The sequence below is a fragment of the Desulfobacter latus genome (assembly GCF_013389365.1).
GTDB classification, from domain to species: domain Bacteria; phylum Desulfobacterota; class Desulfobacteria; order Desulfobacterales; family Desulfobacteraceae; genus Desulfobacter; species Desulfobacter latus.
Genome location: NZ_JACADJ010000008.1, coordinates 1 through 96,597 on the forward strand (window position 1 = coordinate 1; position 96,597 = coordinate 96,597).

General features: G+C 44.9%; 87 protein-coding genes and 2 pseudogenes. 38 read left to right on the plus strand and 51 right to left on the minus strand.

Going from position 1 to position 96,597, the window contains the following annotated elements:
- Positions 1–636 precede the first annotated feature (636 nt).
- The 4 genes from HXW94_RS03855 to HXW94_RS03870 all read right to left on the minus strand — a co-directional run bounded on the left by HXW94_RS03855 (position 637) and on the right by HXW94_RS03870 (position 1,735).
- On the minus strand, positions 637–786 hold the full coding sequence (locus HXW94_RS03855; RefSeq protein ID WP_178365583.1) for a hypothetical protein: 150 nt from the start codon (positions 784–786) through the stop codon (positions 637–639).
- A 72-nt stretch (positions 787–858) separates the two neighbouring features.
- Positions 859–1,023 (minus strand): DUF1328 domain-containing protein, encoded by a 165-nt coding sequence (locus HXW94_RS03860; RefSeq protein WP_178365584.1) that lies wholly within the window; start codon positions 1,021–1,023, stop codon positions 859–861.
- Between the two features lie 18 nt (positions 1,024–1,041).
- Positions 1,042–1,374 carry a putative quinol monooxygenase gene (locus HXW94_RS03865; RefSeq protein WP_178365585.1) on the minus strand — a complete coding sequence of 111 codons (333 nt, stop codon included), beginning with the start codon at positions 1,372–1,374 and terminating at the stop codon, positions 1,042–1,044.
- Positions 1,375–1,411: 37 nt separating this feature from the next.
- Positions 1,412–1,735 carry a BON domain-containing protein gene (locus HXW94_RS03870; protein WP_246293725.1) on the minus strand — a complete coding sequence of 108 codons (324 nt, stop codon included), beginning with the start codon at positions 1,733–1,735 and terminating at the stop codon, positions 1,412–1,414.
- Between the two features lie 1,278 nt (positions 1,736–3,013).
- On the opposite strand from HXW94_RS03870, the gene HXW94_RS03875 reads away from it, so the two are divergent.
- The 5 genes and pseudogenes from HXW94_RS03875 (at position 3,014) to HXW94_RS20270 (ending at position 7,704) form a co-directional block, all read left to right on the plus strand.
- Positions 3,014–4,492 (plus strand): B12-binding domain-containing radical SAM protein, encoded by a 1,479-nt coding sequence (locus HXW94_RS03875; protein WP_178365586.1) that lies wholly within the window; start codon positions 3,014–3,016, stop codon positions 4,490–4,492.
- 58 nt (positions 4,493–4,550) lie between these two features.
- Positions 4,551–6,032: a sigma-54 interaction domain-containing protein gene (locus HXW94_RS03880; RefSeq protein WP_178365587.1), complete on the plus strand. Its 1,482-nt coding sequence runs from the start codon at positions 4,551–4,553 to the stop codon at positions 6,030–6,032.
- 139 nt (positions 6,033–6,171) lie between these two features.
- A complete protein-coding gene (locus HXW94_RS03885; RefSeq protein ID WP_178365588.1) occupies positions 6,172–6,423 on the plus strand; it encodes a hypothetical protein in 252 nt (83 codons plus the stop codon).
- Positions 6,398–6,625: a hypothetical protein gene (locus HXW94_RS03890; protein WP_178365589.1), complete on the plus strand. Its 228-nt coding sequence runs from the start codon at positions 6,398–6,400 to the stop codon at positions 6,623–6,625. Before HXW94_RS03885 ends, HXW94_RS03890 begins: the two co-directional genes overlap by 26 nt.
- Before the next feature lie 138 nt (positions 6,626–6,763).
- A pseudogene (locus tag HXW94_RS20270) lies at positions 6,764–7,704 on the plus strand (IS1595 family transposase).
- A 32-nt stretch (positions 7,705–7,736) separates the two neighbouring features.
- On the opposite strand, the gene HXW94_RS03900 reads toward HXW94_RS20270, so the two are convergent.
- Together HXW94_RS03900 and HXW94_RS03905 are read right to left on the minus strand one after the other, a co-directional pair.
- Complete coding sequence (locus tag HXW94_RS03900) at positions 7,737–8,999, minus strand: DUF2254 domain-containing protein (RefSeq protein ID WP_178365590.1); 1,263 nt, start codon at positions 8,997–8,999, stop codon at positions 7,737–7,739.
- Positions 9,000–9,140: 141 nt separating this feature from the next.
- Positions 9,141–9,277, minus strand: a pseudogene (locus tag HXW94_RS03905) (IS4 family transposase); the annotation flags it as partial.
- Between the two features lie 239 nt (positions 9,278–9,516).
- Here HXW94_RS03905 and HXW94_RS03910 point away from each other — a divergent pair.
- Together HXW94_RS03910 and HXW94_RS03915 are read left to right on the plus strand one after the other, a co-directional pair.
- Positions 9,517–10,221: a putative metalloprotease CJM1_0395 family protein gene (locus HXW94_RS03910; RefSeq protein WP_178365591.1), complete on the plus strand. Its 705-nt coding sequence runs from the start codon at positions 9,517–9,519 to the stop codon at positions 10,219–10,221.
- A gap of 141 nt (positions 10,222–10,362) precedes the next feature.
- Complete coding sequence (locus tag HXW94_RS03915) at positions 10,363–10,716, plus strand: flagellar basal body rod C-terminal domain-containing protein (protein ID WP_178365592.1); 354 nt, start codon at positions 10,363–10,365, stop codon at positions 10,714–10,716.
- A gap of 6 nt (positions 10,717–10,722) precedes the next feature.
- Here HXW94_RS03915 and HXW94_RS03920 read toward each other — a convergent pair whose 3' ends face one another.
- The 13 genes from HXW94_RS03920 to HXW94_RS03980 form a co-directional block, all read right to left on the minus strand.
- A complete protein-coding gene (locus HXW94_RS03920; RefSeq protein ID WP_178365593.1) occupies positions 10,723–11,706 on the minus strand; it encodes a DUF2156 domain-containing protein in 984 nt (327 codons plus the stop codon).
- A 22-nt stretch (positions 11,707–11,728) separates the two neighbouring features.
- Positions 11,729–12,154 (minus strand): GNAT family N-acetyltransferase, encoded by a 426-nt coding sequence (locus HXW94_RS03925; protein WP_178365594.1) that lies wholly within the window; start codon positions 12,152–12,154, stop codon positions 11,729–11,731.
- Complete coding sequence (speE, locus tag HXW94_RS03930) at positions 12,151–13,023, minus strand: spermidine synthase (protein ID WP_178365595.1); 873 nt, start codon at positions 13,021–13,023, stop codon at positions 12,151–12,153. The genes HXW94_RS03925 and speE overlap by 4 nt, the downstream gene beginning before the upstream one ends.
- Positions 13,023–13,862 carry an adenosylmethionine decarboxylase gene (gene speD / locus HXW94_RS03935; RefSeq protein WP_178365596.1) on the minus strand — a complete coding sequence of 280 codons (840 nt, stop codon included), beginning with the start codon at positions 13,860–13,862 and terminating at the stop codon, positions 13,023–13,025. The genes speE and speD overlap by 1 nt, the downstream gene beginning before the upstream one ends.
- A 16-nt stretch (positions 13,863–13,878) precedes the next feature.
- A complete protein-coding gene (locus HXW94_RS03940; RefSeq protein ID WP_178365597.1) occupies positions 13,879–14,580 on the minus strand; it encodes a hydroxyacylglutathione hydrolase family protein in 702 nt (233 codons plus the stop codon).
- Between the two features lie 17 nt (positions 14,581–14,597).
- Entirely contained in the window at positions 14,598–14,987 is a 390-nt protein-coding gene (locus HXW94_RS03945; RefSeq protein ID WP_178365598.1) for a hypothetical protein, read from the minus strand.
- Between the two features lie 161 nt (positions 14,988–15,148).
- Positions 15,149–15,553 carry an iron-sulfur cluster assembly scaffold protein gene (locus HXW94_RS03950; protein WP_178365599.1) on the minus strand — a complete coding sequence of 135 codons (405 nt, stop codon included), beginning with the start codon at positions 15,551–15,553 and terminating at the stop codon, positions 15,149–15,151.
- 192 nt (positions 15,554–15,745) lie between these two features.
- Positions 15,746–16,669: a methylenetetrahydrofolate reductase gene (locus HXW94_RS03955; RefSeq protein WP_178365600.1), complete on the minus strand. Its 924-nt coding sequence runs from the start codon at positions 16,667–16,669 to the stop codon at positions 15,746–15,748.
- On the minus strand, positions 16,669–17,361 hold the full coding sequence (locus HXW94_RS03960; protein ID WP_178365601.1) for a methylenetetrahydrofolate reductase C-terminal domain-containing protein: 693 nt from the start codon (positions 17,359–17,361) through the stop codon (positions 16,669–16,671). The genes HXW94_RS03955 and HXW94_RS03960 overlap by 1 nt, the downstream gene beginning before the upstream one ends.
- 118 nt (positions 17,362–17,479) lie before the next feature.
- Positions 17,480–17,908: a hydrogenase iron-sulfur subunit gene (locus tag HXW94_RS03965; protein ID WP_178365602.1), complete on the minus strand. Its 429-nt coding sequence runs from the start codon at positions 17,906–17,908 to the stop codon at positions 17,480–17,482.
- Positions 17,908–20,937, minus strand: coding sequence for an FAD-dependent oxidoreductase (locus tag HXW94_RS03970; RefSeq protein WP_178365603.1), 3,030 nt, complete (start codon positions 20,935–20,937; stop codon positions 17,908–17,910). Before HXW94_RS03970 ends, HXW94_RS03965 begins: the two co-directional genes overlap by 1 nt.
- Positions 20,938–21,372: 435 nt before the next feature.
- A complete protein-coding gene (locus tag HXW94_RS03975; protein ID WP_178365604.1) occupies positions 21,373–21,771 on the minus strand; it encodes a cereblon family protein in 399 nt (132 codons plus the stop codon).
- Positions 21,768–22,490: an EI24 domain-containing protein gene (locus HXW94_RS03980; protein WP_178365605.1), complete on the minus strand. Its 723-nt coding sequence runs from the start codon at positions 22,488–22,490 to the stop codon at positions 21,768–21,770. The genes HXW94_RS03975 and HXW94_RS03980 overlap by 4 nt, the downstream gene beginning before the upstream one ends.
- 146 nt (positions 22,491–22,636) lie before the next feature.
- On the opposite strand from HXW94_RS03980, the gene HXW94_RS03985 reads away from it, so the two are divergent.
- Positions 22,637–23,467 carry an aminotransferase class IV gene (locus HXW94_RS03985; RefSeq protein ID WP_178365606.1) on the plus strand — a complete coding sequence of 277 codons (831 nt, stop codon included), beginning with the start codon at positions 22,637–22,639 and terminating at the stop codon, positions 23,465–23,467.
- 2 nt (positions 23,468–23,469) lie between these two features.
- Here the strand turns inward: HXW94_RS03985 and HXW94_RS03990 are convergent, their stop codons facing one another.
- Both HXW94_RS03990 and HXW94_RS03995 read right to left on the minus strand, forming a co-directional pair.
- On the minus strand, positions 23,470–24,723 hold the full coding sequence (locus HXW94_RS03990; RefSeq protein ID WP_178365607.1) for a (Fe-S)-binding protein: 1,254 nt from the start codon (positions 24,721–24,723) through the stop codon (positions 23,470–23,472).
- Entirely contained in the window at positions 24,720–26,129 is a 1,410-nt protein-coding gene (locus HXW94_RS03995; protein ID WP_178365608.1) for an FAD-binding oxidoreductase, read from the minus strand. The genes HXW94_RS03990 and HXW94_RS03995 overlap by 4 nt, the downstream gene beginning before the upstream one ends.
- Positions 26,130–26,442: 313 nt before the next feature.
- Here HXW94_RS03995 and HXW94_RS04000 point away from each other — a divergent pair, with 313 nt between their 5' ends.
- The gene (locus HXW94_RS04000; RefSeq protein ID WP_178365609.1) at positions 26,443–27,897 is read left to right on the plus strand and encodes a DUF3360 family protein; all 1,455 of its coding nucleotides are present in this window, start codon (positions 26,443–26,445) and stop codon (positions 27,895–27,897) included.
- A 194-nt stretch (positions 27,898–28,091) separates the two neighbouring features.
- Here the strand turns inward: HXW94_RS04000 and HXW94_RS04005 are convergent, their stop codons facing one another.
- Positions 28,092–30,014, minus strand: a complete 1,923-nt coding sequence (locus HXW94_RS04005; protein WP_178365610.1) for a solute symporter family protein — start codon at positions 30,012–30,014, stop codon at positions 28,092–28,094.
- Positions 30,011–30,295: a DUF485 domain-containing protein gene (locus tag HXW94_RS04010; RefSeq protein WP_178365611.1), complete on the minus strand. Its 285-nt coding sequence runs from the start codon at positions 30,293–30,295 to the stop codon at positions 30,011–30,013. The genes HXW94_RS04005 and HXW94_RS04010 overlap by 4 nt, the downstream gene beginning before the upstream one ends.
- An 875-nt stretch (positions 30,296–31,170) precedes the next feature.
- Here HXW94_RS04010 and HXW94_RS04015 point away from each other — a divergent pair.
- Positions 31,171–31,419, plus strand: a complete 249-nt coding sequence (locus HXW94_RS04015; protein WP_178365612.1) for a hypothetical protein — start codon at positions 31,171–31,173, stop codon at positions 31,417–31,419.
- Here the strand turns inward: HXW94_RS04015 and HXW94_RS04020 are convergent.
- From HXW94_RS04020 to HXW94_RS04045, 6 genes are all read right to left on the minus strand, one after another.
- Positions 31,412–32,326 (minus strand): hypothetical protein, encoded by a 915-nt coding sequence (locus tag HXW94_RS04020; RefSeq protein WP_218576557.1) that lies wholly within the window; start codon positions 32,324–32,326, stop codon positions 31,412–31,414. The two genes, HXW94_RS04015 and HXW94_RS04020, sit on opposite strands and share 8 nt — an antisense overlap.
- Positions 32,327–32,329: 3 nt before the next feature.
- Positions 32,330–32,566, minus strand: a complete 237-nt coding sequence (locus HXW94_RS04025; protein ID WP_178365614.1) for a hypothetical protein — start codon at positions 32,564–32,566, stop codon at positions 32,330–32,332.
- An 81-nt stretch (positions 32,567–32,647) separates the two neighbouring features.
- On the minus strand, positions 32,648–34,246 hold the full coding sequence (locus HXW94_RS04030) for a sodium:solute symporter family protein (RefSeq protein WP_178365615.1): 1,599 nt from the start codon (positions 34,244–34,246) through the stop codon (positions 32,648–32,650).
- Positions 34,247–34,274: 28 nt separating this feature from the next.
- Positions 34,275–34,565, minus strand: a complete 291-nt coding sequence (locus HXW94_RS04035) for a hypothetical protein (protein WP_178365616.1) — start codon at positions 34,563–34,565, stop codon at positions 34,275–34,277.
- A 253-nt stretch (positions 34,566–34,818) separates the two neighbouring features.
- Positions 34,819–35,658 carry a formate/nitrite transporter family protein gene (locus HXW94_RS04040; RefSeq protein WP_178365617.1) on the minus strand — a complete coding sequence of 280 codons (840 nt, stop codon included), beginning with the start codon at positions 35,656–35,658 and terminating at the stop codon, positions 34,819–34,821.
- 14 nt (positions 35,659–35,672) lie between these two features.
- Positions 35,673–37,166 carry a dynamin family protein gene (locus HXW94_RS04045; protein ID WP_178365618.1) on the minus strand — a complete coding sequence of 498 codons (1,494 nt, stop codon included), beginning with the start codon at positions 37,164–37,166 and terminating at the stop codon, positions 35,673–35,675.
- A 342-nt stretch (positions 37,167–37,508) separates the two neighbouring features.
- On the opposite strand from HXW94_RS04045, the gene HXW94_RS04050 reads away from it, so the two are divergent.
- On the plus strand, positions 37,509–37,985 hold the full coding sequence (locus tag HXW94_RS04050) for a universal stress protein (protein WP_178365619.1): 477 nt from the start codon (positions 37,509–37,511) through the stop codon (positions 37,983–37,985).
- A 348-nt stretch (positions 37,986–38,333) separates the two neighbouring features.
- Positions 38,334–39,533, plus strand: coding sequence for a DUF2333 family protein (locus HXW94_RS04060; RefSeq protein ID WP_178365621.1), 1,200 nt, complete (start codon positions 38,334–38,336; stop codon positions 39,531–39,533).
- Between the two features lie 694 nt (positions 39,534–40,227).
- Here the strand turns inward: HXW94_RS04060 and satP are convergent.
- The 4 genes from satP to HXW94_RS04080 all read right to left on the minus strand — a co-directional run bounded on the left by satP (position 40,228) and on the right by HXW94_RS04080 (position 46,783).
- The gene (gene satP / locus HXW94_RS04065; protein WP_246293726.1) at positions 40,228–40,788 is read right to left on the minus strand and encodes an acetate uptake transporter; all 561 of its coding nucleotides are present in this window, start codon (positions 40,786–40,788) and stop codon (positions 40,228–40,230) included.
- 801 nt (positions 40,789–41,589) lie between these two features.
- A complete protein-coding gene (locus HXW94_RS19400; RefSeq protein ID WP_178365622.1) occupies positions 41,590–43,020 on the minus strand; it encodes a sigma 54-interacting transcriptional regulator in 1,431 nt (476 codons plus the stop codon).
- Between the two features lie 681 nt (positions 43,021–43,701).
- Positions 43,702–43,944, minus strand: coding sequence for a hypothetical protein (locus HXW94_RS04075; RefSeq protein WP_178365623.1), 243 nt, complete (start codon positions 43,942–43,944; stop codon positions 43,702–43,704).
- 382 nt (positions 43,945–44,326) lie between these two features.
- Positions 44,327–46,783, minus strand: coding sequence for a DUF294 nucleotidyltransferase-like domain-containing protein (locus HXW94_RS04080; protein ID WP_178365624.1), 2,457 nt, complete (start codon positions 46,781–46,783; stop codon positions 44,327–44,329).
- 585 nt (positions 46,784–47,368) lie between these two features.
- Between HXW94_RS04080 and HXW94_RS04085 the strand changes: the two genes are divergently transcribed.
- On the plus strand, positions 47,369–48,841 hold the full coding sequence (locus HXW94_RS04085) for a DUF3360 family protein (RefSeq protein ID WP_178365625.1): 1,473 nt from the start codon (positions 47,369–47,371) through the stop codon (positions 48,839–48,841).
- A gap of 67 nt (positions 48,842–48,908) precedes the next feature.
- Here the strand turns inward: HXW94_RS04085 and HXW94_RS04090 are convergent, their stop codons facing one another.
- Both HXW94_RS04090 and HXW94_RS19190 read right to left on the minus strand, forming a co-directional pair.
- Positions 48,909–49,373: a universal stress protein gene (locus tag HXW94_RS04090; RefSeq protein WP_178365626.1), complete on the minus strand. Its 465-nt coding sequence runs from the start codon at positions 49,371–49,373 to the stop codon at positions 48,909–48,911.
- 66 nt (positions 49,374–49,439) lie between these two features.
- Positions 49,440–49,661, minus strand: a complete 222-nt coding sequence (locus HXW94_RS19190; RefSeq protein ID WP_218576558.1) for a recombinase family protein — start codon at positions 49,659–49,661, stop codon at positions 49,440–49,442.
- 210 nt (positions 49,662–49,871) lie between these two features.
- Between HXW94_RS19190 and HXW94_RS19795 the strand changes: the two genes are divergently transcribed.
- Positions 49,872–50,138, plus strand: coding sequence for an RRXRR domain-containing protein (locus HXW94_RS19795; protein WP_343054548.1), 267 nt, complete (start codon positions 49,872–49,874; stop codon positions 50,136–50,138).
- Positions 50,139–50,351: 213 nt separating this feature from the next.
- Positions 50,352–52,946 (plus strand): DUF294 nucleotidyltransferase-like domain-containing protein, encoded by a 2,595-nt coding sequence (locus HXW94_RS04105; RefSeq protein ID WP_218576560.1) that lies wholly within the window; start codon positions 50,352–50,354, stop codon positions 52,944–52,946.
- 17 nt (positions 52,947–52,963) lie between these two features.
- Here the strand turns inward: HXW94_RS04105 and HXW94_RS04110 are convergent, their stop codons facing one another.
- Positions 52,964–55,456 carry a DUF294 nucleotidyltransferase-like domain-containing protein gene (locus HXW94_RS04110; protein ID WP_343054549.1) on the minus strand — a complete coding sequence of 831 codons (2,493 nt, stop codon included), beginning with the start codon at positions 55,454–55,456 and terminating at the stop codon, positions 52,964–52,966.
- Between the two features lie 350 nt (positions 55,457–55,806).
- Here HXW94_RS04110 and HXW94_RS04115 point away from each other — a divergent pair, with 350 nt between their 5' ends.
- A complete protein-coding gene (locus tag HXW94_RS04115; RefSeq protein WP_246293727.1) occupies positions 55,807–57,291 on the plus strand; it encodes a DUF294 nucleotidyltransferase-like domain-containing protein in 1,485 nt (494 codons plus the stop codon).
- 62 nt (positions 57,292–57,353) lie between these two features.
- On the opposite strand, the gene HXW94_RS04120 is transcribed toward HXW94_RS04115, so the two are convergent.
- The 6 genes from HXW94_RS04120 to HXW94_RS20275 form a co-directional block, all read right to left on the minus strand.
- The gene (locus HXW94_RS04120; RefSeq protein WP_178365628.1) at positions 57,354–59,399 is read right to left on the minus strand and encodes a 3'-5' exonuclease; all 2,046 of its coding nucleotides are present in this window, start codon (positions 59,397–59,399) and stop codon (positions 57,354–57,356) included.
- Positions 59,400–59,607: 208 nt separating this feature from the next.
- Positions 59,608–60,423: a hypothetical protein gene (locus HXW94_RS04125; RefSeq protein ID WP_178365629.1), complete on the minus strand. Its 816-nt coding sequence runs from the start codon at positions 60,421–60,423 to the stop codon at positions 59,608–59,610.
- 107 nt (positions 60,424–60,530) lie between these two features.
- Complete coding sequence (locus HXW94_RS04130) at positions 60,531–61,298, minus strand: succinate dehydrogenase/fumarate reductase iron-sulfur subunit (protein ID WP_178365630.1); 768 nt, start codon at positions 61,296–61,298, stop codon at positions 60,531–60,533.
- Positions 61,298–63,211, minus strand: coding sequence for a fumarate reductase/succinate dehydrogenase flavoprotein subunit (locus HXW94_RS04135; RefSeq protein ID WP_178365631.1), 1,914 nt, complete (start codon positions 63,209–63,211; stop codon positions 61,298–61,300). Before HXW94_RS04135 ends, HXW94_RS04130 begins: the two co-directional genes overlap by 1 nt.
- A 29-nt stretch (positions 63,212–63,240) precedes the next feature.
- Positions 63,241–63,882, minus strand: coding sequence for a succinate dehydrogenase cytochrome b subunit (locus HXW94_RS04140; RefSeq protein WP_178365632.1), 642 nt, complete (start codon positions 63,880–63,882; stop codon positions 63,241–63,243).
- A 574-nt stretch (positions 63,883–64,456) separates the two neighbouring features.
- Positions 64,457–66,721 carry an NADP-dependent malic enzyme gene (locus HXW94_RS20275; protein ID WP_178365633.1) on the minus strand — a complete coding sequence of 755 codons (2,265 nt, stop codon included), beginning with the start codon at positions 66,719–66,721 and terminating at the stop codon, positions 64,457–64,459.
- A 473-nt stretch (positions 66,722–67,194) separates the two neighbouring features.
- On the opposite strand from HXW94_RS20275, the gene HXW94_RS20080 reads away from it, so the two are divergent.
- From HXW94_RS20080 to HXW94_RS04185, 8 genes are all read left to right on the plus strand, one after another.
- A complete protein-coding gene (locus HXW94_RS20080) occupies positions 67,195–69,393 on the plus strand; it encodes an EAL domain-containing protein (protein ID WP_178365634.1) in 2,199 nt (732 codons plus the stop codon).
- A gap of 1 nt (position 69,394) precedes the next feature.
- Positions 69,395–70,297 carry a phosphate/phosphite/phosphonate ABC transporter substrate-binding protein gene (locus HXW94_RS04155; protein WP_178365635.1) on the plus strand — a complete coding sequence of 301 codons (903 nt, stop codon included), beginning with the start codon at positions 69,395–69,397 and terminating at the stop codon, positions 70,295–70,297.
- 330 nt (positions 70,298–70,627) lie between these two features.
- A complete protein-coding gene (locus HXW94_RS04160) occupies positions 70,628–71,773 on the plus strand; it encodes an ABC transporter substrate-binding protein (RefSeq protein ID WP_178365636.1) in 1,146 nt (381 codons plus the stop codon).
- A 12-nt stretch (positions 71,774–71,785) separates the two neighbouring features.
- Positions 71,786–72,661 carry a branched-chain amino acid ABC transporter permease gene (locus HXW94_RS04165; protein ID WP_178365637.1) on the plus strand — a complete coding sequence of 292 codons (876 nt, stop codon included), beginning with the start codon at positions 71,786–71,788 and terminating at the stop codon, positions 72,659–72,661.
- Positions 72,662–72,664: 3 nt separating this feature from the next.
- Positions 72,665–73,621: a branched-chain amino acid ABC transporter permease gene (locus HXW94_RS04170; RefSeq protein WP_178365638.1), complete on the plus strand. Its 957-nt coding sequence runs from the start codon at positions 72,665–72,667 to the stop codon at positions 73,619–73,621.
- Entirely contained in the window at positions 73,618–74,412 is a 795-nt protein-coding gene (locus tag HXW94_RS04175) for an ABC transporter ATP-binding protein (RefSeq protein WP_178365639.1), read from the plus strand. Before HXW94_RS04170 ends, HXW94_RS04175 begins: the two co-directional genes overlap by 4 nt.
- A gap of 11 nt (positions 74,413–74,423) precedes the next feature.
- Positions 74,424–75,170: an ABC transporter ATP-binding protein gene (locus tag HXW94_RS04180; protein WP_178365640.1), complete on the plus strand. Its 747-nt coding sequence runs from the start codon at positions 74,424–74,426 to the stop codon at positions 75,168–75,170.
- The gene (locus HXW94_RS04185) at positions 75,170–76,417 is read left to right on the plus strand and encodes a phenylacetate--CoA ligase family protein (protein ID WP_178365641.1); all 1,248 of its coding nucleotides are present in this window, start codon (positions 75,170–75,172) and stop codon (positions 76,415–76,417) included. The genes HXW94_RS04180 and HXW94_RS04185 overlap by 1 nt, the downstream gene beginning before the upstream one ends.
- A gap of 7 nt (positions 76,418–76,424) precedes the next feature.
- Here HXW94_RS04185 and cfa read toward each other — a convergent pair whose 3' ends face one another.
- Positions 76,425–77,561, minus strand: a complete 1,137-nt coding sequence (gene cfa / locus HXW94_RS04190; protein WP_178365642.1) for a cyclopropane fatty acyl phospholipid synthase — start codon at positions 77,559–77,561, stop codon at positions 76,425–76,427.
- Positions 77,562–77,890: 329 nt separating this feature from the next.
- On the opposite strand from cfa, the gene HXW94_RS04195 reads away from it, so the two are divergent.
- The 3 genes from HXW94_RS04195 (at position 77,891) to HXW94_RS20280 (ending at position 80,227) form a co-directional block, all read left to right on the plus strand.
- On the plus strand, positions 77,891–78,739 hold the full coding sequence (locus tag HXW94_RS04195) for a cysteine hydrolase family protein (RefSeq protein WP_178365643.1): 849 nt from the start codon (positions 77,891–77,893) through the stop codon (positions 78,737–78,739).
- Positions 78,740–78,753: 14 nt separating this feature from the next.
- Positions 78,754–79,758 (plus strand): asparagine synthase-related protein, encoded by a 1,005-nt coding sequence (locus tag HXW94_RS04200; protein WP_178365644.1) that lies wholly within the window; start codon positions 78,754–78,756, stop codon positions 79,756–79,758.
- 190 nt (positions 79,759–79,948) lie between these two features.
- Positions 79,949–80,227 carry a type II toxin-antitoxin system HicB family antitoxin gene (locus HXW94_RS20280; protein ID WP_425484210.1) on the plus strand — a complete coding sequence of 93 codons (279 nt, stop codon included), beginning with the start codon at positions 79,949–79,951 and terminating at the stop codon, positions 80,225–80,227.
- Here the strand turns inward: HXW94_RS20280 and rlmN are convergent.
- A complete protein-coding gene (gene rlmN / locus HXW94_RS04210; protein ID WP_178365646.1) occupies positions 80,205–81,245 on the minus strand; it encodes a dual-specificity RNA methyltransferase RlmN in 1,041 nt (346 codons plus the stop codon). The genes HXW94_RS20280 and rlmN overlap by 23 nt on opposite strands.
- A 100-nt stretch (positions 81,246–81,345) precedes the next feature.
- Here rlmN and ffh point away from each other — a divergent pair, with 100 nt between their 5' ends.
- The 11 genes from ffh to HXW94_RS04265 all read left to right on the plus strand — a co-directional run bounded on the left by ffh (position 81,346) and on the right by HXW94_RS04265 (position 89,981).
- Entirely contained in the window at positions 81,346–82,671 is a 1,326-nt protein-coding gene (ffh, locus tag HXW94_RS04215) for a signal recognition particle protein (protein ID WP_178365647.1), read from the plus strand.
- Between the two features lie 16 nt (positions 82,672–82,687).
- A complete protein-coding gene (gene rpsP, locus HXW94_RS04220) occupies positions 82,688–82,942 on the plus strand; it encodes a 30S ribosomal protein S16 (RefSeq protein ID WP_178365648.1) in 255 nt (84 codons plus the stop codon).
- Positions 82,943–83,011: 69 nt separating this feature from the next.
- Positions 83,012–83,242 carry a KH domain-containing protein gene (locus HXW94_RS04225; RefSeq protein WP_020586850.1) on the plus strand — a complete coding sequence of 77 codons (231 nt, stop codon included), beginning with the start codon at positions 83,012–83,014 and terminating at the stop codon, positions 83,240–83,242.
- A 4-nt stretch (positions 83,243–83,246) separates the two neighbouring features.
- On the plus strand, positions 83,247–83,789 hold the full coding sequence (gene rimM / locus HXW94_RS04230) for a ribosome maturation factor RimM (protein ID WP_178365649.1): 543 nt from the start codon (positions 83,247–83,249) through the stop codon (positions 83,787–83,789).
- 8 nt (positions 83,790–83,797) lie between these two features.
- Positions 83,798–84,550, plus strand: a complete 753-nt coding sequence (trmD, locus tag HXW94_RS04235; protein ID WP_178365650.1) for a tRNA (guanosine(37)-N1)-methyltransferase TrmD — start codon at positions 83,798–83,800, stop codon at positions 84,548–84,550.
- A gap of 11 nt (positions 84,551–84,561) precedes the next feature.
- Positions 84,562–85,125 carry an RNA methyltransferase gene (locus HXW94_RS04240; RefSeq protein WP_178365651.1) on the plus strand — a complete coding sequence of 188 codons (564 nt, stop codon included), beginning with the start codon at positions 84,562–84,564 and terminating at the stop codon, positions 85,123–85,125.
- Positions 85,126–85,145: 20 nt separating this feature from the next.
- Entirely contained in the window at positions 85,146–85,499 is a 354-nt protein-coding gene (gene rplS / locus HXW94_RS04245; RefSeq protein ID WP_178365652.1) for a 50S ribosomal protein L19, read from the plus strand.
- Positions 85,500–85,524: 25 nt separating this feature from the next.
- Positions 85,525–86,118 (plus strand): ribonuclease HII, encoded by a 594-nt coding sequence (locus tag HXW94_RS04250; protein ID WP_425484211.1) that lies wholly within the window; start codon positions 85,525–85,527, stop codon positions 86,116–86,118.
- Entirely contained in the window at positions 86,115–86,489 is a 375-nt protein-coding gene (locus HXW94_RS04255; RefSeq protein WP_178365654.1) for a YraN family protein, read from the plus strand. Before HXW94_RS04250 ends, HXW94_RS04255 begins: the two co-directional genes overlap by 4 nt.
- Position 86,490: 1 nt before the next feature.
- Positions 86,491–87,342 (plus strand): 16S rRNA (cytidine(1402)-2'-O)-methyltransferase, encoded by an 852-nt coding sequence (rsmI, locus tag HXW94_RS04260; RefSeq protein ID WP_178365655.1) that lies wholly within the window; start codon positions 86,491–86,493, stop codon positions 87,340–87,342.
- A gap of 362 nt (positions 87,343–87,704) precedes the next feature.
- Complete coding sequence (locus HXW94_RS04265) at positions 87,705–89,981, plus strand: inorganic phosphate transporter (RefSeq protein WP_178365656.1); 2,277 nt, start codon at positions 87,705–87,707, stop codon at positions 89,979–89,981.
- A 7-nt stretch (positions 89,982–89,988) separates the two neighbouring features.
- Here HXW94_RS04265 and HXW94_RS19415 read toward each other — a convergent pair whose 3' ends face one another.
- The 7 genes from HXW94_RS19415 to HXW94_RS20285 form a co-directional block, all read right to left on the minus strand.
- A complete protein-coding gene (locus HXW94_RS19415) occupies positions 89,989–90,447 on the minus strand; it encodes a YecA family protein (protein ID WP_246293728.1) in 459 nt (152 codons plus the stop codon).
- Positions 90,448–90,589: 142 nt separating this feature from the next.
- On the minus strand, positions 90,590–91,867 hold the full coding sequence (sat, locus tag HXW94_RS04275; protein ID WP_178365657.1) for a sulfate adenylyltransferase: 1,278 nt from the start codon (positions 91,865–91,867) through the stop codon (positions 90,590–90,592).
- 119 nt (positions 91,868–91,986) lie between these two features.
- The gene (locus HXW94_RS04280) at positions 91,987–92,628 is read right to left on the minus strand and encodes an HAD family hydrolase (protein WP_178365658.1); all 642 of its coding nucleotides are present in this window, start codon (positions 92,626–92,628) and stop codon (positions 91,987–91,989) included.
- An 18-nt stretch (positions 92,629–92,646) separates the two neighbouring features.
- Positions 92,647–93,357 (minus strand): OS_HP2 family (seleno)protein, encoded by a 711-nt coding sequence (locus HXW94_RS19800; protein WP_268815255.1) that lies wholly within the window; start codon positions 93,355–93,357, stop codon positions 92,647–92,649.
- 114 nt (positions 93,358–93,471) lie between these two features.
- Positions 93,472–95,724, minus strand: coding sequence for an aminodeoxychorismate synthase component I (gene pabB / locus HXW94_RS04295; protein WP_178365661.1), 2,253 nt, complete (start codon positions 95,722–95,724; stop codon positions 93,472–93,474).
- Entirely contained in the window at positions 95,724–96,344 is a 621-nt protein-coding gene (locus HXW94_RS04300; RefSeq protein WP_178365662.1) for an MBL fold metallo-hydrolase, read from the minus strand. The genes pabB and HXW94_RS04300 overlap by 1 nt, the downstream gene beginning before the upstream one ends.
- A gap of 152 nt (positions 96,345–96,496) precedes the next feature.
- On the minus strand, positions 96,497–96,597 hold a 101-nt coding region (locus tag HXW94_RS20285), incomplete at its 5' end, for a zinc ribbon domain-containing protein (RefSeq protein ID WP_178365663.1).

Consider the following 96,597-nt stretch of genomic DNA (forward strand, 5'->3'; position numbering starts at 1 on the left):
AAATGGGATTACAGGGTCTATTTTTTGATACAACTAATTGTTTTTATATGTATTATTAAAGAATTGCAATGTTTTCAGCATTTACGAATAATCTGCCTACGGTAACCGGGAAAATGGGAATGCGCCCTTCACCTGTTCCATGCACGGCAGGTTTGCTTTATGCCATCGTTTCTACAAGTTACAGAAAAGGACCATTTACATTATCATAATTAAGTCCAAGGCTCATAAGCGATGGTGTGTAATGTTAAGCTCCTTATAAAAAAGGTCATATATAATCGATGGTCATATTCGACCTTTTACTGGTTTCTTAGGTGTTATGGAGGGTCCGAATCCGATCGTCCGGTCGTCATGCACCTACTCCAGTCAGGCCATGTACCAGGGACGAAAACAACGACAGCCGATGAACCATCGGTTCCCTGAGCAGACTCTTAATTTCACCAATGAAAAAGGGCTTAGAACCATCAAATTATCTTAATCCATGTTGTTCTTTATTTTTCATACAAAATACTTTGCATAACCGGCCAAAAAAGGCCGGGAAACAATGCATAAAAATAAACAACAATCTTTGTCCCGGCCTTTTTAGTCTGCGCTCATTGAATTGTTCGCAAGCCATCAATTCTCGTTTTAAAATCCGGCTTACTTTTTGGTTTTTTCCTTATTTTCCTTATTTCCCTTTTTCCCTCCAGTCATCGGACCTTGACCAGGGCTCTTACCTCTTCCCTTGCCTTCGCCACGACCGTCTTTCGGACCCTGGCCTTTGGGTCCTGTCCCATTTTTATTTGGCATATTAATCACCTCCTTTTTGTTGACAAATGTCTGTTTTCAAGGAGAATGACGCCCCTTTTTACAGACAAGGAATCAGACACTCGGCCGTCTGCCTAATATCAAAGATACAACAAACAGAATTAAAAAAACAACAAACAGTATCTTTGCAATTCCGATGGCAGTACCGGCAAGGCCCCCAAAACCTAGTACACCTGCAATGATTGCAACGATTAAAAAAAATATTGCCCAGGAAAGCATAATCTTACTCCTTTTATTTTATTCTTTTTCTTTGGCTCTGATAGCTTCAACAAAAACCATCCCTCGAATATCGATAGGTGTGTAGATTTGGATAATTGGCGGTTTCAATAAAAGAGGTTTTGTCCCAAGCAACACACCGAACCGAAACGATTTTAAATGATGATTCAAATCTTTTTGATTTGTCCATTCTTCCATGATACAAAAGCTGTTCTTGTCTGTGATTTCATAAAAGAGGGCATAGCTGCTGCATCCTTTTTCTTTTTTTATCGACTCGATCAATGAAAGAAGGGTCTGCAAAAATTCCTTTTGTTTTTCTGCAAGCACGGTTAGGTTTATTTTGAGTATAATCATTGGGTTACCCCATCAAAGACTCTTTATTACCAAATAATTACTTGATGACCAAGTCGTTCTTTACAGATTTGACCCCCGTTACTGAGCGTGCTATTTCTACAGCCCTGTCCGCTGCCTTTTTAGAATCCACGAAACCGCTCAATTGAACAACCCCCTTGAATGATTCTACATTTATTTGAAGAACTTTGAGCATAGGATCATTGAATATTGCCGTTTTAACCTTGGTGGTAAGAACAGTATTATCAACATATTCTCCAGTACTTTCCTTGTTCCATGCCCCCCCGCATCCAGCAATAAACGCAGCCAGAAGGAGTCCGATAAGACAATGTCTTATTACAGTTGTTTTCATCATTGTCACCATAATTTTAATCCTTTATTACATAATTAATATTGACCAGTATTGTGATAATAACAATCACGATCAGAATATGTATAACCACTCCGATGGTTTAGCAACTCACAAATACCAGCACTCACAGGACACTTTCCATATCCATTTAATTTCCATTCAAATTTCGTACCAGATCTTTTGTAACTTCTCAATAAGTCCAGGTAAAAAGGTAAAGGTCAGCCAAATTCAATTGCGGTTAAACAGACAAATTGAGAGATTTGTTGATGATAAGATCACTCAGAATTCGATAAATTCGCTTCAAACTCGATGATCAAGTTTTTATGAGTAGCTAAATTTACACGTTGATAATATAATCACAAAAAGAAAGATGCGACGAAGACCTCAATAATAGGTTGGAAAAATATAAACCAGGTGCCGGGTTAACACTTATTCAAAGAATGGGTATAGAATCAAATCGGTTGAAAAAAAAGGCATAACGATGGGTCTTGAAATTTCGTTGATCCAGCAGATAACGAGGGGAGAATTCAGATCTGCAGTATACAGACCTCGACAATCGTGAATTTTGATTCTTAACCCCGGTTTTTTTTGATAAATAGAGGATGCACAAATCCCGCAAAAGATACACGAATCCTGGTTAACATGTAGATAAAACGATCGGCCTGGCAGGCCCCCGGCACCATATGACATCATCCGGGGTATAAGATGATGATGATAATGATGCGTAAAAAAACAGGAGGAGAGGATGATACCGAAAGGACGCCCCTTTGAAGTGAGTTTCACATAAATAACACCTATTTTGAATAGGCCCTATATGGGTTTTTTTATATTTTTCTGTTTTGTTGACGCCTGGTTGGATGATACACTATAATAATTAAAAAAAGAAAGTCTTACAAAGGGTCTTGAAATCGAAAGTCTTATTTTGACCATTATTTCATGTAAAATCAATGGATTACTTAAAAGCAACGACTTCAACGATTTTAAAGATAACCCTCTGATTTTATTGTAAATAATGCGGTCTATTTCAACACCCTTTTACAGTCTTAAATGGCAAAAAATTCTGTTTTCTGTTTGACAGCCATGGGCTGACTTGGTCTATCAACACCCAGACTCAACCCAAAACGAAACATGATAGTAATTCAATAAGTTATTTTGACTTTCATATAAAAAAACAAAAGACAGAAAACGATATTGTAAATTCTAAAAAGACCTTTGACAGGACCGTGGAAATGGGAATGGAAACGGCTTTTGTCGAAGCTGTCAAAACCAAAAGAAAAGGAAATAATTAGAATGAATCTTTTGTTGATTTATCCCAAATTTCCCGAAACCTTCTGGTCTTTCACATACGCTATAAGTTTTATCGGGAAAAAAGCCGCATTTCCTCCATTGGGCCTTCTCACTGTGGCATCCCTGTTACCCGGGGAATGGCCCAAACGTCTTGTGGACATAAATGTCGACCGCTTGGAAGATAAGGAGATTTTATGGGCAGACCTGGTTTTTATCGGGGGCATGGCAGTGCAGCGCAAATCCACTTTACAGGTCATAGACCGGTGCAAATCATTGAACGTACCCATTGTTGCAGGTGGACCGCTTTTTACAGCTGAGCCGGATGATTTCAAGGACGTTGACTATCTTGTTCTTGGTGAAGCCGAACTTACCCTGCCACAATTTTTGTCTGATCTTGAAAAGGATCAACCTAAAAGAGTTTACAGAGCCGAAGGGTTCTGTGATCTTACCCAAACCCCTTTTCCGTTGTGGGATTTATTAGATATTAAGAACTATGCATCCATGAGTATCCAGTTTTCCAGAGGGTGCCCGTTTAACTGTGATTTTTGCAATGTAACAACTCTGTTCGGCCACAGGTCACGGTTAAAAACAACGGATCAGATCATTCTTGAACTGGATAATATTTATTCTTTGGGCTGGCGGAGCAGTATTTTTTTTGTTGATGATAATTTTATCGGCAACAAACGGTTTTTAAAAGAAGAACTGCTGCCTGCGCTTATCCAGTGGAGAAAGGATAAAAAAGGATGCGCTTTTTACACGGAAGCGTCCATTAACCTGGCAGATGACGAAGAACTCCAGGAGATGATGGTAAAGGCGGGTTTTGATTCTGTGTTTATCGGAATTGAGTCCCCGGATGAAGCGTCTTTGAAAGAATGCAAGAAAAACCAGAATATAAACAGAGATTTGCTGGAGAGTGTTTCCAGGATTAACCGATCCGGGCTACAGGTAATGGGAGGATTCATTGTTGGATTCGACAATGATAAGCCCTCTATTTTTCAGAAGCAGATCGATTTTATTCAAACAAGCGGGATAGTGACGGCAATGGTTGGAATGCTCCAGGCCATTCCGGGAACCCGGCTTTTTGAGCGGCTTGAAGGTCAGAACCGTCTATCCGAACAATTTTCCGGCGATAATGTGAACGGTACTACCAATATTGTTCCCAAAATGGGTATGGAGAACCTGTCGAAGGGATATCAATTGATCATGAAACAGATTTATTCACCGAAACACTACTACCAACGGGTCAGAATCCTTCTTAAAGAACTCAAAGCACCTGCGGTGATTGAGCCTTTAAACCTTCAGCGTTTTCTATCCATTTTTCGTTCTGCAGTGAGGATAGGCATTATAGGTAAAGAACGTTTTCATTTCTGGTATCTCATCATCTGGACCTTGATTAGAAAACCAAAGCTTATTTCAACAGCATTAGCCCTGTCCATATATGGCTTTCATTACAGGAAAATATGCGAGCGATATATTTATTAAAAGCGGAATTGTTTCATCAGAGATAGATTCTTTGAAGATAATTTCTAAAGGATATTTCATGCCTAAATTATTTTTAGAAGTTTTCACCAAAGTTTTGGAATTCACCGATGAACCGCTTTTACTGCTTGATTCTGATTTAAAAGTTGTTAAAGCCAATCACTTTTTTTACATAACCTTCAGCTTGAAACCTGAAAATACTGAAGGGGTCTTGATTTATGATCTTGCTAGCGGACAATGGAATATCCCCAAACTAAGAAAACTGCTTGAAAAAATTCTTTCAAAAAATAACATATTCAACAATTTTGAAATAAAGCATAATTTTGAACACATCGGTCCGAAAATAATGCATCTAAAAGCCGGAAGAATTTACAAAGATGTCAATCATAAGCAGTTTATCCTGTTAGGCATAGAAGATATAACCGAACAGGAACATGATAAACAACATCTTGAAAAAATGGTTAAAACCCGGACTGCCGAGCTCAAGAGAGCCAAACAGGCAGCGGAGGATGAAAAGCTTATTGCAGAAGATGCTATGTGTGAAATAAAAAAGCTCAAAGAACAGCTGAAAGCAGAGCGGGCATACCTGACAGAAGAAATTAAACTGGAATACAACCATGAGAAGATTATCGGCAGCAGTGATACGCTCAAATATGTCCTGTACAAGGTTGAGCAGATAGCCCAGACCAATACCACTGTTCTGATTCTTGGGGAGACCGGAACCGGTAAAGAACTTATTGCCAGGGCCATTCACGGTTCCAGTAAACGAAAAAATAAAGCTCTGGTAAAAGTCAATTGCGCAGCATTGCCAGCCAATCTCATAGAAAGTGAATTGTTCGGTCATGAAAAAGGAGCCTTCACCGGTTCTGACCGGCGACAACTGGGGCGATTTGAAGTTGCCGATGGCGCAACTCTTTTTTTGGATGAAATTGGCGAACTTCCCCTGGAACTGCAGTCAAAGCTGCTTCGTGTTCTCCAGGATGGTGAATTTGAACGGTTGGGAAATCCAAAAACCATCAAGGTGGACGTAAGAATCATTACGGCAACAAATCGAAATCTTGAGAAAGAGGTTGAAGATGGGCGGTTTAGAGCCGATCTCTGGTATCGATTGAATGTGTTTCCGATTACCATGCCTCCGCTTCGAGAAAGAGTAACAGATATCCCCCCGCTGGTAGATTTTTATGTTCAGAAGATATCCAGGCGACTGGGAAAAACCATTGATCATATTCCCAGAAAAGTTATGAGCTCCATTGAAAATTATCACTGGCCCGGCAATGTCCGTGAACTGGAAAATGTACTTGAACGAGCGGTTATCAATTCTTCCAGTTCAAAACTTCACCTGGTTGATGATCTTAGAAAATCCTATAAACATTTAGGTAAAAATCTAAAAACTCTGGAAGCAATTGAACGCGACTATATCGTGGGTGTGCTTAAGCAGACCAATTGGAAAGTCAGTGGTAGCAACAGCGCCGCCCAGATTCTCGGCCTTAACCGCAGCACCCTGCGCGGCCGTATGCGCAAATTAAACATTACCAGATCCTGACTATAGATTATCCATGCCTTTTCTATCTTACGAGCTTGTTTAAAAATTGTTTCGGCCTTGAATTTGAACAAATTTCCTAAAAACTGGATTATCGAGTCTGAAGCATGCCTGGTTGATGGTCAAAGACCTGGAACGAAACTTGAGTGTAAACTTATTTGAGTCCTTAAGCGCAATTGAACAACAAAATTGTTTTTATATTGCGACGATCATTCAAAAATCGCAATTTGGGTTACTCAGCGATCAAACCATGAATAAGAAAAAAAAGGAAATTGCCGGTTATGCTACAGAGCATCAAATCCATTTTTATGAAGCTGTCCCACAGGATAGGGAGACGGTCCATAATTTTAACCCCATCCAAGGGCCACATGGGCGAAATACCTCTGCGGTCTGAGCTGTTCAGTTCTTCCCAGATGAAAGAACACGGTAAAACTCTGGCGGGTTTGCACACATTGACCCAAAAGCATTTTCCGGAACGTTTGCTTGCAAGACTTGCCAATAACGAGAGCGCTCTTCTTGAGGTCCACAACCATTTGATTAAGGATGTCAAGGAGAACAAGGGGATTGTTCCGGCAGGGCCCCCTGTGTCAGGATAGATGTCGCCTCAATTAAAAATGGCTCATGTCGCGTTTTGGGGTCTTGTGAATTTTAGTAATAAAAAGCAAGATTTGACTTGCATTACGGACCTTTATGATGGTAGGTATTCGCCTTGCTATTAACGATTTACAATCGGACTGGAGCCAATGAAGGTAAATATCAAGACCCTGATAGATGATGTACAATGCTATGAAACCGTTCGTGAGCTGCATTGGCCAAAAATACGTAAGTGTCCGTTTTGTGATTCCATAAACACAATCAAAAAAGGTTTCGATGATAGGGAATCCGCCAAACAGCGCTATGAATGCAAAGAGTGCGGAAAACGCTTCGACGACCTCACCGGGACCATTTTTGCCGGACATCACCAACCCCTTAAAGTGTGGATATTGTGCCTTTATTTCATGGGGTTGAATTTGTCCAACAACCAAATTTCCAAAGAGTTGGACCTTAATCGTGGAGATGTTCACAATATGGCTGCTCAGCTACGCGAAGGCGTGGTAAAAAAAAACCTCAGATAACCCTTCAGGGCGAGGTTGAGTGCGATGAGGTGTATATCGTTGCAGGGCACAAAGGCAACCCCGAGGCTGTATCAAAAAAAGGCCGAGATGGTCGCCGTAACCGATTAAAGGGTGCTAGAGGGCGTGGTACGCTGGAAAAAGAGAAACCACCTATTTTCGGGATGATACAACGGTGTGGGCAAGTTGTGATTCAAATGCTCCCCAATGTCCGGCAGGCCACCATTGAGCCTTTAATAAAGGCCACTATACAACCAGGAACATTGGTCTATACCGATGAGTATGCCATTTATAACCGGTTGGATGAATGGGGATATGACCATGAAAGTGTGAATCATGGAGCCGGTGAATATGCCAGAGACGATGATGGAGACGGGTTTTATGAAGTCCATGTGAATACAATGGAAGGCTTCTGGTCATTACTCCGAAGCTGGATTCGCCCACATCGGGGTATCTCACAGGAGAAACTTCCTTTTTACCTCGGATTTTTCGAATTCGTTCATAATATTGGCAAACGAGGAAAATCCCTGCTTCACTCACTTATTGAGGTGATGATTAAGTAAGACCCCAAAACGCGACAAGAGCCTTGATTTTGTCAAAAGGTCCCGACAAGTTTGGCTGCGTTCCTTGCAATATCGAGATCTTCTGGGAGATCCAGTGATAGCTCAGCCCTGGCAAGTGCCAAGCGGGCTTGAAACATTGCCACCTCCCGAATTTTGGGGTCTCCGATTAATGCCAGCGCATGAAAGGCCTTTTGTAATCTCACCACTACTTCAATGGCGCCAGCCCCGTCACGGGCAATGGCGTTGAAGGCATCATCAAACATGTCCCATAATGATATTTCCGGCACCATTACCCGATCATATTTAAAGTCTCGACTGTCATCATCTTCAACGGTTTTACTCCAATGCGTAAAAAGCCGCACAAGCGTCCCGATAACATCGATTGCGGTACCGGGATCATTGACGGCGGGCGACAATGCTCGAATAGCAATTTCTGAGAGGACGACGAGGCCAAATTGAGGATCTTCATCAAAGGTCCTGTCTCCACCGATCAAAAACATTTTCGCTATCTGACCAGTGTCTTTTTCTGACAGGCTTCGCGAATCTGTGGTCACATATGCAAGAGCCCTGCCTGGCGCTACGAAGGTTCCGGGCAAAGCATCCACCATAATCTGCAGCTGCAATCTTTCTGCAGTACCCTGTAAGCCAGTCATGTCTATGCGCTGGACATATCCAATCGAATTTCCATAAACGACCTGTCCCACAGGTTTAAGCTGCCCCGTAGGAACACCACCCAGGGTGGGTGCTAATCGTTTTCGCTGCAAAGCATCATCTGTTGCTTTTTCCACCTTATTGATGATCCTGCTGAGACGCCCAAGACGGGCAATACTGTCAACCCAGCGAACAAAGGTAACAATAACCACACCAAGAACAATTAATGTCAAAGCAAATATCATAAAACGAGCTGATTTGCCGTAATATTCATTCTTTAAAACTATAAGTGCGATGACGCTGAAAATGAATGTGCCGATAAAGGTAGAAAGTGCATTTTGGGATTCGTCATCGGAAATAATCAGCGGAAAAGAGCGCGGCGTTGCAGTCCTGCTGGCTGAATTATAGGCCGAGACCATTGATCCGACAGCAAAGGTGGCAATTGCCAGCATACTTGAGGCAATAATAGACAACAACATCTCTATCGAGTTTTTATTAACCTCGGGAAAAAACTGATCGATTTCGTAATAATCCACTTGCTTTATCAGAAACACAATCATTATTGAGAACACGCAGGTGACAAGTGGCTTAATCCAAAGTTTTTCGCCGATACGGTTATAAAGAAATCTCAATCGTTCAAACATTTTAAATCTCCTATTAACGTTCGGTAGTCGCGCCGGTTAGGTTAGTAGTGGGGTGTCTAAATTTCCGAATTTAGTTTGCTCAAGATTTGTACCCAATTTTAACAGCAATTGTCGGACCCTTTTACTCGATCATCGAGTTTTAATTGAAACCTTTTCATTAAACTGTTCCCGCCAGTATATGGCCATCAGCAAGTATGTGATAAGGCCTCCGAGTATCTGAACCATGAGTCCATACTCACTGCGGGCTATCTCAGATGGTAAACTTTTAAGTGTTCTTTTTAGGTACGCCACATTGCCACAAACCTGCTGAAGCAGACAAACCTGCTGAAGCAGGAAAACAGTATGAAAAAAAGCATGAATGTCAAATGCCTGCAGGCAGAATGGGATAATTTTTAACTCATGAAAGTGCTTGGAGTCAATACAATTTAAATGCGTTTGCCCTGTAGTGTTTCATAAACCGATTGAAATTTCAGAATTAATTGGTATATTAGAGGATATATCATTTAAGGGAAGCGTTATGGATATTCAGGCGCCGAGAATAAACAGCTATTATACATATCAGTCGGCCCTTGAACAGGGATCTGATCTAATATCTTCGTCCCCCGGGGCCGAATCCCGGACACAGGATACACAGGCCGGTAAAGCCCTGTCTGACAGTGAAGAACAAGTTGATTCGGTTTCCCTGACCCAGGAAGATGAAGCCGCCGGGCAGGAAGATAAACCATCAGAGTCCGATGCAGAATCAAGGCTTACCCAGGACGAGAAACGACTTGTCGAAGAACTTCAAAAAGTTGACGCCGAAGTTCGGGCTCACGAAATGGCCCATATTGCCGCAGGCGGCCAGTATATCACCTCGGGAGCCACCTTTTCCTACCAGCAGGGCCCCGACGGAAAAAAATATGCAGTGGGCGGAGAGGTCGGTATTGACACGTCCCCCGAACCTGGAGACCCCGAGGCAACATTGCAGAAAATGCAGCGGGTTCGTGCTGCGGCACTAGCCCCTGCCCAACCATCCTCCCAAGATCTGAAAGTAGCATCCAAGGCCGCATCCATGACAGCAAAAGCCATGGCTGAAATCACACAGCTTAAAGCAGATGAGCAGGCCAAGCAAATGGAGACAGCAGTGTCTGCTTATACCCAACAGCATGTTTCTGATGCGTATACCAAAACAGAGAGCATAACCAGTCAGGAAACTCAAAATTCATTTCACCTTGCTATCTGAAAAAGAAACCCGGTGTTCGCGTAAGGCCCATGGTCAGAATTAAATATGCCATAGATGCGCTGGATTTTAAAATTTACATGGTCCTAAAGATAAATTTTTGATATTGTTAGACGTAAATTGTTATAAATCGGAGTAAAAATCATGAATATGAGCATCCAGAACAATGCTTCAGCGTTACAGGCTTTTTCAAACCAGGTATCGGTTTCTTCAAACAATGTTGCTAACTCCCTGTTAGACGAGTTCAAGGCGGACAAAGCGTATAATGTCGAAGCAGACAACGGACAGGTACAAACGTCTATCTCCCAAAACCAGGAAAATGGACCACGGGTTAAAGACCCCCTTAAAAACGACGGTTCCTTAAAGGAATTATCCAATACAGACATTGCAGAAGAAATGGTTGTGCAGATGCAAGCCCAGAACGGATTTGATGCCAACGCCAAAATAATTCAGGCCTATGATGAAACAACCGGAACCGTATTGGATATCATTGGATAACCGCCCCTAATGGAATTTTAATTCCAGTTTCGGCACCATAAAATATGGTTCGATTAACGCATGGGGAACATATGACAATTTTGCCTGGCGTAACCCCGGAATTCCAAGATCCTGTTCCCGGTTGATATATCGTGTGGTCCCTTTCAGAAATCCGGCAGTTTCATAATTAATCATCTGAGCGGCGCCCTTAAAAGAGACATCTGATTTTTCAAAATGAACACCCCAGGTATCAGAGGACAGAGGGCTGAAAACAGCAAACGCTGCAATTTCATCTTTGACCAGCAGCATCAGTCCGCTCAAACCTAGATCGTTCCAATGGGAAAAGGCCATAGCTATGGCATCGGATTCATCAAGCAGAGAGCGGGGGACAGAAGGCCTGCCGGCAAGCAGACGCTGTTCAAACTGCATCACATCTTTGCAATTCTCATCATTTATAGGGATTATGGAATAATCTGGATACGCACGCTTAAACTGGGAAATGAGATTCTTTTTCTTATGCAGTTTATTGCCCTTTAACTCTGCCAGCTCCTCTGTCAGATAAACATACTCTGCCGCATCCCGGTCAGCAGTAATACTAAAATATTGATCCAGATCCTGCCAGATATCCACATAAGATTCAGGCACCAGTCCGATACTTCCAGACAGCCCTGCAGCAACAGCCTTTTTTGAAAGGGCAAACAATTCTTCAGGTTCCAGATCCTCTCCTAAGGGCATGAACAGGGCCTGGCTGCGATCATCATGGATAACCAGGCTGTCCTTATAAAAAAACCATGAATATCGGTACAGATTCTGCCAGCAGAAAAGATTGACAAAGTTGTATTCACACGAGCAGGGTGGGTAATGGCTTAGGAAATCAAGGATCAGGGGACGGGTTTCCAGATCAAATTTTCCAGGCTTTAATATATTCGGCTCAGACTGCAAGGCATCCGCACCGTTACCAACCATTGGCGGTGTATTGTAGGAGGCTGATTGGTGGCTATGGCATATCATTGTTTTTCCTTTTTTATGGCTGTTATTCAAGTTTAAAGGGGATGTAATTCTTCATCTGCCGGAATCCTAAATTTTCATAAAATACGCGGGTTCCGGGCTCACCGATTAATCCAATCCAGTCCACGCCCCTTTTTTTAAGTTCCTCGATCAAAAAATTCACGATCAGGCTGCCGATACCACGTTTTTGGTAGGCAGACAGCACAACCACATCTTGAATATAAGCATCACTGCACAGATCGGAAAGAGCCCGCCCCATTCCAATTAATTTTTTTTCCAGAAAAGCACCTGCAAATAATGCTGATTTCTCAGGAATCCGGCGCAAAAAGGTATCTGTAATTTTATAATCGTCCTGCCACCACCCGGCATCCTGATATAAGGCCTGAAACTGATCCACAGGAACAGTGCGCACAAGTTTTATCTCAAGCCCGTTAAGCTTTTCTGTCCTCATATACCTTCGCCTTTCAGTATTTTCTCTGCAAAATAAGGAAGCACAAAAGCCGCACGGTGCACCCCTGAACTATAATATTTAAGCTGGGACTGGAGCACTTGTGGCACTGTTCGTGCCGGCGCTACAAGTTTTGGCCCCAAAGATCCCATACATACACCGATGTGACCACCGGTATATGTAGGGACAATAATGTTTGCATAGGCATATATGGGAAACAAAGACCGTGCAATGCCTATCAATTTTTCAACCCAGTCCGGGTGAAGGAAAAAGGATTCGCCCTGGGTGGCAATCAGACCGGCGGGTTTAAGTGCCCGCTTTAAATCCTGGTAGAACTGATTTTCAAACAAAACTTCTCCGGGGCCAACCGGATCTGAGGAGTCAACAATAATGACATCATAACAACCAGGGTGGTCCCGGACAAAGGCAGCCCCGTCTTTGATATGAACAGTAACCCTGGGATCGTCGAACCCACAGGCCATGGACGGCAGAAATCGTTTTGAAACATTAATGACCTCTTCATCAATTTCACAAAAATCAATAACGCAGACATCATCATGACGATTAATCTCACGCAAAACGCCGCCGTCTCCCCCGCCAATGATAAGCACATTTTCAGGGTTCGGATGGGAAAACAGGGGCAGATGCGCCATCATTTCCTGGTAACTGAACTCATCTCGTTCCGTTAACTGAATGATACCGTCGAGTACCAGCATCCGGCCGTGTGAGCGGGTCTGGTACAGGTCAATCTGCTGGAATCTGCTTTTTTTACTGTAAAGAAGTTTATCCACTTTCAGAGAAACGGCAATACCTTCCCACATGGGACAAATTTCTGAAAACCATCCTTTATGTATAATGCCTGAATTTGTCATTAATGTCTTAAAGCCACCTGCATTTTATAGTGGCTGCCCCGAAAATATGACAGGCAGAATTCTGCCAATTCACGCGGCTCATATTTATTGCAGGATAAAATATCCAGGTATGCGGCATTTGTTACACGGGCAAAATGTCCGGATATACCAAACGGTTCAATGGATCGTGTCGTAGAAAAACCAGTTGCCGTTTCGGTTTCATCATAATAAACCAAAGGCGCATTTTCTGTGTCGATGATAGCAAGCATTCCACACACCCTGGTGACAAAGTTTTTTATACAATCCGGATCTTTTATCATATCAGGACTGCAACCATATACATCAACAGATGTGGACATTCCCCAAGGATTTGTATTTTCGTACACTTTTTTCCAGACGATGGGAAGTGTTCGTTTATCCATCACCTTTTCATCACTGTTTGTCATACAACCTCCGACCCCGGACGGCAGTACGCCCCTGTTTTGATCCGAGGAGATGACGACCCGCCGGGATGAAAATTGTGCTTCTATGGAATGAATGGCTGTGTCCAGATCAATATTATCTGCACATGTAAAAATATCGACGGCTGCATAATCATGCTCGGGCCAGGCATGAACCGTAAAATGGGATTCGGCGATAATTATAACACCCGACACCCCCTGGGGTTCAAACTGATGAAAGGAACTGTTGATAATTGTGGCCCCGCTTTCCCGGGCCGCTTTAAGCAGAATTGATTCAACCCGATCCTTATCAAGCAGGACATCGGATGCGCAATCGTAATATTCAATGGTAATATGTCGCCCCAAGGCAAAACCCGGATCAGGATGACAGACGGTTCGCTTTTTGTTTTTATCAAGCAATTTTTTAACCGAATAGTTAGAAGATTTCCATAACAGAAGAAAATCTTTGAAATTGGGTTTCTCTTGGCAGATTTTTTTCTTTAAGCCGTTCAATCATGGATGACGTATTAAAACGCAGATAGGGATTCACCTTGAGTTCTTCAGACAGACGGGAAACAACATGGTCCGGATTATAGGACGATGCATACCCGTTTAAATTCGGATTATCCGGTTCAATAATTTTGGCATATTTCAAAGACTCAAGAACATAATCGTGTCCAGCATAAATCAGGGTATCACCGGGTAGAGACATTAACTGCCTTAACGAGTTAAAAAAAGATTCAAGATCTCCTGAAAAACAATTGCCAACCGTGGCGTTGAACAACGTATCACCGGTCACAATAAACCCGTCCCCTTTGAAACAAAGCGAATCCATGGTATGTCCGGGGGTCAGCATCACCTCAAGTCCGGTTCCGTCTTTCAGGTCAAGAACCTGACCATGTGAAAGTGTTGTACAGTCAATAAAACGCGCATTCGTTATTTTGAGAAGGGCATTATTTCCCTGGGTGTGGTCGGCATGGGTATGGGTGTTGGTGACAATATCAATGGGAATATTTTTTTCTGTGGCAAATTTTGCCATATCCTCTGGTGTCCCAGGGTCAATGGCGATACTGGATTTTTCACTATAAACCAGGTAACCCAAATTGTCGGCACTGTATTTAAACTGTTGAATATCCAACTACGCAATCCTATATCTTAAAAAATTTCATCTTCATCTTCATCTTCGTCAAAGTCACCTTTATTCTCATTCCGCCCCGGACTGTCGCCTAAAGGTTCATCATCATACACGTCAATATCATCTCCCACATCCATGAAGGGATCATCAAGTTGCACATCAAGGCCGTAATCATCAAAAATCATACTGATGGCTTCTTTGAGATTTCGTTCAAAGCTTTCAGCATAATCGTCATCCTCATCTGCTGAAAACTCATAAATTTCCTCATGCTCCTCAAGCAAATCCCTAAGATCTGCGTTTACTTCAGACTGGGCATAAAAATCGGCTTCATAAGCATCAAGAATGTCTTCATACAGATCATCTACCTCAAACGCCTCTACGGCATCAAAAATAGTCATTTTTTTTGCCATATTCACTCCTCCCGGATTTTTATCTACTTTCTACTTTAATAATGGTTTTATGATTGTCAAACATCCAGACACCAGAATATTTATCTCAAACATGATTACACCAGAATAACGTATAACCCTATTATTATTTGATAAAGAAGGGTTGTCAATTGAAACTGTTTTCAACTTTTCTTTTCGGATTGTTTATTCTGGTAATCCGTCAATGCCAGATAGAAAGCACCAACACAAAGCTCGGCGCAATGATAATGGTCTTCAGGCAAAGTTTGAAGATAATCGATAATCATATCCGGAGTGATATTCCAAACATTATCAACAGAATGACCTAGCGCCAGACGGACCACGGAATTGCAGCATGCTGCCGTATACACGCAGCCATCGAAGTCAAAGGAAATAGAACTCAGGCAATTCTTGTGGTCAACCATGATAAAAAACTCTACAGTGTCTCCACACACCCCGGTCCGAGTCCCGTATCCGTCGGGGTTTTCAAGTCGCTCTCTGGAACCTGCTTCGTAGGCCATTTCAATTAGTGTAAGAGAGTGAACGTTCCAAAAATCCGGGCTTTCCATGAAAATACAACTCCTTAAACAATATCGTTTGTGTTATAAAAATGCTTCTTTGTACCTTCTTTATAAATATCATATTCCTAATTATAAAAAACAGACCGAACAGGAAATCCTGCCCGGTCTGCTTTTATTTTAAACATCTATGAAGCAGCGATGCCTTGTGTCGGCACAACAGCTACATCAGCATGTCACCTTTTAAACCTTAGGTCTGGGAGAAAGGCCTGCGCCTTCTACAAGTTCGGGCACCTTTTCTTCCCATTCAATGGCCATAATATGGAAACCTTTTACGCCTTTGCATTCCTTGAGGCGTTGCATCTGCTCAATGGCCATCTTGATGCCTTCTTCGGCTTGTTTGTCTTTATCCACACCGGCAAGACGGTCGATAACCTCATCAGGAATATCCATGCCGGGCACCTTGCTCTTCATATATTTAGCCATGCCCAGGGATTTCATGGGGGTGATACCGGCAAGGATAGCCACTTTCTCATCCAGGCCGCGGTCAACTACCTGTTTCATCCACTCTTCAAATTTAGCGGTGTTAAAAATACACTGAGTTTGGATGAAATCCACACCAGCCGCCACTTTCTTAGCCAGACGCATCACACGTAGTTCAAAGGGATCGGCAAAGGGATTGGCAGCCGCACCAATGAACATTTTGGGCGGTTCCGTAATATCTGCGCCCCCCTGGAACTTGGCTTCATCGCGCATATCTTTGACCATTTTAATCATATTAATAGAGTCAATGTCATATACGGGTTTTGCCATGGGGTGGTCGCCAAACTGGGGATGATCGCCGGACAGGCAAAGCATGGTGTTGCAACCAAGGGCATAAGCACCGAGGATGTCAGCCTGCATGGCAAGACGGTTTCTGTCCCGGGATACCATCTGGATAATGGGATCAAGTCCCATCTGTTTAAGCGCAACACCGGCGGCAATAGAGGACATTCTGACCATGGCGGTCTGATTGTCCGTGATGTTGATGCCGTCTACATGATCCTTGATCATGTTGGCTTTTTCTTTGACAATATCAATATTACAGCCTCTGGGAGGACCAACTTCAGAGGTTACAGCCAGTTGGCCTGAGGCCAGTACTTTTTCCAGTCTGCTTTCAGTTTTCATTATGCATTGTCCTCCGTGATAATTTTGGATGACGCCAAGTCCTCCCGGATAATTTTTCTAGGACCGCCGCCGCCTGCAGGCCGCCAGTCCTTTGCCGCAACCAGTTCTTCATAACGATCCTGGAGACCCAGTTCAACCAGGCGATCCCAGATCAATTGCCATGCACAGTCCACATCCGGGCTGATCTCGCATTTCCCGTTGACCGAACCGCCGCAGGGGCCGTTCATGATGCTTTTTGAACAACGCGCAATGGGACAGATGCCGCCGGTGATCCCCAGCATGCAGTCACCACAACCCATACAGCGCTCAGCCCAGATACCCTGGCTTTCGGACGCGCCCATAAATTTGGTATTCACACCCGGGAAAACCGGAATCGGATACTGGGAAGCAACGGTCTGAATCCCGCAGCCACAGGCCAGGGAAACAACGGCGTCCACTTGGCCGGCCAGTTCCGCGAGCTGGTCAACATATTCCGGATCGCATTGACGTTCCAGGGTATGCTCCAGAACCTCGATCTTTTTGCCCGCTTTGGCACTGTTCAGGCGAATGGCGGAAGACAGAAGTCCCACCTCTTTTCTGCCGCCTGCTGCACAAACGGTAACGCATTCGTTACAGCCGACCACAAGTATTTTTTCATAGGGCGCAATATACCCGAGAATTTCCTGCAGGGGTTTTTGTTCTGCTGTTATCATGTTTTAATCTCCAAAAATTTTATATAAAAAATAACCCGTTAAATTTATTTCATATGTCCGGCAAAGCAAGGATATGCAACAAAAATCATTTAGATTAGATTGCATTGACCGCATTTAGTTAAACAGCCTTGCTTGTTGCCTGACTGGCCGGGCTTGGCCCTAAAGCTTTAATCTTTTCGGTAAATTCTTCAGCTGCCTGGGCAAATTGTTGACCCATGGCTGCGGAAAAGTTCATCATGGCCACCCGTTCGGGCTCCCAACCCAGATCTTCCAGGGTTTTTTTGATCTTTTCCACATGGGCGACTGCACGCAGATTACCGTCTTTAAAATGGCAGTCCCCTTCCAGACAAGCCGCTATATATACACCGTCAGCCCCTTTTTCAAGGGCTTTCATCAGATGAATGGCATCTACTTTACCGGTGCAGGGAACCCGTATGATTTTCACATTAGACGGATATGAAATCCGCCTGGTACCAGCCATATCTGCTGCGGTATATCCACAATAATGACAGCAAAAGGCCACAATTTCCGGTTCAAAATTATCCATTAGTTATACCTCTCAAATAAACCATCAATTTTAGCAATTATCTGGTCATCTTCCCAGGCCCTTAACTGAATGGCCTTGGCCGGACACTCGGCAGCACAGATGCCGCAACCGCGGCACTTGGCCGGATCAATTTCTGAGTGCCGTTCATTATTTATAAACGGAACATCGTAAGGACAGGCTCTGACACAAATCAGACAGACCGCGCACATGACCGGATCAACCGTGGCATAGGCAGCACCCAGGGTAATCTCTTTGTTGGCCAGCATGGTTCTGGCTCTGCCTGCAACGGCATGGGCCTGGGTGATGCTTTCACGGATCACCTTGGGAGAGTGCGCCGTACCGGCCAAAAAGAATCCGTGAAGTGCCATGTCAACGGGTTTGAGTTTCACATGGTCTTCCAGAAAGAACCCGTCTTCGGTTTTGGGCAGATGGAACAGGCTGCATAATTCGTTGTTGGTATCCGCGTCGGCAACAAAACCGGTGCTTAAAGCCACACAGTCGGCTTCAATCTCAATGTCCTGTCCCAGGATGAAATCATGGGCACGGACGATGGTCTTGCCCGCTTCTTCCCGGACAACCGGACGGTGCTCAAGGTCAAAACGAATGAATTTCACACCTTTATCCCGGGCTGTTTTGTAATAATCTTCCCAGAATCCGTAAGTCCGCATATCCCTGTAAAGTACAAACACCTCAATATCAGGGTTTACTTCCAGAAGACGCAGGGCATTTTTAACGGCTGCCTGGCAGCAGATCCGTGAGCAGTTGGGGTTATCCGCTTCCCTGGAACCGGCACATTGGATCATAACCACCTGTTCCATGGCCTTGATTTTACTTTCATCGTTTTCAAGGACCGCGTCAAGATCAAGCTGGGTCATGACGTTGTCGAGTTCACCTAAGCCATATACGGCAGGACGGTTGGGCTTTGCGCCTGTGGCAAGGATGGTAACGCCATGATCAATCTGTTCACACGCACTGTCCGCGCCGGTTTTAATGCCGGTGGTAAATTTGCCGGGCACACCTGTGTGTTCTGCAACGACTGCGTCAGTAAACACCTTGATATTTTCATGGGCAGACACCTTGTCCACAAGACCCTTGACAAAGGCTGCCACATCATCACCTTCGATGGTTTGAGACAGGTTCAATGCCTGGCCGCCCAGTACCGGGGCTTTTTCCACCAGGTAGGTAAGCGTACCCTGATCAGCCAGTTCAAGTGCCGATGTCATACCGGTGACACCACCGCCCACTACAAGGGCATTCTGGCTTGTGGGAAGCATATTTTCAGTCAGGGGTTTTGCTTTTCTGACACCGGAGATACCCATCTGAACCAGCCTAAAGGCTTTTTCGAGGGATTTGGCCGGGGCGTCATTATGTACCCAGGCATTCTGGTCTCTTAAATTAACAAGCTCAAGCAGGTAGGGGTTAAGCCCTGCGCGTCTGAGCATGTCCTGGAACATGCTTTCCTGGATCCTGGGGGAACCGGAACCAATGACCACCCGATTCAGGTTGTGTTCCTTGATCAGGCCTTCAATCTTTTCCATGGCCTCAAAGGAACAGCTCAGCTTAAATGCCTCTGCCACTGCCACATCAGGATTGGTTTTGGCATTTTCCAAAATTTTATCAATATCCAGGGCCTGATCAATTTCTCCGTCACAGTCAACAACAAAGAAACCGATTTTGGGCGCTTCGCCGTCAACATCTCTTTGGGGCGGATAAAGGCTGACAGGTTCATTAACCCATTCCTCGCTATCCAAGGTCATACCCGCCAAAGAGGCGGCAGCTGAGGCCTGGACCATGGTTTCGGGAATATCTTTGGGGCTTTCAAACACACCGCAGACATACACACCGTCTTTGGAGGTTGTCACAGGGTCAATGGTGCCGGATTTGGCAAAATTGTGTTCGTTTAAATCAATGCCGATTGCACCGGCCAGATCAATGGTTTTCTGGCTGGGTCTAAAACCGGTGGAGAGCACAACCATGTCAAATTCTTCTTTCTCCATGGCTGACAGCTCTTCTCTGGCATAGGTGATCTCAAGTGATTTATCCGGCAGCTCAATGACGGTATGGGGCTTGCACCGGATCAGACGGATACCGAAATCTTCTTTGGCACGATTAAAGTACTGCTCGTAATCCTTACCGGAAGTCCGCATGTCCATATAGAAAATGGTGGTTTCAATATCATCACCAAAACGCTCCTTGGTCACGATGGCCTCTTTAAGGGCATACATGCAGCATACACTTGAGCAATAGGGAACATCGTCTACATTAATGCCCCTGGAGCCCACACACTGTATCCAAGCCACTTTCTTCGGCCGCTGCTGGTCAGATTTTCTTACCAGATTGCCCTGAAAAGGTCCGGATGCGGACATAATCCGTTCATATTCAAGACCGGGAAGCACATTATCAAATTTACCACCACCGTAGTTATCCAGAACACTTGGGTCAAACATCTCTGCGCCCACACTCAGGACAACAGAGGCTACATTGATCTGGGTTTCCTGTTCAGTGTCATCGGGTATAATGGCCCCGGCTTTACAGACAGCCTTAAGCGCCTCGACATCATCTACCTTTTCCATATCAATGGAATAGGCATAGGGTGTAGCCTGGGGATACCGCATACAGGTGGGCGCCCTGGGGTCAAGTCCCGGGTTAAACCGAACGGCTTCTGGAAATTTTTTTAAACACTCACCACAGGCTGTGCATTTGTCAATGTCAATGAACCGGGGAGCGGTTTTTAATGTGGCCGTAAAATTACCGGCCTCTCCGGACAGGCTGGTTAGCTCTGTCATGGTGCTGACCTCAAGAAACTTTTCCCTGCTTGCTGCGGACAGATGGGGAGAAACTGTACACAAATCGCAATTGTTGGTTGGAAAAGTGCGGTCCAGCTGGGTCATTAATCCACCAATGGCATAGTCGGAATCAATGAGCAGGACCTTTTTCCGGGATTCGGAAAGATCAAGGGCCGCCTTGATGCCGCCAACGCCACCGCCAATGACGAGCACGCGTTTTTCGTCTTGTTTAATTTTTTGCATGTGTAACCTTAACGTTATCAGTTAATATCCATGTGTATCCATCTCCTGTAAACGTGTATCATATATACAAAACAGGCAATGGATGCTTTCTTGCCTAGATCATCAACGGATTGTGCCAATACCCTGCTGTACAGCGCTGCTTCTGTATGACAACGATGTAACAGCGAAATGGTCATAAAATTGTCGGCTGCGGGTATCACAAAAAGGATTATTGATATTTTCAAAAGAAATTATCGGAACAGCGAAATTCTTGAGAACAAGTTTTTTTCGAAAACTCATAGCCAATATCCTTAATCTTATTTAATGCTGCTCGATCTGGCATTGAGCAGTCAAAATTAGGTACCCTCAAGGCACGGTGGAACTGCTATCTACCTATATTTTATTTAACCAAAGATTCTATATCAGATAATAAATCACATGTAAAATGATTACTTATTACGGAAAAATAAGATGGTCCAGAACCAGCCCGTAAAATTTTGATCCCCGGCCTTGCCGGAGAGGCAGAAAAACCCATCCAAGCTGGGAAATACAATTACGGCATATGCCGATGCACCACGCATATCCGGGATACCATGAAAACTCGTTGGACGGCGCAGACCCTTCACGACAACCGGGCGCTGTGGCAAAACAACCGATCTCAAATACATATCCGGCCGGATTGGCAAAGGTTTGAGAGAACCCATTTTCTTCCGTATGGACGGCAAATTGAGGTTTTGTCACAAATGCATTACAGTTTTTGCATAAAATCACCGGCTCTATCGTTGATTGAGCCCCAGGTGCACTTTTTTCCTGTGTTTGCCGGTCTGTTTCTTTACAAATTAATTCTACCGTCATATGTTTTTTTTGTCTTTATCTATATAATATAATGTAGCACCGACCGGAGCAAATGAAAGAAAAATGATGTTGACCCAGGGTACAAGAAACAACAGGCCGAACCCGATGTGAAAAAATAAATTTTTCTTTAAGAATTCAAACCGCGCTTTAAACGGCACCATGCGTCTGGCAGGGACAAGGTCTGTATTGTCCCAGGCCAGAAAAACACCTGCCACCACCGATGAAATGGCGATAATAACAAGACTTAAAGGGGTAAACAGCCCTATAATCATCAAGGCAACCGATATCAATACAGGCACCACCGCCCTGGGAATTTCCTGGAGAATCAGATACAAAAACACCTCGAATATGGATGTATCGGCACCCGGGGCTTCCTGCCCAAGCACCATTCGCTCTGTGATCCGGGACATATAATCCATGATAAAAACACAGAAAAAAATCTGGGAAATCAAATAGGCGGCCAGCATGGAAAGTGCCATCAAAACAAATGTCAGAATCCAGGAGACAATGTGCCACAGCCAGATCAGCCACCGGGACTCGGGCATCTGCCATATCATGGAAAAAATGTCATTGTGCCAGTAAAGTACCATGCCGGATAAAAGAAGGGCCAACAGCAAGACAACAGCAAACCTTATCAGCCCGAGAATTAAAAGTGATGGTGTTGTTAACGAAAGCGCAACCCCCTTGATATTGTATTGAAGACCTGCAATCAATCCCATGTGTTTTCTCCTTGAAATCCCAAACTTATTTTACGCGATGATCGAGTTTTATTTTCCAATTGAAACATGCCCGCAGCGCGCGTATATTAAATACTGTTTTTTACTATAATTAGCTGTATTTTTCAATTTTACAAAGGGCATTTGCATTGAAAACAGTTTATGTGGATGGAAAATTTCTGCCCTGGGACAAAGCAGTGATTCCTGTGGATGATCTGGCCGTACTCAGGGGCTATGCAGTTTGCGACATTATCAAAACCATTGCGGGCCGCCCATACTGCCTTGATGCGCATATTGACCGGCTTTTGTCATCGGTCACCCAAATCGGTCTTACACCGGCATGGACCAAAGAAGAGATCAAGGAGATTGTTTTCAAAGTACTTGAAAAAAATGCCCATATGGATAAGGCCAATATCCGTATCCTTGTGACAGGGGGATCCAGTCCTGATTTCTTCATTCCAGCGGATAATCCCAGACTGATTGTCCTGATAACTGATATTCCTGCCCTGCCTGCTCATTGGTATACAAAAGGTGTAAAGGTAATCACTTTTGTCCAGCAGCGTGCCCTCCCCGATGCCAAGGCCACCAATTATATCCCTGCTGTTCTGGCTCTAAAAGAAGCAAGGGCACAGGGCGCTGTGGAAGCGTTGTATATGACCCGGGACAAAATGGTTCTTGAAGGTACCACCAGTAATCTGTTTGCCCTGGTTGAAGGCACCCTGATCACACCGGGAAAAGGGGTACTCAAGGGCATTACCCGCAAAACAATCCTGGCTCTCGGGAAAAAGCTGTTTCCCGTATCCGAACAGGATCTTTCCCTGGACACCCTGCTGTCGGCCTCTGAAGCGTTTATCACCGGAACCAACAAAGGCATCGTGCCTGTGATTCAGGTGGATGACCATATTATCGGCACTGGCAAACCCGGCCGCGGCACCAGGGCCTTAATGTCGGCAATGGCAGATCAGCGGGGTAACGGTTAGCGTTATTTGACGGGCAGTGCCTGGCAGACCAGTTCCAGAAGGTGGGCGGCCCTGGCAGGAATATTTTCGCGATTAAGGTTGTCCTGCAGCTGAATGATGCATCCCGGACAGGCTGTTGCCACAATTTCGGCCCCGCTTTGGGCAATATGCTTCGCCTTTTGACTGCCGATCTTTTGACTGGTTTCATAATGGTGTACGGAAAAAGTCCCCCCCAGACCGCAGCAGGTTGCCGCATCGGTCATCTCAACATAATCGACCTGGGGTAACGCGGCGAGCAGTTGCCTGGGGGCCCGGGTCAGGCCGTGATTTCTAAGATGACAGGGATCGTGGTAGGTGACCTGAATCCGGTCCTCTGATCGGGGAAGCGATGCCAACCTGCCTGCCAGATTCATATCCATCAAAAAATCCATGACGTCCCGGGTTTTTTCGGCAAAAGGCTGATAGCCTGACCCAAGCGTAGGGTAAATCCCGGCCAGGGCGCCGTAGCAGGACGCGCAAGCCGTAAGCACAGCGTCAAAGGCGTGAATTTTAAGCGCCTTTAAATTCCTTTCGGCAAGGGTTTCCACCGCATCTCCCGCACCGGCGGACAGGGCGGGAAGCCCGCAGCACCCCTGTTCATCGGTGAGGGTCACATGGACACCCATGAAATTGAGAATACGGACCAGGTACTCACCGATTTCAGGGTATAGATAGTTGATACCGCAGCCGGTGAAAAAAAGCACCCGGTGACTTGCTGAACAAGAGACCGTCTGCCGGATATCCCGCTTCAAAAAGGGTTTGAATGACGGCTTTGGAAAGGTGCGTTCATTAGGGATGCCCGGCACAGGGAACCGCAGTCTTAAGCCGCTTGTTTCAGGAATCTGACGACACAGGAGCCGGGAGGCCAGATCACCGCCTTTACTCATCCAATCCATGGCCTTTTTATGCGTCAGCAAGGTCGCCACGCCCCTTCCGAATCCGGATAGACCTTTTTCCTGAGCGACTTTCATACGGGCCGCCGCCACGATATCTATGGTGGGCACCTGGTTGGGGCACAGGTTGGTGCAACTGCCGCACAGCAGGCACTGGGACAGATCATGGACCAGCCGGTCTTCGGCAAAGACCTCTCCGTCCATCATGGCCTGGGCAAGGGCAATTTTTCCCCGGGCCACACCGCCTTCCTGGTTCTCAACCTTGAACACCGGGCATGTGGCCCGGCAGGCACCGCACTTGACACAGGCCTGAAACCACTCCTGGTATTGCGCCAAATTTTTCATTTGATCTCTCCAGGAAGCGGGCAGACTGCGTTTGGAAAAATTTTACCCGGATTAAGAATATTATGCGGATCCAAAGCTTTTTTAAGCATTTTCATGTAATGGATGGATTCGTTTGACAATTCAAGGGAAAGATAAGGGGCCTTCATGATGCCGACACCGTGTTCTCCGCTCATGGTTCCGCCCAGCGCCAGGGTCTCCCGGAACAGCGCCTCAATGGCATGTTCGGCTTTGGCCATTTGTTCCGCATCGGCTTTGTCCGCCATGATATTGACGTGGATATTTCCGTCGCCGGCATGCCCGAAATTGACAATGGGCAGATTATATTGGTCGGAAATCGTTTCGATCCGGCGGATCATCTCCGGCAGCTTGGACCTGGGTACGCAGATATCTTCATTGTATTTTTCCAGTCCAAGCTTTTTCAATGAGGGGGAGATCGCCCTGCGGATTTTCCAGATCTCTTCGCTTTCTTCAAATGTATTGGCTACCCGATTTTCCAAGACGCCCAAAGATTCGATCACCGTCAGGATCCTTTGGGCCTGCTTGTCTAAAAACTCCCTGTCCCCGTCTACCTCTATAATCAGTGCGGCGCCAGCAGCTTCGGGCATAGACAGCCCGGCGGTCTGCCTGAGGCAGTCCAGGGTCCGGCGGTCCATGAATTCCAGGGTGGCGGGAATGATCTTCTCACGGATAATGGCGGATACGGCCTTAGCCGCCCCATCAATAGCATCAAACACCACCAGCATGGTCTTTTTGGCCTCGGGTTTGGGAAGCAGTTTGAGAATGATCTTGGTAATAACGGCCAGGGTGCCTTCCGACCCGCAGAACAGCTTGGTCAGATCATACCCCACCACTCCCTTCATGGTGGTACCACCGGTTTCAATCCGGTCGCCTGTGGGCGTCACCACCTCCAGGCCGATGACATAATCCTTGGTCACCCCGTACTTAACACACCGGGGGCCGCCGGCGCACTCAGCCACGTTCCCCCCCAAGCTGGAAACTTTCAGGGATGCCGGATCCGGGGGATAAAAAAGCCCCAGCGCCTCCACGGCCTTTTGAAAATCCCCGGTCACCACACCGGGTTCCACCACGGCCACAAGATTTTCCTGGTCAATATCCAAAATCCGGTTCATCCGGCTCATTCCCATGACCATCCCCCCGCAGACCGGCAGGGCGCCGCCGGTGAACCCGGTACCCGCTCCCCTAGGGTAAACCGGAATACGGTGGTGGTGGGCAAGTGCCATGATCCGGGATACGGCCCGGGCATCAGCCGGATGCACCACGACATCCGGAAGAAATTGTTTGCGCGTGGCATCATAGCTGTACAGAATACGGTCGGTCTTGTGGCTGCTGACAAATTTCGGGCCGCAGATTTCTTTGAGCGCCTGGATCATCTTTTCAGATATCATAAAATCAACTCTATAAAAAAGTTTATATAAAAGTCAAACACAAACAAAATAATAACTATGGCTACGGGCGTGTCCAGTAAAGATCTGATAAAAAGAGATAGAAAAGCAAATTATAATAAATAGGTCTTGCATTCATTAAAGTAAAAAGTTAGAGACTTTTAATCCGAATATCGTTCAGGCAACGGGCCTTGTTCGAACCGGATAAGGTCTTTTTTCTAACCAAGGAATTTATTCTTACCTAAACACACCGAAAGGTGCATGCGGCGATCCGGTACAAGATCGGTTAGCGTAGGAACAGAGAAGGAGATTACAGATGGTAGGGAAGAATGAAAAGTCGTATGTCGAACAACGTAAGAAAGCAAGCGAATTTAGGACTCGGGCGGAGTATCTTGATCATGAACTGACGATTATGAAATTCCGTCGCTGGGGGATCAACTTACCCTTTCGGGATTACAGCATCGAAATTGAGGACGTTGTGCCGGCCCTTGCGGCCACCATCGGAAAGGTTGTGATGGTAACCGCCATGGTGGCCGCCTTTGCAGACCAGTATGCGCTTTCACCCGCATTCGTTGCAGAGAATGTCCGGTATGAGATGCTGATCGCAGGTGCTCTCTTTGTCATGCTTTTTTCGGCCTTCCTTAATCCGAATACAAATCTTGCGGGCACCCACGGCCCGATGATCCCCCTCATCCCGATTGTCGCTGTGGCCGGCGGGCATCCCCTGGCTCTGGGCATCTTGATAGGCTTATTCGGCCTGACGCTCGCCATCACAAAGGGCGGTTCCAAGCTGATGAATCTGACCGGCATCGGCGTCCGAGGGGGGCTTCTGATCTATCTGGGTGCCGTCGGGCTTACAGGACAGATCGGCAAACTTGGAAAATGGGCGACAGGCGGTGGCGTCGACGCGGTTTCCTTTGTGGTCATCGGCGTAACCGTACTTGTCTATGCCTACCTGGCGCGTATCCAGAAGCGCTGGCTGGCCATCCCCCTTTGTTCCGCCATCGCAGGCATCCTCGCATTCATGATGGGCGCAGATTTCAGCTTTTCCACCCCGCCGGGACTTCCCCATTTTGATCCCATGTGGTGGTGGGGTACGGATACAGGGTGGAAAATGGGACTTCCGAACATGGGTCATTTCATTGCCGTTATTCCGTTCGCCATTCTGGCGGTTGCCATGTGGTCGCCGGATTACCTTGGACACCGGGTATTCCAGGAGCTTAGCTATCCGGAAGGGGCTGAAAACGTCCTTATGGATGTGGACGATACCATGATGGTGGCATCTGTTCGCCAGACCATCGGATCCTGCCTTGGCGGCGGCAATATCGCCTCCTCCTGGGGCACATATATGATTCCCGCAGCCATTGCCAAGCGCCCCATCCCCGGTGGTGCGATTCTCACCGGTATTTTCTGCGTGGTGGCCGGTATACTCGGCTACCCCATGGACCTTGCCATGTGGGAACCTGTTCTGCGGGTGGCGCTTATTGTCGGTGTATTCCTGCCGCTCCTTGAAGCAGGGATGCAGATGGTCAGCAACCATAAGGATTCCCAGAGCGCCGGGACCTGTATTTTTGCCTGCGCCTTTGTAAATCCGGTATTCGGCTGGGCCGCTGCCATGCTCCTGGACAACCTGGGACTCATCGGCGATACCAAGCGCGCCAAAACACTCACCTGGAATGAAAAACTTGTCATCCCAGGTGCCATGTTTGTCGTGTGTATCGTTTCTCTCGGGCTGGTGGGTCAGCTTCCCGGGATTCCCGGCATCTTTTAGTGCCTTACGCCACAATTTCTGCTGCCCGGTCCGCGACACCTATATAAAAAGCCCACCGATACCTGCCATTGGCGGGCTTTATACAATGAAATTAAACAGATAAACCTTGATTACATCAAATATCAATAAATAAAAAAGGAGAGTGCACAAAACACTCTCCTTTTTCGTTTAATACGCTTTTTTAACTGTGCGTATTATGTAAGTCGTTTTTCTTCTGTGCCAACCCCGTCTTTCTGTGTCATTAAAGAGACAACAATCAACGTTATAAAGGCAAGCGGTATTGATATGATACCCGGATTATTCATGGCTATAGGCGCGCTTGACGGGAGTAACCCATACACCTCAAAGGTCTTGGGCGACAGTAAAATAATTGTCATAGCGCTGATGATCCCCACGATAATGGATGCGGAAATACCCTTTGCGGTGGTTTTCTTCCAGAACAGCATCATCAGAATCGCAGGCAAGTTTGCTGATGCGGCAACCGCAAACGCCAGACCGACAAGGAAGGATACGTTTATTCCTTTGAACAGGATACCCAACGCTATAGCGAATACGCCCACCACGACTGCCGCGATTTTACCCGCTTTGACCTGACCCTTATCGGTTAATGGAATGCCCAAATAATTGGCAATCAGGTCATGGGCAACCGCACCGGATGCGGCCACAATAAGCCCGGAAACCGTCCCAAGAACGGTTGCAAAGGCGATGGCGGATATGATGGAGAATAACGCTATACCAAAGAACTTAGCCAGCAGCGGTCCGGCCATATTACTGCTCTGCACATCAAGTACGCCGTTGACCATTGCACCAAGTCCCATGAAAAGGGTAAGGACATAAAAGAAGCCGATGGCTGCGATGGCAAGGATCGTTGACTTACGCGCGGCCTTTGGGCTGGGCACCGTATAATACCGGATCAAAATATGAGGCAGTGCAGAGGTGCCGAAGAACAATGCGATCATAAGGGAGACAAAATCAAGCTTGGACATAAAGGTTGACCCCTTATCGACCTTGAACCTTAATCCGGGTCTCATGATATCCTGACCCGATGTCGGATTCTGATACCAGAGCTGTACTTTTTCGCCCTGATCCATGAAAACCACCTTGCCAAAGCGGACGACAGTGCTTTCTTCTACGGTTGTCAAAAATTTAAATGGGCTGACGGACCCTGTTTCCGTAACCTCTTCTCCATCAACGATGAGTTTGCTTACGTGGCCGACCTGGAAAAATTTTTGAGCTTCCTTGGGCTCGCCGTTGTAAAGCACTTGACCATCTTTGCTGTTTACAACGGTAAGCGTCTCATCAAGGTACGCATTTCCATCTTCTTCGACCAAACGCCACCAAGTATTTACGCCCTCTTTATTTAATTTTACATAATGGCCCTTGGCATCTTGATGAGCCCCGGCTATCCGGTAAGCATCGCTGTCAATTGCCGTAACCTCTCCGTTCATTACCGTGGCATTGATGGTTTGAAATTTATGATAGTCTTCAGACGGCTGGGTTTTTATGCCGTGTACAAATATGGCAATTGTAAGAACTGAGGAAAAAATGATCAGCAGGCCGCCTTTGAAGAACTGAACATAGGTGGTTGATGCCATTCCTGCCGTTGCCACGATGAAGATAACGATGGCACCCACAAGGATAACCCCGACGTAATGGGGCATGCCGAGAAGCGGTGTCACAAGACTTCCTGCGCCCACCATTTGAGGCACAAGATAACATATGGAGACGATCAGGGTACTGATGGCCGCCGTCAGGTGAATGCCCCGGGAATTGTATTTATTGTTGAGTGCATCCGTAAATGTGTATTTACCAAGACGTTTCATCGGCTCGGCCACAATAAACAGCGCAACGACCCACCCGGCAAGATACCCGATGGAATATAAAAATCCGTCGTAGCCGCTGAATGCGATCATTCCGCAGATCCCAAGGAAGGATGCAGCTGAAAGATAATCGCCTGCGAATGCAATACCGTTTACGCCCCAGTGAATATCTCCACCGGCAGCATAATAGCCTGCTGATGTTGTTGTTTTTTTTGCAAAATAAGATGACAGCCAGAGTACACCAAGTACAAAAGCGACAAAGATTGCTACAGCGAACGGGGATGCATTATATATCATTTGTCAGAATCCTCCTTATTGAGTTCATCTTCTTTATTGGTACAAAAAATATCGTAAATGATTCCCATTACGAAGGCCAGAACAATCAGGCCAAACCCGTACACAACTGCCAGATTTTGACCGGCAAAAACGATTGTCGCCATTGTTTTCGGACTGGCAACGTTTATCCAGATAAATCCGACATAAACTAAAACGTAAATAAGAAACAACCACAAACCAAGTGTAGTTTTATAAGCAATCGCTTTGTCCTCTCCCCAATCAGTTGAAGGCCCGTGTCCCATAGATTTTCTCCTCAAATAAAAAGTTTAATTGAATTTCGGATAAAGTTTAATTTCGGCGTCCTTTTTTCAATCGCATTCAATTCGGATATGAAAGCAGAACACAGCTACAGCCCAAATGATAATATCTGATTACCAATGATACGAATGTTGTGTTTGCGAAAAGCGGTTCTCGTTTTAAAGAAATTGACCTGGTAATGACAGCTACTGTTAGTTGAACTTTCCATTTCCACCTCCCTTTTGCTTTTTGAGTTTAGATTTTCGTATTATGTTTCTTTAATTGAACAATATTTATACCCACCAAAACCCGGTGGAAGTATTATTTCACTATAACGCCGGAAAAATCTTGTATAACAGGATATGAAAACAGAACTCAGCTACAGCCCAAATTGAAAAACAGATAACAATATTACAAACGTTGTCTTTGAAAAAAGTGCTTTTAGGTCTAAAGAACTGGTAATCACTACTATTGATAATTGAACTTTCCATTTCCCCACCCTTGTACTTTTTGGGTTTAGACTCACGTACTATTTCGTACTATGTTTCTTTGTTGGACAATATTTATATCCACCAAATCCCGGTGGAAGTATTGTTTTACTATAAAGCAGAGGAAATCTTTACATTAACTATCATTTATTAACTTTTATTCCTACATAACAGAAAAATAATTTAAATGTCAAAAACAAAAATATATTTTTTTCGTGAATTAATTTAAATCACTGAAATAAAAACAAAAAATTGCTTGCCGTTTTCTTTCTTCCGTCTCCTTGATGAATTTCGTCCACAGAAAACAGACTGTAAACAATCGCCGGACACCTCCTCAAAGGTTATCAAAGTCCAGATATTGCGATAACTGCGAAATATTGTCGGAAAATTTTTTGAAACCCCAAAAAACAATGACTCGCAACCTGTTGAGTATTACGACAATACGACAAGATCCTGAAAAATATGGATCATATCACCCGGAAAAAGGATTATCCCATTGTTTTGATCCACCTGGAATCCGCCGGAAGAGAAATCCCCCAAAGCCCGGTGCGAAAAGAATTCATCCAGAGCAACGAATTTTTAGAGATCGAGCTGAGCAGGAATCAGAAAGGACCAAATCGACTGCCATGCTGGTTATTTAAGAATCATTTCGCTGAACGGGCCGACGGCCGCAAATCGGCTTTCATCCAGAGTCTCTATAACCTTGGCATCACTCAGCGTCATGCGTTCTTTTTTGATCATTTTCGAAATCACGTCAGGGGTTGGGGTGTTGGTATTTTTGACATATTGGGCTTGAACGGAAAAATCGTTTTGAACCGGATACCCTTTGATCTGGATAAGGGATTCCCGGATGGGATCCAACGGTCCCTGCCAATACCGAAGCAGGAAGTTCAATTGCCCCAGCCGTTCGGCTTCAAGCCCAAGGGTTTCGGCCAGGTGCCGGTGAAAATCATCATATTGATCAGCACCGGGCACGGCATCTGATACCCACAGGTTCTGGCGGATCAGCGTGATACTGGCCGCGTTCTTTTTAAGATCCCGGGTCTCCAGGCGCAGGCCGGCTTCGATGTATCGGCACGGATATCCGCCCACCGTTTTCGTTTCAGGCGCCACTGTGATGGTGAACATCGGATCCGCCACCTCGTAGCGGGCGTTGATAATCTCCGCAGCCCCTTCCGTCATGGCGTTATTGGGCTGAAGCATTCGTACATGAAGTATGTTCTCAAACGGCAGGATTAAAATTTTGTTTTTATACCAGTCAATTTCTCGGATCTGACGTTTTTCCAACAAAAAGTGGGTGGTATCCCGCTGTGTCTTAATCTCACCGAAAAACCGTTTCATCCAGCTTCCGGTATAGTGGGTCTGTTTATCCACCAGCATAGCCCGGGGGGTATATCCCACCCGAAGTTCGGATTCCATTTTACCCATAAGGTATTCATCGCTATGGTAATCGTGAACAAACAGCACATCACCAAAACAGATCGAAGCAGGCATGGCGCATACCAGCGTGAGCCAGATGCCCAAAAGCATTCCAAAATAGTTTATCAATTTTTACAGTCCCAAAAATTTTTGGTGGAGATAGGATAGACCGAACATGGTCAGCAGTGGAATCCCCAACCCGAAAAGGGAGCCCCAGAAAATGCTTCCGCTCGGATCAAACCCATATGGTTTGGTAAAATACAAAAGAAAATTAATGCCTATCCCAATAAACAGATAGGTATTGTACCATCTGCGTTTATTTTTTTCCCAATTCTGCAATCGTTCATTACGTTCTTCTTCCGTTGTCATATAATTTCCTGACGGATAAACTCTTAATATTTTTTCATAAAACGCCACCCCTACATACGCTGCAGGGGTGGCGGGGACCGGTTATTGTTCCGGTCTTATATCCAGTGAGTATTTCTGAATCACGTCATCTTTGCACGGTTTCGTCATCAGGCTGACCACGATGAAGAAAATAAATCCGACAAATACCCAGTAAAACTGGTGCGGTGTGCTGATTTTATGGGCAGGGTCACTCAGGAAAAACCAGTGATAGCTGCCCAGTTTGTATTTTGCGTACATCCATGATCCGCACGAAAGCGTTGTCATGACCAGGATATTGGCGATAGCGGCCGTTGTCGTGGCTCGGGTCCACCAGATACCTAAAATCAGCGGGGGGCCGACAGAACAGAGAATAACGATAAATGCCGCCCCGGAGATATCCAGAACCAGTGCCGGCGGTTTGAATGCAAAGAGCATACATACGAACACGATCAGTATGGTCATAACACGTGTGGCATGCACAGGTTGCCTTTCAGGCCAGCTGCTGCCGAAAACCTTTCCCAGCAGATCCCTTCCCAGCAAAACGTTAAGGACCATGGTCCAACCTGAGGCAGTGGCCATGGCGATGGCCAGACCACCCGCGGCCAGCACGGAAAGCAGGAAGGGACTTCTCAAGCCCTCCACGGCGGCAATCATGGAATAATCGGTGACGGAAGCCCCGGCAACGCCGTATGCGGTCTTCATGTGTTTCAGCACCCCCATGGCATTGGTGATGCCTTCGGTCTGCATAAGCGGATGAAGGGTTTCGATCAATACCCTGGCACCGGTGCCGATAATAACCAGACCGCCGTACATGGCGCCGCCGATGGTTACGGCCCAGAAAACGCTGCGCCGCGCGGCCTTGATATCCTGGGTGGTAAAAAAGCGAACCACGGTGTAGGGCATGGCCGAAAAACCAAAATGCCACACAAAGAAGAAGCCCACCACACCGGTCCAGGTGGCCATAAGGGGATGTGATGCTGTTTCGGAGACATAGGGCAGGTTGAAAAAATTGCCGCTGTTGGCCAGCACCGCATCGGTCAGACCGTTCAATCCGCCAAAATTGAAAATGACATATCCGGCAGCCAGTACCGAAGCCACGGTCATGGCAACCCCCTGGAACGCCGTAGAAATGGTGGTGGCGACCATCCCGCCGAAGTAAATATAGGCGAAAACGACAACAGATGCGAGGACAACGGATACATTGAACGGAATTTGCAGGATGGCCAGCAAAAACAGGGCTGTACCCACAATGGACAGGATGACATATGCCAGGCCGCCGATGAGTGTGGGAATGCCCGCAACCAGGCGAAGCCATTTTGTATCATAGCGGTCTGCGTAGTAATCCGTGAACGATGTCGGGGCATATTTACGCAGGGGCGCCGCTGTCAGCAGGGTCGCAATGGGCATGCCGCCGATAATGCCGACCAGGGCCCACCAGAAAGGATAGCCTAAAATAAAAATAAAGGCCGGCAACCCCAGAAAACTCGCCGGGCTGAAATATGTAGCGGCCAGGGCCGAGCCGTTAACGACGGGGCCGACTTTTCGTCCTGCCACATAGAAATCGGACGAATCCATAGACGCCTTGCGGGAATACCATCCGATATAAAATATCACTGCAAAATAGAGTACGGAACCTAAAATGACGATTGGATTAACACCCATTTACTGCCTCCTTATATGTGGCTGCGGATCAGTTTTCATGAACAATATTGGCACCCGTGGGCGCATCCTGTGTTTTGCGTTTTTTTCTGGCCTCTATTCTCTCTTCTCTTTTTTCCTCAAACTTGAAGTAGAGAAAAGAAATTATGATATTCATCAGCCAGAGACCGACAATCCAATTGTAGGTGTAGCAGGCCGGAATCCCCATGAATTTTTTCAGGGGGAAGCCGGGGATTGTCATTTCCAAGATCATGAAAAAGAAAATCCACCCATACATCAACGCCGTTCCTGCCCAGAATATCTTCGGCATACCCTTAAACATCTGCCTTCCTCCTCCTCCTTATAAATTGATTGTATAGAATTCGGGAACCCTTTCCCGATGTCCCCCCATTTTTTACGCTTAGAGAAAACCAAATATCTCAAAAATAAGTGAACGACATTCGTTGGATGGAAACTATGTAAAAAATGGAGATAAAACAATCCGCAGAATACTGATTTTGATGTACGTTGATAACCTAAGCGCCTTGTAGGTGAAAAGAGGTGACTATATAGGGAAAAAACTTACGAAATGCGATTCAATCTTCTTTACGAAGATACACCAGCCAGTAGACAGCGCCAACGAAGATTCCACCGCCGATAAAATTTCCTAATGTGACGGCAATCAGGTTACTATGCCACATACCGGCCCAATTGAGTCTGGTCAGTAATGCAGCGTCAATGGCCGAGGCTGTGACAGCGGATTGCAATTGCTTGGCAAAAATCCCCGCGGGGATGAAGTACATATTGGCAATGGCGTGTTCAAAACCTGCGGCCACAAAGGCCATGATCGGAAAAAAAATCCCCAGAATCTTGCCGCTGATTTCCTGGGCGGAAATGGCCAGCAATACAGCCAGACAGACAAGCCAGTTACAACCGACAGCACGGAAGAAGTAAGCGAGGTTGTGGCTGCTGCCGGCAATTTCCGTGGTTACTTTGGCCGTTGCTATCTGCAAGGCGGTGGCGCCCAAAATACCATCCATGAGGCCGGTTTGAGAAACGATCATCCAGGCGAGAAAGACAGATCCCAGCAAATTACCAAGATAGACCCAGAACCAGTTACGCATCATCTGGATCAAGGTAACTTTTCTGTCGAGCAGGGCCATGGTCATCATAGTATTCCCTGTCCAAAGCTCTGAGCCTGGGATGACCACCAGCATCAATCCAACGCTGAAGACGGCACCGATGAAAAATTTTTTTAAACCAATCCAAGCAACTGCACCGGTTCCAACGACCGTTGCCAGGTGGGCGGCAAAACCAATATAAACGCCCGCCAGAAAGCCAAGCAGAAGAAGCTGTAAAATTGATTTACGGGCTTTGTTTGCTCCCCAGGATACCACGGCTGGGGCCAGTTCTTCCGGAGCAAGGAAATTTTTCATCGCTGCGTCGTTGATTAGTACATATGCCGTATACTCGCTTCCAGAGTTTCAGCATCGGCCTCTTCCTTTTTTTTCTTTTCATAGACTTTACGGGCTAGCCTGTCTTTTCTCCATTCTTCCAAATCATCATCAGACATAGCACGAAACTCGCTCAATGCCTCCCGAATATCCTGGGTGGCATCATTATTGATCTGCCGGATCTCAAACAGATCCATTTTGAGGTCATAAAGCGTATAGTCGCCTTCATTTTTTCTCAGATGCTGATCCAGCAGGTCCCGGATGGCATGCCAACTGTCTTTGCGGGTCTGGTCGACAACAGGGGTGAGGGTATCAAGATTTTCCAGCCGATTGGTGCGGAATTTTTGTTCCAGTTTTTTCTGGAAAAATGCCATCCATAAAATCATAATCAGACCTGCACAAACACCGCCCACAGTCAACAGGACAGTGGGATCAGCCATTAAGCCCAGCAACATAATGCTACCGGCAATCAAGCTTCCCCCCAGAAGGCTGACCAAAAACCCGATAGAGATTTTTTTTATGCGGAAATTTTGAAGTTGCAGACCAAAGGTCTGAAGCGCTTCTATATAATGGGCCAGACGTTCCCCGTGAATCTCCAAATAAGTGGCCAGATGATCCAGTCTGCGTAAGGGGGTCTGTAAAATGGTCTGCTTCAGATCCTCCCGCTGATTTTCAAGAAGGGGGAGAAACGAGGGCGCAGATGCTGGATCCTTGTTGATGGGCGCTACATTGGACGAATAGGTCATCCGGATCATGGGGATATCCTTTCGTCCGGTAATCTGGGACAGATTCCAGCACAGGGTTCCATAAACCCGCAGCAAATCATTAAAAGTGGTGCATTCATCAATACGGTTGAGCACAAAAATGATCCGGTCTTCATAGGTATGGGTGGTCAGGGTCTCCCGAATGCTTTTATAGGCCTCCCGCACGGTTCCGGCCTTGTGGGCGTCAAACAGAACCAGCACCAGTCCGGCTTTCTGGGCCAGATCGCCGAGAACCTCCTGATAATCATATCCCCGGTCCCGCTCGGAAATGCTGTCAAGCATACCGGGGGTATCAATGATGGCCAGATTTTTCAAAAAAGGCGAGTTGATGCTTTTCATTTGAAAATGAGCTGCAAAGCGCTGGCCGTGTTTACGAAGGGTGGAAAAGGGGTATTCAGGATCATTAAGCAGGGACTTGCCGTCTCGCTGTTCCACCAGCTGTATGCCTTCTGTTTCCGGCACGGAATCATCATAGGTCAGTACGGTGAATGAATCATCTGTGGGGGCCTGGCCTGTGTCCTGAATCTTTGCCCCCAGAAATTCATTGATCAGGGAAGATTTACCGGATGAATAATTGCCGATGACCAGCACCATGGGACGCCATTTTACATTGGTCTCCAGAGGTATATCGCTGTAACCATACCGCTTGGCCATCGGTGTCAGGTGCTTAGTTATGGTATCCACAATATCTTGCCGAAGGGCATTCATATAATTTTCACGGTGCATGGATTTCTCCGAAATAGTGTCTGATAAGATGTGCCGCTTAAACAAAAATGATAACAGGCGGCAGATATTGTCATTTTTACTCAAGTAAGGTATAACAAAGAATAAAAAGATTATCAAGAGCCTGAAATATAGCCCCAACCGGCTTTGGTGATAAAAAGTATCTTCTTATACCTCTTATATCCTGACTTCATGGTTTGTTGTGGGCTCTCAATCTGATTTACGCAATATTTTTTTATATTCTGATATAGATTCCCAGCATTAAATTATGTATACTGCCACCTAATCTTATGAAAAGCGTCAATCATTAAAATGCGTCGTAAACCCTAAAGAGAAGGAGCGCTAATGGAAGATATTAAACGTATTGTAACCCCTATAGATTTTTCAGATAATACCGAAATGATTGCCTGTACTGCTGCGTGTATTGCAGGAAAATTTTCAGCCAATCTTGACTTTGTTTTTGTTGCCGAAAGTTTTGAGGATTATACAACATTCCGTACTCCTCCGGCGAATCTACTTACGCTGAAAGAAGAGTTGCTTGATTCCGCTAAAGAACAGATGAACGCCTTTATAGAAAAGCATAAGGAAGAATTCAATGCCTTAGGCGTATCTACAATTAACGGACAAGTATTATCTGGAGATATTGCAGAAAAAATTATAAATTATGCCGGCGATGCAAGCGATCAAATTATTGTCATGGGCACGCATGGGTATAAGGGCTTCAATCGAATAGTATTTGGTAGCGTAGCAGAAAAGGTTGTAAAAACAGCCTGTTGTCCAGTTATGACGATTAAACCGCCTCACGATAAATGTGAAAAATAACGCGAGATAGCGCCAAACGCAACTCAATGTCATTATGTCATTCAACGACCCCTCCTGAATCAGAGATTCAGAAGGGGCTTTTAAATTAAATCATAACCCATTGATATTTCAATGATCGATATAAAGTCATGCGTCAGCACTGGGCCATATTTCAAGCTATTGATAATCTTTTTATTCTTTGTTATACCTTGTTTGAAAAAAATGTATAAAAATAATGAGGGGGTTCCTAATCCTTCTGCTACTGCTAAAATATTTTGATACCCGGAACGTGACCATCCAGCTTGGCAATATACATAAGCTAAGAGAAAAATTAACCCATAAATTTTTTTATTGGCAAGGAGAAAAAATATGGAAGAGGCGAAGAATGCTGCCAATGGCGGAGATGCGGTAAAGAAAAAGAGTTTTTTAAAAAAGATATTTATATCCAAATGGGTTATCATCATAGTACTCATCTTGGGTGTTTTCGGGTATGCCACATGGTGGGGCATAAGCTCCTGGAAGGATTTTACTGCAAAAAGAGGTGGACAAACCCATGAGACGCAAATTACCCGGAAAACAAACGCATCCCATGACATTCACAGCACGGCAACGGATACCATGCATGAGACCCTAAGCACGCATCAGCCCGCCGCGCAAAAACATAATTCCCACGCCCCTTCCCAGCATGCGGACGAATTCCCAAAACACACTCTCCCTCATACGGCTTTTAATGAAAGCGCCGATGAGAATAAAGCTGCCGGTCATGAGTCTGCAACACCGACAGCCGAACATGGGACAATGCATGCCGCGCCGGTGCGCACAGGTCCCCGCGGAGTGGCCTTTGTTGAAGCCTGCATCAAGCCTCTTGATCATGAGTTAAATCACAGGTTCTGGGGATGGCGGCCCAATGACATCATCAGATTTACTGATAATATTAATAATTTGCAATTGGGCGTTTTAGAAGTGACCCGCAGAACAGCTGTCGCTCTGGCGGAAAATCTATCACGTACAGGAAGAGCCGATGCCTATGTCCCCGGCTTGGAATACGCTATGAATTCATTTATGATAAAGCCCTCCGAATATATGTTTCCATCGGCTGAAAGCAAATATCAGGAAGGTTTGGACGAGTGGCGAAATTACCAGAAGATGCTGGAAAGAGGAGATGCCCGATTTTACCGGCGGCTGGACAATCTGGTACCGCTACTCAAGGCATATGAAAGCATCCTGGGCAGTTGTGATGAAAATCTGGTCAAGGAATTGGGGCATATCAGTTCCTTTGATGCCGATGATGTCTTTTATTACACAAAAGGCGTCGCCACTGCCATGAGTACCATCCTTGAGGCGGTAGCGATAGATTTTGATGACACCATCGGATCGGTTCAAGGCATGGATTTGATCCACCACACGATTGAAGCCCTTCATCATGCCACACACATGGATCCCTGGATCGTTCTGGAAGGCAGTCCGGATGGCATACTTGCCAACCATCGTGCCAACATAGCAGCGTCCATCAGCCATGCACGCTTCTATCTTGACGTGCTGTCCAGGTCACTGACCGGCAACTTGTAACGCATTTTTGTCAACAACCCCTCGGCTAAAGACCGAGTGGCTTGAGAGATAACTTTCAAGCCAAGTTGATTAGCCTAAGTTCTTTGAGAACTACGTTACTGTAGAATATATTGTAGGCAGCTTGGAATACCCCACTCGTTCCAAAGTCTGCGGTTTGTGTTTTTAAACATCTCTGAGGGTAGGAGAAGTGATACAAACTTTAAACCTACGGATAACATTGGCGAAGTGGATCACTGGTTTTTAAGGTCCCAGAACAGAACTTGAGAGTCTCTGTTACAAAAATCTTAAACCTTCAACTGAAGGCATGTTGACAAAAGACCTATGCTACTGTCCTAAATTGAGTGCTTTTCAAAAATGGATAGGCTGAAGCACATCACAATCCGTCAATTCATAATCAAAAGAGTCTCAATGAGCGTTTGTGTAAAGAATTTGAAAGACCAGATTAAAAAAAGGCTGTAACTCAAGAGTATAGGAATTTCCAGTACCCAGTACCCAGTACCCATTCAAGGCGGAAACAATTTTTAACCGGAGGAATATACAATATATTTTGAGGATTAAAAATTGTTTCCAACGCCGAAGTTGGGCAAATTAACAAAAACTTGATCATCAACTATAAACCCATGGCTTCTAAAGCAAAGGACATAAGGTATTATAAGCCTGCCCCTTTCTGAATAAGAGGCTTTTTCGGTTAGTGCTAGCCTACCGGAAGAATTGCTTTGTTATATTGTTCGTTCAGAACTTCCGCCATGGCAAGATAAATGGCGCTCAGTCCGCAGATAATGCCTTCAAAGCCGGCAATAATTCCAATAAGATGTGAACCGGTCCAGTCTTTGATTGCAAGAAGAAAAAATAATACCGTCAGCGATGCAAAAACAAACTGAAGCCCTCTGTTCGATTTTAATGTCCCGAAAAACATGAACAGTGTAAAGATACCCCACATGAATAGATAGCAGGCCATGAATTTTGCAGGCGTCGGATCTGCCCAGCCGAGTTTGGGCAATAGAATAAGCGCTACCAGAGTCAACCAGAAGTGGCCATAGGATATGAATGCCGTAACGCCAAACGTATTACCTTTTTTAAACTCAAGAATACCGGCGATAATCTGGGCCAGACCGCCATAAAAAAGTCCCATCGCCAGAATCATGGCACTGATTTCAAAAAAACCGGCATTATGAATATTCAAAAGCACCGTTGTCATTCCAAAGCCCATTAATCCGAGCGGTCCTGGATTTGCCAAAGTTTCGTCTTTCATCATCTACTCCTGTTTCCAAAATAATTAAAAAAATTTGTAAAAACAATACGTTTAAAAATTCTTCTGCCAACTTGCCCGGAAGATTCCACAAGGGGGGGGAAGGGAATCCGTCAGGCGGTTAACAGATGATTTCAAAGCATCTGTAATTTTTTTTAGTCTTTTTTTAAAAAGACTCGTCTGTCAATTTGTCCGAAAGATTCCACAAAAAAAAGGGGGGGAGGATGGAACCCGTCAAACGGTTAGCAGATAATTTAAAAGCATCTATAATTATTTTAATCTCTTTTTAAAAACATGCTTCTGCCAACTTGCCCGGAAGATTCCACAAGGGGGGGGGGAAGGGAATCCGTCAGGCGGTTAACAGATAATTTCAAGTGATTTCAAGGCATCTATAATTTTTTCTTCATCTCCTTCATACAAAATATCAGCACCAACAGCTCATAAAAGCAATCTCAATCAAAATTGTTAAATATTTATTAGTGAATATTAGCAAGCATTGTGCCATTGATCTATTTCCGCCGTTATAAATCCGGTTTATTGCCTAAATAATTATCTCATCTATCCATTATCATTATCAATAATCGGCATAGTTTCGTTCTGCTGAAAAAAGGGAATGGCGGGGGAAGCGTTAGACGGAAAACACAACACTTTGAGCGAAGATGGCCCAAACCAGCACAAGGAAAATATATAACGTATTGAAATACAAATAAATAATTAAATGGGCGTTTTTGTCCCATTTTGGGTTAGACAAAACCCATGGGTCACTATCTTGCCATAATATAACTTTGAGTCGATGGAAGAAAGATTTTATATAGCGCTTATGAGCCCGTGGGCCATCATCTTGCGATAGAGTGTTCTGCGGGAAATACCTAATTTTTTAGCAGCTTCTTCTCTGTGCCACCGACAGTGCTCAAGAACAGAGCGGATAAGTTGTTTCTCAAATCGACCAACGGCATCCGTCAGCGGAAGGTCTACGGCTGAATCGCAACCGTCAATCACTCCTGAGAGGATTTCGGCCGGAATCAAAGGAGGATCAGAATCCGGAAGAGCCATAAAATCAAGGCTGTTAAGGGTAATGTACCTGCGGAGAACATTCTGCAGTTCCCTGACATTTCCGGGCCAGTGGTAATTGTATAGCTTTTTTATGTCTTTTCCGGGCAAGGCATCGAAGTGACGGGATGATTCCATCTGGCCGAAAAAATAATCGGCAAGGAGCGCAAGATCCTCCTTCCGTTCACGAAGGGGCGGGATATCTATTGGTATCACATATAAACGGTAAAAAAAATCACTACGGAGTCTGCCCTTTTTAACCTCCTCCAATAGGTTCAGGTTGCTTGCGGCAACAATCCTGAAATCGGAATAGAGTACCTCATTGCTTCCGACCGGCGAATACCCCCCCCCTTCTATTGCCCGCAGGAGCTTGACCTGCATGTTCAGGGAAAGTTCTGCAACTTCATCAAGAAACAGGGTGCCGCCCTGTACATGGGAAAGAAAGCCTTTTTTATCATTATATGCACCGGTAAAGGCGCCTTTTACATGACCAAAAAATTCGTTTTCCAGAAGAGATTCAGAAATGGCACCACAATTGACAGGGAGAAATGGTGCATTTTTTCTTTGGCTGGTATCGTGTATGGCCCTTGCAACCAGTTCCTTTCCCACCCCGGATTCCCCGTGGATAACGACACTGTCAGCACAGGCGGCCGCTCGTATAATCATATCATAGACCTCCTGCATTTTTTGGCTTTTGCCGATGATATTGCAGAATTTGAAACGTTCTCCTATTGAGGACCGCAACAATGAATACTGTTTCTGGAGCTGTTCGGATTCACGCTTCATGGCCTCTTCCCGAATTTTACGGAAGGTAATATCCTGAAGTGTTGTAACTGCGCCTGTAATATTACCTATATTATCAAAAACAGGGGCTGCCAGAAAATATATATATCTTGCTTTTCCGTTAAAATTTTCAAAATAGTCTGTTGCTTCCCATGCATTCGGCACAATATTAGATTGGGCTGGATTTTTTGTGCCGTATTTTTCAAGAAATGTTTCGTAGTCCTGCTCAACAACAAGATCGGCCAGAATGGGCCGTTTTTTGGGATAAAAAATCTTCCATTGGTGGTCTGTGCCGACAATCTCTTTAGCGGAAACGCCGGTAAGAACTTCACAGGCTCTGTTCCAGATCTTTACCTTATGGTCGATCCCTATGGCAAACTGGGCAATCGGCGTATACTCAAGCACAATAAAATCCGGCTCCGAAAATAGCTACTTTTTATATCGCATTCAACATTTTTCTGACATCTTTCAGGTATATCACACTTAAGCCCTGAAAGACTAACAGGCTACATTTATAGCAGTTTATGCAAATTATAAAAAGTTTATTTTGCATATGATTGAACAGTATACGCATGCATACAGAACAAACGGTACAAAAAATTGGTAGTGCCGCATTCAGCCGGAGCTAAATCCCAGTCTTACAATTAACTAAAATTAAAATAAAAAAATTAATTACTTAGAATAAAAAAGGAGACTGAATTAGTTCGTGCCCATTCATAAATATCCTTTTTGCCCAATTGTGAGCGGAACTCTTTTTCGGCCTTGATCATCATTTGGACTACCGTGTAGGTTGGGTTGAACGAAGTGAAACCCAACATTTTGTATTTGTTGGGTTTCGTTCCTCAACCCAACCTACCTTCCACGCATTGGCCGAAACAATGATCAAGGCCTCTTTTTCGAATTCGCGTTAGATGAAAATTTTAATCCTCTACCTTGAAATTGAACAAAAAGTCTTATTTGTAAGACGGATATGAACGAATATAGTCGCCCTTTCGTGTCGATTACGCCTTTTGCAATAAAATACCCCTTAAGACCTGATCCTGAATTCTAATTATATAAAATGCTACCAACACAAAAAAAAGATCATCACCAGCGCAAAGAAGAAAAGATCATAATCAGCCCTACGAAAAAAAGAGCTGATGAGAAAATTCGTGCGGTTTGAACTGCGGTAGATTGATCGGCACCAACTGAATCAGACAAACTTTTGTTGAATGGATCAAACAAAACCTTAGTAAATACGAACCATACACACATAACACAAAAGACTATCTGCATTAAAATAGTGCCAACGACGCCAAAACAACGATTTGTAACTTTTTCGGTAGACATTTAGCCCCCCCCCCTTTTTTTTGTTGAACATTTTGATTAAATATTCCTCAAGGACTAACTATTAAGTTCAGTCGACCGGGGAGAAAAGTGCTTAGCACTTTTGGTTCCAAATCTATCTAAAAACCATAGCGTTCAAAAATTTCCGACCCCCCCGGATCAACCGCAAATTTTATCGGCCTTAAGTTTTTATATAGGCTGGTTATAAATATTCAGAGAACAATTTTGATTTATAATTCTATTTTTCTTTTTTACAGACTAAAAAATAGCTAAGGGAAAGTCAAGGATTAATTTTAGCAATTCTAATTTAATTCTCGCACAAGTCTTACATAAAAATCGAAAAAAAACACACCAGATTACCAATTATGCTGAATAGTCACTGAAACTAAAGAATTAATTGCAGTTCTTCCTGTAATTTAAGCACCTCTTTAATTATATTTCTAAGCGTCTCCTGCTCTATTGCTGTAAGATGAATTAGCGGGATTGTGTTAGATGGCCAGTCACTGTCAAGTATAAGGCTTACCTGCCAATTTATTCGCAGATGCATAAGAAAATTATACATTTTCTCAATCTCTTGAGCCTTACTTTCAGAAATCAAATCATATGCCATCAAATAATTTAACCGCAACATACTATTTGTTTGTTTTATAGAATAAAATAACGCCATGGTTCTTAAATACCCGACAATTGGTATGAGGAGCTTTTTAACATCAACTCGTTTTCTATCAAATACCGGCTTACCGGCAGCGACTGTTTTAACCAACTGGCTAAAGAATTCATCTTTACCTTTTAATTCTTCATATACAAAATCAATGAGCTCTGATGATAATTGTTCACTTCCAAAAACCAGGCGCATGTCAAAAAAGAGGGAGCTGTCGAGAACATTTAACCCAACAGGGTTGTTAATCCATGTTGAAAATATATGCTTCCATTCATCAATATGGTTGCACCACTCAGGATTACCTGCCATTAAATCACCTTCGCAGCGCGCATAACCTATCTTATGTAAATTTTCATTTATTATCACCGAAAGACGTAAAAAATATTTTTTATTATCATCAGACTGCTCTGCAAAAATTATGGCATTATCCTGGTCTGTTTTGAGTGTTTGCTCACCTCGCCCTTCGCTTCCCATCGCTATGAATGCGAACTCACAAGGCGGCTGCCCTACTTCGGCGATTGCCATTTCTATCACCCGCTTATTTACAGCATCAGCGATTGAGGTAATTATGCGCGATACACTGCTGATATTATCCGTGCTGGTAAATATTGCCTGTATGAGTACAGGAACCTTATTATAAATATTCCGTATATCAATGATGACATCACACTTTTGTATCTCCTGTATTAAAAATGTCAGTGAATTATTTTGCATTTCAAGACACTTAAAATAACTGAGGTTACCATAAATTCTATTATTATGATTGGTAACCATAAGGTGTGAAATGTTATGTTCCCTGAATAAGAGTACAGCTTCGTACAGCAAGGCCCCCTGGTTTATACTGATTACCGGCGATGTCATTAACTTTACTATCGGGCTATCCATAGTGATTCCATTGTTCATTAAACGACTTCGGATATCTTTATCGGTTACAATGCCTACTGTTTCATCGCTGCTTCTTACGCTTATAATTTCGCTACGCTTATTATTCATCAGCTCAATAACTTTCCATATCGGCATATCTATATCGCAATAAACATTTTCATTTACCAGATTCTTAACCGGTTGGTTCATTAATTGAAGCGAAAGCTGAACATCCTCAGACAATTTCTGGGTATCAAGCCTGAGTCTGTTCTTTTCAGTAATATTTTTTATAACAATGATGTATGCTGTGCTATCCGACTGTTCAACCTGTGTTACATAAGCCACAATATGTTGGTAACCTGCTTTATGTTTCAAAAGCTCGGTTTCAAAAGCGTGTGTTGTATTGGGATTTTTAATTCCTGAAACCATTTCATCCCAACTTAATTTAAACAGTTCCGAAAAACTGGTTCCAACCAGCGACCCGGTTTCATTATCCAGCAGGCTGATAAATTTACTATTAGCAAATACAACCTTACCTTCAACGACCATTAAGGTGCCTTCGGTTGATGCAGCCACCAGGCTTTTATATCTCTGGTTAGACGACCTTAATTCATTTACAGCATCTTTACGTTTTTGCTCAATTATCCTGGTCTGCTTTAATACATAAACAAGAATTACAATAATAATACCAATAATAAGAATCGATATTCTTAACAACTTGTCTCGCAACCGTTTTATTTCCTGTCTTACATCATCAAGATATATACCGGTACCCACTATCCAGCCCCACTCTTGGAAAGCTTTTATATACGATAGTTTCGGCACTTCGTGCGAAGCATCATTTTTCCTTTTCCAATAGTATTGGATTACCCCTTCACCCTTGTCATTTACTAAATTAACGGCATCGGCAAATAACTTATTCCCAAATTTATCGACAAAATCGACCAGGTTTTTTCCATTTAAATCAGAACGATATGGATGATTAATCATTACAGGATCGGTGGTCGTAATCCAGAAATAATTTTTCTGCTCACGTCCATACCTCATCCTGCCCACCTCCTCGGCAGCCAAAACTTTCGCTTCAGCCAATGTTATCCGACCGGCCTTGTATGCCTCATCATATTCAGACAAGACACTCCAGGCTGTATTTGTTAACTCATGAATCATTTCCTTTTTTCTTTCCATCGCACTATGCTCAAACATTGGAATAATAATTGCATAAAACGAAACAATAAACATGACGATACTTCCGACACCTAGTACCGTTGATACGACTATACCGGATGTAAATTTTTCACTACTTTCTTCGACTTTCATATTGTTGTATATCAATGTCATCAGCTTGTTGTATATCAATGTCATTTGTTTAACCGTTGAAAACCCTATCGTTCCCGAATTCATGAAGATTTGCGTGTCAAGGTATTACAATTCCAGCATTATACCTTTAATAAATATAGACCACATCCGACAAGAACAGCTCCATCGACTATATCGTGTTAATATAACAGTTCATATGTTAAGGGTAAACATAATTTTTCCAGTTAAAAATACCTGTTACTGCCACCTAAGCCAGAGAGAGGCACTGCATTCTGATAGACATCTTGCGCCCAAGGCCGCGTGGCGCCAAGTTTTCAGCTTTTATTTATGTTTCATAACTGGGATTGACAAAAATCAAGATGCTGTTTTAAAAAGGAAAGAGGATATCCTTAGCATAAAAAAGCAAATTCTAATAAATAGTTCTTGCATTCATTAAGGGAAAGAGGTAGAGAGTTTCATCTAGATATTTGTTGAGGCAGTGGACCATTTTTCTAACCAAAATTTATACCTAAACACACCGAAAGGTGCGTGATTAGATCCAACAAAAGATCGGCACAAGGTAGGAGAGGAGAAGGAGATTTAAAGATGGTAGCGAACAATGGAAAGTCGTATGTCGAACAACGTAAAAAAGCAAGCGAGTTTAAAACTCGAGCTGAGTATCTTGACCATGAACTGACGATTATGAAATTCCGTCGCTGGGGGATCAACTTGCCCTTCCGGGATTACAGCATCGAAATTGAGGACTTTGTGCCGGCCCTTGCCGCCACCATCGGAAAGGTTGTAATGGTAACCGCTATGGTAGCCGCCTTTGCGAATTGCGATGTGTACGCCCATCTTAATCTTACAAGCGGCGACTTCATTGCACAGAATGTTCGGTATGAGATGCTGATCGCAGGCGCTGTCTTTGTCTTGCTTTTTTCGGCATTCCTTAATCCGAACACAAACCTTGCGGGTACCCACGGCCCGATGATTCCCCTTATCCCGATTGCCGCCTCGGCCGGCGGGCATCCGCTGGCACTGGGTATCCTGATAGGTGTATTCGGCCTTATTCTCGCCATCACAAAGGGCGGTTCCAAGTTGATGAATATAACCGGCATCGGCGTCCGGGGCGGGCTTCTGATCTATCTGGGTGCTGTTGGACTTATAGGACAGATCGGAAAACTTACAGCATGGGCAGAAAACGGGGGCGTCTCCAAGGTTTCCTTTGTGGCCATCGGCATAACCGTTCTGGTCTATGCCTACCTGGCGCGTATCCAGAAACGCTGGCTGGCCATCCCGCTTTGTTCCGCCATCGCAGGCATCATCGCATTCGCAATGGGCGCTGATTTCAGCTTTTCCACCCCGCCGGGACTTCCCCCTTTTGATCCCATGTGGTGGTGGGGTACGGATACAGGGTGGAAAATGGGACTTCCCGGCCTTCCGCAATTCATCGCTGTTGTTCCGTTCGCCATTCTGGCCGTTGCCATGTGGTCGCCGGATTACCTTGGACACCGGGTATTCCAGGAACTCAACTATCCGAAAGAGGCCAAAGACGTCCTCATGGACGTGGACGATACCATGATGGTGGCATCTATTCGCCAGGGCATTGGTTCCTGCCTTGGCGGCGGCAATATCGCCTCCTCCTGGGGGACGTACATGATTCCCGCAGCCATTGCCAAGCGCCCCATTCCCGGGGGTGCGGTTCTCACCGGCATTTTATGCGTAGTGACCGGTATACTCGGCTATCCCATGGACCTTGCCATGTGGCAACCTGTTCTGCGGGTGGCGCTTATTGTTGGGGTATTCCTGCCGCTCCTTGAAGCAGGAATGCAGATGGTTAACAGCCATAAGAATTCCCAGAGTGCCGGCACCTGTATTTTTGCCTGCGCCTTTGTAAATCCGGTATTTGGCTGGTCCGCTGCCATGCTCCTGGACAACCTGGGGCTCATCGGAGATACTGATCGGGCCAAAACGCTTTCCTGGAATGAAAAACTTATCATCCCGGGCATCATGTTCCTCGTCTGTACCATTTCCCTTGGGCTGGTAGGCCAGCTTCCCGGTATACCCGGCATCTTCTAAAAAATGACTGCCGCCCGGTTGGCGGCAGCCATTTGAAAAGCCCGTCGATATATGTTATCGGCGGGCTTTATACATTATAAGGCTTAACCGTTATAACCGGACAGCATGCTGTTTTCAAAACCTTTTCTGCGACACTGCCAAACACTAACCGATTAAAACCTTTATATCCATGGGTACCCATGATAATCAGTTGCACGTTTGCCCAGTCAGCATAATTTATAATTTCCTCTGCAATATCGCCGGAGATAACTTTTCCGTTAATATCAGATACACCCAAAGCATTTAACTTTTCCTTATGACTTTCTATAAAGATATCCATCCGTTCTTTAGCGACATTAAGCAAATCATCTCTCATATCAGATAGATTCGTCGGCGGCGTAAAGAATGTTGAATAATCCTCAAATTTTTGAACAACAAAAATAAAGTCAAGAGATGCTGAAAATTTTCCAGCAATACACGCAGCGGTACTGACAATCGTGTCTGTATTATCTGAAAAATCTATAGGGGTTAAAATACGTTTGATATCTCTCATAAACGCTCCTTGTATTTAGGGTTTACGACGCATTTAAGGGCCATGGCCCTGAATAGTTGCCGTTCTTTAAGGGTATAATTTGATAATATAATTCAAACCGAACCTTGTCAATCTGTCGGCGTGTTCAACCACGATTCTGTTGATAGATTTGTCTAAAAGCAATTTCATCAACTTGGGTCGTTTATCATTTAAGCCACTTGCACACTCCTTGACTATTTGATTAACTATCCATTTGATGATCGAATGAAAAAATGACTTTTGTTCCGGAAGACTTTGAAACACAATCATTTATATGCTAATTTTCTTTGTTGAAAAAACAGCCCAAGGATACTGAAGTCAACTACCCCTCGGCTAAAGACCGAGGGGCTTGAAAAAGCCCCAAAGTTGACCAGTCTAAGTGCTTCGAGCACTACGTTAGATCGGAAACAGGTACCCTGGGGTGCTCGCCAGCTCCAGGTTCTACGGCAAGTGGTTAAACAGGTCTAAGGGGTTAAACCGGTGCTGCTTGCGCCAAACCCGGTCATAACATTGACGCGGCAAACATTACCTTGGAAACAAGAGGATTTTAAAATTGAGTGTATTTGTTCTGGATACAAACAAAAAGCCGCAGAAATGGAGTTGGTTCGGTTTGACATGCAGAAGATACAGAATCCCGAAATGTCCGGTGTCGCGTATCAGCAGGGGGAACTCATGGGGTATGAGGTACGGGAATACCTTCTGGAGAAGTGGGACAGAACGTGTGCCTACTGCAGCAAACTCAATTGAAAAAAAAAGTCAGCTGTCAGAAAAAGCGGATCGTTTAACATTAAAACGGTGGACAAAACAGTACAGGGCATTAGCTGGAAATACTGCAGGCTGCTTCACGCATCTGACGGCTATTCCTACAATACGACGTGCTAAGGTCGGGTGCCTGGGCTACTATCTTAATTATAAGGAGGACGGAAATTCCTCCCCTGAGCTAAAGACTCAGGGGTTTCCTTGCCGCATTTTATGAAACTTGAAGAACATGTAAAGCACACCGAAGAACTTTTTGGTATACCAGGACGGGATATACACCAATGGCTTGATGGCTTTTTTGATACACGCTCATTTGAAAGACTGCTTGCAGGGCAAAGCCCGGCTAATTATGACCCGTATTCCCATAGAAAATTTCGTCATTGCGTTGAGGGGTTGGAGGAAGCTTATGAAAAATTTGAGGGCAAATATTCTCGTGAAGAGATCAAAAATGTATTTGAAACACATGTAAAAGATGACTACAGGGGTTACCTGCCCAAAAGAGAAGACTTTGAAAACGGTACGTTCACAGAACAATATCACGATGCCGCAGAAACTGAAGATAAAAAAATATTGAGTTTTGAAGAACTTACCGATTATTTCCAAGGCGAATCCTACAATTACCAAAAAGAAAAAAGCCAAAAATTTTTTGATAGTTTCGGCAGTCGGATTGTGTTGCCGACTATATTGGCGATAATACTCTTCATCTGTTATATATTTTATTATGTAGTGCCTCTCTTTGAAAATAACATGCTAAACCAGAAAAAGCTGATGGTAAAGGAGTTGACGGAAACAGCCGCAAGCGTGATTGCACACTATCAAATATTAGAAGAAAAGGGGGTGCTTAGCCCTGACGAAGCTAGACAGCGTACGATCGATGAAATAAAAATGATGCGCTACGGCAGCCAGAATAAAAATTACTTTTTTGTCATTGATATGACCCCTAAAATGATACTGCATCCCTATCGTCCGGAGTTGACAGGCAAAGATTTAAGCAACTATACAGATGAAGAAAATAAAAGCGGCAAAAAACTGTTCGTTGAATTCGTTCGCATTGTAGAATCCAATGGAGAGGGATATTTAAGATATCATTGGCAATGGAAAGATAACCCGGACAAAACGGCGGAGAAACTATCATATGTAAAAGGAATCCCCCAAAGAGGCTGGATTGTTGGTACGGGTATATATATCAATGATATTGCAGAAGAAAAAGAGTCTTTACAGCTGCATATTTTCCAAATCGTCGGTGTTACGGTTGACGGGCTATTTATGCTGTTGGCCTATTTTCTTTTACAAAGCAGACGCATTGAAAATGACCGTAAAAAGGCTGAAGAAGGTTTAAAAGAAGTTAAAGACCGCTATCGGGCGCTGGTCGCATCTTCAAATGAAGGCTTCCTTCTGAGTGTAGACGGCAGAATTATATATTCAAACTTCAAGTTGCAACAAATGTTAGGATATAGTGATCGAGAGCTTCATCAAACAGATTTCTGGAATATTATATTTCCTGATGTGGAAAATAACAGCAGGTTAAGAGAGCACTTGGGCAATGTATTCAAAAACGAATCTGACTCCGGAGAATTTGAAGCTGTCGCGGCTGATTCTGTTGGAAATTTTATTGATGTTATTGTTACAACATCTCGTATCTTTTTATCTGAAAAACACGGGCATGTTATTTCTCTACGTCCTATTTCTCGTAAAAGCCATATTGGGGTTGGAACCGCCACAAGTATTCCGACTGACTATAAACCAATTCATGCTTTTCTTATCAAAGAGATCAGGGAGAGTAATAGAATTGGGCATGTTGTCCAAAATATGAATAAACTGCCGGCAATTATTCGAGAAATGGTTGATACAGGAGCTAAACCGAAAGCGTTGTGTATGGTGATCGGTACGACTTATGATGAAGTTATTGTTCGTTGTATCGAGTTGTCAATCAATGAAATCGGTCAACCACCGGTTGATTTTGCATTCCTTTCCCTTGGCAGCAATGCAAGGCATGAGATGACCATGTTCTCAGACCAGGATAATGCAATAATTTTTGAAGATACCACACAAACAGCTTCGGATAAGATAAGGGCATATTTCTTGAAACTTGGAGATAAGGTTTGTAACAAACTCAATGCTTCCGGGTATCATTTCTGCCCGGGGGGCATTATGGCGTTACATCCTAAATGGTGTCTTTCTGAAAAAGAATGGCATAAAAAACTGGAACATATAATGAACGCCCCAACGCCTGACGGGTTTCTTGAATTCAACATATTCTTCGATTTGAAATGTACTTATGGCGATATTGATTTAGCAAACTCAATACATTCACAAGTTCAATTATTAATGCAGCAGCACCCTCTATTTATCACTTATTACGCGAGAAATGCGTTGATATATAAAGCACCGCTTAATGTTTTTGGCGGGTTAAAAACTGAACGACAAGATGGCGCAAGAACGTTGAATCTTAAAGAGGCACTGCGTCCTATTGAGATTTTCTCAAGAATTTATGCCTTAAAGCATGGAATTAATAATGCAAATACGATTAAAAGACTGAAAGAGATTCGAGAAAAGGAAGAAATATCTGAAGAATTCTACAAAGAAACTGTCTATATATTTTATAAAATATGGGAATTAAGATTTTTCAATCAGATTATTAAACATTCCGGCTTGCACAAAGTGAATGATGATTTAAACATTGAAGAACTCAATAATTTAGAAGTTGAACATCTAAAGCAAGTTATTTCCAGACTCTCAATGCTTAGAAAAAAAATCCGTCTTGATTTTTCCGAAAGCGTTTCGATAGAGAGATGATCCCCCCTTAACAAAGTCTACCTCCCTTTAAATTCCAAATTCAATTTTGTTTGCATTTCAGAAATTAACGAATACACTTTCTTTAAAGTCGATTTTTCAATCTCGGTTAAATTTTTAATATTGATCGTATTATCAGGCTTTCTGAATTCTTTTAATGCATTGGTTTGGGTACCGAAACGCAATACCATTAAAAAATTGTATGCTTGTTTCAATTCCTCATACATGGATTTTTGAATCACGTTTTCATTTAATAATTGTTCCAGTCGCTGCAACGTATTGGTTTCAGATAATTTATGTTGCAGTGCAAAAACCTTAATAAACGTAATAACCGGAAGAAGTATTTTTTTAATATCGAATGTTTCGTTATCACCACTGGCAATATTTCCAAAAATGTTTAACGGAGACCTGTACTGAATAACCGTTTGGGCAAGGTGATAAACAAAAACGGCTTTTTTATCAATAAGCAAGTTTATATGTTTTCTTAGTTCGTCTGTGAAAAAATTATCGCCGTAAATACACCTGAAATCAAAAAAAACGCTGGTGTCTATTATGTTTTGGGGTTCAGGGGTATTAATCCAGCTTGTAAATTGCTTTTTCCAATCCGATAAGGTTAACGTGTACTTTGGATTTTTAGCCATGATGTTACCTATACATAATTCATATCCAACATGGGCCAGGTGATTGTTTACAGTTTCAGCAAATTTCAAGAAGTAGTTTTTAATTTTTGGGACATTATTTTTCCCCACATCTTCAAAAATAATGGCATTGTCCTGGTCGGTGGCAATGGTTTGTTCTTTTCTTCCTTCACTGCCCAATGCAACAAAAGCAAATCTGCATGGCGGTTCTCCGTGGTCTTCCAAAGCAAACGTTATTATACGATTTGTCATTGCATCGGATACTGATGTAATAATATGGGTTATTAATTCAGTTTTATTACCACTTTCCAATAATGCATTAACAAGAACCGGTATCTTGTCATAGATCTTTTTAAGTTCATTAACATCTTCGGCATATTCAATTTCCCTGAGCATGTAGCTTAATGAATTATGCTGGATTTCAAGTATATCTTCATTGCTGAGGACACCGATAATTTCATTTTTATCGTTTTTTACAGCCAGGTGGCTGATATTTTGTTTCCTGAATTCCAAAACAACCTGGTAAAGTAAGGCAGTATTTGAAATACAAATAATTGGAGCGGTCATCACATCTACAAGCAGGGAGTTCCCATCTTTATTTTTTGCCAACACTCTTTTACGCAGATCACTATCGTTAACAACGCCAAGCATTTTATCATTATCGGCAATAAAAATGAGGTTCATCTTTTTCCGGTCCATTAATGAGGCAGCTTCAGCCACAGTTGTTTGCAGGTTGCTTTTTACAATCGGTTTTACAAATTGAGAAATTGGCTGGTTCATTAATATCAGCGAGCTTTGGAGTTCGCTGCTTAAGTTCTGGACGATTTTTTCTGTTTGTTTTTTTCGTGATATATCTTTTGTGACCACAACATATGCTTCCTGTTCTTCAAAAAAAATCCTTGTTACCGAGATCACAACATCATGAAATACAAGTTCACCTTGTTTTATCTGAGTTTCAATAGAAATAGATTTGTTGGTTTTTTCGCAAGACCATAAAACTTCGTCCCAGCTGATGCTGAAAATGTCTTCAAATTTAGACGCAACAAGTTCTTTATGTGTTTTTCCGGTTAGCTGTTCAAACATGTGATTGGAAAAAATGATCCTGCTGTCTTTGATCATAATTGTTCCTTCGGATGAAGCTTCGACCAGTGTTTTGTATTTTTGCCTTGATTGTAACAGGTCCTCTTCGGCCTTTTTTCGACTGATTTCAATTTTAAGGCTTTGCCTGATTATAAAAGCAAGGATAAGCATAATTATAGCTGATATTAATAGTGAAATCCTTGTTAACCTTGCTTTTAAAGCACCTATTTCAGCTTGTACATCATCCAGATAAATACCGGTTCCGATGATCCATCCCCAGTTTTTAAATCCTTTTACGTATGATAATTTTGGAACAATTTGAGTAGAATCGTCTTTCCATTGCCACATGTAGTTGATAAACCCTTCGTCCTTTGTTCTTACGACTTTGACTGCTTCAATAAACAACCGAACCCCTTGGGGATCTTTATAGTCATCCAGCATTGAATTATTCAGTTCGGGACGATAGGGATGCATAATCATTACTGGTTTCATATCAGTAATCCAGAAATAATCTTTTCCCTCGGCACCATACCGCATGTTTCCAATTTTTTTTGCAGCAAGACGTTGTGCTTCCTCAATCGTAATTAAAGCGTTCTTATATTCATCGTCATATTCTTTTATTAAACTCCATGCAGTGTTGGTCAGCTCCCTGATCATTTCCTTTTTTTTATTCATCATATTTTTTTCAAATGATGGGATGAGAATCAAATACATCGAAATGATAAAAAGCGAAATGGTAAGTATCGACGGGACGATAATAGAGAAAAAGAATTTTCTTATGATTTTATTTGACATAGCGTGTTTATTCTTCAGTTAAAGGTTAAAATCCCGCAATTCGATTGCAGATATTTTAAGTTTCCATATATTTAAGGACTCAGAAAAGAATAAATTTCCTTGTAATTTTTAAAACTATATATTTTACATACCATAGAGGTTTATTTAAGGAAAGGATAGAAATTTCCTTTTTTAATGTGCTATTTTTGGCATCCTTCATATCACCCCCAAAGTACTTTACACTTTTTTGGGGAATGATTGCTAAAAAATAGGGTGCTTGCTCCAAAAAGTGTAAACTGGTAAATGAAGGATGCCCTATTTTTTAATCTGATCAAGACTTTTAATAATATTTTTTTAAAGGACAAAAAAGAATGCTTGATAAAACATATTCAAATCTAATTGCAGAAAAAAGAAGTGATAAAGAACAGTCTCTACAGTTTTTTAGTAATTCCATATCAAGCGTGATAAGACGAAACGTACTTTTCTGCAGTGCAACCAATTCTATAAAAGATGCTGCAATTCTGATGAAACAGCACAGATGCGGTTCTATTCTAATAAAACAGGAAGGCAGATTTATAGGTATAACGACAGATCAGGATTTTAGAAATAAAGTTGTGGCTGGTGAATTAAAAATTTCAAATCCTATTTCTGATATAATGTCTTCTCCTTTAATAAGCATACAAGAGCATTCAAGTATATTTGAAGCATTCATAAAAATATTGAAAGCAGGCGTAAAACATTTAGCCGTAGTAAATAATGAGAATGATGCAATAGGCGTAATTTCAAATAGCGATTTGATAAATGCGCAAGGCAAACTGCCCTTTTTATTTATCAAAGAAATAAATAAGGCGGTATCTTATAAAGAAATATCAAAGAAACAAAAACAGCTTCCCCAAAGCATATCGACCTTAATAAATGAAGGTGCAAAAGCTCAGAATATAAATAACTTTGTTACTGCAATAACAGATGCGATTTTAGAAAAGCTGATAAATTTTGCGATAGCCGAAATTGGCCCACCTCCGGTCAAGTTTGCTTTTATGGTTATGGGAAGCGAAGGGAGAAAAGAACAGACGCTTAAAACAGATCAGGATAATGCTATTATTTTTGAGGATGTAAATGAGGCGGAACCGGCATCTGTAAATGCATATTTTTTAACGTTAGGCGAACATGTATGTAATATGCTTGATAAAACAGGATATGACTTTTGTAAAGGTGATATAATGGCAAAAAATCCAAAATGGTGTCAACCTGTTTCTGTATGGAAAAAGTATTTTAAAGAATGGATTTATAACGCAAGTCCTGAGGCGCTTCTCCAGATAAGCATTTTTTTTGATTTTCGACTTGGATATGGGGATAGTCGTTTAGTAAATGAGCTTAGAGAATACCTTTTTGATATTTTGGGCAATGGGAAAGGGTTCTTCAAATATATGGCTGCAAATACAACTCACTTTAGATTGCCCATAGGATTTTTTGGTAATTTTATTGTTGAATCTAAAGGTAAATATAAAAATACGTTTGATATTAAAAAACCGATGATGCTTGTGGTGGATTTTGCAAGAATATATGCGCTTCAAAATAAAATATCTGCTACAAATACCATGGAAAGATTAGCGTTGTTATATAAAAAAAATGTTATCAGCGAATCCGATTATAATGATATAAGCCATTCTTATAGCTATATGATGAATTTAAGATTTATAAATCAAATAGATGCAATCCTCAATAAAGGTGGAGAACCTAATAATAATATTAATCCTAAAAAGCTGTCAAGAATAGAGCAGCAGATATTAAAAGAAATATTTAAAAAAATAGAAACAAGGACAAAACTTCAACAGGATTTTTTTGGCGTAATATGATTGGAAAATTTTTCGTTTTTTGCCAAGCGTCAAATTAAAGTCACTATTTTTTTTCCGCATCCCTAATATTTCAGTTTTGAGTATAAAGTGTTTTTGGAGGCCTTGAGCGCGTCATTTAACGTGTGAATACCTTTTTTCGATAGAAGCGGAATAAGCTTAAGAAAAATCTCGGCCGTTGCCGAGGCATCCCCCATAGCCGTGTGGCGTCCCACAATATCGACGCCGGCAAAGCTTGCGATAGCCGCCATATTATGTCTTTCGTGCATAGGATAAACGATTAAGGCAAGCAGGAGGGTATCTAAAACCGGGTTATCAAATTTTATTCCGGTTTCAACCGCTTTCATAGAAAACATCTTCATATCAAATGCCGCATTATGCGCCACCAAAACCGTATCTTCGGAAAATCTATAAAAAAGCGGCAGAATTTCTTTTATATCCGGCTTTCCCTTAACCATCTCATCATTTATACCGTGAAATTTTTCAGATTCAAGCGGAATATTCATTTTGGGGTCTATAATCTGGTCGAATTTTTCTCCACATAAAATCCTGCCGTTTACGACTCTGACCGCGCCTATGGAAATTATCTCGTCATTTCCGGTATCCAGACCGGTCGTTTCCGTATCGAAAACCGTATAAACGATATCTTTTAAACGCATTTGATTGAATTTGGAATCGATTTTCCGTTTTTTAAAAAGATCGAAATCGAAAAAATCCGGCCGATCGTACGAATCTCTTGAAATCACTATGTTGCGCACGTCCTCCGGCTCTTTCATCTCTGCAAGCGGTATCAGAATTTTTATCCTTTGTTCACTTTTTTCATTAGAACTTAAATGGATTTGCGCCTCATGATATTTCAAAAAATCTTTCAGCGTTAGAGAAAGATTGTCATCTTTAAAAATATCCAAATTTTTTTCAGCATCCGGAATATGAAAACAAATCGCCAGAAACGGTTCCTCTTTAAAAAGCGTGCATTTAAACGTTGTTTTTAACGTCTTATTTTTCAAAATGGTCAGAATAGATAAAAACGCATAAATAAAAGAGTATGTTTCGATCCTTATCCAGTTTATATGAGCTGGGAACTCAGGCATTAAAGATATGTTAAGTTTTTCTCGGGCTTTTTTCCGGACAGTCGTTATTATGTCTCTGTCTGAAACTACCAGAAACGGCAAGCGCTCTTTTATCTTTTCGATATAATCTTTTTCGAAATTTTTTAAATTTTCTTCTATGAAGGCGATCTCCGGCGTTTGCAGGTTCTCTTTTTTTATCTTATCAGAACAAGAAAAAATTTCGTTTGCAGTGCATTTGAAAATGTTGTCGATTTTCGCGTAAAGCTCAAAGTCTTTTCCTATGTTATAAAAAACAACGATAAATCCGGCAAAATTGTCACGCTGATCCGTTATCGGCGAGATATCTGCCTGTATCAAAACATTCCCGGGGCTTAAGGTTATGAAAGAAGAAGATGCCGCTGCATGCTTTTTACACTTTTTCACGTTTATTTCATAAAGCGCATTCATTATTATATCTTTATCGATAATATCGAAAATAGATCTGCCGATTCCAATAATATGGTTTTGAGCCTCTATGATTTTGGCTTTTTTGTTAAAAAGATTTATCTTTCCTTCTATGTTGCAGGCGATTATCCCTTGCGGAAGCTCGTCGAAAAGTGATGCGAGCATATTCTTCTCTATTTCGAGCTCGGCTCTTTTTCTGTTTATCTCTTCTTGTGTATTTTTCTGCAGCGTTTCGTAATGATCCGCAAAGAGATTTATGGCTTTGGCGATAGTTAAAATCTCTTTGCCGCCGTCAATATTTATCCGGTGGGAAGAATTAACTTTCAAAATTACGGAGATTTCATCAGGAATTTTTGTCAAAGGAATAAAAAAATTATTCAAAACGACGTGAATCATGTAAGCGACGATCTCAAAAAATAAAAAGAAACTGATAAAAAAGTAGACAGCGTTTTGTTTTATTATTTCAAATAAAAAATCCTGGTTCATGGGGGTGAGCCTGCCCCAGAAAATCGCCATCATAGCAAAAAAGAAAATAAATGTGAGCAGAACTGAGATTCCTGTAAACCATAAAAATTTGTTTTTTTTCTTTAACGGCATTTGTTGTATTCACATCTATGACGTTTAAAAACGCGCCATCTTGAGGGAAACGTACTCTGAAACTTGATGATCAAATTTTCATCAATTTGCCCAACTTGAGAAATACAGGAAATATATGGCGCAAATAAGCAGTTTATCAACGCTTAATAAACGCTGATAAAGGCATCAAAAATAAAGGATTGAAATTTTTGGGTTAAAAAAATCGAACTCACTGATCTGAAACGTCAGGATCGTCCGGTTTGTAATCAATGATCGCTTGAACTTCGTTGGATGGTTCTTCTAACAAAAGCGGCTGATCGGCATGGGAATGGTATTCCAGACTGAGACGATGTTTTTCGACTTCAATATGACTTTCAATGCTTTTTCTGGCAAGTAGATAGCGCAGATAAATAATCCAAAGACCGACACCGAAAAAGATGGCGACCAGCACGATAACGATCCATTGGTACCGAATGAAAAAATCAACCCCGATGTGTCCCAGATAGGTGATCATGTTGGGGATAATCCAATATAAAATCCCTCCAATGAACACCAAAAAGCCGATATTGAAAATGTTCATACGGCTGATACGGTTCAACGTCGATTCCAGTTTGTTTTCTGCAATGTCGGATTCATTCACAGGACCGGAACTACCGTCAGCCACCTTCTCACCATGAAAAATGACCAGGTAAGCTTTGACGACAAATGCAAAAAGCATCATAACGCCAATGGGAATGCAGATGGCCGCCACAAACCAGGCCCTGAAAGGAAACGGTGCTTCGTGCGTATTGAGTCGCACGGTGTATTTTTCAAGGGGACCAAACACCTTTTCGAAGTGATGTTTGTTGAAGTCGCTTAGATTATCTCCACTGGTTTCATGTATGACATTGCCCTGGTTATCAAGCACCTGGAGGACGGATTGTTTGCCTGACTGCATAGCCGCCAGGGCAAAAATTTCAACTTCAAGCAGAAAAAGACCCACAACAATGATAAGAAAAAGGGTCTTATGTTCCTGCAATAGCTTTGTGATTGGAGATGATTTCACGGCATTATTTCTTAATACAGGCGATTGGCCGATTTATACAACAGTATTTTAAATTAAAAGGTGGGACAAGATTAAGCCCCACCCTGTAATATTTTCTTAACACAGCTTTACATCGCTGTAGAACAAACTCCTGCTGAAAGGAACTCTCTGTTCATACGAGCAATATTGGTTATTGAGATGTTTTTAGGGCATGATGCTTCGCATTCTCTTTCGTTTGAGCAGTTGCCGAAGCCGCAAGCATCCATAGCTCTTACCATGCCTAATGCGCGCTTCGCCGCCTCAGGTCTACCCTGGGGAAGCAGCGCAAGATGGGAAATCTTAGCACTTACAAAAAGCATTGCAGAAGCATTCGGACATGCCGCAACGCAAGCGCCGCACCCAATACATTCTGCTGCATTCATGGCAAGTTCACATGTTTCGTAAGTAACCGGAAAAATATTTGCGTCGGGAGCGCCACCGGCTTTAGCAGTGATATAACCGCCGGCCTGGATGATCTTATCAAAGGCGCTTCTATCCACAACAAGATCTTTTACGACCTTAAATGCTTTGGCTCTGAAAGGTTCAATAAATACGGTATCGCCATCTTTGAAGCGTCGCATGTGAAGCTGACAAAGGGTCGTACCTTTCTCTTCTCCATGCGCATAACCGTTTACAACCTGTCCGCACATTCCGCAAATTCCCTCGCGACAGTCATGATCAAAGGCAATGGGCTCTATGCCCTTAATTGTAAGATCATCATTCACGATATCAAGCATTTCCAGAAAAGAGGCATCCGTAGAAATATTTTTTGCTTGATAGGTCTCAATTTTGCCTTTTTTCTCACCCTGTTTCTGGCGCCAGACCTTTAGTGTTAGATTGATAAATTTTTCTTCCATCACTTGTAGCTCCTTTGCGTTAATTTCACATTCTCAAAAACAAGTGGCTCTTTATTCAAAATAGGATCTTTGCCTTCACCGGCATATTCCCAGGCAGCTACATGGCAAAAATTTTCATCATCTCTCTTGGCTTCGTTTTCTTCTGTCTGAGACTCTTCCCTGAAATGGCCACCACAGGATTCTGTACGGGTCAGTGCGTCACGCGCCAGAAGCTCGCCAAATTCAAGGTAATCAGCAAGTCTGTAACCTTTTTCCAGAGTCTGGTTAAAATCTTTGCTGGTTCCTGTGACATTAACATTCTGCCAGAATTCTTCACGCAGCGCGGAAATTTTCTGAATCGCTTCTTTGAGCCCTGCGTCATTCCGGGCCATGCCACAGTATTCCCACATATAATGGCCAAGCTCTTTATGAATATCATCAACGGTTCTTTTGCCGTTAATGTTCATAAGCTTGTTCAGTTTCTCATTAAGCTGTTTCTCTGCATCTTTAAACGCCTGGTGAGAGGTGTTTACATCCGCCAGAGACTGGGTTGCCAGGTATCCGCCAATGGTATAGGGAAGAACAAAATATCCGTCTGAAAGACCCTGCATCAATGCACTTGCACCAAGACGGTTAGCACCGTGATCGGAGAAGTTGGCACCACCCAGACAGAAAAGACCGTCACGGGTTGTCATAAGGTTATAATCAACCCAGGTACCGCCCATTACATAATGGATGGCAGGATAGATTTTCATGGGCACTTTATACGGATCTTCATCCTGAATCTTATCATACATCTGGAAAAGGTTGCCGTATTTTGCTCTGATGACATCTTCTCCGTCTCGTTTAATTGCATCGCTGAAGTCCAGATATACGGCAAGGCCTGTATTACCAACACCTCTTCCTTCATCGCACGCCAGTTTTGCATTACGTGAAGCCACATCGCGAGGAACAAGGTTACCAAAACTAGGATATTTACGCTCCAGATAGTAATCTCTTTCGTCTTCAGGAATCTGATCCGGACTGCGGTTATCGCCGGCTTTCTTTGGCACCCAGATTCTACCATCATTTCTAAGACTTTCACTCATAAGTGTCAGTTTAGATTGATAGTCTCCATGCACGGTAATACATGTCGGATGGATCTGGGTATAACAGGGGTTCGCAAAGGCGGCCCCTTTTTTGTAAGCTGCCCAGCATGCCGAAACATTGGAATGCATACCACTGGTGGATAGAAAGTATACATTGTCATATCCGCCTGTAGCCAAAACGACGGCATGGGCTGAATGGCTTTCAATTTCTCCGGTTACCAGATTACGGCAGATAACACCCCTGGCGCAACCGTCAACAATAACGACGTCAAGAATATCGCGTCTTGGGTACATTTCCACACCGCCAAGACCGATCTGACGGCTTAACTGGCCGTAAACGCCGAGAAGTAACTGCTGCCCCGTCTGTCCTCTGGCATAGAAGGTACGTGAAACCTGGGCGCCACCGAATGACCGGTTGGCATGAAGCCCACCGTATTCTCTTGCAAAGGGAACACCTGTGGCAACACAATGGTCAATAATGTTATTTGCATTCTGGGCAAGGCGGTAGACATTTGCCTCTCTTGCACGATAATCGCCACCTTTAATTGTATCATAAAAAAGGTTTTGTACGCTGTCGCCGTCACCGGGATAGTTTTTTGCTGCATTAATGCCGCCCTGGGCGGCAATACTGTGGGCTCTTCGCGGAGAGTCCTGAATGCAGAAGTTTTTTACATGATACCCAAGATCTGCCAAAGTTGCCGCTGCTGAACCACCGGCAAGCCCTGTTCCAACAACGATAATTTCAAATTTTCTTTTATTTGCAGGATTGACTTTTTTTAAATCAAACTTATATCTATCCCATTTGGTCTCTAGAGGACCTGACGGAACATTGGAATTTAATTGCATGTATCCCCCTGATTAATTGATAGTTATAGCTATGATATCATATTAAAAGCGATTGGAATCAAACCGAACCCTGCTCCGACAATCACACTGAAAAGTATACCAAACCCTCTGACGATAGGCATATACTTCGGATGACTGGCGCCAAAGGACTGGAAAGCACTCCAAAAGCCGTGATTTACATGAAATGCCACCACTACCATGGATACGATATAAAACGCAAGATACGCAGGTTTGGCAAAAACCCCGGCTGTGACATCAAAGGTAGTTAAGGTGGAATGGTCGGCAAATTTCATAGAAACAAGATGAACTACTATAAAAACCAATATAAAAAGACCTGTATAGGGCATAGTTGCCGATGCCAATGTCCGGCCGCCGGCATTACTTTTCTTTTTATATTTAACAGGTCTTGCGGCAAGGTTTTGAAAATAGAGAATAAGTGCCGTACCGATGTGAATCAGGGCAAAAATAATCAAACCCGCTTCTGCGATGTGGATAAGGACCCCAAGTGCATGAAGATGCTCAACATAAGCATTAAAAGCATCTTTTCCGCCATAAACAAACAGGTTTCCGATGAGGTGAGTTGTCAGAAAGAGGCAGAAAGCGAGACCGGTTACTGCCATAAACTGCTTCTTGGCTATAGAGCAGCTAAAAGTTCGTACCAGCCAGTTCATAATTTAATCCTTTCTAAATTCGGCATATATACATAACTTAAAAATATAATTTATGTATTATTGCCTTAAATTTTAATAAAATTAAATACTAAATCGTATTCAGCGAAAAAGTGCCAAATTTTTTTAAATCCTCCTTTTATCCCTCCTTTTTTGTTTAATATTGTTAATCATATATACCCATTGCAATGCCAATCAAAAACCAAGCCCTGTCGAATGCATACGAACTATCTAAGCTTAAAATGTATAAACAATACATATAAAATTGTCAATATAAAATTTTCAATTTATCCCTCTATGATTTTGCTAATATTTTCAAAGACTTCAACTTTGCTTTTACGCTTTCAACACGCTGTTTTTAATGCGTTTTTCTAATACTATTCTAATACCGTATTTACTGATCTTAAGGCCATGGAAATCTCAAACTCGATGATCCAGTTTTTGTTAATTTGCCCAACTTCGGCGTTGGAAAAAATGTTTAATCCTCAAAATATATTGTATATTCCTCCGGTTAAAAATTGTTTCCGCCTTGAATTTGAGCAAATTCCCTAAAAACTTGATAGTCGAGTCAAAGTAATTAATACACTAATTCGTTCATCTGGGCTTCATTGACGGCCACTGCCGCCATATTGACAATGTCCGAGACATCATCTGCTCGCTGCAGCACATGGATGGGTTTTTTCATACCCATGAGAATGGGGCCGACAGCGACGGCGTCTCCCAATTTAGCCAGCATCTTATAGCTGATATTACCCGATTGCAGATCCGGAAAAATAAAAATATTTGCATCGCCTTTAAGTTTGGAAAAGGGGTATTGATTTTTAACAATTTCCGGGTCTAAAGCAACGTTTGCCTGGATTTCCCCATCTACCGTCAGCGCCGGGGCCCATTCCTTGACCAGTTCAGTTGCTTTTTTCACTTTCAGGGGTAATGGATGCTGGGCGCTGCCGAAGTTGGAAAAGGAGAGCATGGCAACGCGTGGGGTGATATCAAAATGCTGTGCCTGTTCTGCTGCCAGAATGGCGGTTTCAGCCAGTTCTTCCGCCGTCGGTTCAATGGTCACGGTCGTATCGGCGCAGAATATCACCTTTTTTTTGAACACCATCATGTACAAACCATGCACTTTGGACAAACCCTCTTTTTTGCCGATCACTTCCATAGCCGGCAGGATAACATCAGGATAATGGGCATTAATACCGGAAAGCAGGGCATCCGCATCGCCTTGGTCTACCATGATCGCGCCAAAATAGTTCCCATCTTTCTGCAAACGGCGGCGGGCATCATAACGTGTCATGCCCTTGCGTTGACGTTTGGTAAAAAGTATTTCCGTATATGTGTCGAGTTTTTCACTTTTGCGGGGGTTGATGATTTCCGTGGCGCGCAGATCAATATTAAGGGATTCGGCTTTTTCGCGAATGACTTTATCGTCACCAATAAGAATCGGGATAGCAATCTTTTCGTCCAGCAGCACTTGTACTGAACGTAAAACTTTATCTTCTTTACCTTCCGGAAATACCACCCGTTTAGGCGCTGCTTTTGCTTTGTTGATCATGGTACGCATGATCTCTTTTGAGCGCCCCTGCAGTGCTTCCAGATGTTCAACATATTTCGCCATGTCCAGGATGGGTTTGCGGGCGACACCGGAATCCATGGCGGCCTGTGCAACGGCGGGTGCCATGCGCAATAAAACCCGTGGATCAAAAGGTTTGGGAAGAAGATATTCCCGTCCGAATTTAATTTCATCGTTGCAGTAGGCCCGGCGTACGGAATCCGGAACATCTTCTTTTGCCAGCTGGGCAAGGGCATGGACGGCGGCCCGCTTCATCTCTTCATTAATGGCACTGGCATGGGTGTCCAAAGCACCTCGAAAAAGAAACGGGAAACACAGGACATTGTTTACCTGGTTATTATAGTCAGAGCGACCGGTGCCGATGATAACATCACCACGCACCGATTTTGCGTCATCCGGCGTGATCTCCGGATCAGGATTGGCCATGGCAAAAACAATGGGGTCTTTGGCCATGGTGCGCAGCATGTCGGCGGTAAGCGCCCCTTTAACTGAAACCCCGAAAAAGATATCCGTACCTTTTATCGCATCTTCAAGGGTACGGGCATCCGTTTCCAACGCCAAGCGCTCTTTGTACGCGTTCATACCCGCTGTACGGCCTTTATATATAACACCTTTAGAGTCGCAAAGAATAAGGTTGTTTTTATTAATCCCCATGGAGAGGAGAAGGTTGGCGCAGGCAATACCAGCGGCACCGGCCCCGTTAAAAACAATTTTGACGTCTTCAATCTTTTTTCCGACGAGTTCAAGGGCATTAAGCATGCCGGCAGCGGCAATAATCGCGGTTCCATGCTGGTCATCATGGAACACCGGGATGTTCATGGTTTTTTGCAACGCTTCTTCAATATAAAAACATTCCGGCCCTTTGATATCTTCCAGATTGATACCGCCAAAGGTCGGCTCAAGCAGCTGTACTGCACGGACCAATTCATCCGGATCATTGGTGTTCAATTCAATATCAAACACATCAATATCGGCAAAACTCTTAAACAAAACCCCTTTTCCCTCCATAACCGGCTTACCGGCAAGCGCGCCGATATTTCCAAGACCGAGTACCGCCGTCCCGTTGGAAACAACGGCAACAAGATTTCCCTTGGCTGTATACTCATAGGCTGCTCCCGGTTCTTTTTTAATTTCCAAACAGGGTTTGGCCACGCCTGGGCTGTAGGCAAGAGACAGGTCCCTGCTTGTTGCACATGGCTTGGTCGTAATGACCTCGATTTTACCTTTACGGCCACTCCGGTGGTATTCCAGAGCATCAGTAAATTTTGACATTATTTCTTCCTTTAATTATGATCAGGTAGACAAAGGGATTCTAAGGGCATAAAGACTTTCACATCATAAAATTTCTTTACTTAACGTCATAAATAGCTTTATTATCTAAATTTTGTCAAGAAACAAACACTGTTTGGGCTGATGACTTAGATCGCGAACCTGTACAACTTATTAGAATCATATTAGATTACCCTGGAACAATTGAATATTGGATAAACTTGTTGTTATTACAAAAAAATTAGGCTCATGTCGTGTTTCAGGGTCTTTTAAATGCGTATTTGATCCAACCATTTGAATTTATTTAAAATAAGGCGAGGGCTTACAATCTGTGGTTTTGGGTTTATTACCAATAATTTCAATATATTATGAATAACCACAAAAATAGGACCCCAAAACGCGACAAGAGCCAAAAGGGAATTATCACTTTTGGTGCGGTTCTGATTATGCTGGCCTGGGGTTTATTTTTATTTCAGGTGGAAAAAAACAAAAAAGAACTTCTAAACGGTCTTAAGCGAGAACAGAAAAACCTGGTCAGTGTGCTGGGTGAAAATCTATTCCAGATTCTGGAACAACGTCAGACAATCGAACTTTTTGCATCAAAATGGTTTGATGAAACAAAGCAGCCCTCTAAAGATATCACAGGATTTCTTTATGGTGAACGCACGTTAACTCGAATCGCTCTCTATGAGCTATCCGGTAAATCTTTTTATGAATCATCGCCGGGCAATGTAACGACGCCGGATCAAATAAAAAAACGAATTGAAAAAATGTTAACCACAGGCCGGCCGGTACTTCTGGACCGGGATACGGCGCCGGGCAATATTCTCTGGCAGGTACCGGTTCTGTTTCCTATTAGAATAGGTGCGGCAATAAAAGGCGCCATGCTGCTTGAATTGGATTTTGGTTATATTTTAAATCTGTTACAAGATATTGATATTGGAAAAACCGGAACGATAACCATTCAATTTAAAGAGGAAAAAGAACTTGCCCGGTTTGAAATAGGAGGGCTTGTATTAGGCACGTCACCGGTAAAAAACATGTTGGCAGGATCAATAACCAGGGATTTTGGTTTTGGCATTTACCGACATCCTGATTTTGGCAATTGCTACCTGACGTATCGACATGTCCATGATTATCCATTTATCATTACTGTCAGTATTGGCCAAAAAGAATTTTTTTCAGACTTTAACCATTATAAGAACCGATTGTTCTGTATTTTGATGATTTTAACCTTACTTGGCCTTTCCGGCATTGCGCTCCTGTTTAAAATGATAAATCGAAAACAAAAATATATGGATGCGTTACACCTTTCCAATCAAAAAAACCAGGAATTGATACAAAAGCTGGAAAAAGAGCATAAAGCATCAACCAAAGCCGCCTCTTATGATCCATTAACCGAACTTTATAACAGAAATCTATTTATCTCCCTGGCCGAAAAAAACCTGCTCCAGGCAAAACGCAATAAATTTTGTTATGCCGTACTGTTTATCGACCTTGACCGGTTTAAAAAGATCAATGATACCCTTGGTCACCATATTGGGGATCTACTGTTGAAAGAGGTGGGGATGCGCCTCAAGGCCTGCACGCGGAAATCAGACATCGTTTCAAGATTTGGTGGGGATGAATTTGTTATAATGCTCACGGAGATGGGCAAAGAACAGGATATTTCCACGGTGGTGGAAAACATCACGGTATCCCTTTCAAAACCCTGTACAGACCTGGACGGACATCGGGTCATTACCAGCCCGAGTGTTGGTATAGCCGTTTACCCCAGGGATGGGGAAGACATTGACACGCTTTTGCTCAACGCCGATGCGGCAATGTATAAAGCCAAAAAATCAGGCCGGGGGCAGCACAGGTTTTTTGATCAAAGCCTGAATACCACATCCGTTGAAAAGTTCGCAATTGAACAGCGAATGCCTTCGGCCATCACGGACGGGGAATTTATTCTCCATTATCAGCCTAAAATACGGTTGCAGGACTACCGGGTGGTCGGGTTAGAATCCCTGATCCGCTGGCAGCATCCTGACCATGGATTGATTTTTCCTTTGGATTTCATTGAAATCGCACAAGAAACAAGACTGATCGTGGATCTTGGGGCCTGGGTCATAACGTCGGTTTGTCGGCAGTTGGACAGTTGGCGTACGTTGGGAATGGATCTTGTGCCTGTTGCCGTCAATGTTTCCCCCCTTGAACTCAAAACCGAAACCTTTGCCGACCGGTTTCTAACAATTCTTAAACAGTATGATATACCACTTGACTTCATTGAAATTGAAGTGACCGAAAATGCTTTTATTGATGATCGGGAGATTGTGATCCGTAATCTTCAAGCATTATTTGACCGGGGCGTAAAAATATACCTGGATGATTTCGGTACAGGATTTTCCAGCTTAGATCATATCCGATATCTTCCTGTAAATGCCCTCAAAATTGACCGAAGCTTTGTCAAGGAGATCCGGAATAGTTACCATGAAAATCCAATTGTTTCTTCAACTATTATTCTGGCCAAAAAATTAAACCTGACCGTTGTCGCCGAAGGCGTTGAAACCAATGATCAGTTGATCAGCCTCAGGTTAGCCGGCTGCGAACAGGTTCAGGGATATCTTTTCAGTCGTCCGGTCCCTGAAAAGAAAATCCAAAAATTCATTATTTCACCCATAAGGAGGCTATAAAATGAAAACGTACGGCATCAGATACTTGATCGTATTGATCTACACCTTTTTACCTTTGTCTTCTTTTGCCTCTGAACACCCCGCCGCCACAGCCTACCCGTCCAAAGTGCTTTATTTTTCAGTGGTTCCCAAAAAAAATTTTGATCAGCAGATCAGGGAATTACGCCCTTTAATTGATCTTTTAGAAAAAGATCTGCAAAAATCCATTAAAATTATTCGCTCCCAGTCCTATACTGCCGTTATTGAAGGAATCCTTTCTAAAACCATAGATTTCGCCATCCTGGGCCCGGCATCCTATGCCAAGGCAAAGGCAAGGGATAATGGGATAGAAGCCTTTGCGTCCTTTGCCCGAAAAAAAGGCGCCATTACGCCCAAAGGAAGCTATTATTATTCGGTTTTATTTAGTTTAAAAAAAAACGGATTTGAATCGGTTAAGGATGTCCGGCGCAAAAAAATCGCTTTAACAGATCCGGCAAGTACATCCGGTTCTGTTATACCGAATATGGCATTTTCAAAGCATATCGGAAAATCTTTAAAAGACTACTTCGGGACGATTATTTATACAGGTTCCCATGACCGTTCCATCAGATCAGTCCTGCGTGAACAGGTCCATGCGGCCTTTGTCTCTTCTGCCCGTATCGACGAGGCGATTAACAAACAGATACTATATTCCAACCAGGTAAAAATCCTGTGGCAATCAGACCCTATCCATCGCGATCCTTTTGTATTCAGCAGCGGTGTGGACAATTCCGTAAAAAATCAGATAAAACGGATCATGTTTTCACCGTCATCCAGCCTTGAATCTATGCTTCAAAATATGAATATGGCCGGTATTGTAGCCGTTTCTGATGAAGACTATAACGCAATTCATGAAATTATTTCCATACAGAGCCGGAAAAAATAATTGTATACCCACGCCCTTTTTGTGGATTTTAACATTTTCATGGCCCTAAGGGATGCGGGCGTCCCGGATATATCAAAAGGGAGTATGGTTTTCTAAGCAATCCACATGATCCAAAACGCATTTTTTTATCTTAGGCAAATTGTTCAATTTTACTAACTTTTCGATCAAAACAGATGTTACGGCAATACAAACCCAGGTATTTTAAACCCAGCACCGATTAAATGAAAATCTTCTTAAAAAACAGCCCGGTAAAAATGCTTGACACCAAAGGTTCGCTTGATTAGGTCTATCTAAATTCAGCAACCACCATTTACTAAAGGAAGATTTACCATGAAACAAAAAAACCTTGTAGTTGCAATACTTGTCACTATCCTGTGGATACTTCCGGTATCAGGGGGCATGGCGGCAAACGTTTATAAAATCGGCGGCATTTTCTCGGTTACCGGAAGGGCCTCATTTCTGGGAGATCCTGAAAAGAAAACCATGGAAATGATGGTTGAACGGATCAACGCAGCCGGCGGCATTGACGGTCATATGCTTGAGGCGGTGATTTATGATTCCGAAGGAGATCCCGCCAAAGCCGTCTCCGCCGTAAACAAGCTGATCCACAAGGACAAGGTCATCGCCATTATCGGGCCCTCAACCACCCCGACCACCCTTGCCGTTGTTAATTTCACCAAGCGGGCCAACGTGCCGTTGATCAGCTGTGCCGCAGGTATCAAGATCACCACGCCGGTGGATCCCTGGGTCTTCAAAACCGCCCAGAGTGATTTACTGGCCGTGGCAGCCGTATACCAGCAGATGAAAGCCGCCGGCATTAAAAAAATCGGCATTCTTACGGTGTCTAACGCCTATGGTGAAAGCGGAAAAAAACAACTTTTGGACCAGGCGGAAAAATTCGGCATCCAGGTGGTATTAAATGAAAGCTTTGGTGCCAAAGATACCGACACCACGACCCAGCTGGCTAAAATCAAGGCCGCCGGCCCGGACGCCATTGTATGCTGGGGCACCAATCCAGGGCCTGCCGTGGTGGCAAAAAATGCAAAACAGCTTAAAATCGACATCCCATTGTACCAGAGTCACGGAGTCGGGTCGCCCAAATTTATTGAGCTGGCCGGGGATGCAGCCAACGGCAATATCCTGCCCACCGGCAAAATTCTTGTGACCAGCCTTCTGGATGATTCCGACCCTCAGAAAAAAGTACTTGAAGATTATCAGAACGCTTATGAAAATAAATTTTCCGGAAACGTATCCGGATTCGGCGGGTATGCTTATGATGCCGTGAACCTTCTGGCCGGTGCATTAAAAGACAGCAACGGCGACAAAGAAAAAATCCGGGACAACCTGGAAGCCACCAAAGGCTATGTGGGTGCCACCGGAGAATTCAACTTCACCCCCCAGGACCATAATGGTCTTTCTCCGGATGCCTTTGTCATGGTTGAAATTAAAGACGGCACCTGGACATTATTAAAATAGCAAGAGGTCTTCATGCAGGAAATTGTCCAATATCTGTTTTCAGGTATTACCACCGGCGCCGTATATGCCGTGATCGCCGTGGGGCTGTCCATGCTGTACAGCTCCACCGAATTGATCAACTTTGCCCACGGGGAATTTGTCATGATCGGCGCCCTGGTCATGGTGACGCTGTGGGTGCGCATAGGGCTTCCGCTGCCCCTGGCCATGGCAGGTGCCGTGGGAGCCGGGTGTGTGTCAGGACTCGTGTTTGAGCGATTTGCCATTCGCACGGCCAGGAATCCTGAGCCGATTACCCTGATTATTATTACGGTGGGGGCAGGCATTTTCCTGAAAGGCGCGGCCATGATTATCTGGGGAAAAGATCCCTTCAGCATGCCCGCCTTTTCCAGCCATGAATCCATTGAAATCTTTGGTGCCGCCCTTTTGCCCCAGAGTATCTGGATCGTTAGCGCCGCCCTGGTACTTGCAGGCGGCATTCATCTGTTCCTGAAACAGACGCTCACCGGTAAGGCCATGGTGGCCTGTGCCGTCAACAAAAAGGCGGCCTGGCTGTCGGGTATCCCGTCCGAAAAGATGGGGATTCTGGCCTTTGGCATCAGCACAGGCTGCGGGGCGGTGGCAGGAATCTTCATTGCCCCCATTACCATGAGTGCCTATGACATGGGCACCATCCTTGGGCTTAAAGGATTCTGTGCCGCCATGATCGGTGGGCTCGGCAGTCTGTGGGGAGCCTTTGCCGGCGGACTGCTTCTGGGCATTCTGGAATCCCTGGGCGCGGGCCTTATCTCCTCGGGCCTGAAGGATGCCATTGCTTTTGTACTCCTGCTCCTGATTCTTTACATCCGGCCGGGCGGACTGTTTGCGGCCAAAGAGGCCAAACGGTTTTAAATAATGGCAATTAAAAATAACTATATCCGGATTGAATACCTGGTCTTTCTCTGTGCGGTGTCGGCATTTGGATTTGTCACGGAAAACACCTATTATCTTCAGATCATGACCTTTATCGGCATCAACACCCTTCTGGGATTAGGTCTTAACATGCTCATGGGGTATACCGGCCAAGTCTCTTTAGGCCATGCCGCCTTTTACGGCATTGGGGCCTACACCACGGCCATCCTGTCCGGCACATACGGCATAAACCCCTGGCTGTCGCTTGTGTGCGCCGTAGCTGCCGCCGTATTCATTGCATTCATTGTGGGGCTTCCCACCCTGAGGCTCTCCGGCTATTACCTTGCCATGGGTACGCTCGGGTTCGGCATGATTGTCAACATTGTGATCCGGGAGTGGGCCGCCGTGACCGGCGGGGCGTCGGGATTCGTGGGGATCCCCGTGCTGGAGGCAGGCCCTCTGATTTTCATGTCCGGGGCCAATTACTATTTCCTTGTCTGGGGTATTGTATTTGCCGCCATGATCGTTTGCCGCAGACTGCTTGCCTCCCGCACCGGCCGTGCGCTTCGGGCCATCCATGACGGAGAAAAAACCGCCGTTGCCATTGGTATCAACACCCACTTGCTCAAACTTGAAATATTTATATTTGCAGCGGCCCTGGGCGCAGTTGCAGGGTTTTTATACGCCCATTTTGTCCTTTTTATCAGCCCTGAGTCGTTTGGGTTCATGTTTTCCATAAAAATAGTCACCATGGTGGTGATCGGCGGCATGGCAAGCGTCTGGGGGGCGCTGCTCGGCGCCACCGTGTTAACGCTTCTGCCCGAAGTACTCCACGGGTTTGCCGAATATGAAATGATCATTTTCGGAACTGTTTTAATGGTTGTCATGATATTCATGCCCCAGGGGCTGACCCGGGGAATCATGGATATGATCCGGACAGCCGGGAGGGCCAGGACATGACACAGTCAGAACCAACGCCTGGAATCCCGGCCAAACAAATTCTTGACGTGCAGAACCTGACCAAGATGTTCGGCGGGGTCAAGGCCCAGGACCAAATCAGTTTTTCCATTGAAAAAGGGATTGTATGCGGCCTGATCGGTCCCAACGGGGCCGGAAAAACCACGCTGTTCAATATGATTACCGGTATTTACCAGCCCGATGCCGGCAAGGTGGCCTTCAATGGAAAGGATATCAGAAAAACACCTGCTCACAGACTGGTGAAAGCAGGCATTGCCAGAACCTTCCAGCATGTGGAGCTCTTTTCATCCATGACCTTGCTGGAAAACATCTTGGTCGGTATGCATGTGCGTACCCAAGCAGGGTTCTGGGCGGCTGTCACCCGGATTCCGGCGATGAAACGAGAAGAGCGGCAGTCCCGCCGGCGGGCGGAAGAGCTGCTCGAATTCACAGGTCTTTGTGCCGATGCCCATAAAATGGCAGGCGATCTGCCGGCCGGACGGCAGAAAACCGCACAGATCGCCCGGGCTCTGGCTTCTGAACCCCTTCTCCTGCTGCTTGACGAACCGGCAGCCGGGTTGAACCCGGTTGAAACCCACGCCCTGGGTAAGCTGATCCAAAAAATCAAACAATCCGGAATCACCATGATGCTGGTGGAACATGACATGAGCCTGGTTATGGAGATGTCTGACAAGGTGGTTGTTCTGGACCAGGGGAAAAAACTGGCTGAAGGCACGCCCCGACAGATCCAGCGCAATGAGGCGGTGATGTCAGCCTACCTGGGCAACGGATAAAACACGTTATTATGCTGAAAATTAAAAACTTAAGATGCTGTTACGGAAATATTGCCGTGGTTCACACCGTAAGCCTTTCGGTGAGGCAGGGCGAGCTGATCTCCATCATTGGTGCCAACGGGGCAGGCAAAAGCACCCTTTTAGGCGCCGTGTGCGGCCTGTTAAAAAACTGGTCCGGGGACATTGAATTTAAAGGCCGTGCCCTTAAAGGCATGTCCGCCCCGGCCATTGTCAGGCAGGGTATCAGCATGGTTCCCGAAGGCCGGCAGATATTTTCACCCCTGAGCGTTATGGACAACCTTAAAATGGGGGCCTATACCCGGTTCAAAAAAGATGGGAAACACCGTGTGGCCGAAGATCTTGATATGGTGATGCAGATGTTTCCCATTTTAAAGGAACGCTCGGCGCAACTGGCCGGTACCCTGTCCGGCGGCGAGCAGCAGATGCTTGCCATTGGCAGGGCGTTGATGGCCCGCCCTGCCCTGCTGGTGCTGGACGAACCCTCCATGGGCCTTGCCCCCAAGATTGTGGAGATGATCTTTTCCACGATCCAGGATCTGTCACACAGCGGCGTGACCATTCTCCTGGTGGAGCAGAATGCCAGGGCCGCGTTGAAAATTTCCGACCGGGGCTATGTGCTTGAAACAGGTAAAATGGTACTCCAGGGCAGTGCAGACGAACTTTTGGTGGATGATGATGTCAAGCGCGCCTACCTGGGCAAGGATTATGGCGACTTTCTGGACGAAAGGAATCAATAATGTCCGAACAGATAAATATGACCGCAGATATGAATGGTACCGACAAGGCCCAGCAACAGCTTGAACGGCTGCAGGCCACATTGAACCGGGCCTGCAAAAACGTCCCCTTCCATCGCAACCGCATCCAGGAAGCAGGTCTCTCAGATATTACCGGACTTGAAGACATTGAAAACCTGCCCTTCATGGACAGAAGCCACCTGGCCACCCACTACCCCTACGGACTTTTTGCCGTTCCCCTGCGGGATATTGTGCGTATCCACACCGCGCCGGGATCCGGTGCCAGCCCCTCCATCAGCGGATATACAAAGACGGATCTGGTGATCTGGAAAAAAATGGTTGCTAAAGCCTATGCCGCGGCCAATGTGACGGACAGGGATATCATCCTGATCCACTTGCCGCCGGGTCTTGCCAATTGGGCCAGGGATTACAAAGACGGGGGCGAGGCCCTGGGCGCCGGCGTAATTCCCAACGCTCCCCTGTCCGTGGCCAAAACCCTGATGGTACTCAGGGACTACAAGGTAACCACCCTTGTAACCACCCCGGCCTTTGCCCGGCATCTGACAGCCCACATGTTTGAACGGGAGTGCCATCCCAACGAACTGAATCTGAAACAAATCATCCTTGTGGGAGAGCCGGATGACGGGCGCACAATTTCCGAACTTGGGGACAGTCTCCATGTGGATGTCCGGCTCAATTACGGTTTAAGCGAAATCCCCGGACCTGCCATTGCCCATGAATGCCGGTATCATGACGGGCTGCATATGAATGATGATTATATCCTGTCCGAAATCATCGACCCGGCCAGCGGCCGGCCTGTTCCGACAGGAGAAAAAGGCGAACTGGTCCTGACCACCCTTTCAACACGGGCATTCCCGCTGATCCGCTTTCGTACGGGTGATATGGCAAAATTTCTGCCCCAGGCGTGTCCCTGCGGTGAAACCTCGACCCGGATACAATGGCTGGCTGAACAGGCTGACAATTACATGCTCGTCTCAGGCATCCGGGTATCCCAGGCCCAGATCAGGGAAAACCTTAAACGCGCATTACAACTGCCTGCCATCAGCTGTACCATTAAAAAAGCCTGCCGGTCCGGTGCAGACATACTATTGATATCCCTGACCATGGACGACGACTTGTTTTCCGATGAAATCAAAAATCTGCAGCAACTGATCGCATACGCCGAAGAGACCCTGACTGAACAAAACGGCATCAAAGTGGAAATTCGCCTGACGCAGCAACGGGTTTAGGCCCTGTTTAAATAAACAGCTCCCCTTCACTGCGAAACACTTGATCAATGCCCTGTTTGGAAAAGACAATCTGCAACAATTGGTTTCTCCTGGATCTGAAACTGGCAGCACAGGACAACAGATAATAGCGCCACATGCGGAAAAAGCGCATATCATACTCGTCTTTGAGCCGGTCCCAGTTCCGGGTAAAATTGTCATACCAGGCCATAAGGGTTTGGTCATAATACCGTCCCAGGCTGTGCAGGTCTTCCAATATGAACAACCCTTCGGCTGCCCGGAAAATCTGACTGGCGGACGGCAGCATGGAATTGGGGAAAATATAAGTACCGATCCATGGATCCGTAGCTTTGGCCGGGGTGTTTCCGGCAATGGTATGCAGCAGGAACATCCCGTCATCTTTAAGGCATCGATGGACAACGTCCATAAAGCTTCTGTAATTTTTCCATCCCACATGTTCAAACATGCCGATGGAAACAATCCGGTCGAATCGTTCATTTAAGTCATGGTAATCTGCCAGTTCGATGGTTACATCAAGGCCTTTGCTCTGTTCCCCGGCATATCCGGCTTGTTCCTTTGAAACGGTAATCCCCTTTACTTTAACCCCATAGGTTTCAGCGGCATATTTTGCAAATCCGCCCCATCCACATCCGATATCCAGCACGGTCATACCCTGTTCCAGCCCTATTTTACGGCAGATCAGATCCAATTTCCTGATTTGGGCCTCATCCAGGTCGCAGGCATTATGCCAGTATCCGCACGAATAGTTCAGGCCCTGATCCAGCATAAGTTTAAAAAGCCTGTTGCCGGTATCATAATGCCGCCGGCCGATGATAAACGCCCGGGCTCCCCGTTGAAGGTTCATAACCCTGGCTTTAAATACCTCCCAGAGAATTGCCGGTTTCACAGATTTATTTTTTTTATCTATCCGGGATTCCAGGAGCCGTTTGAAAAATTCGTCCAGGGCGTTGCAGTCCCACCAGCCGTCCATGTAGCTTTCCCCCAAAGCCAGGGAACCACCGGACATCACCCGTTGATAAAATTGCGGATTATTGATTTGAATGTCCCATGGACGGTCTCCGTTGATCCGGATATCCAACGGGCTTAGAATATTTTTTATAACCTGTTTTGCTTTTTCTCCTTTCATGTTTCACCTTCCTTTTCAGACTCGTTCTCAATATTTATATATAAAAAAAGAAACTTACCGAAATTCAAGATAAAAAAAGCTAAAAATACGATTTTTACAGATCAACTTCCAAGTCTTCCCAATTAATGGTATCTTATTTTGTCATAAGGGAAAAACAATTTCAACGGCCAAAAAGGATTATCAGGCCTAATTTTTATTCTGGTTATAACGTGTTGGCCATAAAAAAATAAAATTAAAGAAAAATTAAAAACCCGTCGGTGATGTAACGCTTGTTGCCGACCCATGCGACAGTTGCCTGCGGATTTATAAAATTTGAAAGAGGGGGCTTAATGAGAAAGAACAATAGCAAGGTTCTAACACTTAAAGAGGCTCTAAGCGAGCCACGCAAACACCGCGATATGGATCTGGCAATGGAGCCCATGGATAATTACCAAAGAACCCCGGGTGGCCCAAATGGACTGCCCCTAAGCTTCTGGAGTGCCTGGAACCTGGCGGATCGGCCTCGCAGGATCGCCCTGCTTCTTGATGACTGCCAGGAAGAGTATCGGCCCTATGCAGGTGGAATTCTTCCCAATCTGATCAAACTTGTAGATGTATTTCGTAGCGCTCAATCAGCAAACGACGGCGTATGCATTATGTGGAGTGCCTGGACCCGTACTTTTGACGACGGCATCAGTAATGCCATGGATCGATGGTATGGTCCCAAGGGCCTGCGTCCTGAAGACCCGGAGAATGCGGTGTACATTTTTACAGGTGCGCCGGGAATGATGCCCTTATCGGAAATCGCCCCAACACCACAAGAAGTGTCTGACGGCTGGTTCTATGATGGAAAGCATCTGGATATGTTTTGGAACTTTGATGAAAACGGCAATTCTTATCTGGATGAAAAATTAAAGGCCAACGGCATTGATACCATTGTAATTTCAGGCCTCTGGACCGATGAATGCATTCTTAGCACGGCTTACGCAGGCAGTTCGCGCGGTTACGATGTCGTAATTGCAAGTGATGCGGTGGCAACAGCAACAAAGAATCAGGAGATTGCGCTAAAGGTAGCCGGCGGCACTGTCGCTAATGTATTGTCCACCGATGACATAGTCAATTACATGAAAAACGATTTTGTAACGGGAGAACCAGGTGCTGTCAAAGGCACACGCCATCCCGACGGGCGAAAGGAGTGAGGTTAACGGCTCTTATGCTTAAAACCACAAGACAGGTCAAAGCCCTGGGCCTCAGCTCGGGCGGACTTGACAGCATACTGGCGGCCCTTATCCTCAAGGATCAGGACATTGATGTGACCTGGATCAGTTTTGAAACGCCCTTTTTCGATGCCGAAGCCGCAAAAAAAGCCTCGAAACAGACCGGCATCCCCTTGATTGTAAAAGATATCACAGAGGCCTTTATGGAAATGATGAAAGCGCCCAAAGCAGGTTTCGGCAAAAACATGAACCCCTGCATGGACTGCCATGCACTGATGTTTGCCGAGGCAGGCGCCATGATGGCGGAAATAGGGGCGGATTTTTTGTTTTCAGGCGAGGTGGTGGGGCAGCGGCCAAAATCCCAGACAAAAAATTCCCTGCGCTATGTAGAAAAAAATTGCGGTTTTGAGGGTCTGATTCTCCGTCCGTTAAGCGCTGGGCTGCTGCCCGAAACCATTGCCGAGCAAAAGGGTCTTGTGGACAGGCGTGGCCTCCTGTCCATCAGCGGCCGGAGCAGGAAAGCCCAGGCCGCCCTGGCAGAAAAGTACGGTATCACGGCATACCCATCACCTGCCGGCGGATGCCTGCTCACGAACAAAGGGTATTCCCAGCGGTTAAGAGATCTTTTATATGTCCAGAAAACGCAAAGTAAAACCCAGCTGCATCTACTCAAATACGGCCGGCACTTCCGCCTGGACAGCAGATCCAAGCTTGTGGTGGGAAGAAATCAGGCAGAAAACAAACGGATCATGGATCTCTACGACCCCCAAACCCACATCCGGCTTCGCTGTACCCACCTGCCCGGCCCCGACGCCCTGGTTTTCGGACAGACCGATGAGACCGTCCTGCACCTGGCAGCAACGATTACATCCGGGTATACCAAAGCACCTGCCGGTGCGTTAACTACTATTAGTGTTTTTCAAAAACAGGAAACCAAAGAGATAGAGGTTGTCGCACCGGAATCAGGGGCATTCCATAATCTGTTGATACAAACGCCCTGACCCGCCCCAGCCCTTTTTTTATCGTGCTCTTGCTCCTGTTATTCAGAGCAAGAGCGCTATCAAGACCGAACTATGAGTTTAGGCCTTGGTCATATTTTCAGCCACACGAATTTCCGGTAGGTTGGGTTGAGGAACGAAACCCAACGCCGATAAATTGTTGGGTTTCACTTCGTTCAACCCAACCTACGCTGTGGCCGATGATCTGACCAAGCCCTACCTTGCTGATATTGATTTTGCCTTCATAGCTCCCAAGACACTGAGGGTAAATATCACGGTGCCTGAGTATAAACTTGTCAGAATTGACAGAGCTGCAAAAGCCAAAGGGATTTCCAGATCTGCTTTTTTTGTGGATTCTGCAGAACAACACATCAAAAATATGGGTATTGCAAATACTGTTAGGAAAAGGCAAAAAAAGAGCATGCTCCCCCAATCAGCTGTGGTGAACGCTATTCTATCCGGGCCGCTTTGAGCTGCCCGCAGGCCGCGGAAATATCATCTCCTTTGCTTTTCCTCACAATGGCGGTCATGTTTCGGTCTAAAAGAATGGTTAAAAAAGCGTTGGTCCGATCCTGTGACGGCCTTTTAAAGGGGGCCTGGGCATGTTCGTTAAATGGAATAAGATTAATTTTTGCACGAATGGGGGACAGCAGGCGAACCAGTGCATGGGCGTGGGCATCACTGTCGTTGACCCCGCTCATCAAAATATACTCAAAGGTAATTTTATTCCTGGGTTTCATGTTAAATTTTTTACAGGCCGCAAGCAATACCTCAATGGGCCAGGTGCGGTTAACCGGCATCAAACTTGAGCGCAGTTCATTGTCCGTGGCATTAAGCGACACGGCAAGGTTAACTTCGGTATCAAGGCCCAGCTGAATGATTTTAGGCGCAATGCCGGAGGTGGAAACCGTTACCTTTCGACGGGAAAACTTCATCCCGAAATCTGTATCAAAAATCACACCAAGGCTGCGCAACAGATTGTCATAATTGGCCAATGGCTCCCCCATGCCCATAAACACGATATTGGACAAAAACAGGGGTTCCATGCCCTGTTGGGCCACAAACCTGCGGGCCTCCCGGATCTGGCCCACTATTTCTCCCATGCTCAGGTTTCTTTTAAACCCGGTCTTGGCGGTCAGGCAGAACTTGCAGTTCATGGCACATCCGGCCTGGGTGGACACACAAAGGGTATAATGGTCTTTTTCGGGTATGAGTACACTTTCCACATACTCCCCGTCCGTCAACCGGTGTAAAAACTTCTTTGTGGTATCAACAGAAGTTTCCATGTTCACCAGTTCCAGGGTTCCCAGGCAAAAATGTTCGGCCAATTCTTCCCGCAACGCCTTACCCAAATCGGTCATCTCGTCGAAACGGCCTGCAAGCTTCAGGTAGAGCCACTTGAACACCTGGTCAGCCCTGAAACGCCGTATGCCCTTATTTTCAAACCAATCACCCAAATCCTGCCGGGTAAAATCCAGTATATCTTTCATTTAATGCACCTGCATATTTTTTATTCTTTTCTTGACATTACACCGATTATTTATTAAATTCAATGATTTGATTTGATACTGAGAAAAGGTTACCTTACACATGTTTGACAATTTAAGCGACCGGCTGGATTCTGTTTTCAAAAAACTGAAAGGACACGGAACCCTTACCGAAAATAATATCGAAGACGGCCTAAAACAGGTCAGATTGGCACTTCTGGAAGCCGATGTCAATTATAAGGTTGCAAAAAATGTCATTTCAGATATAAAGGCCCGAGCCCTTGGGCAGGAGGTCATGCAAAGCCTGACCCCGGGTCAGCAGGTCATCAAGATTGTAAATGAAGAATTTACAAAAATGATGGGCTCCACCCACCAGGAACTGAACTTTTCCGCCACCGGGGCAACAGCCATCATGCTGGTGGGGCTGCAAGGCTCCGGCAAGACGACCACCGCGGGCAAGCTGGCGCATTTTCTGCGCAAAAACGGCAGAAAGCCCTATCTTGTGCCTGTGGATGTGTATCGCCCGGCCGCCATAGACCAGCTGACCAAGTTGGGCAAACAGATGGATGTGCCGGTATTTGCATCCACAACCGACATGAAGCCGCTCAAAATTTGCCAGGAGGCAAAGCTTGCCGCAAGGGACCTTGGCTGCGACACCCTGCTCATTGACACCGCAGGACGGCTGCACCTGGATGACGCCCTCATGGCCGAACTTGAAGCGATTAAAACGGGTATTAACCCGGCTGAAACGCTTCTGGTGGCAGATGCCATGACGGGCCAGGATGCGGTGAACATTGCCGGTGAATTTGACAAACGGCTGGATATTTCAGGCTTTGTGCTGACCAAGATGGACGGTGATGCCAGAGGCGGTGCGGCGCTCTCCATTAAAGCAGTAACCGGCAAACCGTTAAAATTCATCGGTGTGGGTGAAAAAACCACGGCCCTTGAGCCCTTTCATCCGGACCGCATGGCTTCCAGGATTCTCGGCATGGGAGACACCCTCTCTTTTATTGAAAAGGCAGTGGAGGCGGTTGACCGGAAAGAGGCCCAGGACCTTGAAAAAAAGTTTAGAAAAAATCAGTTTACCCTGGACGATTTTAAGAACCAGATGCAGCAGGTTCGCAATATGGGGTCCATAAAAGATCTTTTAGGCATGCTGCCCGGGGTGAATAAAAAGATGCTCAAAGATTTGAACATCAATGATAAGGAATTTACAAAAATAGAGGCAATTATCAACTCCATGACCCCCGAGGAACGGGCCAAACATGCAATCATAAAAGCGTCCCGTAAAAAAAGGATTGCCCTTGGTTCGGGAACATCGGTTCAGGACGTGAATAAACTGCTTAAAAGCTACACCCAGTCCATGAAAATGATGAAAAAATTTAATAAAGGCGGCATGAAAAACCTTCGTGGTATGCTTCCATTTTAAGGAGACAACAAAAACTATGGCAGTAAAACTCAGACTTACGCGTAAAGGCACCAAAAAGAAACCCTTTTACAGAATCGTTGCGGCTGATATTGAGGCCCCCAGGGACGGCAAGTTCCTTGAAGCCGTCGGTACCTATGACCCCATGCAGGATCCTGCTGTAATCACCCTGAAGCAAGACCGGGTGCAGTACTGGCTGGAACAGGGTGCAAAACCCTCCACAACGGTAAAAAGTATCCTTAAAAAACAGAGCACTGAGAGCGTTTCTGCTTAAGGGGATCTTAATTGCTTAAAACGCCTTGAAAGCAGCCGAATCCGTATGTCATTGATTAAGAGAGGTTTTATGAAAGAGCTTATTGAGTATCTAGCAAAGGCATTGGTAGACAATCCCGATGAGGTTCAGGTATCTGAAGTGACAGGTGACCAGACGTCCGTGCTTGAACTCAAGGTGGCAAAGGAAGACCTGGGCAAGGTGATCGGTAAACAAGGCAGATCAGCCAGGGCCATGAGAACAATCCTGAGTGCCGCGGCCACAAAAATGAAAAAACGCACGGTACTGGAAATCATCGAGTAGTTCCATGGAATATTCGAACACCTGGTTGACCATTGGCAAGGTCACGGGCGTTCACGGCCTTGGGGGGAACCTTAAAGTGTGGTCCTGGGCCCAGTCGCCCGATACCTTTACCCAAGGGCTTGTCGTGGTGCTTAAAAATGATGAGGATCCTCTGGACCCCGGCCGGAAATATGTAATAACCCGGACCGGCAGGTATAAAAAAGGGGTGCTGTTAACCCTTGACGGGGTCACTACCCGGGACGCCTCGGAAGCCCTTGTGGGAAAACTTGTCCTGGTTGATAAAAACAACCTGCCGGACCTGGATGAAGAGACCTGGTACTGGCAGGATCTGATTGGATTGACGGTTGTGGATACCTGTGACGGGGAACTTGGAAAAGTAGAACAACTTTTTCCCACAGGCGCAGATGACATCCTGGTTGTTACGGATAAAACGCCCCAGGGCAAACAGGAAGTGCTGATCCCGATGAATGCAGTGTTTGTCAAAGATGTAAACCTTGACACCGGTGTGATTACAACCGAGCTGCCCGAAGGGTTTATCACGGACTGATTTTGGCCATGAAGTTTACCGTACTGACACTGTTTCCGGAATTTCTGGAGGCCTTTTTTGCCAACGGCATGATGGCCAGGGCTTTGAGCCGGAAGGTTATCAGCGCTGACAGCATCAATATCCGGGATTTTGCTTCGGATCGGCATAACAGCGTGGATGACCGCCCCTATGGCGGCGGAAGCGGCATGGTAATGATGCCGGGGCCTTTGGAAAAAGCCATTGATTCTGCCAGACAGACCTCAAGCGAGCCCTGGGTGGTGTGTTTAAGCCCCCAGGGCAACCCCTTTACCCAGTCCCGGGCCTGTGAACTTGCCGCAGCCCGACAGGATTTGATTCTGATCTGCGGCCGGTACGAGGGGATTGACGAGCGGGTCTACGCCCGCCAGGTGGATGAAGAGATCTGCGTGGGGGATTTTGTGATGACCGGCGGAGAGATTGCTGCCATGGCAGTGATTGACGCCGTTGCCAGAATAATCCCCGGGGTGTTGGGAAGCCATGAATCCTCCCGATGTGAATCGTTTATGGACAACCGGCTGGAATATGCCCAGTACACCCGCCCCGAGGTATATGAGGACGTGGCCGTACCCGGGGTACTCTTGTCCGGCAACCATGAAAAAATCCGGCAGTGGCGCAGGCGCTCAGCCCTGGAACGCACCTTCATCAAACGCCCGGAGCTGTTTGAAACCCGGATGCCGGACAATGAAGAAAAAAAGATTTTGCGGCAGTGGTGCCGGGAACTTGAGGCCCTGATTTATAAATGAGTGTACGATAAATGAATGCACCGCTTTACCTGGCATTGATCCACTACCCGGTGGTTAATAAAAATGGGCACATCACAGGATCAGCCTTGACTAACATGGATCTGCATGACATTGCCCGGGCAGGCCGGACATTCGGCGTAAAGGCCTATTACGTGGTCACCCCATATACAGACCAAAAAAAACTGGCCTCCCAGATTATGGACCACTGGACCCATGGTCATGGGGGAACGGTTAATCCGGCACGAAAATCCGCCATTGAACGAATCCGGGTGGCGGATACATTTGAAGCAGTCTGCAATGATATAGAAAATGAACAGGGACCGGGGCAGGCCGTGGTAAAAGTGGCTACCAGCGCCACTCCCCCGGGCCCCACACGCAGTTGCAGAACGCTTGGACAGGAATTGAAGGGTAATGCCCCCCATGTGATTGTATTCGGCACGGCATGGGGACTGGCACCGGAAGTGATCAACCAATGTGACCATATCCTTGAACCCATACAAGGGGCAGGATCATATAATCACCTGAGTGTCCGGTCCGCGGCATCCATATATTTAGACAGATTAATAAACGGCTGAAAAAATAGAAGGAAGAAAACATGACAGCAAATCTAATCCAGAAAATTGAAAGAGAACAAATGCGCCTTGATATCCCGGATTTCGACTCCGGGGATACCGTAAAGGTTCATGTAAAAATCAGGGAAGGTGAAAAAGAACGTATCCAGATCTTCCAGGGTGTGGTTATCAAAAAAACCAAAGGCCTTTCCAATGCCCGCTTCACCGTTCGAAAAATTTCCGGCGGCGTAGGTGTTGAAAGAATCTTCCCGCTGTATTCTCCCGCCATTGACAAAGTTGACGTGGTCACCCGGGGACGTGTAAGAAGATCCAAGCTTTACTATTTGAAAAATCTGCGCGGCAAAGCGGCAAGAATCAAAGAAAAACGCTTTGCCTGATACCTGGGATAACGCGCCAACCGACATGCTGACCTTTGAAAAACAGGCCATGTTGAACGGATATAAAATGATTGCAGGTATTGATGAGGCCGGCAGGGGACCCCTTGCCGGCCCTGTCGTGTCTGCGGCGGTGGTACTGCCTGACAAGTTTGATGTGCCCGGCATCAATGATTCTAAAAAACTTTCCGAAAAAAAAAGAGAAGCGCTTTTTCCAGTGATCCAAAAACATGCCGTTGCCTTTGGCATCGGCTTGGCCGACCATGAGGAGATTGACCAGATCAATATTCTGCAGGCATCCCTGCTTTCCATGAAACGAGCGGTTGAAGACCTCAAGCTGACACCGGATTATCTGCTTATTGACGGCAGGTTTACCATAGACAGCACCATAGAGCAGCGTTCTATCATTAAAGGGGATACGTTGAGCCTGTCCATTGCAGCAGCCTCCATTCTGGCCAAGGTCACCCGGGACCGGATCATGGCAGACCTTGACTTACAATATCCGGAATATGGCTTTAAGCGCCATAAAGGCTATCCGACCAAAGCCCACAAAGAGGCGATTCTGACCCATGGTCCCTGCCCGATTCATCGCAGAAACTTCAAAGGTGTAAAGGATATATGAGCTTTGGGGGAAAACAGCTTGGAAAAAAGGGAGAGCTGGTTGCCCGGCAGTTTCTTTTGTCCCGGGGATATAAAATATTGGCATCCAATTATTCAACCCCACAGTTTGAAATCGATATCATTGCAAAAGACAATGAAACGCTGTGTTTTGTTGAAGTCAAAACCCGGACAGGCGTTAAAAAAGGCCTGCCCCGGGAAGGTGTAACAACAGCCAAACAGAAAAAAATTATCATAGGTGCCCAGTACTACCTGAGCCTGAATAAAATAATCAATACCCGGGTCCGATTTGATGTGGTGGAAGTGTTATACAAGGATCATTCGCACACCGCCTGTGACATCATGCTAATCCCCAATGCCTTTCAAGGATGTTAACATGTCCGGCGCTCTTTATGCTACGCTTTATATTGTCTCAACGCCTTTAGGCAACCTTGAGGATATGACATTCCGGGCAGTACGCATTCTAAATGAAGTGGACCTGATTGCAGCCGAGGACACCCGTCATTCAAAAAAATTATTAGGTCATTACGGCATCACAACCCCCACAATTGCCTGCCACGAGCACAATGAAACCCAAAGCGCTCAGGATTTGATCCAACGGCTTGAAAACGGCACCACAATCGCTTTGATCAGCGATGCCGGCACACCTTTAATTTCTGATCCAGGTTATCGTCTGGTTTCCCAGGCCGGAGAAAAAGGCATCCCCATTGTGCCGGTCCCCGGATGCAATGCTGCAATTACCGGATTAAGCGCATCCGGCCTGCCCACCGACTCCTTTATTTTCCTGGGCTTTCCGCCTAAAAAACAGGGCCGTCTGGACAATTTTCTCAATGATGCCGCCCATCACAAGGCAACACTGATATTTTATGAATCCCCCCGGCGGGTTATTCGGCTGATATCTTCGGCGATAACGGCGTTTGGCGACCGCCAGGCCTGTCTTGCCAGGGAATTGACAAAACAGTATGAGGAATTTATCCGTGGTCCCCTATCATTGATTCTATCGACTCTCGGGGCACGGGCAACCATCAAAGGCGAATGTGTTCTTTTCATTAAAGGTGCGGATGAACAGTCAGTCGACCTGTCTTTAGATCAAATTGAAGCCATGATCATGGATGGCCTGAATCAGAATATGGGGACCGGTGAACTTGCAAAAAAAATATCCAAACTTGCAAACTGCCCTAAATCCCAAATTTATGCCATGATTTTAGCCCTGAAAAATCGTTCTTAAACATCTACCCCGCCCCTCCACCTGCTTTAAAAACTTAAACCACCACAAACAACACATAAAAACGGCTTTGATGCTATTGTAGGTCATCTTTCTTAGGGACAATCTCTGTGTGGTTGCCCTCATTCGGGCAGGCACGGTGGCCTGCCCCTACAGCGGCCGACGTTGGAACCAATCCCCCATAAAATAGAGACCCTTCCCCTTTACAATTTGATAAAGCCCTTGCCAAATCAGGGTCAAAAGCCTTATAAAGAAGCAAAATATTAGCAAATAATGAGAATAGTGTTAGAATTGCGATTCTGATAAAACAGGCCGATATCGGCCGGCCCATAGATCTCCAACGTTCACAAAGGAAAGAAACGATCATGAGCATTGAAATATGCTATGTCATTGTAGGGATGCTGCTCCTGTTTGCAATTTTTGACTTGATTGTCGGGGTCACCAATGATGCGGTTAATTTTTTAAACTCTTCAATCGGGTCCAAGGCAGCACCTTTCAGAATAATCATGATGATTGCCAGTATTGGCATTCTGACCGGCGTTACTTTTTCTGCAGGCATGATGGAGGTTGCCCGGAAAGGTATTTTTCATCCCGAACTATTTAACATGCCCGAACTGCTGACCATATTTCTGGCAGTTATGCTCACGGATGTCCTGCTTTTAGATCTTTTCAACACACATGGTCTGCCCACCTCCACGACAGTATCCATTGTATTTGAATTACTCGGGGCTGCCGTGGCCTTGTCCATGATAAAACTTGCCGCCCATGCCGATTCAGGTCTCGGGCTTTTGGATTATATCAACTCAACCAAAGCCATCACAATCGTCCTGGGGATATTATTATCCATTATCGTGGCATTTGCCTCAGGCGCACTGGTTCAGTTTATATCCAGGCTTATCTTTACCTTTAATTATGAAAAACGGCTGACGTATTACGGTGCGCTATGGGGCGGTGTTGCCCTGACCGTTATTACTTTTTTCATCCTTGTCAAAGGGGCCAAAGGGGCCACGTTCATGGATCCACAGATGGTGACATGGATAAAAAGCCACTCATTTACTATCATGGGCGCTCTTTTCATAATCTCAGCCATCATCCTTCAAATTATGATCAGCGTATTCAAAATAAATATTCTTAAGCCCATTGTCCTTGTGGGTACGTTTGCTCTGGCCATGGCTTTTGCCGCCAACGATCTTGTCAATTTTATCGGTGTGCCCCTGGCAGGCCTGAACGCCTTTAAAACGGCTCTGGCCTCATCTGATCCCATGAACATCACCATGGCGGCACTGGGAGGAAAAGTTCATACCCAGACCTTTATTATGCTCATTGCGGGTGCCATCATGGTAGTAACTTTATGGGTATCACGCCGGGCAAGGACAGTGTCAGAAACAGAAATCAACCTAGGGCAACAGGATGAAGGCATGGAGCGGTTTGAATCTGTCTGGCTTTCCAGACGTATTGTCAACCTGTTCCACAGCCTGTTTACCTCTGTCAAAGCCATCGCACCACCTGGTATCAGCAGAGTTGTGGCCGAAAGAATCAACCCGATTTCCGAAGACAAGCATGTCGGGGGAATGAAAAAGCCATCCTTTGATCTGCTGCGTGCGTCTGTAAATCTGATGGTGGCCTCTGCCGTGGTCTCCATGGCCACATCCTTAAAATTGCCTTTATCCACCACTTATGTGACGTTTATGGTTGCCATGGGTTCTTCCTTTTCCGACCAGGCATGGGGCCGGGAAAGCGCCGTATACCGTGTCACCGGCGTTTTAACAGTGATCGGTGGCTGGTTTATGACTGCCCTGATTGCCTTTGTGGCGTCGTTTATCTGCGGCAATATCATTTATCATTTCAAAATGTACGGCGTGGTCTGCCTGATGATTTTTATATTTTTCATGATCCGCAGAAACAAAAAGTACCATGAAGACCATGAAAAAACCAAAGAAGAGATCACCATTTACCATCTTGAAAAGGTAGAGGATTTCCAGTCTTCTGTTTCAGCAACCTTTGACCACATTGCCCTTCATCTTCAAGGCATAAGACGCTCTTTAGGGTCTGCGTTTGATGCGCTGTTTCAAGAGGATTTGGACACCTTAAGGACGCATCGCAGGAAAGTCAAGCAGTTCCAGGTACACAGCAATATCATCATCGCAAATATTTTTAAAGTGCTGCGGCTCCTGCAGCGTGGGGACCACAAGGGGTCGTTCAACTATTACCAGATTATCCGGCGTCTTCAAAAACTTAACGACGGATACAGGGACATCGTGATCAGATCCACCCGGCATGTGGCCAACCGGCACAAAGGGCTTTTACCAGCCCAGATAGAGGAACTCAAGGAGATTAAAACAGAAATTCTTTATATCCTTGAGCAGGTGGAAATCGCATTTAATAAGAAGGATATTGTGGACTGTAACCACATCGCCACAAGGTTCCACTATCTTAAGGATATTGTGGATGAATATAATGCCAATCAGATCGCCAGAATCAGCGAAGCCTCCTCAAAGACACGTTTGAGCATCATGTACTATGCCATTTCCGGTAATTGCGTCATGATGGCCAAACAAACCGTCAAGCTGCTTGAAATATTTAATGAGGCTCTGCCCCCAAAAGACGCTGCCGATACCTGCAGAAACTTGCACTTAGATTGATCTTTTTTTATTTTCCGCAACAACGCTTATACTTGAGCCCGCTTCCACACGGGCAGAGTTCGTTTCTTCCAATCTTAGGCGTATTCTTAGCAACCAATGCTGAATTGCCTGTGTTCCCGTCTTCATAGTCGTCTTCTTCATAGTCTTCATCATCATCATAGTCATCATCATCATAGTCATCATCATCATAGTCATCATCATCATAGTCATCATCATCAAACGCCTCGTCCAGATGCCTGTGAGGAATGAATAGATCATGTTGAGACATTTGTATGCCGACTATTATAACGCCTATACAAAACGCCACAACAAAGGTTGACCCAATAGCAATAATAGCGTTTTCAAAAAGATTCAACGGCAAAATAATGGAAAATATATATCCGACCCCAAGGAACAGGAGGGTTGGCAAAATCACTGCCGATACCACCAAAAACAGCACAAACAAAATCCAGATAAACGTCCTCATCTTTTTATTTTTTAATCCCCGGCTAAACTAGTTAATCTAATTTTTTTTCTGCCAAACAAATAAAAACGACCCTTTCCAATCAAGGAAGGGGCCGCTTTTATTTACATCACAAAATGGATGTCAGCTAAGGGAAATCCTTAACTTACATCTTGGAACCTTCTGCATGACTCTGCAGTTTTACTTCAACCTTTTCGGTCAGGCTGGCATAGTATTCTCTAAGGATAGCCAGAACTTCATCACGACCAAAGTGATCAACAACGGGTTCGTTGTTGGACAGGGCGTGACGCAGTTTGGTACCGGAGAGGATAACACGGTCGTCTTTGCCATGGGGGCAGGTTCTCATGGAGGCCATGCCGTCGCATTTGTAGCAGTAGAAGGTCCAGTCAATTTTCAGCGGTTCGCACAGCAGACGTTTGCCGTCATCTTCAGGCATGGGGATGGTATCAAAAATTTCCTGTGCTTCAAACAGGGTGTAGAAGTCACCAACGCCGGCATGGTCACGGCCGATGATCATTTTGTTAACACCGTAGTTCTGACGGAAGGTGGCATGCAGCAGGGCTTCACGGGGACCGGCATATCTCATGTCCAGGGGATATCCGGCGTTAATAACATGCTCAGGTACAAAGTAACCCTTGATCAGGGTGTCAATGCATTTGATACGTACGTCTGCGGGGATGTCGCCGGGTTTCAGGTTACCGATCAGAGAGTGAATCAGAACGCCGTCGCATACGTCAAGGGCGATCTTGCACAGATGTTCATGGGATCTGTGCATGGGGTTTCTCAACTGCATGGAAGCAACGTTGGCCCAGCCTTTTTCATCCATGATCGCCCGGGTTTCTTTGGGTGTCAGATAAACACCTTTGAATTTTTCGGGGAACTCGCCTTCGGAGAGGACTTTTACAGGACCTGCCAGGCAAAATTCTTTTCTGGCCATAACCATCTGAACGCCGGGATGATCTTCCATGGCGATTTTCCAGAATACGTCATCTTCAGACTCTTCGCCATGACCTTTGTAGACTTTTTCACATTCCCATTTTTTCTCGTCCTCGGTCATCTCGAATTTTTCTTCGACCTTCATGGTGGCATAAATTTCACCATCTTTTTCCAAGGTGATTTCATCACCGACATTAACGTCTGCAGCAGCATCAGCAGCAGCGTCGAGCATAACGGGAACCGGCCAGAAAGTACCGTCAGCCAGCAGGAAGTCTTCACAAACACCTTTCCAGTCAGCTTTGGTCATGAAGCCGTTCAGCGGAGAGAAACCGCCAATACCCAGCATGATCAGGTCGCCTTTAACCTGGGAAGAAATTTCAATTTTTTTCAGACCTTCGGCTTTTTTCAGTTCAGCTTCCAGTTCTGCGCCTTCAAGCTTGCAGCATACAAGACCTTTTCCGCCATGGGGTGCAACTAGTTTAGACATATACCTCATCTCCTTATCTATGGTTAACTGCTGTTATGGGTGTCAAATGCCTTGATCCGGCACCTGACTTCAATTTTATTTAAAAATCTTGTAAGATTTAATGATGATTGGCTTATTTGTCAAGACTTATATTTGCTTAACTTCAACAGTTCCCCTACCTCATCCATGGATACGGCATGGGCATGGGCTTGCAGCCCGGGCTGCTTAAATGCAATAAACCACGTTCCGGCCGATTCAGCCGCTTTTTCATCGTAAATGGAATCCCCGATGAACACAATCTGCCGGGGCAGCAGTTCATAAGCCCCCATAATTTTTTCAAGCTGATCAGGGAAGGGTTTGGGATTGGCCACATCAGATGCCGTGACAATAATATCAAATGATTTTTTCAGCTTGTGTTCAATAAGTACACGCCCCATGGTATTGGTTCGATTCGTGGCCACACCGCGAACCAGACCCGCCTGCTTTATGGCATCAAGCAAGTCAACCAGGCCGGGTTCCATCAGCATCAAGGGGATCACGCTTGCATAGCCGATCTCTTTAATCATATTGTATACAGGCCGGTGGTCATCCATTTCCGGAAAAAGATATTCCACCGCGGCCTTTACCGTCATCATATGAATGTTTATAAACTGTTCATCGTCAATGGGTGGTTTGTTAAAACCGGCCAGAACATCACTATAAAATTTACGGTTAGCCATGGCCGTATCGAACATAACACCGTCGCAGTCAAACACAACTGCCTTAATTTCGCCTGTATCCATTATTTTAGATTCCTTAAATCACTCTTTTTCATCCATAGGTGCTGCCTTTTCAAAAACGGCATATACCCTGATTCTCAAATGCGATTTATTGGGATTGTCTGTTGTCAGTGTAATAAAATCATATATATCCGCGGAATGGTCGGAATAACAGGAGATCCTGACCTGCCAATTTTTTTCCCCCGGACCGGGCGCAATCAGTTCAGCCTTTATCTGCTTATTATACCTAAGTTTCATGTCAAGGATTTTTAATTCATCCGCCTGCACCGGTTCAATGGTGACCACGTCACTTAAGGTCTGACCGGCCACCCCGCTCAAACTCACAGTGCTGGGACTGATTTTGACAATCTCTTTGACGTTACCGGCAATTTTCAAATAAAACTTTTTGTTCTCAGGATCATCGGTTTTAACCAGAATATTTTTCATCAACCGGCGTCCGCCATATCCTGCGGTCTTGACGCCAATGGTGATTTTTCCTTCCCCGCCCGGGGGAATCTGCCTGTCATAAGCTTTTTTGTCGCAGCCTCAGGGCGGCCGAACACTGGTAATGTTCAGGGGGGTATCCCCTTGATTCTTTATTATAAAATCATGGGTTAAAAGCGCTCCTTCAAGCACGGGCTCAAACTCAAAAGAGGGGGCCACAGGCACGGCGACAGGACCCGCAGAGACATACACCGGTACCGCAAAAATAACCAAACATGCAAAAATAATTATAAAATTAACAGATTTCATTTTTTTTTATCCATATTTTTTTACCAACAAATAGAGAAAATAGCCTATTCGATCGTTAAATTCAAGGTTGCACATTCATTGCGGATAAAAATCGAGATTACCAATTGGTCAGGTTCAGCACGTAGAGAAAAGAATTTTATTCACCTGACGGCAAAGCAAATTATCCATATCCAACGTCGTATGGTCAATGCGCCGGACCGGAACCATTCCCATGAGTGCATTGGTCACAAACATGTACGGCAATGCGCAAAACGTTTCAAGATCCATAGACGCCCGGGTTACACTGAACCCTTTTTTTGCCATAATGTGCATTACGCATTTAAGCGTTATGCCATTGAGTACATAACTGGAAGCCGGCACCACCATATTTTTCCCATCCAGGGCCAGGATGTTACAGGTATTTGTTTCAGATACAGTGTTGTCTGAATTTAAAATCAGGGCTTCATCCGCGCCATGATCCAGGGCAAAGGCTCGCGCCAGGTCGTAGAACAGGTAATTCATCGTTTTATGGTCTGCCAGAAATGAGTGCCGGGCATTGGGAAAGGTAACCAGATCAAGGCCTTTTTTATTAAGCAGGTCAAGGCGATGTACATAGGTGCGGATAAAGGCGGCAGCAAATACATGCCGCCCCGGCCGGTCATCCTTTGCCGCCACAAGCTTGACCGCGCAGGTCTTTTGTTCAAACCCGTTTTGGAAAATCAACTGTTCGATAACGGATTCCCAGCAGATATCCGGCAAAGTTCCCCCAAACACAGATCCCCAAGATTGTTGCAGCCGCCGGATATGTTCGGACAGTCGAATGGGAATTCCCGCGTCCACCCGGATGGTTTCGAACAGTCCGGCCCCGTATAAAACACCTGTGATATCAGCCGGCACCCAGGCAAGATTCCGGGGCACAAAGCGGCCGTTTACCCAGGCGATGATCGGTTTTTCAATATCTTGGGCCGTCCCTTGTGCCAGGGTATCCATCAGGGTTTTTCCCTTGGCCAGGGTCTCTTCAAACTCTTTTTGGGGATCTGAATCATAGACCACGCCGCCGCCCACGGAAAAAGTCAGCCGCCCGTCATGGACCACGGCAGTGCGAATGGCAATGGAGAGATCCATCGTGCCATGAAAGCTTAAGTATCCAATGGAACCGGTATATACATGGCGCTTTACAGGTTCGAGTGCGTCAATAATCTCCATGGCGCGGATCTTGGGACAACCGGTGATGGAGCCCCCTGGAAAGGCGGCCCGGAGTACGTCAGCACAGGAAACACCCGTTTTCAGATGACCTTTAACCACAGATAGCAGATGAAACACATTGTCATAGGGCTCCAAACGCTTGTGGGCTGTCACCGCCACCGAATCATGGTCTGAGACCCGGGACAGATCATTGCGCATCAAGTCCACAATCATGGTCAGTTCAGCATCATCTTTGGTACTCAGGGATAAGATTTTCGCGATTTCCCCGTCCTGTTCAGGCGTGTTCCCCCGGGCAATGGTTCCCTTGATGGGCCGTGTTTCAACAGTCCGGTCCTCAACTTTGAGAAAGCGCTCGGGCGACGTGGAGACCACCTGGTGGTCCCCGGCCTGGACAAAGGCGAAAAAGGGGGCGGGATTTTTTTCAAACAACGTTAAAAACAGGGCATAGGCATCACCGCTGAAACCGGTTTCAAAACGCTGTGAGAGATTGGCCTGGTAGATATCCCCCTGCCTTAAATGCTCAATAATCTGTGATACGGCGGACAGATATTCCGGTTTAGTAAATGACGAGACAAGGCCTGTGCCGTCAGCGCAGAAGGTGCCGGGCTGGCGGGATTGTTCAAGCCGATTGACAAAAAATGCTTCCCTGGCCAGAATATCTTTTTTCCCCCTATCCCGGTCAAACACCGGCAAACAGAGCCGGTTTTCACACGTTTTTCGATCCTGGATCAAAATGACGGTCGGCGCATACAGACAGATATCAGGCAAATCATTGCCCACACAGGTCTTGGGAAGGTCTTCTAGTTTGTCTTTCAGATCATAGGCAAAATAGCCGAACAGGCCGGCGGTCACAGGTAGATTGAATGTCTTATCAAAAAAGGCATTTTTTTTTACCAGGGTATCAACTAGATCAAAAGGATCCTGTTCTGTGTTATGACAGACAAATTCCCCATTAGACTCTTTGACTTTAATACAGATTGTGTTTCCCGTTCCCCGCATCGTCAGCCAAGGATCGACGGCAAGAATATGGTACCGGGCACAATCCTGATCAGATCCGGACAAAAGCACCACCGATCCTTCCTGCTGAGAGAATCGGGCAGCGGCATGCTCAAATGGCAGATCAAAATTTAAACCCCGGATCACAATGTCGGTGATCCGGGGTAAAAAAAATTTTTCAGACATTATCTGAGAAAGGGATTCATCCGCTTTTCATTGGCAATGGAGGTCTCAGGCCCATGTCCGGGATAGACAATAGTCTTTTCGTCCAAATTCAGTAATTTTGTTTTAATGGAAGATATCAGGGTAGCATGATCGCCGCCGGGAAGGTCGGTGCGTCCGATTGAACCCATAAAAAGGGTGTCTCCGACAAACAGGTGGCCCGGCGTGTAAAGACAGATGCCCCCGGGTGAATGCCCCGGGGTGTGAATCACTTCAAAAGTAATATTGCCAAAGGTGATTGTCTCGCCGTCTTTGAGATGAATGTCGGCCGACGGGGAATTTTCTGTCTTAAGACCGAACATGGCAGCATGCTTGGACAGGTCCGAAAGCATGGGTTCATCATCAGGATGAACGGCAATCTGAGCACCTGTCGCGTCCTTCATTCGCTTGTTTGCCCCAACATGGTCAAAATGGCCATGGGTATTGATCAAATATTTCGCCTTCAGTTCAGCTTCGGCAAGGGTCATGAGTATCCGGTCGGCATCATCGCCCGGGTCAATGACAGCAGCCTGTTTTGTCTCTTCACATCCCACAATATAGCAATTTGCCATGATCGGGCCGACTTCAAGTTTTCGTATAATCAAAAGATCCTGTTCCTTTCTTCTTACTCATTCTTACCTATTGAGTATGAATGATGAGAAATTCCTGCTTCATAGAGTGTGCCCGAACAAACTGCTTAGGTCTCATTTCCTCTCCACAGGCTTAAAATTCCGTAGAACCTACGGTATTGTTATTATTATGCAGCCGATAAAACCGGATACTGTTCCAGGTTCCGGGCTGCGTTTTCATCTCTATCCAGCTTGAATCCGCACGCCGGACATATAAATGTTCGATCCG

Bases quoted from the DNA above. Each gene is read 5' to 3' on its own strand.
- HXW94_RS04165 (WP_178365637.1), top strand. From the start codon at position 71,786: ATGCAGGAAATTGTCCAATATCTGTTTTCAGGTATTACCACCGGCGCC.
- HXW94_RS04255 (WP_178365654.1), top strand. From the start codon at position 86,115: ATGAGCTTTGGGGGAAAACAGCTTGGAAAAAAGGGAGAGCTGGTTGCC.
- HXW94_RS03965 (WP_178365602.1), bottom strand. From the start codon at position 17,908: ATGGATAATTTTGAACCGGAAATTGTGGCCTTTTGCTGTCATTATTGT.
- HXW94_RS04110 (WP_343054549.1), bottom strand. From the start codon at position 55,456: ATGTCAAATAAAATCATAAGAAAATTCTTTTTCTCTATTATCGTCCCG.
- sat (WP_178365657.1), bottom strand. From the start codon at position 91,867: ATGTCTAAACTAGTTGCACCCCATGGCGGAAAAGGTCTTGTATGCTGC.
- rimM (WP_178365649.1), top strand. From the start codon at position 83,247: ATGGAATATTCGAACACCTGGTTGACCATTGGCAAGGTCACGGGCGTT.
- HXW94_RS04025 (WP_178365614.1), bottom strand. From the start codon at position 32,566: ATGACAACGGAAGAAGAACGTAATGAACGATTGCAGAATTGGGAAAAA.
- HXW94_RS03920 (WP_178365593.1), bottom strand. From the start codon at position 11,706: ATGATATGCCATAGCCACCAATCAGCCTCCTACAATACACCGCCAATG.
- HXW94_RS04225 (WP_020586850.1), top strand. From the start codon at position 83,012: ATGAAAGAGCTTATTGAGTATCTAGCAAAGGCATTGGTAGACAATCCC.
- HXW94_RS04000 (WP_178365609.1), top strand. From the start codon at position 26,443: ATGGTAGGGAAGAATGAAAAGTCGTATGTCGAACAACGTAAGAAAGCA.
- HXW94_RS04090 (WP_178365626.1), bottom strand. From the start codon at position 49,373: ATGAGAGATATCAAACGTATTTTAACCCCTATAGATTTTTCAGATAAT.
- HXW94_RS04200 (WP_178365644.1), top strand. From the start codon at position 78,754: ATGCTTAAAACCACAAGACAGGTCAAAGCCCTGGGCCTCAGCTCGGGC.
- HXW94_RS04250 (WP_425484211.1), top strand. From the start codon at position 85,525: ATGCTGACCTTTGAAAAACAGGCCATGTTGAACGGATATAAAATGATT.
- HXW94_RS04045 (WP_178365618.1), bottom strand. From the start codon at position 37,166: ATGCACCGTGAAAATTATATGAATGCCCTTCGGCAAGATATTGTGGAT.
- rpsP (WP_178365648.1), top strand. From the start codon at position 82,688: ATGGCAGTAAAACTCAGACTTACGCGTAAAGGCACCAAAAAGAAACCC.
- rlmN (WP_178365646.1), bottom strand. From the start codon at position 81,245: ATGAAAGATATACTGGATTTTACCCGGCAGGATTTGGGTGATTGGTTT.
- HXW94_RS04005 (WP_178365610.1), bottom strand. From the start codon at position 30,014: ATGATATATAATGCATCCCCGTTCGCTGTAGCAATCTTTGTCGCTTTT.
- HXW94_RS03880 (WP_178365587.1), top strand. From the start codon at position 4,551: ATGCCTAAATTATTTTTAGAAGTTTTCACCAAAGTTTTGGAATTCACC.
- HXW94_RS04080 (WP_178365624.1), bottom strand. From the start codon at position 46,783: ATGAAAGTCGAAGAAAGTAGTGAAAAATTTACATCCGGTATAGTCGTA.
- HXW94_RS20275 (WP_178365633.1), bottom strand. From the start codon at position 66,721: ATGTCAAAATTTACTGATGCTCTGGAATACCACCGGAGTGGCCGTAAA.
- satP (WP_246293726.1), bottom strand. From the start codon at position 40,788: ATGATGAAAGACGAAACTTTGGCAAATCCAGGACCGCTCGGATTAATG.
- HXW94_RS04040 (WP_178365617.1), bottom strand. From the start codon at position 35,658: ATGAAAAATTTCCTTGCTCCGGAAGAACTGGCCCCAGCCGTGGTATCC.
- HXW94_RS04030 (WP_178365615.1), bottom strand. From the start codon at position 34,246: ATGGGTGTTAATCCAATCGTCATTTTAGGTTCCGTACTCTATTTTGCA.
- HXW94_RS04060 (WP_178365621.1), top strand. From the start codon at position 38,334: ATGGAAGAGGCGAAGAATGCTGCCAATGGCGGAGATGCGGTAAAGAAA.
- HXW94_RS03990 (WP_178365607.1), bottom strand. From the start codon at position 24,723: ATGAAAAATTTGGCGCAATACCAGGAGTGGTTTCAGGCCTGTGTCAAG.
- HXW94_RS04280 (WP_178365658.1), bottom strand. From the start codon at position 92,628: ATGGATACAGGCGAAATTAAGGCAGTTGTGTTTGACTGCGACGGTGTT.
- trmD (WP_178365650.1), top strand. From the start codon at position 83,798: ATGAAGTTTACCGTACTGACACTGTTTCCGGAATTTCTGGAGGCCTTT.
- HXW94_RS04075 (WP_178365623.1), bottom strand. From the start codon at position 43,944: ATGTCTACCGAAAAAGTTACAAATCGTTGTTTTGGCGTCGTTGGCACT.
- HXW94_RS03890 (WP_178365589.1), top strand. From the start codon at position 6,398: ATGGGCGAAATACCTCTGCGGTCTGAGCTGTTCAGTTCTTCCCAGATG.
- HXW94_RS03900 (WP_178365590.1), bottom strand. From the start codon at position 8,999: ATGTTTGAACGATTGAGATTTCTTTATAACCGTATCGGCGAAAAACTT.
- HXW94_RS04155 (WP_178365635.1), top strand. From the start codon at position 69,395: ATGAAAACGTACGGCATCAGATACTTGATCGTATTGATCTACACCTTT.
- HXW94_RS03980 (WP_178365605.1), bottom strand. From the start codon at position 22,490: ATGGGATTGATTGCAGGTCTTCAATACAATATCAAGGGGGTTGCGCTT.
- HXW94_RS04135 (WP_178365631.1), bottom strand. From the start codon at position 63,211: ATGCAATTAAATTCCAATGTTCCGTCAGGTCCTCTAGAGACCAAATGG.
- HXW94_RS03865 (WP_178365585.1), bottom strand. From the start codon at position 1,374: ATGATTATACTCAAAATAAACCTAACCGTGCTTGCAGAAAAACAAAAG.
- HXW94_RS04140 (WP_178365632.1), bottom strand. From the start codon at position 63,882: ATGAACTGGCTGGTACGAACTTTTAGCTGCTCTATAGCCAAGAAGCAG.
- HXW94_RS03975 (WP_178365604.1), bottom strand. From the start codon at position 21,771: ATGACGGTAGAATTAATTTGTAAAGAAACAGACCGGCAAACACAGGAA.
- HXW94_RS04120 (WP_178365628.1), bottom strand. From the start codon at position 59,399: ATGCCGTTAAAGAAAAAAAACAAATTTTTATGGTTTACAGGAATCTCA.
- rplS (WP_178365652.1), top strand. From the start codon at position 85,146: ATGACAGCAAATCTAATCCAGAAAATTGAAAGAGAACAAATGCGCCTT.
- HXW94_RS03915 (WP_178365592.1), top strand. From the start codon at position 10,363: ATGAATATGAGCATCCAGAACAATGCTTCAGCGTTACAGGCTTTTTCA.
- HXW94_RS03970 (WP_178365603.1), bottom strand. From the start codon at position 20,937: ATGCAAAAAATTAAACAAGACGAAAAACGCGTGCTCGTCATTGGCGGT.
- HXW94_RS03860 (WP_178365584.1), bottom strand. From the start codon at position 1,023: ATGCTTTCCTGGGCAATATTTTTTTTAATCGTTGCAATCATTGCAGGT.
- pabB (WP_178365661.1), bottom strand. From the start codon at position 95,724: ATGTCTGAAAAATTTTTTTTACCCCGGATCACCGACATTGTGATCCGG.
- HXW94_RS04085 (WP_178365625.1), top strand. From the start codon at position 47,369: ATGGTAGCGAACAATGGAAAGTCGTATGTCGAACAACGTAAAAAAGCA.
- HXW94_RS04035 (WP_178365616.1), bottom strand. From the start codon at position 34,565: ATGTTTAAGGGTATGCCGAAGATATTCTGGGCAGGAACGGCGTTGATG.
- HXW94_RS04180 (WP_178365640.1), top strand. From the start codon at position 74,424: ATGCTGAAAATTAAAAACTTAAGATGCTGTTACGGAAATATTGCCGTG.
- HXW94_RS04050 (WP_178365619.1), top strand. From the start codon at position 37,509: ATGGAAGATATTAAACGTATTGTAACCCCTATAGATTTTTCAGATAAT.
- cfa (WP_178365642.1), bottom strand. From the start codon at position 77,561: ATGAAAGGAGAAAAAGCAAAACAGGTTATAAAAAATATTCTAAGCCCG.
- HXW94_RS03910 (WP_178365591.1), top strand. From the start codon at position 9,517: ATGGATATTCAGGCGCCGAGAATAAACAGCTATTATACATATCAGTCG.
- HXW94_RS04195 (WP_178365643.1), top strand. From the start codon at position 77,891: ATGAGAAAGAACAATAGCAAGGTTCTAACACTTAAAGAGGCTCTAAGC.
- ffh (WP_178365647.1), top strand. From the start codon at position 81,346: ATGTTTGACAATTTAAGCGACCGGCTGGATTCTGTTTTCAAAAAACTG.
- HXW94_RS04265 (WP_178365656.1), top strand. From the start codon at position 87,705: ATGAGCATTGAAATATGCTATGTCATTGTAGGGATGCTGCTCCTGTTT.
- speE (WP_178365595.1), bottom strand. From the start codon at position 13,023: ATGACAAATTCAGGCATTATACATAAAGGATGGTTTTCAGAAATTTGT.
- HXW94_RS03945 (WP_178365598.1), bottom strand. From the start codon at position 14,987: ATGGCAAAAAAAATGACTATTTTTGATGCCGTAGAGGCGTTTGAGGTA.
- HXW94_RS03955 (WP_178365600.1), bottom strand. From the start codon at position 16,669: ATGAAAACTGAAAGCAGACTGGAAAAAGTACTGGCCTCAGGCCAACTG.
- HXW94_RS04130 (WP_178365630.1), bottom strand. From the start codon at position 61,298: ATGGAAGAAAAATTTATCAATCTAACACTAAAGGTCTGGCGCCAGAAA.
- HXW94_RS04175 (WP_178365639.1), top strand. From the start codon at position 73,618: ATGACACAGTCAGAACCAACGCCTGGAATCCCGGCCAAACAAATTCTT.
- HXW94_RS04185 (WP_178365641.1), top strand. From the start codon at position 75,170: ATGTCCGAACAGATAAATATGACCGCAGATATGAATGGTACCGACAAG.
- HXW94_RS03855 (WP_178365583.1), bottom strand. From the start codon at position 786: ATGCCAAATAAAAATGGGACAGGACCCAAAGGCCAGGGTCCGAAAGAC.
- HXW94_RS03925 (WP_178365594.1), bottom strand. From the start codon at position 12,154: ATGAGGACAGAAAAGCTTAACGGGCTTGAGATAAAACTTGTGCGCACT.
- HXW94_RS03875 (WP_178365586.1), top strand. From the start codon at position 3,014: ATGAATCTTTTGTTGATTTATCCCAAATTTCCCGAAACCTTCTGGTCT.
- rsmI (WP_178365655.1), top strand. From the start codon at position 86,491: ATGTCCGGCGCTCTTTATGCTACGCTTTATATTGTCTCAACGCCTTTA.
- HXW94_RS04170 (WP_178365638.1), top strand. From the start codon at position 72,665: ATGGCAATTAAAAATAACTATATCCGGATTGAATACCTGGTCTTTCTC.
- HXW94_RS03950 (WP_178365599.1), bottom strand. From the start codon at position 15,553: ATGGAAAGCCCGGATTTTTGGAACGTTCACTCTCTTACACTAATTGAA.
- HXW94_RS19190 (WP_218576558.1), bottom strand. From the start codon at position 49,661: ATGATTGTGTTTCAAAGTCTTCCGGAACAAAAGTCATTTTTTCATTCG.
- HXW94_RS04010 (WP_178365611.1), bottom strand. From the start codon at position 30,295: ATGGGACACGGGCCTTCAACTGATTGGGGAGAGGACAAAGCGATTGCT.
- HXW94_RS04115 (WP_246293727.1), top strand. From the start codon at position 55,807: ATGCTTGATAAAACATATTCAAATCTAATTGCAGAAAAAAGAAGTGAT.
- HXW94_RS03960 (WP_178365601.1), bottom strand. From the start codon at position 17,361: ATGATAACAGCAGAACAAAAACCCCTGCAGGAAATTCTCGGGTATATT.
- HXW94_RS19415 (WP_246293728.1), bottom strand. From the start codon at position 90,447: ATGAGGACGTTTATCTGGATTTTGTTTGTGCTGTTTTTGGTGGTATCG.
- HXW94_RS03995 (WP_178365608.1), bottom strand. From the start codon at position 26,129: ATGATATCTGAAAAGATGATCCAGGCGCTCAAAGAAATCTGCGGCCCG.
- HXW94_RS04160 (WP_178365636.1), top strand. From the start codon at position 70,628: ATGAAACAAAAAAACCTTGTAGTTGCAATACTTGTCACTATCCTGTGG.
- HXW94_RS03870 (WP_246293725.1), bottom strand. From the start codon at position 1,735: ATGGTGACAATGATGAAAACAACTGTAATAAGACATTGTCTTATCGGA.
- HXW94_RS04240 (WP_178365651.1), top strand. From the start codon at position 84,562: ATGAATGCACCGCTTTACCTGGCATTGATCCACTACCCGGTGGTTAAT.